Origin of the sequence: Arthrobacter sulfonylureivorans, assembly GCF_022637435.1 — a bacterium.
Lineage (GTDB): Bacteria > Actinomycetota > Actinomycetes > Actinomycetales > Micrococcaceae > Crystallibacter > Crystallibacter sulfonylureivorans.
In genome coordinates this window covers 901,113-1,012,768 of sequence record NZ_CP093326.1, presented here as the reverse complement: position 1 = coordinate 1,012,768, position 111,656 = coordinate 901,113, and the positions used below count along the sequence as shown (strand labels likewise).

At 66.9% G+C, this 111,656-nt stretch carries 112 protein-coding genes and 3 tRNA genes (2 of these 115 cut by a window edge); 40 read left to right on the top strand and 75 right to left on the bottom strand.

The window, feature by feature from the left end:
- A protein-coding gene (locus MNQ99_RS04935; protein WP_241914652.1) for an HNH endonuclease signature motif containing protein crosses the window boundary here: on the top strand, positions 1–1,605 show its 3' portion. 126 nt of this gene lie to the left of the window's left edge; the window shows 1,605 of its 1,731 coding nt (coding positions 127–1,731); its start codon lies off the left edge, out of view; its stop codon occupies positions 1,603–1,605.
- 37 nt (positions 1,606–1,642) lie between these two features.
- The gene (locus MNQ99_RS04930) at positions 1,643–2,146 is read left to right on the top strand and encodes a hypothetical protein (protein WP_127512783.1); all 504 of its coding nucleotides are present in this window, start codon (positions 1,643–1,645) and stop codon (positions 2,144–2,146) included.
- 59 nt (positions 2,147–2,205) lie between these two features.
- On the opposite strand, the gene MNQ99_RS04925 is transcribed toward MNQ99_RS04930, so the two are convergent.
- The 7 genes from MNQ99_RS04925 to MNQ99_RS04895 all read right to left on the bottom strand — a co-directional run bounded on the left by MNQ99_RS04925 (position 2,206) and on the right by MNQ99_RS04895 (position 5,819).
- A complete protein-coding gene (locus tag MNQ99_RS04925) occupies positions 2,206–3,285 on the bottom strand; it encodes a UDP-N-acetylmuramate dehydrogenase (RefSeq protein WP_241914651.1) in 1,080 nt (359 codons plus the stop codon).
- Positions 3,286–3,320: 35 nt separating this feature from the next.
- Positions 3,321–3,749, bottom strand: a complete 429-nt coding sequence (locus MNQ99_RS04920; RefSeq protein ID WP_127512785.1) for a MaoC family dehydratase — start codon at positions 3,747–3,749, stop codon at positions 3,321–3,323.
- Positions 3,746–4,207 carry an FAS1-like dehydratase domain-containing protein gene (locus MNQ99_RS04915; protein WP_127512786.1) on the bottom strand — a complete coding sequence of 154 codons (462 nt, stop codon included), beginning with the start codon at positions 4,205–4,207 and terminating at the stop codon, positions 3,746–3,748. The genes MNQ99_RS04920 and MNQ99_RS04915 overlap by 4 nt, the downstream gene beginning before the upstream one ends.
- Positions 4,208–4,239: 32 nt before the next feature.
- Complete coding sequence (locus MNQ99_RS04910) at positions 4,240–4,494, bottom strand: hypothetical protein (RefSeq protein ID WP_127512787.1); 255 nt, start codon at positions 4,492–4,494, stop codon at positions 4,240–4,242.
- Between the two features lie 81 nt (positions 4,495–4,575).
- Positions 4,576–5,484 carry a DUF2797 domain-containing protein gene (locus MNQ99_RS04905; RefSeq protein WP_241914650.1) on the bottom strand — a complete coding sequence of 303 codons (909 nt, stop codon included), beginning with the start codon at positions 5,482–5,484 and terminating at the stop codon, positions 4,576–4,578.
- Positions 5,485–5,616: 132 nt separating this feature from the next.
- Positions 5,617–5,690, bottom strand: a tRNA-Met gene (locus MNQ99_RS04900).
- Positions 5,691–5,747: 57 nt separating this feature from the next.
- Positions 5,748–5,819: transfer RNA gene (locus MNQ99_RS04895), tRNA-Thr, on the bottom strand.
- A gap of 285 nt (positions 5,820–6,104) precedes the next feature.
- Between MNQ99_RS04895 and MNQ99_RS04890 the strand changes: the two genes are divergently transcribed.
- Positions 6,105–6,899, top strand: coding sequence for a putative protein N(5)-glutamine methyltransferase (locus MNQ99_RS04890; RefSeq protein ID WP_241914649.1), 795 nt, complete (start codon positions 6,105–6,107; stop codon positions 6,897–6,899).
- 152 nt (positions 6,900–7,051) lie between these two features.
- Here MNQ99_RS04890 and MNQ99_RS04885 read toward each other — a convergent pair whose 3' ends face one another.
- The 7 genes from MNQ99_RS04885 to MNQ99_RS04855 form a co-directional block, all read right to left on the bottom strand.
- Complete coding sequence (locus MNQ99_RS04885) at positions 7,052–9,052, bottom strand: DEAD/DEAH box helicase (protein WP_422387516.1); 2,001 nt, start codon at positions 9,050–9,052, stop codon at positions 7,052–7,054.
- Between the two features lie 342 nt (positions 9,053–9,394).
- The gene (locus tag MNQ99_RS04880; protein WP_241914647.1) at positions 9,395–9,943 is read right to left on the bottom strand and encodes a PadR family transcriptional regulator; all 549 of its coding nucleotides are present in this window, start codon (positions 9,941–9,943) and stop codon (positions 9,395–9,397) included.
- 16 nt (positions 9,944–9,959) lie between these two features.
- Positions 9,960–11,984: an oxidoreductase gene (locus MNQ99_RS04875; protein ID WP_277883597.1), complete on the bottom strand. Its 2,025-nt coding sequence runs from the start codon at positions 11,982–11,984 to the stop codon at positions 9,960–9,962.
- Positions 11,985–12,154: 170 nt separating this feature from the next.
- Positions 12,155–12,814, bottom strand: coding sequence for an MOSC domain-containing protein (locus MNQ99_RS04870; RefSeq protein WP_241914646.1), 660 nt, complete (start codon positions 12,812–12,814; stop codon positions 12,155–12,157).
- Positions 12,815–12,844: 30 nt separating this feature from the next.
- Complete coding sequence (locus MNQ99_RS04865; protein WP_127512793.1) at positions 12,845–13,300, bottom strand: VOC family protein; 456 nt, start codon at positions 13,298–13,300, stop codon at positions 12,845–12,847.
- Positions 13,301–13,419: 119 nt separating this feature from the next.
- Entirely contained in the window at positions 13,420–14,580 is a 1,161-nt protein-coding gene (locus MNQ99_RS04860; RefSeq protein WP_241914645.1) for a cystathionine gamma-synthase, read from the bottom strand.
- Positions 14,581–14,591: 11 nt separating this feature from the next.
- Positions 14,592–15,968: a cystathionine beta-synthase gene (locus tag MNQ99_RS04855; protein ID WP_241914644.1), complete on the bottom strand. Its 1,377-nt coding sequence runs from the start codon at positions 15,966–15,968 to the stop codon at positions 14,592–14,594.
- 140 nt (positions 15,969–16,108) lie between these two features.
- Here MNQ99_RS04855 and MNQ99_RS04850 point away from each other — a divergent pair, with 140 nt between their 5' ends.
- On the top strand, positions 16,109–17,161 hold the full coding sequence (locus tag MNQ99_RS04850) for a DNA-3-methyladenine glycosylase family protein (RefSeq protein ID WP_241914643.1): 1,053 nt from the start codon (positions 16,109–16,111) through the stop codon (positions 17,159–17,161).
- Positions 17,162–17,254: 93 nt separating this feature from the next.
- On the opposite strand, the gene trxA is transcribed toward MNQ99_RS04850, so the two are convergent.
- Complete coding sequence (gene trxA / locus MNQ99_RS04845; protein WP_127512797.1) at positions 17,255–17,644, bottom strand: thioredoxin; 390 nt, start codon at positions 17,642–17,644, stop codon at positions 17,255–17,257.
- Positions 17,645–17,831: 187 nt separating this feature from the next.
- Between trxA and MNQ99_RS04840 the strand changes: the two genes are divergently transcribed.
- Positions 17,832–18,239 carry a hypothetical protein gene (locus MNQ99_RS04840; protein WP_127512798.1) on the top strand — a complete coding sequence of 136 codons (408 nt, stop codon included), beginning with the start codon at positions 17,832–17,834 and terminating at the stop codon, positions 18,237–18,239.
- Between the two features lie 59 nt (positions 18,240–18,298).
- Here the strand turns inward: MNQ99_RS04840 and MNQ99_RS04835 are convergent, their stop codons facing one another.
- The 3 genes from MNQ99_RS04835 to MNQ99_RS04825 form a co-directional block, all read right to left on the bottom strand.
- A complete protein-coding gene (locus MNQ99_RS04835) occupies positions 18,299–19,372 on the bottom strand; it encodes a lipid II:glycine glycyltransferase FemX (RefSeq protein WP_241914642.1) in 1,074 nt (357 codons plus the stop codon).
- A gap of 175 nt (positions 19,373–19,547) precedes the next feature.
- Positions 19,548–19,629: transfer RNA gene (locus MNQ99_RS04830), tRNA-Tyr, on the bottom strand.
- Positions 19,630–19,724: 95 nt separating this feature from the next.
- The gene (locus MNQ99_RS04825; RefSeq protein ID WP_241914641.1) at positions 19,725–20,174 is read right to left on the bottom strand and encodes a hypothetical protein; all 450 of its coding nucleotides are present in this window, start codon (positions 20,172–20,174) and stop codon (positions 19,725–19,727) included.
- A gap of 166 nt (positions 20,175–20,340) precedes the next feature.
- Here MNQ99_RS04825 and MNQ99_RS04820 point away from each other — a divergent pair, with 166 nt between their 5' ends.
- Positions 20,341–20,832 carry a YajQ family cyclic di-GMP-binding protein gene (locus MNQ99_RS04820; RefSeq protein WP_241914640.1) on the top strand — a complete coding sequence of 164 codons (492 nt, stop codon included), beginning with the start codon at positions 20,341–20,343 and terminating at the stop codon, positions 20,830–20,832.
- Positions 20,833–20,907: 75 nt separating this feature from the next.
- Here MNQ99_RS04820 and MNQ99_RS04815 read toward each other — a convergent pair whose 3' ends face one another.
- From MNQ99_RS04815 to MNQ99_RS04800, 4 genes are all read right to left on the bottom strand, one after another.
- The gene (locus MNQ99_RS04815) at positions 20,908–22,077 is read right to left on the bottom strand and encodes an NAD(P)/FAD-dependent oxidoreductase (RefSeq protein ID WP_241914639.1); all 1,170 of its coding nucleotides are present in this window, start codon (positions 22,075–22,077) and stop codon (positions 20,908–20,910) included.
- Between the two features lie 155 nt (positions 22,078–22,232).
- Positions 22,233–22,919, bottom strand: coding sequence for a histidine phosphatase family protein (locus MNQ99_RS04810; protein ID WP_241914638.1), 687 nt, complete (start codon positions 22,917–22,919; stop codon positions 22,233–22,235).
- A 7-nt stretch (positions 22,920–22,926) separates the two neighbouring features.
- Positions 22,927–23,796: a zinc metalloprotease HtpX gene (htpX, locus tag MNQ99_RS04805; protein WP_241914637.1), complete on the bottom strand. Its 870-nt coding sequence runs from the start codon at positions 23,794–23,796 to the stop codon at positions 22,927–22,929.
- A 134-nt stretch (positions 23,797–23,930) separates the two neighbouring features.
- Positions 23,931–25,211 carry an MFS transporter gene (locus MNQ99_RS04800; protein ID WP_241914636.1) on the bottom strand — a complete coding sequence of 427 codons (1,281 nt, stop codon included), beginning with the start codon at positions 25,209–25,211 and terminating at the stop codon, positions 23,931–23,933.
- Between the two features lie 278 nt (positions 25,212–25,489).
- Here MNQ99_RS04800 and MNQ99_RS04795 point away from each other — a divergent pair, with 278 nt between their 5' ends.
- Positions 25,490–25,951: a Fur family transcriptional regulator gene (locus tag MNQ99_RS04795; RefSeq protein ID WP_127512805.1), complete on the top strand. Its 462-nt coding sequence runs from the start codon at positions 25,490–25,492 to the stop codon at positions 25,949–25,951.
- Positions 25,952–27,451 carry a catalase gene (locus MNQ99_RS04790; protein ID WP_127512806.1) on the top strand — a complete coding sequence of 500 codons (1,500 nt, stop codon included), beginning with the start codon at positions 25,952–25,954 and terminating at the stop codon, positions 27,449–27,451.
- Positions 27,452–27,536: 85 nt separating this feature from the next.
- Here the strand turns inward: MNQ99_RS04790 and MNQ99_RS04785 are convergent, their stop codons facing one another.
- From MNQ99_RS04785 to MNQ99_RS04720, 14 genes are all read right to left on the bottom strand, one after another.
- A complete protein-coding gene (locus MNQ99_RS04785) occupies positions 27,537–27,926 on the bottom strand; it encodes an ankyrin repeat domain-containing protein (RefSeq protein WP_338423113.1) in 390 nt (129 codons plus the stop codon).
- Positions 27,927–28,012: 86 nt separating this feature from the next.
- Positions 28,013–28,603: a TetR/AcrR family transcriptional regulator gene (locus tag MNQ99_RS04780; protein WP_241914635.1), complete on the bottom strand. Its 591-nt coding sequence runs from the start codon at positions 28,601–28,603 to the stop codon at positions 28,013–28,015.
- A gap of 570 nt (positions 28,604–29,173) precedes the next feature.
- Entirely contained in the window at positions 29,174–30,604 is a 1,431-nt protein-coding gene (locus MNQ99_RS04775; RefSeq protein ID WP_241914634.1) for an FAD-dependent oxidoreductase, read from the bottom strand.
- A 119-nt stretch (positions 30,605–30,723) separates the two neighbouring features.
- Positions 30,724–31,626, bottom strand: a complete 903-nt coding sequence (locus MNQ99_RS04770; RefSeq protein ID WP_241914633.1) for a hypothetical protein — start codon at positions 31,624–31,626, stop codon at positions 30,724–30,726.
- A complete protein-coding gene (locus MNQ99_RS04765; RefSeq protein WP_241914632.1) occupies positions 31,623–32,102 on the bottom strand; it encodes a hypothetical protein in 480 nt (159 codons plus the stop codon). Before MNQ99_RS04765 ends, MNQ99_RS04770 begins: the two co-directional genes overlap by 4 nt.
- Positions 32,103–32,190: 88 nt before the next feature.
- Positions 32,191–32,649 (bottom strand): hypothetical protein, encoded by a 459-nt coding sequence (locus MNQ99_RS04760; protein ID WP_241914631.1) that lies wholly within the window; start codon positions 32,647–32,649, stop codon positions 32,191–32,193.
- A 165-nt stretch (positions 32,650–32,814) separates the two neighbouring features.
- Positions 32,815–33,162: a hypothetical protein gene (locus MNQ99_RS04755; RefSeq protein ID WP_241914630.1), complete on the bottom strand. Its 348-nt coding sequence runs from the start codon at positions 33,160–33,162 to the stop codon at positions 32,815–32,817.
- 270 nt (positions 33,163–33,432) lie between these two features.
- Complete coding sequence (locus tag MNQ99_RS04750) at positions 33,433–33,888, bottom strand: hypothetical protein (RefSeq protein ID WP_241914629.1); 456 nt, start codon at positions 33,886–33,888, stop codon at positions 33,433–33,435.
- A gap of 58 nt (positions 33,889–33,946) precedes the next feature.
- Positions 33,947–34,429, bottom strand: a complete 483-nt coding sequence (locus MNQ99_RS04745; protein ID WP_241914628.1) for a hypothetical protein — start codon at positions 34,427–34,429, stop codon at positions 33,947–33,949.
- Positions 34,430–34,478: 49 nt separating this feature from the next.
- Positions 34,479–34,928 (bottom strand): hypothetical protein, encoded by a 450-nt coding sequence (locus MNQ99_RS04740; protein WP_241914627.1) that lies wholly within the window; start codon positions 34,926–34,928, stop codon positions 34,479–34,481.
- Positions 34,929–34,937: 9 nt separating this feature from the next.
- Positions 34,938–37,769, bottom strand: a complete 2,832-nt coding sequence (locus MNQ99_RS04735; RefSeq protein ID WP_241914626.1) for a hypothetical protein — start codon at positions 37,767–37,769, stop codon at positions 34,938–34,940.
- A 122-nt stretch (positions 37,770–37,891) separates the two neighbouring features.
- On the bottom strand, positions 37,892–38,269 hold the full coding sequence (locus MNQ99_RS04730) for a DUF6507 family protein (RefSeq protein ID WP_241914625.1): 378 nt from the start codon (positions 38,267–38,269) through the stop codon (positions 37,892–37,894).
- Between the two features lie 53 nt (positions 38,270–38,322).
- Complete coding sequence (locus tag MNQ99_RS04725; protein WP_127512819.1) at positions 38,323–38,628, bottom strand: hypothetical protein; 306 nt, start codon at positions 38,626–38,628, stop codon at positions 38,323–38,325.
- Between the two features lie 113 nt (positions 38,629–38,741).
- Complete coding sequence (locus tag MNQ99_RS04720; RefSeq protein WP_127512820.1) at positions 38,742–39,089, bottom strand: hypothetical protein; 348 nt, start codon at positions 39,087–39,089, stop codon at positions 38,742–38,744.
- A 269-nt stretch (positions 39,090–39,358) separates the two neighbouring features.
- Here MNQ99_RS04720 and MNQ99_RS04715 point away from each other — a divergent pair, with 269 nt between their 5' ends.
- From MNQ99_RS04715 to rarD, 7 genes are all read left to right on the top strand, one after another.
- On the top strand, positions 39,359–39,688 hold the full coding sequence (locus tag MNQ99_RS04715; protein ID WP_127512821.1) for a hypothetical protein: 330 nt from the start codon (positions 39,359–39,361) through the stop codon (positions 39,686–39,688).
- 2 nt (positions 39,689–39,690) lie between these two features.
- A complete protein-coding gene (gene eccD, locus MNQ99_RS04710; RefSeq protein ID WP_241914624.1) occupies positions 39,691–41,016 on the top strand; it encodes a type VII secretion integral membrane protein EccD in 1,326 nt (441 codons plus the stop codon).
- A gap of 17 nt (positions 41,017–41,033) precedes the next feature.
- Positions 41,034–42,137: a nucleotide-binding protein gene (locus MNQ99_RS04705; protein ID WP_241914623.1), complete on the top strand. Its 1,104-nt coding sequence runs from the start codon at positions 41,034–41,036 to the stop codon at positions 42,135–42,137.
- Positions 42,134–46,318, top strand: a complete 4,185-nt coding sequence (gene eccCa, locus MNQ99_RS04700; protein ID WP_241914622.1) for a type VII secretion protein EccCa — start codon at positions 42,134–42,136, stop codon at positions 46,316–46,318. The genes MNQ99_RS04705 and eccCa overlap by 4 nt, the downstream gene beginning before the upstream one ends.
- A complete protein-coding gene (locus MNQ99_RS04695) occupies positions 46,311–46,748 on the top strand; it encodes a hypothetical protein (protein ID WP_241914621.1) in 438 nt (145 codons plus the stop codon). The genes eccCa and MNQ99_RS04695 overlap by 8 nt, the downstream gene beginning before the upstream one ends.
- On the top strand, positions 46,745–47,743 hold the full coding sequence (locus MNQ99_RS04690; protein WP_241914620.1) for a DUF6177 family protein: 999 nt from the start codon (positions 46,745–46,747) through the stop codon (positions 47,741–47,743). Before MNQ99_RS04695 ends, MNQ99_RS04690 begins: the two co-directional genes overlap by 4 nt.
- Positions 47,744–47,819: 76 nt before the next feature.
- Positions 47,820–48,854, top strand: coding sequence for an EamA family transporter RarD (gene rarD, locus MNQ99_RS04685; protein WP_422387496.1), 1,035 nt, complete (start codon positions 47,820–47,822; stop codon positions 48,852–48,854).
- Here rarD and MNQ99_RS04680 read toward each other — a convergent pair.
- From MNQ99_RS04680 to MNQ99_RS04670, 3 genes are read right to left on the bottom strand one after another with little or no spacing between them, the layout of a single operon-like run.
- On the bottom strand, positions 48,851–50,044 hold the full coding sequence (locus MNQ99_RS04680; RefSeq protein ID WP_241914619.1) for an ABC transporter permease: 1,194 nt from the start codon (positions 50,042–50,044) through the stop codon (positions 48,851–48,853). The genes rarD and MNQ99_RS04680 overlap by 4 nt on opposite strands.
- On the bottom strand, positions 50,041–50,754 hold the full coding sequence (locus tag MNQ99_RS04675; RefSeq protein ID WP_241914618.1) for an ABC transporter ATP-binding protein: 714 nt from the start codon (positions 50,752–50,754) through the stop codon (positions 50,041–50,043). Before MNQ99_RS04675 ends, MNQ99_RS04680 begins: the two co-directional genes overlap by 4 nt.
- Complete coding sequence (locus tag MNQ99_RS04670) at positions 50,751–51,803, bottom strand: efflux RND transporter periplasmic adaptor subunit (RefSeq protein ID WP_241914617.1); 1,053 nt, start codon at positions 51,801–51,803, stop codon at positions 50,751–50,753. The genes MNQ99_RS04675 and MNQ99_RS04670 overlap by 4 nt, the downstream gene beginning before the upstream one ends.
- Before the next feature lie 295 nt (positions 51,804–52,098).
- On the opposite strand from MNQ99_RS04670, the gene MNQ99_RS04665 reads away from it, so the two are divergent.
- The 4 genes from MNQ99_RS04665 to MNQ99_RS04650 are packed head-to-tail and all read left to right on the top strand — an operon-like array spanning position 52,099 to position 54,065.
- On the top strand, positions 52,099–52,578 hold the full coding sequence (locus MNQ99_RS04665) for a DUF2975 domain-containing protein (RefSeq protein WP_127512831.1): 480 nt from the start codon (positions 52,099–52,101) through the stop codon (positions 52,576–52,578).
- The gene (locus MNQ99_RS04660) at positions 52,578–52,784 is read left to right on the top strand and encodes a helix-turn-helix domain-containing protein (protein WP_127512832.1); all 207 of its coding nucleotides are present in this window, start codon (positions 52,578–52,580) and stop codon (positions 52,782–52,784) included. The genes MNQ99_RS04665 and MNQ99_RS04660 overlap by 1 nt, the downstream gene beginning before the upstream one ends.
- On the top strand, positions 52,781–53,635 hold the full coding sequence (locus MNQ99_RS04655; protein ID WP_241914616.1) for a DUF817 domain-containing protein: 855 nt from the start codon (positions 52,781–52,783) through the stop codon (positions 53,633–53,635). The genes MNQ99_RS04660 and MNQ99_RS04655 overlap by 4 nt, the downstream gene beginning before the upstream one ends.
- 58 nt (positions 53,636–53,693) lie before the next feature.
- Positions 53,694–54,065 (top strand): hypothetical protein, encoded by a 372-nt coding sequence (locus MNQ99_RS04650; RefSeq protein WP_241914615.1) that lies wholly within the window; start codon positions 53,694–53,696, stop codon positions 54,063–54,065.
- A gap of 55 nt (positions 54,066–54,120) precedes the next feature.
- Here MNQ99_RS04650 and MNQ99_RS04645 read toward each other — a convergent pair whose 3' ends face one another.
- From MNQ99_RS04645 to MNQ99_RS04630, 4 genes are all read right to left on the bottom strand, one after another.
- Complete coding sequence (locus tag MNQ99_RS04645; protein WP_127512834.1) at positions 54,121–54,984, bottom strand: universal stress protein; 864 nt, start codon at positions 54,982–54,984, stop codon at positions 54,121–54,123.
- Between the two features lie 249 nt (positions 54,985–55,233).
- Positions 55,234–56,622 (bottom strand): 4-aminobutyrate--2-oxoglutarate transaminase, encoded by a 1,389-nt coding sequence (gabT, locus tag MNQ99_RS04640; RefSeq protein WP_127512835.1) that lies wholly within the window; start codon positions 56,620–56,622, stop codon positions 55,234–55,236.
- A 285-nt stretch (positions 56,623–56,907) separates the two neighbouring features.
- Positions 56,908–57,045: a methionine/alanine import family NSS transporter small subunit gene (locus MNQ99_RS04635; protein WP_127512836.1), complete on the bottom strand. Its 138-nt coding sequence runs from the start codon at positions 57,043–57,045 to the stop codon at positions 56,908–56,910.
- The gene (locus tag MNQ99_RS04630; RefSeq protein ID WP_241914614.1) at positions 57,042–58,613 is read right to left on the bottom strand and encodes a sodium-dependent transporter; all 1,572 of its coding nucleotides are present in this window, start codon (positions 58,611–58,613) and stop codon (positions 57,042–57,044) included. The genes MNQ99_RS04635 and MNQ99_RS04630 overlap by 4 nt, the downstream gene beginning before the upstream one ends.
- 217 nt (positions 58,614–58,830) lie before the next feature.
- Between MNQ99_RS04630 and MNQ99_RS04625 the strand changes: the two genes are divergently transcribed.
- From MNQ99_RS04625 to MNQ99_RS04615, 3 genes are all read left to right on the top strand, one after another.
- The gene (locus tag MNQ99_RS04625; RefSeq protein WP_241914613.1) at positions 58,831–60,264 is read left to right on the top strand and encodes a PucR family transcriptional regulator; all 1,434 of its coding nucleotides are present in this window, start codon (positions 58,831–58,833) and stop codon (positions 60,262–60,264) included.
- 58 nt (positions 60,265–60,322) lie between these two features.
- Positions 60,323–60,946 (top strand): putative glycolipid-binding domain-containing protein, encoded by a 624-nt coding sequence (locus MNQ99_RS04620; protein WP_241914612.1) that lies wholly within the window; start codon positions 60,323–60,325, stop codon positions 60,944–60,946.
- A 111-nt stretch (positions 60,947–61,057) separates the two neighbouring features.
- Positions 61,058–61,489 (top strand): hypothetical protein, encoded by a 432-nt coding sequence (locus MNQ99_RS04615; RefSeq protein WP_241914611.1) that lies wholly within the window; start codon positions 61,058–61,060, stop codon positions 61,487–61,489.
- Between the two features lie 34 nt (positions 61,490–61,523).
- On the opposite strand, the gene MNQ99_RS04610 is transcribed toward MNQ99_RS04615, so the two are convergent.
- Genes MNQ99_RS04610 through MNQ99_RS04595 form a run of 4 tightly spaced genes read right to left on the bottom strand, consistent with a single transcriptional unit; the run spans position 61,524 to position 65,408 of the window.
- Entirely contained in the window at positions 61,524–62,162 is a 639-nt protein-coding gene (locus tag MNQ99_RS04610; RefSeq protein WP_241914610.1) for a LysE family translocator, read from the bottom strand.
- A gap of 34 nt (positions 62,163–62,196) precedes the next feature.
- Positions 62,197–63,297: a polyprenyl synthetase family protein gene (locus MNQ99_RS04605; RefSeq protein WP_127512841.1), complete on the bottom strand. Its 1,101-nt coding sequence runs from the start codon at positions 63,295–63,297 to the stop codon at positions 62,197–62,199.
- 9 nt (positions 63,298–63,306) lie between these two features.
- Positions 63,307–64,644, bottom strand: coding sequence for a geranylgeranyl reductase family protein (locus MNQ99_RS04600; RefSeq protein WP_127512842.1), 1,338 nt, complete (start codon positions 64,642–64,644; stop codon positions 63,307–63,309).
- A gap of 2 nt (positions 64,645–64,646) precedes the next feature.
- Entirely contained in the window at positions 64,647–65,408 is a 762-nt protein-coding gene (locus tag MNQ99_RS04595) for a demethylmenaquinone methyltransferase (protein WP_127512843.1), read from the bottom strand.
- 107 nt (positions 65,409–65,515) lie between these two features.
- Here MNQ99_RS04595 and MNQ99_RS04590 point away from each other — a divergent pair, with 107 nt between their 5' ends.
- From MNQ99_RS04590 to MNQ99_RS04575, 4 genes are all read left to right on the top strand, one after another.
- On the top strand, positions 65,516–66,916 hold the full coding sequence (locus MNQ99_RS04590) for an isochorismate synthase (protein WP_241915272.1): 1,401 nt from the start codon (positions 65,516–65,518) through the stop codon (positions 66,914–66,916).
- A 136-nt stretch (positions 66,917–67,052) separates the two neighbouring features.
- Entirely contained in the window at positions 67,053–67,871 is an 819-nt protein-coding gene (locus MNQ99_RS04585) for a basic amino acid ABC transporter substrate-binding protein (protein ID WP_241914609.1), read from the top strand.
- 76 nt (positions 67,872–67,947) lie between these two features.
- On the top strand, positions 67,948–68,733 hold the full coding sequence (locus tag MNQ99_RS04580) for an amino acid ABC transporter permease (RefSeq protein ID WP_241914608.1): 786 nt from the start codon (positions 67,948–67,950) through the stop codon (positions 68,731–68,733).
- A gap of 4 nt (positions 68,734–68,737) precedes the next feature.
- Entirely contained in the window at positions 68,738–69,493 is a 756-nt protein-coding gene (locus MNQ99_RS04575; protein WP_127512845.1) for an amino acid ABC transporter ATP-binding protein, read from the top strand.
- A gap of 37 nt (positions 69,494–69,530) precedes the next feature.
- On the opposite strand, the gene menD is transcribed toward MNQ99_RS04575, so the two are convergent.
- From menD to MNQ99_RS04550, 5 genes are all read right to left on the bottom strand, one after another.
- A complete protein-coding gene (gene menD / locus MNQ99_RS04570) occupies positions 69,531–71,408 on the bottom strand; it encodes a 2-succinyl-5-enolpyruvyl-6-hydroxy-3-cyclohexene-1-carboxylate synthase (RefSeq protein ID WP_422387495.1) in 1,878 nt (625 codons plus the stop codon).
- 64 nt (positions 71,409–71,472) lie between these two features.
- Positions 71,473–73,548, bottom strand: a complete 2,076-nt coding sequence (locus MNQ99_RS04565) for a PhoX family protein (RefSeq protein WP_422387494.1) — start codon at positions 73,546–73,548, stop codon at positions 71,473–71,475.
- 171 nt (positions 73,549–73,719) lie between these two features.
- A complete protein-coding gene (locus MNQ99_RS04560) occupies positions 73,720–75,108 on the bottom strand; it encodes an HNH endonuclease signature motif containing protein (protein ID WP_241914605.1) in 1,389 nt (462 codons plus the stop codon).
- Positions 75,095–75,520, bottom strand: a complete 426-nt coding sequence (locus MNQ99_RS04555) for a hypothetical protein (RefSeq protein WP_241914604.1) — start codon at positions 75,518–75,520, stop codon at positions 75,095–75,097. Before MNQ99_RS04555 ends, MNQ99_RS04560 begins: the two co-directional genes overlap by 14 nt.
- Before the next feature lie 196 nt (positions 75,521–75,716).
- Positions 75,717–76,739, bottom strand: a complete 1,023-nt coding sequence (locus MNQ99_RS04550; protein WP_241914603.1) for an o-succinylbenzoate synthase — start codon at positions 76,737–76,739, stop codon at positions 75,717–75,719.
- A gap of 67 nt (positions 76,740–76,806) precedes the next feature.
- Between MNQ99_RS04550 and MNQ99_RS04545 the strand changes: the two genes are divergently transcribed.
- Both MNQ99_RS04545 and MNQ99_RS04540 read left to right on the top strand, forming a co-directional pair.
- Positions 76,807–77,718 (top strand): phosphatase PAP2 family protein, encoded by a 912-nt coding sequence (locus MNQ99_RS04545; RefSeq protein WP_241914602.1) that lies wholly within the window; start codon positions 76,807–76,809, stop codon positions 77,716–77,718.
- 76 nt (positions 77,719–77,794) lie between these two features.
- Complete coding sequence (locus tag MNQ99_RS04540) at positions 77,795–78,691, top strand: hypothetical protein (RefSeq protein WP_241914601.1); 897 nt, start codon at positions 77,795–77,797, stop codon at positions 78,689–78,691.
- A 7-nt stretch (positions 78,692–78,698) separates the two neighbouring features.
- Here MNQ99_RS04540 and MNQ99_RS04535 read toward each other — a convergent pair whose 3' ends face one another.
- The 6 genes from MNQ99_RS04535 to pdhA form a co-directional block, all read right to left on the bottom strand.
- Positions 78,699–79,937, bottom strand: coding sequence for an MFS transporter (locus tag MNQ99_RS04535; protein ID WP_241914600.1), 1,239 nt, complete (start codon positions 79,935–79,937; stop codon positions 78,699–78,701).
- Positions 79,934–80,776: an MBL fold metallo-hydrolase gene (locus tag MNQ99_RS04530; RefSeq protein WP_241914599.1), complete on the bottom strand. Its 843-nt coding sequence runs from the start codon at positions 80,774–80,776 to the stop codon at positions 79,934–79,936. Before MNQ99_RS04530 ends, MNQ99_RS04535 begins: the two co-directional genes overlap by 4 nt.
- 155 nt (positions 80,777–80,931) lie before the next feature.
- Positions 80,932–81,147 (bottom strand): hypothetical protein, encoded by a 216-nt coding sequence (locus MNQ99_RS04525; RefSeq protein ID WP_241914598.1) that lies wholly within the window; start codon positions 81,145–81,147, stop codon positions 80,932–80,934.
- A 97-nt stretch (positions 81,148–81,244) separates the two neighbouring features.
- Entirely contained in the window at positions 81,245–82,873 is a 1,629-nt protein-coding gene (locus MNQ99_RS04520) for a dihydrolipoamide acetyltransferase family protein (RefSeq protein WP_241914597.1), read from the bottom strand.
- Between the two features lie 2 nt (positions 82,874–82,875).
- Entirely contained in the window at positions 82,876–83,925 is a 1,050-nt protein-coding gene (locus tag MNQ99_RS04515; protein ID WP_241914596.1) for an alpha-ketoacid dehydrogenase subunit beta, read from the bottom strand.
- A 24-nt stretch (positions 83,926–83,949) separates the two neighbouring features.
- Positions 83,950–85,110: a pyruvate dehydrogenase (acetyl-transferring) E1 component subunit alpha gene (gene pdhA / locus MNQ99_RS04510; protein ID WP_422387493.1), complete on the bottom strand. Its 1,161-nt coding sequence runs from the start codon at positions 85,108–85,110 to the stop codon at positions 83,950–83,952.
- 228 nt (positions 85,111–85,338) lie between these two features.
- Between pdhA and MNQ99_RS04505 the strand changes: the two genes are divergently transcribed.
- Positions 85,339–85,800, top strand: a complete 462-nt coding sequence (locus MNQ99_RS04505) for an Lrp/AsnC family transcriptional regulator (protein ID WP_127512857.1) — start codon at positions 85,339–85,341, stop codon at positions 85,798–85,800.
- Between the two features lie 52 nt (positions 85,801–85,852).
- On the opposite strand, the gene MNQ99_RS04500 is transcribed toward MNQ99_RS04505, so the two are convergent.
- The 8 genes from MNQ99_RS04500 to paaA form a co-directional block, all read right to left on the bottom strand.
- Positions 85,853–86,488, bottom strand: a complete 636-nt coding sequence (locus tag MNQ99_RS04500; RefSeq protein WP_241914595.1) for a dihydrofolate reductase family protein — start codon at positions 86,486–86,488, stop codon at positions 85,853–85,855.
- Positions 86,489–86,669: 181 nt separating this feature from the next.
- Positions 86,670–87,650 (bottom strand): 2-hydroxyacid dehydrogenase, encoded by a 981-nt coding sequence (locus MNQ99_RS04495; protein ID WP_241914594.1) that lies wholly within the window; start codon positions 87,648–87,650, stop codon positions 86,670–86,672.
- A 46-nt stretch (positions 87,651–87,696) separates the two neighbouring features.
- Positions 87,697–88,464, bottom strand: coding sequence for an enoyl-CoA hydratase/isomerase family protein (locus MNQ99_RS04490; protein ID WP_241915270.1), 768 nt, complete (start codon positions 88,462–88,464; stop codon positions 87,697–87,699).
- A 117-nt stretch (positions 88,465–88,581) separates the two neighbouring features.
- A complete protein-coding gene (gene paaE / locus MNQ99_RS04485; protein WP_127512860.1) occupies positions 88,582–89,736 on the bottom strand; it encodes a 1,2-phenylacetyl-CoA epoxidase subunit PaaE in 1,155 nt (384 codons plus the stop codon).
- The gene (gene paaD / locus MNQ99_RS04480; protein WP_127512861.1) at positions 89,737–90,273 is read right to left on the bottom strand and encodes a 1,2-phenylacetyl-CoA epoxidase subunit PaaD; all 537 of its coding nucleotides are present in this window, start codon (positions 90,271–90,273) and stop codon (positions 89,737–89,739) included.
- A 50-nt stretch (positions 90,274–90,323) separates the two neighbouring features.
- Positions 90,324–91,151: a 1,2-phenylacetyl-CoA epoxidase subunit PaaC gene (gene paaC / locus MNQ99_RS04475; RefSeq protein ID WP_127512862.1), complete on the bottom strand. Its 828-nt coding sequence runs from the start codon at positions 91,149–91,151 to the stop codon at positions 90,324–90,326.
- Complete coding sequence (paaB, locus tag MNQ99_RS04470; protein WP_127513018.1) at positions 91,148–91,480, bottom strand: 1,2-phenylacetyl-CoA epoxidase subunit PaaB; 333 nt, start codon at positions 91,478–91,480, stop codon at positions 91,148–91,150. The genes paaC and paaB overlap by 4 nt, the downstream gene beginning before the upstream one ends.
- A gap of 24 nt (positions 91,481–91,504) precedes the next feature.
- Positions 91,505–92,497, bottom strand: coding sequence for a 1,2-phenylacetyl-CoA epoxidase subunit PaaA (gene paaA / locus MNQ99_RS04465; RefSeq protein ID WP_127512863.1), 993 nt, complete (start codon positions 92,495–92,497; stop codon positions 91,505–91,507).
- Between the two features lie 219 nt (positions 92,498–92,716).
- On the opposite strand from paaA, the gene MNQ99_RS04460 reads away from it, so the two are divergent.
- The 8 genes from MNQ99_RS04460 (at position 92,717) to MNQ99_RS04425 (ending at position 100,399) form a co-directional block, all read left to right on the top strand.
- Entirely contained in the window at positions 92,717–93,061 is a 345-nt protein-coding gene (locus MNQ99_RS04460) for a PadR family transcriptional regulator (RefSeq protein ID WP_241914593.1), read from the top strand.
- Positions 93,058–93,780 carry a hypothetical protein gene (locus MNQ99_RS04455; RefSeq protein WP_241914592.1) on the top strand — a complete coding sequence of 241 codons (723 nt, stop codon included), beginning with the start codon at positions 93,058–93,060 and terminating at the stop codon, positions 93,778–93,780. The genes MNQ99_RS04460 and MNQ99_RS04455 overlap by 4 nt, the downstream gene beginning before the upstream one ends.
- Before the next feature lie 74 nt (positions 93,781–93,854).
- On the top strand, positions 93,855–96,059 hold the full coding sequence (locus tag MNQ99_RS04450) for a S9 family peptidase (protein ID WP_241914591.1): 2,205 nt from the start codon (positions 93,855–93,857) through the stop codon (positions 96,057–96,059).
- 145 nt (positions 96,060–96,204) lie between these two features.
- Positions 96,205–96,708 (top strand): hotdog fold thioesterase, encoded by a 504-nt coding sequence (locus MNQ99_RS04445; RefSeq protein ID WP_422387492.1) that lies wholly within the window; start codon positions 96,205–96,207, stop codon positions 96,706–96,708.
- 62 nt (positions 96,709–96,770) lie between these two features.
- Positions 96,771–98,108 carry a phenylacetate--CoA ligase PaaK gene (paaK, locus tag MNQ99_RS04440; RefSeq protein ID WP_241914590.1) on the top strand — a complete coding sequence of 446 codons (1,338 nt, stop codon included), beginning with the start codon at positions 96,771–96,773 and terminating at the stop codon, positions 98,106–98,108.
- Positions 98,109–98,206: 98 nt separating this feature from the next.
- Positions 98,207–98,836: a TetR/AcrR family transcriptional regulator gene (locus MNQ99_RS04435; protein WP_127512866.1), complete on the top strand. Its 630-nt coding sequence runs from the start codon at positions 98,207–98,209 to the stop codon at positions 98,834–98,836.
- Between the two features lie 135 nt (positions 98,837–98,971).
- Complete coding sequence (locus tag MNQ99_RS04430) at positions 98,972–99,637, top strand: nicotinamide mononucleotide transporter (RefSeq protein ID WP_241914589.1); 666 nt, start codon at positions 98,972–98,974, stop codon at positions 99,635–99,637.
- 24 nt (positions 99,638–99,661) lie between these two features.
- The gene (locus MNQ99_RS04425; RefSeq protein ID WP_241914588.1) at positions 99,662–100,399 is read left to right on the top strand and encodes a nicotinamide mononucleotide transporter; all 738 of its coding nucleotides are present in this window, start codon (positions 99,662–99,664) and stop codon (positions 100,397–100,399) included.
- Here the strand turns inward: MNQ99_RS04425 and paaZ are convergent.
- The 8 genes from paaZ to MNQ99_RS04385 form a co-directional block, all read right to left on the bottom strand.
- Complete coding sequence (gene paaZ, locus MNQ99_RS04420) at positions 100,380–102,449, bottom strand: phenylacetic acid degradation bifunctional protein PaaZ (RefSeq protein WP_241914587.1); 2,070 nt, start codon at positions 102,447–102,449, stop codon at positions 100,380–100,382. The two genes, MNQ99_RS04425 and paaZ, sit on opposite strands and share 20 nt — an antisense overlap.
- A gap of 189 nt (positions 102,450–102,638) precedes the next feature.
- Positions 102,639–103,433: a tyrosine-protein phosphatase gene (locus tag MNQ99_RS04415; protein WP_241914586.1), complete on the bottom strand. Its 795-nt coding sequence runs from the start codon at positions 103,431–103,433 to the stop codon at positions 102,639–102,641.
- A complete protein-coding gene (locus MNQ99_RS04410) occupies positions 103,430–104,029 on the bottom strand; it encodes a GNAT family N-acetyltransferase (protein WP_241914585.1) in 600 nt (199 codons plus the stop codon). The genes MNQ99_RS04415 and MNQ99_RS04410 overlap by 4 nt, the downstream gene beginning before the upstream one ends.
- A gap of 43 nt (positions 104,030–104,072) precedes the next feature.
- Entirely contained in the window at positions 104,073–104,936 is an 864-nt protein-coding gene (locus MNQ99_RS04405) for a 3-hydroxyacyl-CoA dehydrogenase family protein (protein ID WP_241915268.1), read from the bottom strand.
- Positions 104,937–104,941: 5 nt separating this feature from the next.
- Positions 104,942–105,751 (bottom strand): enoyl-CoA hydratase/isomerase family protein, encoded by an 810-nt coding sequence (locus MNQ99_RS04400; protein WP_241914584.1) that lies wholly within the window; start codon positions 105,749–105,751, stop codon positions 104,942–104,944.
- A complete protein-coding gene (locus tag MNQ99_RS04395) occupies positions 105,751–106,962 on the bottom strand; it encodes a thiolase family protein (protein ID WP_241914583.1) in 1,212 nt (403 codons plus the stop codon). Before MNQ99_RS04395 ends, MNQ99_RS04400 begins: the two co-directional genes overlap by 1 nt.
- 175 nt (positions 106,963–107,137) lie before the next feature.
- Positions 107,138–107,626, bottom strand: coding sequence for an SRPBCC domain-containing protein (locus tag MNQ99_RS04390; RefSeq protein ID WP_241914582.1), 489 nt, complete (start codon positions 107,624–107,626; stop codon positions 107,138–107,140).
- A 20-nt stretch (positions 107,627–107,646) separates the two neighbouring features.
- Entirely contained in the window at positions 107,647–108,120 is a 474-nt protein-coding gene (locus MNQ99_RS04385; protein ID WP_241914581.1) for an SRPBCC family protein, read from the bottom strand.
- Positions 108,121–108,315: 195 nt separating this feature from the next.
- Here MNQ99_RS04385 and MNQ99_RS04380 point away from each other — a divergent pair, with 195 nt between their 5' ends.
- Positions 108,316–108,753 (top strand): VOC family protein, encoded by a 438-nt coding sequence (locus MNQ99_RS04380; protein ID WP_241914580.1) that lies wholly within the window; start codon positions 108,316–108,318, stop codon positions 108,751–108,753.
- 71 nt (positions 108,754–108,824) lie between these two features.
- Here the strand turns inward: MNQ99_RS04380 and MNQ99_RS04375 are convergent, their stop codons facing one another.
- Entirely contained in the window at positions 108,825–109,760 is a 936-nt protein-coding gene (locus MNQ99_RS04375) for a DUF2382 domain-containing protein (RefSeq protein WP_241914579.1), read from the bottom strand.
- Positions 109,761–110,375: 615 nt separating this feature from the next.
- Between MNQ99_RS04375 and MNQ99_RS04370 the strand changes: the two genes are divergently transcribed.
- Positions 110,376–111,278, top strand: coding sequence for a 1,4-dihydroxy-2-naphthoyl-CoA synthase (locus MNQ99_RS04370; protein WP_241915267.1), 903 nt, complete (start codon positions 110,376–110,378; stop codon positions 111,276–111,278).
- A gap of 10 nt (positions 111,279–111,288) precedes the next feature.
- Positions 111,289–111,656 carry the 5' end (the start) of an AMP-binding protein gene (locus MNQ99_RS04365; protein ID WP_241914578.1) on the top strand. It continues 790 nt past the right edge of the window, so only the first 368 of its 1,158 coding nucleotides appear in the window; it begins with the start codon at positions 111,289–111,291; the stop codon falls past the right edge of the window.

Genomic DNA, 111,656 nt, shown 5'->3' with positions numbered 1-111,656 from the left:
ACCGACACAGGTCCAGGCACAGACGTCAGCCCGGCGGAAGAAGCCGCCGCTGAGGGTGCCGCGAATGCTGCCACACCCGGGGGCAGCGCACCATCGAACAACTCGCCAGTGGTAAACGATTCTTCCTGCCGGGAGTTGTGGGAGGAGGACTGGCGGGAGTTGGAACCGGCGGAACTGGCCGGACTGCTCGCCGGCACCGACCCCGATACCCTGGACGACTGGTCCGCACTCGAATACCTCAAAGCCGTCCGCAAACACGAGGCCTGGACCCAGTCCCGCCGCACCCGCGCCATGCACCGGATGGCCGTGCTCCGGCCGGCCACCGGCCCCGATGCCGGGGCACCGGACGGCATCAGCCGGCACGCGGCCCAGGAACTCGCCCCCATCCTCGCCCTGCCCCGCAAACAGGCGGCCGCGGAACTGGCCGACGCGCACCAGATCGCCACCCACCTGCCCGCCACCCTCACCGCCCTCGACCACGGCGACATCGACCTGCCCCGCGCCGCGGCGATCGCCCGCAAAGGCGCCGACCTCCCACCGGAGACCCTGGCCGAGTTCGAGAACACGGTCCTGCCCGGCGCCGGGACCATCACCCTCGAATCCGTCCACGCCCGCGCCCGCACCGCCCGCGACCGGCTGCACCCCGTACCCCTCGAGACCCGGCACCGGGCCGCGATGGAACGGCGCACCGTCCAATACCTCCCGCAGGACGACGGCATGGCCGAACTGTTCATCCGCACCTCGGCGGACAAAGCCCTGCTCGCCTACAACCTGATGCAGGCCCACGCCCGGAAACTGCAGACCGCCGACGAGACCCGCACCCTCGGCCAGCTCCGCGCCGACGTCTTCACCGACATGCTCCTGCGCTACCCCGACCACGCCTACCAACCCGCCACCACAACCCCTGGCAGCGGCACCGCCGCCGCAGCGACGACCACCGGGGAAGCCGCGGACGCGGCGACCGGCAACGGGGCCACCGACCAGGGCCACTGCACCTGCGGCGGCGCGAATGCCACCGCCTCCGTCGCAGTCACCACGACCTTGGAAACCCTGCTCGGGCTGGCCGAAGACCCCGGCGAACTCACCGGCTACGGCCTCATCCCGCCCGAAATGACCCGCAACCTCACCGCGCTGGCCACCTCCTGGCTCCTCGTGCTCACCGACGACTACGGCCAAGCCATCGCCGCCGCCAAAGACCTGCGGATCCCGCCCGAATGGCTCAAACGCCTCATCCGGCTACGCGACCGGCACTGCCGCGAATTCGGCTGCACCGTCCCCGCCGACCAATGCGACATCGACCACACCATCGCCTGGGAAGACGGCGGCAAAACAGTGCCCGAGAACCTCAGCGCCCACTGCAAACCCGGCCACAAAACCAAACACCACGGCGGCGGCACCGTCACCCAGGACAACGACGGCACCCTGCACTTCACCACCCGCTCCGGACACACCCACACCACCACCCCCGACGAAGGCTGGGCAATCACCTACCCCACAGCAGAGGACCGGGCCAGCAACACAACGAACCAGGACAAAAGCGCAGCAGAACGGTCCGCTGACGGAGAGGATGGCGAACCATGCGAAGAAACGCCACCACCCTTCTGAAAGACAGATTCGAAACCGAGCAGGAAGGGGACCGATAGTGAGCAGGCGCAACCAGCCTCAGCCGACCGTCGATGATATTCTCCGGGAGTTCTTCGCACAGCAACGTCAGTCCCGCCCGATTCGGGAAGATCGTTCGCTCCGGCTGGAGGCGCATTTACGGAGCTGTATCGAAGCCTGCGGCCCTGACTACATCTCAGAGGAGTGGTGGTTGATGCTGGAGATTGAACGGTGCTTCGAGCCGAAGGACACGTTCGCCAGGCTTTTGCCAGCAGACTTTCTCCTGCCGCCAATGCACGATTTCTTATCGCCGGAGTGGCTGTTTGACCACGGTACTGACCGACTGGTTCAGGTGAATCACAGCTACCGCTTGGTCTGCTGGCTATGCAGCAGCGGCTCGGTCAATCTCCGTGCGCTGCGGCCCAGCATCATCCAATTCATGATCCGACATGATGAACTGGCCGTCCGTCCAAGGGCCCACAAGGGACCGGATCGTCTGCTCCAACCGGCCGATGCCCCGATCACCCGCGAAGATCTGCCGTAGGGCACAGTGCCAAGGGAGGAAGGGCTATCCCCCGCCCCTGTTATCGCCTGTTTCCGCTGTCAGAGGCTGCAGCCGATCAACAGGGGCTCGGGCTGAAGCCGAATACCAAAGGCACTGTCAACTCCATCCCGTACGGCACGGGCGATCGCCAGTACGTCTTCTGCGCTGGCTTCACCACGGTTGGTGATTGCCAGTGTGTGCTTGGTCGACAGCGACGCGCGGCCGCCGGCCAAGTCGTGCCCGTTGAGGTCGCCGTTTGATGTGCCCTCGAGACCGAAGCCCTTGGAGAAGCCTGCATTGTCGATGAGCCAGGCAGCGCTCAGCTTGATCTTGTCGCCGGCCGGCCACCGCGGTGCGTTCGCGGGAAGTCTTTCCGCCGTTGCGGGATCGACGATGGGGTTGGTGAAGAATGATCCCGTGCTGAATGTGTCCCTGTCGTCAGGATCGTGGACCATCCCCTTGGACGCGCGGAGCCGGAGTACTTCACGTCGAACGTCGGAGGCCTTGGCTGTTCCACCGACCTCGGCTTCCAACACCCGGGCCAATTCGGCGTAACGGATCGGAAGGCTCTGCCGCCCCGCCGTCAGCCGGAACTCAACTTCCAGCACCACGAAGCGTGGCGAACCGTTGACGGTGCTCCGTTTCAAGACCGAGTCCCGGTAGCCAAACGCGAGGTCGCTGTTGTCGAATTCCCGAATCGAACCAGTGTTCCTGTCCCATGTTCGGACCCGGGTGATGGTCTGCGAGACGTCGGATCCGTAGGCGCCGACGTTCTGCACCGGTGTGGCACCCGTGAGCCCCGGAATACCGGAGAGCGCCTCCAGCCCGGCCCAGCCGCTGGTGACGGTCAAGGCAACGAGGTCGTCCCACGGCTGACCTGCTTGAACCGTGAGCGCCACGGCGCCGTCTTGTTCGTCGACGGTGTAGCCGGTGTTGGCGACACGGATGACGGTGCCGGGGTAGCCGCCGTCGGAAATCACGAGGTTGGACCCGCCGCCGACGATCAGGAGGTCGTCGCCGTAACCGTCGGCGGCCCTGACCGCATCGACAATCTCGGACTCGGAGCCGGCCTCGACGTAACGCCGGGCCACGCCGCCCACGCCGAGCGTTGTCAGCGGAGCAAGAAGCGTTTCTGTCACGATGCTGGACTCTCCCCCGCCGGGTTCAGGGCGAGTCACCAAACCTTGACGACCGCCTGGGCTTTGACCAGTACCTTCACACCCGCAGCAGTCACCGTCAGGTCGACTCGCGCCGTCCCGTTGTCTGCATCGATGGCGCCGATGGCACCGCTGACTTCGATGCTCGCACCCGGGCCGTCAACGTCCTCCACGAGGACTGGCTTGGTGAACCGAGTCTGGTAGTCGACGACGGCGGCCGGGTTACCGATCCAGTCCGTCACCAATTGCACGGCAGCCCCCATCGTGAACATGCCATGTGCGATGACGCCGGGAAGTCCCACCTGCTCGGCGAAGCGCCCGTTCCAGTGGATCGGATTGAAGTCGCCCGAGGCGCCGGCGTACCTGACCAAATCCGCGCGGGAGACCTCAATGGCTCGGGAGCCGATGTCCTGTCCAACGGTCAGCTCGTTCAGTTCGACGCTCACTGGCCTTCCCCTCTCACCAAGATCGACGACGTGGTGGTGGCCGTTCTCTCGCCGGCCACGGTGCTGATCTCGGCGCGGGTGGTGATCATGGCCCCGCCGCCCATGGCGCGGACCTGATCGACGTGGAGTTCGGCCACGAGTTCGTCGCCGGCGACGATCGGACGGTGGTGCACAAACCGCTGGTCGGCGTGGACGACGCGGGAGAAATCGATACCGGAGTCTGAATCCTCGATCAGCTGAGCATCTGCGCGTTGGGCCACGATGATGGCGAACGTCGGCGGTGCCACCAAATCTGCATAGCCGAGTGCGCGCGCGGCTTCAACGTCGAAGTGCGCGGGATGTGTGGCTTTCACCGCCGAGGCGAACTCCCTGATTTTCTCGCGGCCCACAGTGTAGGCAGCGCCGGCCGGGTACACGCGGCCGGCGAGGTCGGGGTTGACCCCGGCTTGCTCGGACATGGATCTCCTTCGGTGGAGTGGGCGGGGATGAACTAACGTCGCTTGGCCTGAGGGGTGCTGCGCGGATTTGCGGCCGCTTGCCGGGCCCGGGCGTCGCGGAATCGGACCAGCAGCCCTGCCAGATGGGTCAGCAGTCCCGTGGCAATGACCGCAATCGCTGCCCAGATCAGCCATTGGATGCTGGCCGAGGCGCCTATGACAGACAGCAGGATCCCGACGCCGATGAGTGCCATGGCAGAGATCACCAGCTTGCGGTACAGCGGCGAGCCGAGGTCCCAAGGATTCATACTTCAAGGTTACCGGCCGCGCCGCTGCCGGCCGAACCGCGGAGCGGGTTGCTTTGCTTCGGTTCCGGTCCCGCTGGTTCGCTAGAACAGTTGCTCCTGCATGGCGGGCAGCTCTGAGACGAAGTCCCCCAGTGCGATCCGGCGGCCCTTCAGTCTCCCGAGGTCCGCTAGGAAGTGCGGGCCACCCTCCGTCAGCTGCGCCGCCGCGACGCTGCCCAGAATGCCTTGCACGGTGAGCCCGTGGTCTCCTGAATCAAAGGTGCTCGGGTAGCTCCTCCTGATGCCATCCGCGAGCACCGGCGCCGCCAGCTCCGGTAACTGCCACAGGTCATCGACGACGTCGAAGCCCTCTAGTTGAGCGGCAGGCAGCAAGTTGCGGACAGTAGCAGCGTGGCCCGCATTGATCCGCTCCAGATCGGCCGCAGGCAGCGGGGTCAGGAGCCCGGCATACTTGGCGGCGCTACGCACTGCTTGGGTCAGTTCTGTAGCTCCCGAAACCATGTCCTCCAGCACCCGGACGACCCGCCCGTCACGCGTCTTGGCAACGTAGCGGGCGACCACGGCGCCTTGCTCGGCCAACCGCAGCGACTTCCGTATGTTGGCTGCCGTCCCCACCTTGCTGGCACCGTTGGCGAACGTCGCCACGTAGAGCCAGTGCGGCTGCGCGAGATACAGCAATAACCCCTCAGGCGCCCGGCCACTGCGATGGCTGTCATGTAGGAAGCGCAAGTCGTCATTGAGGAAGCAGTTCACACACTGGTATCCGCGCTCGGCAGGCGCCTGCAACCGGCACGGCACATGTGTCCGATCATCTGCGGAATGCACCCGGTGGCTGCCCAGGCAGAAGACTTGTGGATCCAGCACTCGGAAGCCCAGACGGGTCCCGGCTTTCACCGGAATGCCCTCCGGTGTGCCATCCGGGGATGCCAGGCGCAGCTGGGGCCCCGCTGTGGTCCAGACAATGCCGTGGGCAAGATAGAGGGCGGGCATGGCGTCCACTCTAGTCAGGGGAGCTCAACACGGACCGGCGGACGGACGGCCGCACAGCAGACCGGCAGACCCCGTAACAAGCTGAAGGGCCCGTCCGGAACCGTAGTTCCGATCGGGCCCTTCAAGGCTTTGTAGCGGTGCCCGGACTCGATCCGGGGACCTCACGATTATGAGTCGTGCGCTCTAACCAGCTGAGCTACACCGCCACGAATGGCAGTGCCCGCGCTGCGTCTCGCGACGCAGACGCGGGCTTTGCCATTCAGAGCCCCCCACCGGAATCGATCCGGTGACCTCGTTCTTACCAAGAACGCGCTCTACCACTGAGCTAGGGGGGCAACGGAGAAATACATTACCAGCAATTTGCCCCGGGATGAAATCGAACTGAGGGCCCGTGGTGAACGCCACACCGCAGGCTACGGATTGTGCCGCAATCCGACCGCTGGCGTACGGGTTTGGCCTCTGGAATGCTTCCTGAAGCCGTCGAAAGCGCTGCCAGAACCGTGCTGCCGAATGGAACCTGCCGATGCGCAAATCATCCCCAAAATGCAGCGAAGATCACATGTAAGTGGGGGTGAAACGAGTGCTATGGGTAGTCTGGGGGCACTATTCGAAAGGAACCCATGCAGGTTTCCCAGTCATCCACGTCCCGGGATGGAATTGTCTCCCGGCTGCGTGCCGCAGGCTGCGTATTTGCTGAGGAAGAAGCGGACCTGCTGCTGGCCGAATGCGGCCGCCCGAAAGTCTTGGCGGCAAGGGTGGAACAGCGGGCTGCCGGCATGCCTCTGGAACAGGTACTGGGTTGGGCTGAGTTCTGCGGCTTGCGTGTTGCCGTGGCTCCGGGAGTCTTCGTCCCGCGCCGGAGAACGGAGTTCCTGGTCCAGCGTGCAGCCGACCTTGCCCCGGCGCGCAGCGGCGCCGTCGTCGACCTGTGCTGCGGCTCCGGAGCCGTGGCGGCGGCGCTGGGCAAGCTGCTGGCACCCACTGAGCTGCACGCCGCTGATGTGGATCCGGCGGCGGTTGCCTGTGCGCGCAAGAACCTGCCGGCAGCGCAGGTGCACGAAGGCGATCTATTCGAAGCGCTGCCCTCGGGGCTGCGGGGCCGGGTGGATGTCCTGGCCGCCAATGTGCCCTATGTGCCCACACAGGAGATCGCCCTGCTGCCGGCGGAGGCCCGCCTGCACGAAGCGGCGTGGGCGCTCGACGGCGGTGCGGACGGTTTGGCGGTCATGCGCCGCGTTGCGGCGGGCGCACCGGAGTGGTTGGCACCCGGTGGGTCGGTCCTGGTGGAAACGAGCGAGCGTCAGGCAGAGACTGCTTCCGGCGTCTTTGAAAGCTGCGGGCTTGCGGCCGCTGTGACCTATTCGCCCGAACACGGGTCCGCGGTGGTCTCCGGCACCCGGGAAACGCCGGCCTGAAGGCGGGCCAGCCAGCCGGAAGGCGCACCAGCGCCCGGAAGGCCGGTCAGCCAGCCGGAAGGCGCACCAGCGCCCGAAAGGCGCGTTAAACGCCTCCGGGGCACCTGTCCATGACAGATGCCCCGGAGGGTGGCTAAGAGATCCGGAGGGGATTAGCCGCGGGTGTGGCGAGGCTTGCGCGGACCGCCGAAGCTGCGGTCGCGGTCGCCGCCGAAGCCACCGCGGTCGGTGCGGTCGCTGCTGAAGGTGCGTTCGCCGCTGAAGCTGCGTTCGCCGTCGTTCTTCTTGTACGGACGATCCCCGTCAAACTTCTTCTTGTAGGGGCGGTCGCCGTCGGACTTCTTGGTGAACGGCCGGTCTCCCCGGTCGCTGCGGAATCCACCGCGGTGGCCGCCGCCGAAGTCGTCGCGGTCCCGGCGCGGCTTGCGGCCGGCGTCGAGTTCCAGGTGAATCAGCTCGCCGCCGATGCGGGTCTTGGACAGCGCACGCAGCTGGTCCTTGCTCAGGTCCGCGGGCAGCTCGACCAGCGAGTGGTCGGAGCGGATGTCGATGCCGCCGATCTGGGCGGCGGACAGGCCGCCCTCGTTGGCGATGGCGCCGACAATGGAGCCGGGCATCACGCGGTTGCGGCGCCCGACGGCGATCCGGTAGGTCGCGTTGCCCTCGGTCAGGGTGCGGGACGGGCCGCGTGAATTCATGGAGTCACGTCCGCCGCCGGCACGCTCGCGCTGGCCCTTCGGTGCTTCCGGCAGGTCCTGGACCAGCAGCGGGCGTCCGCCCTGGGCCATGACGGCCAGGGCAGCGGCAATTTCGGCTGCCGGAACGTCGTGCTCGGTCTCGTAGTTGGCGACCAGGTCGCGGAAGATCGAGACGTCTTCGGAAGCCAGGGTCTCGGTGATCTTTTCCGCGAACTTGCGCATCCGCAGGTTGTTGATGGTCTCGGCGGAGGGCAGGTGCATCTGCTCGACCGGCTGACGGGTGGCCTTCTCAATGGCCCGCAGCAGGTACTTCTCGCGCGGGGTCATGAACAGGATGGCGTCACCCGAGCGTCCGGCACGGCCGGTGCGGCCGATGCGGTGCACGTAGGACTCGGTGTCGTGCGGGATGTCGTAGTTGACCACCAAGGTGATGCGCTCGACGTCCAGCCCACGGGCGGCCACGTCGGTGGCGACCAGGATGTCGATCTTGCCGTCGCGCAGCGCCTCGACGGTGCGCTCACGCTGCTGCTGCGGGATGTCGCCGTTGATGGCGGCGGACCGGTAGCCGCGGGCCTTGAGCTTGTCGGCCAGGTCTTCGGTGGCCATCTTGGTGCGCACGAAGGCGATCACGCCGTCGAAATCTTCGGCTTCCAGGATCCGGGTCATGGCGTCGAGCTTGTGCGGGCCCATGACCTGCAGGTAGCGCTGGCGGGTGTTGGTGCCGGTGGTGGTCTTGGCCTTGACCGTGATTTCGGCCGGGTCCTTCAGGTACTTCTTGGCGATCCGGCGGATGGCGGTCGGCATGGTCGCCGAGAACAGCGCAACCTGCTTATCTTCCGGGGTCTTCGAGAGGATCTGGTCCACCTCTTCGGCGAAGCCCATGCGCAGCATCTCGTCGGCCTCGTCCAGCACCATGTACTGGAGCTCGGACAGGTCCAGCGAACCCTTTTCGATGTGGTCGATCACGCGGCCGGGGGTGCCGACAACAACCTGGGCGCCGCGGCGCAGTCCGGCCAGCTGCGGGCCGTAGGCGGAGCCGCCGTAGACCGGCAGCACGGTGAAATCGTCCATGTGCGCGGCGTAGGAGGAAAACGCCTCCGCCACTTGCAGGGCCAGCTCGCGGGTAGGCGCCAGCACCAGGATCTGGGTGTTCTTGGTCGGCGGCAGCTCGGCCATCCGGGACAGCGCCGGAACGGCGAAGGCTGCGGTCTTGCCGGTGCCGGTCTGGGCCAGGCCCACGACGTCGCGGCCTTCGAGCAGCACAGGGATGGTGGCGGCCTGGATCGGCGAGGGCTTTTCGTAGCCGACGTCGGTCAGTGCCGCGAGGACGCGGCCATCGAGGCCGAAGTCGGTGAAGAGTACGGTGTTTTCGTCTTCGACGGCCTCAGCGGCGTCGGTGTTTTCGGGCAGGGTATTAACAGTGTTTTCGGACACGGGGCAGTTCCTCGTATTCAGCTGGGGACCGGTGGCCGCGGCGCATGAATGTCCGCGGTCCTCTGACTCAAAGCCCGGCGCTATTACAATCCCGTGGCAGGGCTTTCCGCCGCTTCGCTGGCTGCCCGCATTGTGCGGGGAACCTAGCGGCGTTTTCTTTAGCCGGCGCTCCCAAACATGAAACTGCCCGCCGTTTAGAGGCGGACCCACACACCAATCAGACGCTTCGACAAGACCGTATGTGGCATTATCGCGCAGAACTAAGGGAATACCGACAGTGGGGGATGCATCCAGTGTACGGCATGCGGGCGGCCCATTTCTGCGGGAAGGTACGACGACGGCCGGTGACGTTCGGCACAGCGGTCACCTTGGGGTACTGGTCGCGCGATCCGTCTCCGCTGCAGGCTGCAGCGCCAGGGTGTGTTCCGCCCACTCGATCCAGGTCTGCTCGAACATGATCCCGGCCTGCAGCACGGCACGCTGCAACCGGTTGGCGTCGTCCCAGCTGCCCCGTTGGTCCAGTTGTTGATAGGCGGCAAGCTGGGTGCGGTGCAGGCCGAGATGCCGCTCAAGTTCGTCGTTGATGGGGACATCGCCAAGCACCGAGGAGGCGCGCAGCCGGATCATCAATTCCTCGCGGACGGGACGAGGCTCTTGCTGTTCCAGCGTCCACCGGCTCAGTTCCTTCCGGCCGGCGGCGAGCACGTTGTAGTCCTTGGCCCGGCCCCGGCTGGAGTCGCGGCCGGTGGAGTGAACCAGCCCGTTCCGTTCCAGCTTGGCCAGTTCCCGGTAGATCTGCTGGTGCGTGGCCGGCCAGAAGAAGCCGAAGGACTTATCGAACCGGCGGGCCAGTTCCGCTCCGGATCCGGGTTGTTCCAGCAGCGCGGTGAGGATGGCGTGCGGCAGGGACATGGTCGTTTTCCTTCCGCTACAGCGCGGCGGCGAGCCGGGTCGCCTGGTTGATGGCACGTTTGGCATCGAGTTCGGCAGCGACGTCCGCGCCGCCCACCAGATGGACCGGCAAGCCCAGGTCTTTCAGTGCTTCCAGCAGCTCCCGCTGCGGTTCCTGCCCGGTGCAGAGCACCACGTTGTCGACGGCGAGTACCGAGTCGGTGCCGTCGATGGTCAGGTGCAGTCCGTCGTCGTCGATTTTGCGGTAGGTGACGGCGGGGATCATGTGTACGCCGCGGCTCTTCAACTCTGCCCGGTGGATCCATCCCGTGGTCTTGCCCAGTCCGGCGCCGATTTTGGCTTCCTTGCGCTGCAGCAGATGGACGGTCCGGGCCGGGCGTCCGGGCCGGGGTTCGGTGAGGCCGCCGCGGACGGCGGGGTCGTCGTCGATTCCCCAGTGCTCCCGGAACCGCTCCGGCTCCAGCGTGGCGCTGGGTCCGGCCTGGGTGATGTACTCGCTGACGTCGAAACCGATGCCGCCCGCGCCCAGCACTGCCACCGTTGCGCCGAGCTCCCGGTGGTCGCGCAGCACGTCCTGGTAGCCGAGCACACTCGGGTGGTCCACGCCGTCCAGATCCGGAATCCGCGGCACCACACCGGTGGCCAGGATGATCTCGTCGAATCCGCCGTCGGCCAGTTCAGCTGCCGTCACCCGTGTCTTGAGCCGCACCTCGACGCCGAGCAGCTGCAGCTGGCGGCCGAAATAGCGGATGGTTTCGTGAAACTCCTCCTTGCCGGGGATCTGCTTGGCCAGGTTGAACTGGCCGCCGATTTCTTCCGCAGCTTCAAAAAGCGTGACGCGGTGGCCGCGCCCGGCAGCGGTCACGGCGCAGGCCAGGCCTGCCGGTCCGGCGCCGACGACGGCCAACGACTTCGGCTCGGCTGCCGGCTCGATCACCAGTTCGGTTTCGTGGCAGGCGCGCGGATTGACCAGGCAGGAGGAGACTTTGCCGGCGAACGTGTGATCCAGGCAGGCCTGGTTACAGGCGATGCAGGTATTGATTTCGTCCGCCTGTCCGCGCGACGCCTTGAGCATAAACGCCGGATCGGCGAGCAACGGCCGTGCCATGGAGACCATGTCCGCGCACCCGTCGGCCAGGAGCTGCTCGGCGGTGTCCGGGTTGTTGATCCTGTTGGTTGCCACCAAGGGAATTCCGACGGCGCCCATCAGCCGGCGGGTGGCCCAGGCGAAGCCCGCCCGGGGCACCGAGGTGGCAATTGTGGGCACCCGGGATTCGTGCCAGCCGATGCCGGTATTGATGATGGTGGCCCCCGCTGCTTCGACGCCGCGAGCCAGTTGGGCGACTTCATCGAAGGTGGACCCGCCTTCCACCAGGTCCAGCATGGACAACCGGTAGATGATGATGAAGTCCTCCCCCACGCGTTGGCGGGTGCGGCGGACGATCTCGAGCGGGAAGCGGATCCGGTTGCCGTAGCTGCCGCCCCAGCCGTCGGTGCGCCGGTTGGTCCGGGCCACGATGAACTCGTTGATCAGGTATCCTTCCGAGCCCATAATCTCCACGCCGTCGTACCCTGCGTCGCGGGCCAGCGCCGCAGCCGCGGCAAAGTCCTCGATGGTCTGCTCGATGTCCGCTTCGCTCAGCTCGCGGGGACTGAAAGGGCTGATCGGAGCCTGCACCGGGCTGGGCGCCACCGGCTCCGGGTGCACGGCGTAGCGGCCCGCATGCAGCAGCTGCAGTGCGATGCGCCCGCCGTCGGCGTGGACCGCATCGGTGATGGTGCGGTGGCGGGCGGCCTCCTCCGCCGTAATCATCATCGCGCCGCCGGGCTGCAGCCTGCCGTCGGCATTCGGGGAGAAGCCGCCGGTAACGATCAGCCCAACGCCGCCGCGGGCGCGTTCGGCATAGAAGGCGGCCATGCGTTCGAATCCGCCGGGCAGCTCCTCCAGCCCCACATGCATGGAGCCCATCAGCACCCGGTTGGGCAGGACGGTAAAGCCAAGGTCCAGCGGTTCGAACAGCTTCGGGTAGGCCACGGCCATTCTGCACTCCTTTGCACAACAAGTTGCATAAAGACTACGGCGCCGAGGTCCAGCAGACAAGCGTCGGCCTACGGAGGATTTCAATCGGGTGGACAATTTCCTCCGGCCGCTGAACCGCGACATGGCGGGCAGCTGGTGCGTGGTTCCGACCTGGCGGCAAGCTGGTGCCGTCAGGCGCGGATCCGACCTGGGTCCAAAGCCCTGCGGACCGCTGTGCTGACGTTGCCGTGCAGCGCAATCTCGCCGTTGGCCTCGGACTCCCGCAGCGCCTGCGCTTGCTCCGGGGTGAGCCCCAGCGATGATTCCGCCACACTGACGCCGTGCCGCGGCCGGGAGAGGACGTGGATTCCGTCGCCGGCGGCAAGGGAGCCGGTAGTGATGACTTTGAGGTACGCGCCGGGCAGTCCCTTCTGCAGGAAGCGCTTGACCCACCGGGGCTCGTCCATGTGCCGGGCGAAGGTAGCGCAGGGAATCCGCGGCATGGTCACTTCGACGACGACCTCCGGGCCGACCTGCCACCGCTCCCCCACCAGCGCGCCGCTGACCTGAATACCGGTGGTCCGCAGGTTTTCGCCGAACAGACCCGGCGGGATGTCACGCCCGAGCTCGGCGGACCAGATCTCGGCATCTTCCTGGGCATAGGCGTACAGGGCCTTGAGCTCGCCGCCGTGGTTCTTGCGGTCCGCCTGGACATCGGCGCGCAGCCCCATCGAGTGGACCGGGATCCGCCCGTCGACCGGCCGTTTGTCGATACCGGTGATCCCTACCTTGCTGGCATCGGGCTTCAGAGCGTGCAGCCGGCAAAGGGCCAGCAGGGATCCGGGATTCATGCAGTGATCATATATTTGCCGGGAACCTGCTCAGGCGTGGCCTTCGTAGCTGACGTCCTGGTCCTTGGCGCCATTCGCACCGGGCAGCGGCTGCCCGCGGTACTTGCCGAACGCCCAGAGGTTTCCGTCCGGATCGTTGATGGCGAAGCCGCGGTCCCCGTAATCGGTGTCCTGCAGGTCGCGGATGATGGAGGCGTCCGCCGCCTGCAACCGGGCGTAGAGGTCATCAGGATCATGGGTGTACACATTCAGCTGTGCCGAGCCCGGCTCGCGGGCCCACAGTGTGCCTTCTGCGTGGCTGGAGACCATCACCATGCCGCCTTCAGGCCACAGCAGCTCGGCGTGGATGACCACACCGTGCTCTTCGAACCGAGCGTGTTCGACGAACCCGACGGTGCCGGTGAGGTAATCGATCAGTGCAGCCGCCTTGCGCGACTGCAGACCGGGGACAACGCTGGCCGGTAGGTACTGCTTGTTCGCATCCATGGGCACAGTATTCTCCTCCGCCCCGGGACACGCCAGAGGCCCACGGCCCGGTCGCCCGGAACCGTAGGCCTCTGCCGCTGGTCGAGTGCTTCTTCTCGCCTAAATCGCCTGAGATCCGCTTAGAGCTGGGCGAAGGCCTGTTCCAGGTCGGCGATCAGGTCCTCGATGTCCTCAATGCCCACGGACAGCCGGATCAGGTTCTCCGGCACGGCCAGTTCGGTGCCCTTCACCGAGGCGTGCGTCATCTCCGAGGGATAGTTGACCAGCGACTCGATGCCGCCCAGCGATTCGGCCAGCGTGAACACCGTGGTGGACTCGGCTACCTTGCGCGCCGCCGCCTCGCCGCCGGTGAAGGAGACCGAGACCATGCCGCCGAAGCCACGCATCTGCTTCTTGGCCAGCTCGTGGCCGGGGTGGTCCGGCAGCCCCGGGTAGAACACGGCCTCGACTTCGGACCGGCCCTGCAGCCATTCGGCCACGGCCTGGGCGTTGGCCGAATGGCGGTCCATCCGCACTCCCAGCGTCTTCAGGCCGCGGGTGGTCAGGAAGGCATCCATCGGCGCGGACACCGCGCCGACGGCGAACTGCACGAAGCCGATCTTCTCGGCGAGTGCGTCGTCGTTGAGCACCACGGCACCGCCGATCACGTCAGAGTGGCCGCCGATGTACTTGGTGGTCGAGTGCACCACAACGTCGGCGCCGAAGGCCAGCGGGTTCTGCAGGTACGGCGAGGCGAAGGTGTTGTCCACCACCAGCAACGCACCGGCGGCGTGGGCCAGTTCTGCCAGAGCGGCGATATCGGTGACCTTCATCATCGGGTTGGACGGAGTCTCCACCCAGAGGAACCGGGACTTGTGCTCGTTGACCGCGGCGGCGACTGTCGACACATCGGACATGTCCACCACGGTATGGCCGATGCCCCAGGCACCCAGGACCCGGTTGATCAGCCGATAGGTTCCGCCGTACGCATCGTTGCCCAGCACAATGTGGTCGCCCGGGGCGAGTAGGGCGCGGATCAGCGCGTCTTCGGCTGCCAGACCGGAGGCGAAGGAGAACGCGTGCTTGCCGCCCTCCACCGCCGCCAACTGCACCTGCAGCGAGTCGCGCGTGGGGTTGGTGCCGCGGCCGTATTCGTAGCCATTGCGCAGCCCGCCGATGCCGTCCTGGGCGTAGGTCGAAGACTGGTAGATCGCCGGCACCACCGCACCGGTGGCTTCGTCCGGCACCTGGCCGGCGTGCACGGCCCGGGTGTTGAAGCCCTGGTTGTTCTCTGCGCTCATTCTTCTCTCCTTCAGCTCGTGAGGTAGGACAGCAGGTCGTGCCGGGTCAGCACGCCCACCGGCGCCCCGGCCAACGTGACCAGCACGCTGTCGGCCGCCTGCAGCTTCTCCCGGGCGGCGGACACCGTCTCCAGCGATCCGACCAGCGGCATCGCCGCGCCCAGGTGGTCGCCGACCTTGTCGGTCAGCTTCGCTTCGTTCTTGAACAGCTTGGCAGTCAGGTCCCGTTCGTTCACGGCGCCGACCACCTCCCCCATGACCACCGGCGGCTCCTGCGACAGGACCGGCAGCACCGAGACGCCGTATTCGTTCATGATCTCGATGACGTCGCGGACCGTCTCGTAGGGATGGGTGTGCACCAGATCCGGCAGCCGGCCGCTCTTGCCCTGCAGTACCTCGCCCACGGTGGTCTCTTCTCCGCCTGCGATGAAGCCGTAGGACTTCATCCATTCGTCGTTGAAGATCTTGCCCAGGTAGCCGCGCCCGGAATCCGGCAGGATCACCACCACGATGTCGTCCGGTCCCAGGTCCTTGGCCACGTTCAGCGCCGCCACCACGGCCATGCCGGACGAGCCGCCAACCAGCAGTCCCTCTTCCTGCGCCAGCCGGCGGGTCATCGCGAATGCTTCCGCGTCGTTGACGGCCAGGACCTCATCCGGAACGGACTTGTCGTAGTTGTCCGGCCACATGTCCTCGCCCACGCCTTCGACGAAGTACGGCCGTCCGGTGCCGCCGGAGTAGACCGAGCCCGCAGGGTCGGCGCCGATGATCTTCACCGGGCCGCCGGGGCGGTCGGCGGAAATTTCTTTCAGATAGCGGCCGGTTCCCGTGATGGTTCCGCCGGTGCCGGCGCCGATCACCACGTGGGTGACCTTGCCGTCGGTATCGCGCCAGATCTCCGGGCCGGTTGTCTCGTAGTGGCTGGCCGGAGCCGCCGGGTTGTTGAACTGGTCAGGCTTGTAGCCGCCGTCCACCTCCGTCACCAGCCTGTCGGAGACACCGTAGTAGGACTCCGGGCTGTCCGGGGCCACCGAGGTGGGGGTGACGACGACGTCGGCGCCGTAGGCCTTGAGCACGTCCCGCTTTTCCAGGCCCACCTTGTCCGGGGTCACGAAGATGGACTTGTAGCCCTTCTGCTGCGCCACCAAGGCCAGACCCACACCGGTGTTGCCGCTGGTGGGCTCGATCACCGTGCCCCCGGGCTTCAGCCGCCCGTCCTTCTCGGCTTCCTCGATCATCTTCACCGCAATGCGGTCCTTGATCGATCCGCCGGGGTTGAAATACTCCACCTTCGCCAGGACGGTGGCAGCAATACCTTCGGTCACTTTGTTCAGCTTGACCAACGGAGTGTTGCCGATCAGGTCCAGAACAGAATTGGCATATTTCATGGCCCAAATCTACCCGCCAGCCCAGACCGGGGCACATCCGGCGTAAGACGGGTTCACGCCGGCACCTGCGGGTGGCCTGTGGGAGCGCCCGGCGAGCCGGCCGGGCCGCAGCTGTCCGCGCCGCGTGCGACGATTAATCCATGCTGTCCACTGCCTCTGCGTCCGGCGCCACCGGGCTCACCAGCGAGGTGGAGTTCCCGGAGCCTTACGACCTGCCCGGGACGTTATCCATCCTGTCCCGGGGCAAGCAGGATCCCACCGCCCGGATTGACGACGCCGGTGCCTGGCTGGCGCTGAACACCTCCTCCGGCGGGGCGACCCTGCGCATCACCCGTCGGCCGCGACGGGAAGACGAAACCAGTCGGGGGAACGACGCCAGTCGGGCAGGCGAAACCAAAGACGAAACCCAAGGCGCGCCCGAGGCAGGCAGCCGGGGCACCGCCGTCGTTCTGGGACAGGCCTGGGGGCCGGGCGCGGAGGAAGCGCTGGCCGGGCTGCCGGCCCTGTTGGGTGCCCACGATGACTGGTCCGGGTTTGACGCACCGGAGTTCCACGCGGGCCTGCCGCGGCTGGTGAGCGTGCCGCGGCGGCGGCATCCCGGGCTGCGCCTGCCGGCCACCGGGCGCATCATCGATGAACTGGTGCCGGTGATCTTGGAGCAGAAGATCACCACCATCGAGGCGCGTTACTCCTACAAATACCTGGTCCGGCGGCACGGGACGCCGGCGCCCGGACCGGCTCCGGACGGACTCATGGTCCCGCCAACCGCCCAGGGGTGGCGGCGCATTCCGTCGTGGGACTGGCACCGAGCCGGGGTGGACTCGAAGCGCTCGGGTACCATCATGCGCGCCTGTTCCTCGGCCGGCGCCCTGGAGCGCTTGGCGTCGCTGCCGGCCGGCGCGGAACTGGCCAGCAAGCTGTGCACCATCCCGGGGATCGGACCGTGGACGGCGGCCGAAACCGCGCAGCGCACGCACGGAGACCCGGACTCGGTGTCCGTGGGCGACTTCCACCTGGCCGCGTTTGTCGGCTATGCCCTCGCCGGGCGCAAGACCGACGACGCCGGCATGCTCGATCTCCTTGAACCGTGGCGGGGCCACCGGCAACGGGTGGTGCGGATGCTGGTGCTTAGCGGTTTCCGCAAGCCCACCTTCGGGCCGCGACTGGCGCCGCAGGACCACCGCCGGCATTAACCACCCGGTAACGCACCGAGGGAGCAGGCGTTAATGCACCGAGGGAGCAGGGCAGTTGCCCTGCTCCCTCGGAAGAATCGTGACCGTTATGGGCTACTCGGCTGCCTGACCGTCCTGCGCGGACTGCTGCTGGGCGGCGACCTGGGCGTGGACTTCCTGCATGTCCAGGCCCTTGACCGCGTCCACCAGCTGGGTGAACTGGCTGGAGTTCAGTGCGCCGGGCTGGGAGAACACCAGCACCTTTTCGCGGAATGCCATCAGGGTCGGGATCGAAGTGATTCCGGCGGCTGCGGCAAGGCTTTGCTCGGCTTCGGTGTCTACCTTCGCGAAAACGATGTCGCCGTGTTGCTCGGAAGCGGCGTCGTAGACGGGGGCGAACTGCTTGCAGGGCCCGCACCAGTCGGCCCAGAAGTCGACGAAGACAATGTCGTTCTCTTCAATGGTCTGCGGGAACTGGGCCTCGGTGATATCGATGGTTGCCATATCTCCACGCTAACGCGCCTGGCAGCGGCCTGTCGCCCCGTGTTCGCTCAGCGCATGCGCCTTCGGCGTGGCGCGGAGGCCCTGTGGGCTGCCGGTCGTTATCCACAAACTGTGGTGGTGGCTTCCGGCGGCAGGGTCCGGCTACCTATGGTCGATTCCACCAGACACTGCTACCGGAGGGAACGACATGAACCGCTGCACCGTCCTGATTGTCACCGACGGACTCGAACTCGACGCCGCCATCTCCCGGAGCATCGGTTTGATGGACGAGCTGAATGAGAGGCTTCCGTTCGCCCATGATCCGTCGAAGAACGAGCTATACGCCGTGGGCGATGGCGCCTCGCTCAAGGACAGGATCGGCCTGCCCCACGGCAGGCCCGGTGCCGGGCCCGCAGCCACTTACGTGGGCGACCTGCACTACATCTGGAGCGATGGAAAGTGGTACACGCCCGCCGACTGTCCGCCTGCTCCGGCCGACCATAACGACGCAACTGCCTGGCAATGGTTGTACTACAACGTCATGCACAACTCCGGGCCCACCACGTACTGCTTCCTCTGGGACATCCATCCGCTTCCGCTGTCAGAGGCCGCGTGAGGACGAGGTTGATGGAGTGGCCTCCCGCTGCCCGCTGCCTGCTGCCTGCTGCCTGCTGCTCAGTAGAACGGCTGGTGGCGGCGGCGCACGTAGAGTCCGCGGGCGATCTTCTCCCCCGCTGCTGACCAGAGCTTGTACTTGAGCGGGGAGATCACCTGGTCATAGCAGCCAACGAAGTCGGTGATGGTCTTGGTGAAGCTGGTTTTGAACAGGCCCAAGCCGTAGTACTCGTGCTCGGGGTTCTTGAGTTCGGCGGCCGGCGGAGTTCCGCACAGGTCGTAACTGGTGATGCCCAGCTCCTTGAGCTGGTTCATCGCCGTCCACTGGATCAGGTGTGAATCGCCGTACTGCTTGCGCCGCGGCAGCGATCCACCGTCCTTGTAGGTGCCCTTGCGTCCGTAATTGACCACAAACGCTCCCACGGACGGCTTGCCGTCTTCGTAGGTGAACAGCAGTCTGCCCTGTCCGGCGGCAATGAAGTTGCCCCAGAACGCCTTGAAGTACTCGAAGGAGCGGACCTGCACATTTTTCTGGCCCTGCTGCACCTGCCCCATCAGGTTGAACATGGCCCGGAAGTTCTCTTCCGTCGGCTCGGCCGTGACCACTTCGGCGCCCTCGCGGATCGCGCGGCGCACGGCATTGCGGCCGCGGGAGGAGAAGCTCTTGAGCACCACCTCCGGCTCCGGGGCAATGTCCACGATGGCCGTGTGATCGTTCGGCTGCAGGTCCGGCATCTTGACCAGCCCTTCGCGGGCCAGCAGGGCGCGCGTCTCATCCGTGGCCTCGACGTCCGGCTCGATCCGGATCGCGAAGACACCGCGCGCCTGCGCCTGGCAGAAGCGCCGGTTGGCTTCGAAAATGCCGGGCAGGTCATCGGGGGACGCAACGTCCGGGCCCTTGATCATGTACCAGTATTTGCCCAGCAGCGGAACATGCTTTTCCAGCACCAGGTTGAAGCTGGTGTAGTCGGAGGTCTCATACGCGAGGTACAGCGGCTTCCATCCGTGCTCAGCTTTCACCGCCGCGTAGGCCTTGGCCTGCAGCATGTTGCCCCCATTGGGGTTCGCCGTGACATGGCTGTCCCATGCCTGGATTTCCTCCGGCGTTGCGAAGCGGGCGGTGAATTGTCGCAAGAGAACTCCTCGTTCTGGCGGCCAGTCGCCGCCGGTCACATCCGCGGTCAAGTTTATCGACGCCGGTCCTGGCCCGCTGGCGCAGGTGAACCAGCGGCGGCCGGTGAAACCGGCTAGTACGGAAAAACCCCGTCCGACCAGTAAGTCACTTGGTCAGACGGGGTTTCCCGTTCGGTGGCAGATGAGGGATTCGAACCCCCGTAGGCAATGCCAGCTGATTTACAGTCAGCCCCCTTTGGCCGCTCGGGTAATCTGCCGAACGCCTTCTTCAGTAGAAGACCGCTTCCCCGTGAGGAAGCAAGACAACTTTACACAAAGATCGGCCCAAGAATCGAATCGGCGTTCTTCGCGGCTACAAACCGCGCAGAATCCGCTCCTGCATCTGGTTCACAAAGCGGTCGGCCTGGTCCGCGGTGACCAGGTTCAGCTGCACCGCCTGTTCCATTTCCTGCCGGATGCCTTCCAAACGGGCCACCGACTCAACGCCGAGGAGTTTGCTTGCTTCAGCGGCCGCACCGCCCGCGCTGATGCGTTCGCCGCCCGGGCCGTTGGCGCCGCTTGGGTTGTCCGTAACCCCTTGCCCTGGTTGCCGCTCCAAAACCTCCGTATCCCGCGGGAGCAAGGGAGCAGCACCGACGGCACCGACGGCCCTCGCCGGGGGCTGCACCGATGACAGGGAGGCAGAGGCGGCGGAGGCCGGGGCGGAACCCATCACAACCACCGTGGCGACGGCGGTGGCCGTCAGGAACGAACCCGCGGCAACTCGTATCGTCGTGACTATGTACCGCGGGCGGGCTCCCATGTGCGCTTCTCCTGAAGATCGGTGATTGATACAACACAGTGATTCTGTCGGATCTGGATGAAGGAACGATGGACGAAAGCTGCGTGGAAGCTGGGAAACCTGCGCCGCCGCCACGCGATTCAGTAGGCTGGTGCCAAGCACAAACGCCCCGACCCAGGAGGAAACCATGGCCAGCGAGTCTTCGTTCGACATTGTCAGCAAGGTTGACAAGCAGGAAGTTGCCAACGCTTTGAACCAGGCGCAGAAGGAAATTGCGCAGCGCTATGACTTCAAGGGAGTCGGTGCCGAAGTTGACTTCAGCGGCGAAAAGATCCTCATGAAGGCAAACTCCGAGGAGCGTGTGAAAGCCGTTCTGGACGTGCTGCAGTCCAAGTTGGTCAAGCGTGGCATTTCGTTGAAGTCGCTGGATGCCGGCGAGCCGTTCGCCTCGGGCAAGCAATACCGGATCGAGGCCGGCATCAAGGAGGGCATTGCCCAGGACCAGGCCAAGAAGATCTCGAAGATCATCCGCGAAGAGGGACCCAAGGCCGTGAAGGCCCAGATCCAGGGTGACGAGTTGCGGGTCACGTCCAAGTCCCGCGACGATCTGCAGGAAGTCATTACCCTGCTCAAGGGTTCCGATGTGGAAGTCGATCTTCAGTTCATCAACTACCGCTGACTTCGGTACGACGACGGCCGCGCGCCTGAGGTGCGCGGCCGTCGTCGTGCTTCGGCCCGGCTTGCTTTGCCGCTGCTACTGGGCCCTGACAGTACGTGGGCCGCGCGGCCAACTGTATGACCCGCTGCGCCGCCGCTCTCCCCTGATCCACTTCAGCGTCATGCGGCAGACCTGCTCCTTGACCAATGCACCTACACGCCTGCTCACGGCAAGACGACGCGGGGCATCGTCCGCCCGCACTGGTTGGACCAGCCCGGACCTGCGCCCCAGGCTGATGCAGCGCAGCATGAACCCAGCGGACAACTCCTGAGGGCTCGCCTGCCGGATCCGGGCGATGACATTGTCGGCGGCGTGAGCGCCCATGGGCATGGCCATCGCACAGCTCATCCGCAGGTGCGAGGCAACCGTTTCAGGCGCGTGGACGGCGTCACCGGCGCCGAAGATCTCCGGGAACCCGGGACAGGCCAGGGTTGAATCAACCAGCAGCCTGCCCTCAGCATCGGTGGCCAGGCCGCTGGCTCGGGCGAGGCCCGGAGCGGTGAAGCCGGCGGTCCATACAGTGCAGTCGGAGGCCAGGGAAGTGCCGTCCGACAGCGTGATGTACTGCCCGTCCGACCGGTCCACGCGCTCCCCCGCCATGACGTGGACCCCGATGCCCTCCAGTTGTGCGAGCAAGGCACGGCGGCCGCGGTCGGACAGGTCCGCCCCCGTCTGCCCGCGCGAGACCAGTCGCACCGTCAACCGCGGATGTGCCTCGGCAATTTCGGCGGCTGCCTCGATGCCGGTCAGACCACCGCCGATCACGCTGACGACGGCGCCCGGCGCCAACTGCTCCAATGCCGGCCGCAGGCGCTTGGCAGACTGGGCGTCGTGCAGCGCGTAGCCAACGGATCCCGAGGGTGCGGGCTGGCTGGCGCTGCCGGGAGCATAGACCAGGAAGTCATAGTGCAATGGGGTGCGACCGTCGCCGAAATGGACGGTGTGTGCGCGCGGATCGATCCTTGAGGCCTGGCCGACCACCAGCGTGGCATCCGGGTGAAGCACCGATTCCATCGGAACGGAGGCTGACTCCCGGCTACCCGCCGCCATCTGGTGCAACCGGATCCGCTCCACGAAGTCCGCCAGGGGGTTGATGACGGTTACGCCGACCTTGCCCCTGAGCTCCTTGCTGCCAGCCAGCCGGTTCGCGGCCATCACTCCGGCGTAGCCAGCCCCGATAACGACGATCCGTTGATGTGTAGTCACTGCGGGCTCCCTTGAATTGTGGTTACAAACATAGGACACCGCGGGGAGCGGAATTGTGACACGTGAGAGGAACAGGCGGCAGCCGACGGCGAGGCTCCTGATCCGAGGACGGCCCGGGCAACTGAGGGCCCGTCGTCGGTCCCGGGAACCTGACGTCAGTCCCGGGAATCGGTGGGGATGCGGTCCGGGTTGATCGCATCGGCGGTGGGACCGTCGGCGAGCGGGGCAGCCAGTTCGGGCCCGCCCACGGCTTGGCCCATCCAGGTCAGCGCCTCCCAGCCGTCCGGGCCGCCGTCGAGGACCACCACTCCGGTGTTGCTCAACTGGTTCCGTGCAACGAACGGGACGGAGAGATTCGATGCCCGGGCGCCGGCCCAGCTGCGGATCATGGCGCCGTGGCTGACCACGGCCAGCGTGCCGACGCCGGAGGCCCGGGCTTCGTCGATGACGGCATCGAAGCGGCCGAACGTTTCGTGCCCGTCCGGGCCGCCGGGCATCCGCCGCTCCAGGTCACCCGATGCCCAGGCAAAGACTGTGGTCATGTAGGCCATGATGGCGTCGCGGTCGCCGCGCATTTCCAGCTCACCGGCCGAGATTTCGCGCAGCCCGTCGTGAACGTCTGTCTCGAGCCTGCGGGCGGCCGCCAGGGGAGATGCGGTGAGCTGCGTGCGCACGAGGGTGGAGACCAGGAGCGCGTCGATCGGCTCGCCGTCGAGCACCGTCGGCAGCGCACGGGCCTGTTCCTCGCCCAGCTGAGTCAGTTCCGCACCGGGCGCCCCCGTATCCAGCAGCCCGCGGACGTTGGAGGGGGTCTGGCCGTGCCGTATCAGCAGCAGTCGCATGCCGGCCTCAGTAGCCCAGTGGCCGTCCGGCCATCCGTTCCAGCCGCGCCACGCGGTCGTCCATCGGCGGGTGGGTGCTGAACATCTTCTTGACGCCGCCGCCCTTGAACGGGTTGGCAATCATCAGGTGGCTGGTGTTGACCAGCTTCTGATCCTGCGGCAGTGGCGCCTGCTGCGTGCCGTACTGCAGCTTGCGCAGCGCCGAGGCCAGCGCCAGCGGGTCGTCGGTCAGGGTGGCGCCGTCCTCGTCCGCGTCATACTCGCGAGTGCGGCTGACTGCCATCTGGATCAGCATGGCCGCGATCGGCGCCAGCAGGGACATGGCGATCAGCGCCAGTGGGTTGGCGTTGCGGTCGCGGCCGCCGAAGAACAGCAGGAACTGGGCGACCGAGGTGATGACACCCGCCACCGCGGCGGCAACGGAGGACGTCAGGATGTCCCGGTTGTAGACGTGCATCAGTTCATGGCCCAGCACGCCGCGCAGTTCGCGCTCGTCCAGCAGGCGCAGAATGCCCTCGGTGCAGCAGACCGCCGAGTTTTTCGGGTTGCGCCCGGTGGCGAAGGCGTTCGGCGCCATGGTCGGGGACACGTAGAGCCGGGGCATTGGCTGGTTGGCCCGCGTGGATAGTTCGCGGACGATTCGGTACATTCCGGGCTGGTCGGCTTCGGTGACGGGATAGGCCTGCATGCTGCGAATGGCCAGCTTGTCGCTGTTCCAGTAGCTGTAGGCCGTGGTGCCCACGCCGATCAGGGCCATGATCCAGATCCAGCTGGCACTGCCGGTCCCGCTGGCCAACAGCGCGCCGATCGCCAGCAGCAGGGCGAAGAGACCGCCCAGCAATCCTGCCGTTTTCAGTCCGTTGAAGTGGTTGTGCACAGCGTGTAAGTCCTCTCCCGCGCCGATGCGGCCCTCTGCCGCTGCGGGCGCAGCATGTCGGTTTCAGTGTATCTACCGCACACTTATTCCAACGCCGGAATTCGGCGCCAAGTTCCGTAGTACTCGGGCATCAGCTACGGCTCGGGGTGCCTGTCGTCATAGCGGGCGAATCTCGGCTGCAGCCGGTGCAGCAGTCCGACCACGCACACGCAGGCGATACCGCCGGCGAGGGCTGCGAACCCCTCACCCAGCCATTCGCCGCCTCCGCCGGCAACGGCGTCGCCCAGCCTCGGGCCGCCGGCCACCACCACGATGAAGATTCCCTGCAGCCGCCCGCGCATCGCGTCGGGCGTCGCCGATTGCAGGATGGTGTTGCGGAAGACGCCGCTGACCGTATCCGCGCCGCCGGCAACCGCAAGGCAAAGGGCGGCCGGCAGCAGCCACTCGCTCACGTCGCCGGCGGAGGCGGCGTCGGAACGGCCTGCCATCACGACGACGGCGCCGAACCCGGCGACGGCAATCCCCCACACCACCACACACCACAGCACCGCCAGCCCGTGCCGCCGGATGCCTCCCAACGGGCCGGAGAACACAGCCGCGACGAAGGAGCCGCCCGCCACCGAAGCCAACAGGATGCCTGCCGTCGCCTCGCCGCCGCCGATGATCACCGCGCCGATGGCCGGCATCAGCGCACGCGGCTGGGCCAGCACCATCGCGGCCAGGTCCACCAGGAACGTCATCCGGATGTTGGGACGGGTCCGCAGGAACTGGAGCCCTTCGACGACCGACTTCAGGCCGGCCTTGCGCACTTCCCCCTCGGGTGGGAGCGGCGGCAGCTTGACCACCGCCCAAATGGCCGCCGTGAACGTGAGGACGTCCAAGGTATAGGTCCAGCCGAAGCCCACGTTGGCCACCAGCACACCAGCCGCCAGCGGCCCGATGGTCATGCCCAAACCGAAGGTCATCATGGTCAGGGCATTGGCCGCCGGCAGCATCTCGCGCCGCACCAGCCGCGGCACAATGGCACTGCGTGCCGGTTGGTTGATCCCGACTGCGGCCGAATGCACCGCGATCACCAGATACAGCAACCACACCTGCTCCAGCTGGAACCAGGCCTGCAGGGCAAACACCGCGGTGCCGGCCCACAGCACCAGACCCGAATAGAGCGCCACTTTGCGGCGGTCGTGGGCGTCCACCACCGAGCCGCCATAGAGCCCGGCCAGCACCAGCGGAATCAAGCCGACGACGCCGACGGCGCCCACCGCCCACGTCGAGCCGGTGAGCTGATAGACCTCCAGGCTCACTGCCACCGCCGTCAACTGTGCGCCGATGGCAGAGAGCGACGTGCCGATCCACAACCTGCGGAATTCCGGGCTCTCCTTCAGCGGCGCCGTATCGGCGAACAGTTTGGGCATGGCGGAGATTCTAGTTGCCCGCAGCACCTTTCTTGGGCTGGCGGGGCGCCACGGCGGAGCGTGGCGTCCCGGGCGTGGCGTTCCGGCGGGGCGTGGCGTGGCCTCCCGGCCGCGGCGGCGCTTCAGAGGCGGCAGTGGTGCCCTCGCCATGGCGCGCCGACAAACCGAGGCGGGCACCGCCGTCGTACTGATCCGTCACCCGGAGTTCACCGGCTGTTCTGGACTCGTTCCAAAACATATTCTGGACTGAGTCCAGAAAAGCTGACAGAATGGCTGTCATGGTCGATATGAGGGAACCCGAGGACATGTTGCGCGAGGCTTCGCTGCGCGTCACCCGTCCGCGGACCGCGGTGCTGGAAGCAGTCCGCGCACACCCGCATGCCGACGCCGATGCCATCACCGGCCTGGTGCGGGACGAGCTGGGCGGGGTTTCGAAACAGGCCGTGTATGACGTGCTTGCCGCGTTGACCGACGCCCGGTTGCTGCGCCGGATCGAGCCGTCAGGCTCCCCGGCGCGCTACGAGGCCCGGGTTGGCGACAACCACCACCACGTGGTGTGCCGGCGGTGCGGCGATATTGCCGACATCGACTGCACTGTGGGCGAGGCACCGTGCCTCACGGTGGGCGATAACCACGGCTTCGCGATTGACGAAGCCGAGGTCACGTTCTGGGGCATCTGTCCCGCCTGCAGTGCCACGAAAGACCTTCAATTGGAAGATCCGACAAGGAGCGATAACTAAATGGCCGATAACACCAAGCCGTTGACAACCGTTGCGGGCGCGCCCGTAGCGGACAACCAGGACAGCCTGACCGCTGGTCCCCGCGGCCCGATGCTGCTGCAGGACGTCTGGTTCCTGGAGAAGATGGCGCACTTCGACCGCGAGGTCATCCCTGAGCGCCGCATGCACGCCAAGGGCTCCGGCGCGTTCGGTACCTTCACGGTGACCAACGACATCACCAAGTACACCAAGGCGAAGATCTTCTCCGAGGTCGGCAAGAAGACCGAACTGTTCGCCCGCTTCTCCACCGTTGCCGGCGAGCGCGGCGCAGCCGACGCCGAGCGTGACATCCGCGGCTTCTCGGTGAAGTTCTACACCGAAGAGGGCAACTGGGACCTGGTGGGCAACAACACCCCGGTGTTCTTCTTCCGCGACCCGCTTAAGTTCCCCGACCTCAACCACGCAGTGAAGCGTGATCCGCGCACCAACCTGCGCAGCGCCGAGAACAACTGGGACTTCTGGACCAACCTGCCGGAAGCCCTGCACCAGGTCACCATCGTGATGTCCGACCGCGGCATCCCGGCGTCCTACCGCCACATGCACGGCTTCGGTTCGCACACCTACAGCTTCATCAACGACGCCGGCGAGCGTTACTGGGTGAAGTTCCACCACCGCACGCAGCAGGGCATCAAGAACCTCACCGATGACGAGGCCGCCGCATTGGTGGGCGAGGACCGCGAGTCGCACCAGCGCGACCTGCTCGATTCGATCGACAACGGCGACTTCCCGAAGTGGAAGCTCATGGTCCAGATCATGCCCGAGGCCGACGCGGAGACCTACAAGTACCACCCGTTCGACCTGACCAAGGTCTGGTCCAAGAAGGACTACCCGCTGATCGAGGTTGGCGAGTGGGAGCTGAACCGCAACCCGGAGAACTACTTCGCCGACGTGGAGCAGGCCGCCTTCACCCCGGCCAACGTGGTGCCGGGCATCAGCTACTCGCCGGACCGCATGCTGCAGGGCCGCCTGTTCTCCTACGGCGACGCGCAGCGCTACCGCCTGGGTGTCAACCACCACCAGATTCCGGTGAACTACCCGCGTGGCGCCGGCCTGGTCAACTCCTACCACCGTGACGGCGCCATGCGCATCGACGGCAACCAGGGAGCGACCCCGGGCATCGAGCCGAACGGCTACGGACGCTGGCAGGAACAGCCGGCGTACCGCGACCCGGCCCAGGCCGTGGGCGCCGTGGCCGACCGGTTCAACTTCCGCGAGGACGACGACAACTACTACGAGCAGCCCGGCATCCTCTTCCGCGAGAAGATGACCGCCGAGCAGCGGCAGGTGCTGTTCGAGAACACCGCCCGCGCCATCGACGGGGCTTCCGAGGCCACCATCGAACGCCACATCGCCAACTGCACCAAGGCCGACCCGGCCTACGGCGAAGGCGTGCGCAAGGCCATCGAGGCCCTGCAGGCAGGCAAGCTCTCCGCTACGGATGTGAACACCGACTCGGCGTAATGCCCCTCGCCTGACGGCATAAAACTGCCCGGGACCAGCCATTGCGGCCGGACCCGGGCAGTTTTTTGTTGCTAAGAGCCGGTGTTTACTTCTCCAGCAGGTGCTCGCGGCCGAACATCTTGGCCGCATCCCTCGCGGACGGCGTCCCGGCTTCCACGTCCGCGCCGGCCGCCAGCAGCTTGGCCACCACCGCGTCCTCGCCCTTGAACAGGGCACCGGCAATCGGGGACTGGTCGCGGACGTTGCGGATATCCGGATTGGCACCCCGGGCCAGCAGCATGTCAAGGGTCTCTTCCTGCCCGTGGTAGGCAGCCAGCATCAACAGGGTGTTGCGGTCCGGGTCCAGCGCATCCACGGGCAGTCCGTGGTCGAGGAACTCGGCCAGCTCGCCGGTTTTGCCTTCGCGGGCCAAATCCATGGCGATGCCAACAATCCGTTGGGTCTGTTCTTCACTGAGCGGCATTTCGTTGGTCACTCCCCCAGACTATGCGAGCCTGTGCCAAACCACGACGGCGGAGCCCGGCTTCAGTTGCTGTGGCACCTGACGAGGGGGCGTCCGCGTCAGGGGGCTGCCTGCAGGAGACGTTCCAGCAACAGGTGGAACGCCGCCGTCGATCCCTCCGGCGGCTCGGCGGCGGCAACCTGTCCGAACCATAAACCACACAGCCCGGCGGCGAAGAGCGTTCCCTCGGCTGCCGCCTTCTGTTCGTTTGCCCCGCGCACGCTGAGCCAGCCGGCAACGGCTTCGCGCCAGAGGGAAAACCCGGGCGGCCGGAGTGAGCCTCCGTCCGGCGCGGACTGCGCACCGGCCGCTTGCAGGATGGCCGCTTCGAATGCCAGCCGCTGGAGCACGCGGCTTTGCGGAGTCTGCGAACGCTCCCAGATCTGGACTAGCAACTGCCGCAACGCCGGGGCGTCCAGGCCGGCCAGCTGCTCCGGCGAGGGCGCCGACAGCTGTGCCTGGACCCGGTGCACTATCTCCTCGAGCAGCTGTTCGCGATGCCCGAAATGGTAGACCAGCATGTAGCTGCTGATGCCCAGGGCTTCGGCCAGTGGGCGGAAGGACAGCTCGGCCAGGTTCTTGTCCTGCAGGTAGTGCAGGATGTCTTCGAGCAGCTGAGGCTTGCGCTGCGGGTTCTGTGGCCTGGCCATACGGTGCGCTTCCTCCTTCTGCTCGGAACCTCTGCCGGTACGACGCGATCGGTTGCGCTCCAGGGAGCGGCGTTACCCGGCCGGGTCTCAGCTTATCCGCTGGCGTCGAGGGCGCGCCGGGACGGGCGTGTGGCAGTCACTTCCGCGACTTGCCGGAACGCCTCGCACATTTACGGCCTGCGGCTCCCATACTTGATGAAAGGGCCGACCCAGGGGAATCGGACCGGCCGGCCGCCGGCAGTGAAGCGAGCAAGGAAGCGGGCACAAGGCGATGGTGGCTCCAGTACAGTCTCTGCTGCAGCGGTGCGGAGGGCGGTTCCGGGCCTTACTCAACCGCCCGGCCCTCGGAATTCACCCCGGGCCGGATCTTCCACCGACGGACCCGTATCAAACGCTGCTCAACAGCTTGCGTTCCGCCTATCCCGGAGCGCGCCTCAGCATGTCCGGCAACGGCAACGTTCGGGTGGAGTTGCCCGGCGGAGACGTGCTGCGCTTCTACGTCAAGGGTTAGGCACCCACGGCCGGTGGCGCGGCCGGCCCGCAGGTTTCCCGACGGCCCGGCCGCCGATGTCAGCGGTGTGAAATCTTGATCATGTCTTCGCGCGGGACCACCTTGACTCGCTCGCGCTCGACGGCGGGAGCACCGCCGTCGTCGTTGTTGTCCGCAACGAAGGAAGCGCCGAGCTCCCGCTCATGGGCGTCCAGCTTCAGCCAGCCTTCCCAGGTGGTGTAGGCGACGCCGCGCCCTTCGAGCAGCTTGATGATGGCGTCCTCGTCCGGCTCGTCGGCGGCCGGCAGGTCCAGCCGGTCCTCGAGCAGGAAGCCGATGGTCTCCAGCGCATCGCCCTTGGTGTGGCCGATCAGGCCGACGGGCCCACGTTTGATCCAGCCCGTGGCGTAAATGCCGGGGACGGGGTTTCCGCCCTCGTCAATCACGCGCCCGCCTTCGTTGGGGATCACGCCGCGGCGGGCATCGTAGCCGACCTCGGGCAGCTCGGAGCCGAAGTAGCCGATGGCCCGGTAGACCGCCTGGACCGGGTATTCGACGATTTCGCCGGTGCCGCGGACGTTGCCGGTGCCGTCCAGCTCGTTGCGCTCGAATTTGATCGCCGCAACATGGCCGGCGCCGTCCCCGGTGCCCTCCACGATCTCCAGCGGCGTGTGCAGAAAGTGAAGGTGCAGCCGGCGGGAAGCACCGGTGTCCTGTTCCTCCACCAGCCAGTTGGTGAGCGTGTTGACCATGGTCTTGGTCTGATTGTTGGTGCGGATGGCCTCGTCGGAGCCCTCGTCGAAGTCGAAGTCCTCCGGGTAGAGCACAATGTCCACGTCGCGGGAATGCGAGAGTTCGCGCAGTTCCAGCGGGGTGAACTTCACCTGGGCCGGGCCGCGCCGGCCGAAAATGTGCACGTCGGTGACCGGCGAGCTCTTCAGGCCCCGGTAGACGTTGTCCGGGATCTCGGTGCTGAGCAGGTCGTCGGCGTGCTTGGACAGGATGCGGGCCACGTCCAGGGCAACATTGCCATTGCCGATGACCGCGATCTCCTTGGCCTCCAGCGGCCACTCCCGCGGCACATCCGGGTGGCCATCGTACCAGGACACGAACTCGGCAGCGCCGTAGGATCCGTCAAGCTCAACGCCCGGAATGTCCAGGGCCGCGTCCATGATGGCACCGGTGGCGAAGATGACGGCGTCATAGAAGTGCCGGAAGTCGCTGAGCGTCAGGTCGTGGCCGTAGTCGACGTTGCCCAGGAAACGGATGTCGCCGCGGTCCAGCACCTTGTGCAGCGCATTGACAATGCCCTTAATCCGCGGATGGTCCGGTGCCACGCCGTAGCGGATCAGGCCATACGGGGCGGGATAGCGGTCGAAGAGGTCGATGCTGACCTCGAAGTCCCGCTCCGCCTTGGTGAGGATGTCAGCGGCGTAGACGCCGGCTGGTCCGGCGCCGATGATAGCCACCCTGAGGGGACGCTGGGTGATGGCCTCGGCAGAGTTAGACACGGGCAGTCCTTCTTCTTGTGGAATCCTCCTGCGCAATAGCGCACAGTTTCCTATTCTAAATGCCCTCGGGTTTTGCCGCCTAACAGTGTGCCCGGCGTCTCATCTGGCACAGTGAGTGCTCAGCGGCCGGACCCCGGCAGGCCTGCCAATCGGTTCTGCACGAACTGCAGATCCTGCACGTCGTCCTCGGCAGCAATGGTCCGGTACACCCCTGCATCGGTCTTATCCAACTGCAGACCCTCGGCGAAATCGGCGTTGTGACCGGTGTAGGAGAGCCTGAAGAGGCGCCGGTCGCCATCCATGGCGGTATCGAGGACCCGGAAAGGAAGCCCGTTGAAGGTGCAGGAGACGTTCAGTTCGTAGAGGTCGGTGACGTCCGCCAGCGGAACCTTCGCCCGCCAGACTCCCCGCGGGGTCTTCTCGAAACCCGACACGTCCGCCGGGGGCTCCCCGGCCGACGCGAGCACCGCGGTGTTGCCGTCGTCGACCACGTCCGCAACGAACTCTGCCCCGCGCCAGGTGGCCCGCCAGCCCAACACCGACGACGGCGGTACGGGCTTCGGCTCCACCCTCGCCTCATCGGCGACCACCGCCCAGCCGCGGGCTACATCGACATAGACCGCGAGGAGATCCTCCGAGCCGTTTCGGCCGATGCGCCAGAGTTCCGCGCCGGCCGGCAGCCGCACTTCGTCGAGATAGAACAGCGGGGCTTGGCCACCGTCCCAGGACGTGAATCCCGTTCCGGTGAACGGCTCGCGGTCCACAAACTCCGGCGCCAGCGCGTCGTGCAGGTAGTTGCCGACCGGGGACTGGAACCGGACCACGTCGATGGTTTCCGAATTCCGCTGCCACGGAGACCCGGAAAACCCCAGTCCGTGGGCGTCGAACAGCTGTTCCGGGGTTCGCACCCCCACGACGTCCGCCGCCCGCAGCAGGTAGCCGGCGACCGTGTCCGCGGAGTTGGCCAGATAGCTGCTGCTCTGGGCCGGGCTCACGGCCTTCTGCAGAATCGTACGGGTCATGCTGCTTGCTCCGATCTTGATGACGCTGTGTGCACCCGTTCGGTGCGCTCGATGTTCAGGTCGCGCAGGGCATGGGGCTCGACCCAGCCGAACACGAAGGCATTCTCATAGGGTTCGAACCCAAACTGATCGATAAACCGCCGGATCGTTTCAGAGGCCATCTGCTCGACAGTCTGGACAGCAAGGCGCTCCCCGTCGTCCTCGGCAATCACCAGCACTTGGTGCTGATCAAGCATGGCCGTGGCTTTGATGGAATGAACATCCGAGACTTCACCGGCGTCGACATCTTTCCGAAAGTGGAGCGGAGTCCGCGCAAACCGGTTGGGATAGACCATTTGCTTCCAGTCCGGCCCGGGCTGCTCACCGCCGTCCCGGATAAGGGTGAGTTTGCCGTTGTAAGGAGCAGAACCGTCCAGTTCCCATTCGCGCCCCTGCCAGGTCCCATAGGTACCTGTCAGTTTCGTACCGTCACTCATCCACACGTGCTACCCCCTGCTGGCCGCTGCCCGGGCAGGTAGTTGCGGCCCGAGACTGGGCTCGCTGCCCTCTGCAGGATCGTCCGGGTCATGCTGTCAGCTCCACCCGTTCCGATTTGAAATCCGTCAGCGCATGCTCTGGAATCCAGCCGAAGACCCAACTGCGGTCATATTCTTCGAAGCTATATTCCCGGACGAGCGCATCCCAATGGATGCGGGATTCGCTCGGCATGGTCTCAACGGCCAACCGCCCTTCTTGGTCCTGCGCGATGATGCGCACATGGGCCTGGATGTCGTGACCCGTGCTGTCGGTGAGCGGAACAGATCCCGTAGCGGCGATCTCATGGAGATCGGATACCTCTGATTCGGGAACCTTCAGATAGTGCCGGGTAGGCGTCCGGCCAAACCGATTCGGAAACTCCAGTTTGGACCATTCCGGCGAAGGCTTCTCGCCGCCATCCTGAATGATCGCCAGCCTCCCCTGGTAGGGGGTGCGCCGCTGGATCTCCACCACCTGCCCGTTCCACGTTCCGTAGATCCCGTCCAACGGAGTTCCATCGCGAAGCCACATGTTCACACCCTATTCCAATGATCTCCGTCGAATATCCCGCCCAGAACCTTTCGTCTCCACGGCCCAAGGCCGGGCTCACTCTCCCTCTGCAGGATGGCCCCGGTGATGCTGCCAATTCCACTTGCGTCACCTTTATGCCTGTCACCGTTCCAACCCGGCTCCGGCGCGCCAGACTCTGCCTGACGGGCCGGCGCCAACGCAGGATCGATTGGACGCCCCTGCGACGGGAAAACGTCCATCACGCTCTGCGCGTTCAATGGTGATCTCGACGAGAGCGTGCCGCGGAACCCATCCGAAAACAAAGGCGTTCTCATAGCGCTCGAATCCGAACTCCTCCACGAACCCGTCCATGAAGTTCGGTGCGGCCTGTCCGAAAGTCTGCACGGCGAGGCGACCTTCGTGGTCCTCCGCCAGCAGCTCGACCGACACGCGGTCCAGCTTGGCCGTGGCACGAATGGAATGTAAGTCCGACACTTCGTTCGCGTCCACGATGCGTCGGAAGTGAACCGGGGTGCGGGCAAACCGGTTTGGAAAATGCTGCTCAGCCCACTCCTGCCCCGAGCTGTCGCCCCTTCCTGAATCAGGACGAGCTTCCCCCTGAGCGGGCGGGTGCTGTCCAATTCGAACGCCTCGTCGCGCCACGTGCCGTACGAGCCGGAGAGCTTGGTTCCGTTACTCATCCACATACAGCGCACCATGCCCCTACTGTTTCGCGCCTCGACCTTGATATGAGTGGACGCTCAGGGTGTCGAGCAGGATTCATTCTGATATCTCGGTGCGTTCGATAGAGATGTCGACGAGGGCATGCGATGGGACCCATCCGAAAACGAACGCGTTCTCGTAGCGCTCGAACTCGAATTCCTCCATGAGCCTATCCATGAAGTTCGGCGGTACCGGACCCAACGTTTGAACGGCAAGTCGTCCCTCGCCGTCCTCCGCCAGAAGCTCCACGGCGACGCTATCCAGCCTGGCCGTCGCCCGAACGGAATGGACGTCGGAGACAGAAGCTGCGTCGACATCCTTGTAGAAACGGACTGGTGTCCGGGCGAACCTGTTGGGAAAATCCAGCCGCTCCCAGTCCTGTCCTGGCTGTTCTCCACCATCTTGAACCAGAGTCAGGTACCCGCGATCACTAGCAGAACTCCACAGCTCCCATTCGTGTCCCTGCCACGTCCCGTAGGTACCCCGCAGTTTCGAGCCGTTGGTGCGCCACATATTCCGATTTCCACTCCAGTCGTCCTCTGGGGCATGCCCTGAACCAGGACCGTCGAAGTCATGACGATCGTTCTATTCGTTCGACTTTGATGTCTGTCAGCGCATTCCGGGGAACCCACCCGAAGACCCACGAACGGTCGTACTCTTCGAATCCGTATTCCCGGATCAGCGCATCCCAATGGTGACGCGGTTCATGGGGTTCTGTCTCGACCGCTAGGCGGCCCTGATCGTCCTGCGCGATGACGCGCACGTATACCTGGATATCGTGGCCAGTTGAGTCGTGCAGCGGGACATAGCCCGTGGTCAGGATCTCGTGTACATCGGAGACTTCGGCTTCCGGAACGCGGAAACGATAGCGCACGGGAGTGCGAGCGAACCTGTTCGGAAAGGTGTCCCGCTTCCATTCGGGCCCGGGCTGGTCTCCCCCGTCCTGAATAAGGGTGTACCCGCCTTTGGATGAGACCGGTGAGCGCAGTTCCAGTTCACGGTTCCGCCACGTACCGTAATAGCCAGTCAGTTTCGTTCCATCCTGCATCCACATGGCCTAGACCCTTTCCCGGCCTCCCGCGCCTCGGATGGATGGCGGGACGTCATTTGTCCCGCTCAGTGCGTTCAATGGTGATTTCAACGAGAGCGTGCCGCGGAACCCATCCGAAAACAAAGGCGTTCTCGTAGCGCTCGAATCCGAACTCCTCCACGAACTTGTCCGTGAAGTTCGGTGCGGCCTGTCCGAAAGTCTGCACGGCGAGGCGACCTTCGTGGTCCTCCGCCAGCAGTTCAACCGACACACGGTCCAGCTTTGCCGTGGCACGAATGGAATGAACATCCGAAACCTCGTTCGCGTCCACGATGCGTCTGAAGTGAACCGGGGTGCGCGCAAATCGATTCGGAAAATGCTGTTCAGTCCACTCCGGCCCCGGGCTGTCGCCCCCATCCTGAATCAGGACGAGCTTCCCCCTGAGCGGCCGGGTGCTGTCCAGTTCGAGCTCTTTACCCCGCCACGTGCCGTACGATCCTGAAAGCTTGGTTCCGTCACTCATCCACATTTGTTAGACCCTGGCCCATCGGTTGTTGAGCGCATCGTAGACACCCACCAGCGTTTCCTCGCCCGCGCTGTTGATGCGCCACATCTCTGCGCCGTCACGAAGATTCGTTCCACCATTGACTTTGAGTTCTGGTAGGACCGGGGTGCCGTCCACCCGGCTGCTGGTGAAGCCGTGGCCGGTGTTTGGCCAAACCGCCTCATCCTTGGCGGTCTCAACCGGAAGGCCGTAGGCGTTGGCCTCTTCGGCCTTCCTCCGTTCCAAGTCCTGGGGCAGTTCCGGCTCATTGGTTTGGTGCGCGTGCGCCCGGTCGTAGCGGAGCTCCCCAACCCGCTCACGGTTGGACCAGTCGGGGATCCCAATGTTTTCCCAAGCCGCATCGTTTTTTGCCTGGAATCGGATGGCTACCACCTCGTCGACCTTGTCGGCTTGGTAAGCAAGCCGACGGCCGGCGGCATCGTCGAGCCAGTAGTCGAGCCGCAGACCGTTGACAATTTCTCCGGCGCGGGTCAAGCGTGCGGTATCGGCCGCCTGGCTGATAAAGCCGCCCACGGAGCCGGGGTACTTGTCTGTGCGGGCAAGGACCTGGGCGGCATCGTCTACCGACATGACCTTTTGGTAGAGGGTGTCAGCGTTCCCGGTTCCCATGGCATGACGCAGGTCGTGGATCAGCGTTGCTTGGGAGTCGGTCAGGTCGTAGTAGTAGCGGTTGGTGAACGGGGCAAGTGCAAGCTCGACGGCGCTGGCATTCTCTGGTGGTTTGGGCCAGTTGCCGTCCGGGGCACCGAATTCGCGTTCGATCAGGCCTGCCAGCTGGTTGTCGATGACCTCGTTTGGCAGCTTGCCGTCCGGGCCCCGCAGATCGTCCAGCCGGGTGAGGTCGCTCTCCGGCAGGTGCCGCTGCAGGACAGATTCTGCATCGGCCCAGTTGGCGGGGTTGCTGGAACGCGGAAGCACGGCGATCTGATCGGAGCGGGTGAAGACGGCATGCGTCTCACCGTCGATAACCACCTCGGTGGGGCGACCCGATTCGTGGCGCCGCACACTGACCTCGGGTTCAGGCGCGCGCTCCGCGGCAGGGCTATCGCTATCGGTAGCTTGCTGGGCGCTGTCCGACCGTGCCGGCTGGGGAGCATCGGCATCCGGCGTGTGGGGCTGCGTCTCGGCATCCGGTGCCGTCCGCGGAGCATCCGCATCCGGAGTGCTGCGCGGCGCGTCGGCGTCCGCAGTGTTCCGCGGTGCCTCGGCGTCCGGGGCGGTCCGCGGAGCCTCCGCATCGGGGGCAGTCCGCGTCGCCTCGGTTTCCGGCGCGGACCCCCGTCCGGCGTTGGTTTCCGGGGTTTCGATCCGCTGGCCGTACTGCGGCGGTGCCGAACGGTCCGGAAGGGTGTAGCCGGACTGGCCGGAGGGCGGCTTGGGCCCGTCGGCGTCGAAGTTCATGGTGCTGTTGGAGTGGCTGGAGGGCATCTCCACGTCGAACCGGTGCGGAGCGGTGAAGCCGCCGCCGGCGGTGGCCACGCGCGGGCCGCCCAGCGCATTGGCGAAGTTGTCCGCGCTGCTGCGCACCGACGTCGTGAGGTTGTCCATGCCGGTGCGTAGGCCGGTGGAAGCGTGCCGGAGGCCGTCGGTGATGGTGTGTCCGGCGGTGCTGACGTACGGGCGGACGGTGTTGGTGACCGTCTTGAAGCCGCTGGTGGTGACGTCGATGGCGGTGAACTTGAGGTTGCTGGAGAAGTCGAGGGCGCGCGTAGTGACGCCCGCGGTCTTGGTAAGGCCCGAGAAGTCCAGCACCTTGGAGGCCACGCCGCCGGCCCTGCTGACGGCGGTGACCTTGTTGGCCACGCCACCGACCTTCGCCGCGGCCCCGCCGCCGGCGGTGAGCAGGATGGCGGAGAGATCGAAGGCTGTGGCGCCGGCGGCGTAGGCCGGGTCGCGCTGCCAGTCGTCCCAGTGGATGGCTGCCTTGCCGACGGCGAGCAGCTCTTCGCCGGCCTTCTTGACCGTGCCCGGGCCGCCGATTGATTCGGCCACCGCTGCGGTGATCGGGCTGGAGACGATGGCTACGTTCAGGGCGATCTGGCCGATGCCCTTCCAGGTGGCCGCGAAGGTTTCCCCGTCGGTGAAGTTGACCATGTTCCACAGGCCGGTCACCGTGCCGGTAATGCCGCTCCAGACGCCCTTGCCGAAGGACACGACGCCGTCCCAGGCGTCCCGGTACCAGGGTTTGTCCCACTCGGTGGGCTGGCCCCACGGGATATGGCCTTCCCCGGTGGCGGAATCCAGTTGCTCGGCCGAGTAGCCGTAAGCCTGCTGTCCGGTGGCCGGGCCTTCCTGTGTGGTCTCCACCAGGGTGATGCCGCCGTACAGCGCGGTGATGGCATTGCTGCAGGCGCGCTCGGCTGCCATATGTTCGGCTGCCAGAGCGTTGGCGTCCTTGAGGATCTGGTTGTCGTCGTTGACCAGGTCCTCCTCCTCGCGCCAGTCGTCGCCCTCGCTCGCGATCCGGCGCCGCACACCGTGCCAGCGGACCACCAGCGCGTCATAGCGGGCCTTGAAGGTGTCTGCCCAGTCCGCAAACGCTTCGATGGCCGACTTGATGGCGGCGGTGTCGGCCTTGATCTCCTCGGCGGTGGTCTTGACCGGCTTGACCGCGACGTAGACCTGGGGCGCTTCCGGCGACGTGTACACCGCTTCCAGCCCGCTCCAGTCGCTCTCGATCAGCTCGACGGCGTCGACAATGCCCTCGGCCGTCTCGTCCAGCGTCCTGGCGTGCGTGCGCAACAGTTCAGCGTCGGGCCGCGGCGGGTATGCCTCGGCATACGGATCCCAGGCCGTCATTAATTCCCCTTATGTGGTGCGAGATGTGGTGCGAGAGACGTGTGGTGGTTCGAGCGATGTGCGGTGGGTGCGCGTTTCCTGCAGGCGGTGGGCCAGAGACTGCGGCGTCCAGCGCGCCCGGTTCAGACTGCCCGCGGAACCGGGCCGTGGGGGCTGTGCGGGCGCGCGGCCTGCTCCTCCTCAGGCAGGGTGCCGATCAGGTCCTGCGCATCGCCGGCCATCCTGGCATCTCCGAGGACGTAGGCGTTGACCGCGTCCATGGTCCCCTGGAACGTGGTCTGCAGTCGCCCGCCGACACTCTCCAGTCCCGGCTGGACAGTCTTCTCCGCCCACCCGTTCAGCGCTTCCATGACCGGGCCGGATTTGGAGGCGGTGGCCATCTCGGACAATTCCGTGCCGAGCGCCGGAAAGTCCTTCTCGAAGCTGTCGGTCCGCCCGCTGGCGGTGCTGACGATCGCCTGGACCTTGGTGGGATCGATATCCCAGCCGTCGAGTGCCACTGCTGTCCGCCTTCCGTAGTAGATGTTGCCCGGTGCCTGGTACTGCGGCGGTGCTAGATGTTCGCGATCTTTCCGCCGGCGGTCTTGATGGTGCTGCCCGCGGTGCTCTTGGCGTCCTCCAGCAGCTTATGCACATCGGCCATGATGCCCGCGAAGGCGATGCCGGCGTCGGCCCAGGCCTGCTCCACACGGTCGTACTGCTCGGCGATGTCGGTGGCCTGGAACTTGGCCTGCAGGTCCGCGGCGTCCTTCTTGCGGGTCTCCACCAGCGCGTTGAGCTTCTTCTTCACCCGGTCCAGGTTGTCCTGGGCCTGCGATGCCCCGCCGTCGGAAAAGGCGAATGAATTCTGGTCTGCCATGATGTTTCCTCCCTCATGCCCGGCCTCGGCCGGAAAAGTCTTCTATGGGTGCCTGTGCCTGTTGGCCGCAACTGCCGCCGGCGGCCGTTTTGCCGCTCCACGCGGCGGGAGCGCTAGCCGCGGTTGCGGAAGACGGCGTCGTCCCAGGCTGCCTTGCCCTCGGTAGCATCGGCGTCGTCGGCCTGCTGCTGCTCGCCCAACTGCATGGTGGTGTTGACCTCGGACTGGCCCTGCTGGATGGACACCAGCGACTTCTGCAGTCCCGAAGCCACCATGTTGGCCCGGCCCATGATGCCCTTGAACTTCTCCCAGAAGTCACCGGCCGTGTTGCTGCGCATCGGCTCCGGGACGGCCTCGAGTTCCTTCATCAGCGCCTGCAGTTCGGTATCCGCCGCCGCGCTGGCCTTGCCGGCGTCGACGAACGCGCTCTTCTCCATTTTGATGAACTGGTTGCCGCTCATTGCTCCACCTCCGTGCCCCGTCGGGGCTGTAGCTGCCGCTGTGCCGGCGGGCATGGCTGGTCCGCCGAATGCCGGGTTGCCGCCCGGCCGGTTGTCTTGAGGCGGTTCCCCGCCTTTACCATAGAACGCGCTGGCCGGCACCGGCGTCAATCGACGTTAATGGGTACATCTCCCCATCCTGCGCGGGACAGCAGCAAGTTTGTCCATCAATTGGAACGATAAGCTCGAGAAGCGATACCCCGTATAACGCACCGCTTGGGAGGAGAGGGATGGCACACGATTACGACAATCAGCTCATCGAGTCCGTGGCTGTCCGACGGACCCGCCTGGCCACCGCCCTGCTGTACGGCAACAACCCGTTGCAACGGCGGTGGAAGTCCAGCGTGCGCACTTTCTTCTTCAGCGTGGCCCTGGCCGCGGTGATTGCCGCCGTCTGCGTCGGCTATTCGTTTGTGACCAACCTGCTCGAAGACCTGCGTCAGCAACAGCAGCAGCGCGCCCAATCCGCCGTCGTCCTCCAGATCAGTGGTGATTTTGCTGACGACGACGGCGGTGGCGGTTTCCGTCTCACGCTCACCCCCCATTCAGGAGCCGCCTGACCATGGCCGAAACCTTTACCCGCGTCACCGTGGCCGGGCCGCAGCGCCACGTTGATGTGCTGCTGCCGTCGCAGACGCCTGCCGGCCTGCTGCTGCCCCAGATACTGGAGCTGCTGGACGACCAGCCGACGTCCGCCGTCTCGGTCAAGACACTGATCACTCCGGCCGGCGACCCGGTCCGCGAGGACGCCTCGCTCAGCGACGCCGGGATCGCCGACGGCGCCATGCTGCGGCTGGTGAACGTGTCCGAGGCGCCGCCCGCGCCCGTGGTGTACGACGTCACCGACGCCGTGGTGGAACAGACCGAGGACATCGGCGGCCGCTGGACGGAGAAGGTCCGCCGGGCCACGGGAGCCGTCTTCGCCGCCGCGGGACTGTATCTGGGCGTGCATGTGCTGATCGAGGGCGCCGCCGCCGGTGTGGCGGCCTCGGTCTTTTTCGGCCTGGCCGCGGTGTTGCTGGGCGCCGGCATTTATCTGGGCCGGGCAACAGCCACGGTGCTGGGCCCGCTGCTGGTGGGCACCGGCTGGCTGCTGGCCGTGGGCGGCGTGCTGCGGCTGCCGGCAGGTCCGGGGATGCACGTGCTGCTGGCCGCAGCGGTGAGCGCGGTGGTGCTGGTCTGCGCGGGCCTGATCTCGCCGCGCCCGCGTGCGCTGATGTCCGCCGCCGGCCTGCTGGCCCTGCTCACCCTGTTCTGGGCCGCGTCGCTGGCCTTGTTCAGCACTCCGGTGCACGCCGCCGGCGTGGCCGCACTGCTCAGCTGCGCCACCCTGGGCCTGCTACCGCAGATCGCCCTGTCCGTCTCCGGCCTGGCCACGCTGGACGACCGCCGGGCCAAGGGCGGCCGGATCGGACGCACAGACGTGCATGCGGCGATCGGCTCCGCGCACCGCGGGCTCAGCCTGGGCACCGCGCTGGTGGCGCTCTCGGTGGCCGCCGGGTTGTGGATCCTGGGCACGGACACCAGTTGGCAGGTCTGGACCATGCCGCTGGTCGGCTGCCTGGCCCTGGCCACCGGGCTGCGGGCGCGCGCCTTCCCGCTGGCCCCGGACCGGATTGCGCTCTACCTGGCCGCGGCAGTCGGCACGCTGGCGCTGGCCCGTTCGGTGCTGTCCTTCGCCCCCGGGCAGGGTTGGCTGGTGGCGGCCGGGCTGCTGGTGCTGGCCGTCGCCGTCGTGATTTCGCTGACCGTGACGCTGGCGGACCACTCCGCGGCGAAACTGCGCCTGCTGGCCAACCGGTTCGAGACGCTGGCCATCCTGGCCTCGGTCCCGCTGGTCATCGGCCTGTTCGGCGTCTTCGCTTCGCTGCTGACCACCTTCGACTGACTCAGGCTGGGACCGAGATGATGCAACCGATTTCGCGCAGGGATTTGATCGCCCGGGAGCAGGCCGCCACCGGCCATCTCACCGCGGGCCAGCCCCATCCGGACAGCGTGCCGCCGGGTGCCCCGTCGGGTGCCGGCCATCCGGGTGTGGCAGCTGCGGCTGATCCGTGGAGCTCACCGGCCCCGGCCGCCGGACCGGCGGGAGCCGGACCGTTCGAGTCCGATGCCGAGCAGCGCCGCCGCCGGCTGCGCAGCCGCCCCGGCGAGCCGTGGCTGGTCCGCACCGCGCGCGCCGCGAAGGGCCTGGTGTCATCCGACGACTACCCGCAGCGGCTGGTCGCCGCCACCGCCGGGGCGCAGGCCGCCGTGAGCACCGGACGCCGGATAGCCGTGATCGGCAGCCGGGGCGGAGCCGGCAAGACCACGACGGCGGCGCTGCTGGCGTCGCTCTATGCCGCGGCGCGGCAGGACACCATTGCCGCCGTGGACCTGGCGCCCGCGGGCGGCACCCTGTCGCTGCGGCTGGGCGTGCCTGATGCACCGGCCATCGACGAGGCCGCGGCCGTGCTGCAGCAGGTCCCCGCCGCCAGTGCCGAGGACCTGCGCCGGCAGCTGGCTGCGGCCGGCGCCAACCTGTGGGTTGCCGGTGAGCGTGAGCTCGGCGGCCATGCCGGGGGCGCCGCGCTTTCGGCGGCCGGCCAGAGCATCTCCCGGTACTGCCCGGTGGCGGTCTACGACTGCGCCACCGGGCCGGGCGAGAACCCGGACACCAACTGGGCCATCGGTGCCGCCCAACTGGCCGTGCTGGTGGCCCCCGCATCGGTGGCCGGGGTCCAGGATGTGCGCCGGACGGCCGCGGCGTGGGCCGCCACCCCGGAGCTGGCCGGCACCGGGCTGCTGGCCGTGCTGACCCAGACCGACGCGGATGCCCCGCTGGACCCGATGTCCGAAGCCAAGGCGCTGGCCCGGGACGGACTCACCGTGCTGCCGCTGGGCTACGACCGGCATCTGGCCAGCGGCGTGGAGTTCGAACCCGGACTGATGTCCCGCGCCGTCCGGCTGCAGGCTGCGGAGCTCGCCTCCACCGCCTTGGCCCTGGCGATGGAGCACACCGGCCGATGAGCGTGAAGATCATCCACCGGCCGGCCCGCACCACCGCCCCGGCCCGCGAGGCTGCGCCGTTCAGTCTGGAGGCGCCGCCGCCGATGGCGGAGAAGTCCGGCCGGATGAACGCCATGGCACTGATCCCGCTGCTGGGCGCCGGCCTGTCCATGACCGTGATGATGCTTTTCCGCGGCAACAGCCTGGCCGCCGTCGGCGCCATCGCGATGATCGTGACGGTGGTGGCCTCCATCATCATGATGCTGGGCCAGCGCGGCCGGGCTGCCCGCACCCGGGCCGAGGAACGCGACCGCTACCTGGAGTATCTGGAGGAATCCCGGGCCACGCTGCGCACCGACGAGCAGCGGACCATCACCACCGCCCGCACCAGCAACCCCGAACCCACCGCCCTCTTCGACATTGTCCGCACCCCCAGGCGGCTGTGGGAACGGCGCCGCGGCAACGAAGACTTCCTGCAGGTCCGGATCGGCTCCGGCGAGCGGATCAGCCGGCAGATCACCGTGAACGAGCAGGGCCCGGCCACCGCGCAGCGCGACACGTTCATGGACAACGAAGTGCGGATCCTGCAGCAGCGGTATGAGAGGTCGCCGGACCTGCCGCTGACCCTGCCGCTGGACTCGGCCGGCAACGTCAGCATCATCGGTTCCCGCGGGTTCGTGCTCAACGCCGCCCGGAACCTGCTCATCGAGGCCTGCGCCTTCCACTCGCCGGAAGACCTGCAGGTAGGCATCGCGGCCCGCGAAGACCGGCTGCGCGACTGGGACTGGACCCTGTGGCTGCCGCACCTGGCCGACCAGAAGCAGGCCCATGCCACCGGCCCGGTGCGCCGGATGGCCCGCTCCGTGGACGAACTCGGTGCCGTGCTGGCCGATGAACTGAACCGCCGCGCCGTGGTGGCAGCCGAATCGTCCAAGAACCTCAGCGGCGCCAGCCAGCACCTCCCCCGGCTGCTGGTGCTGGCCGACTCCTATGGCGCCCTGCCGGAAGACCTGGTGCTGCCGGACCGGCACGCCGGACTGGCCCAGCTGGGCATCACCGTGGTGTATCTAGTGGCCGACCGCGGCCAGGAGCCCGGCGAAGTCAGCGTGCGCGTCAGCCAGGACGGCGCGGCCGCGGACCGCGGACCGGCGGGGTCCCGCAGCTACCGGGCGCAAGCCGAACGCAGCCAGGCCGCTGCCAGTGCCCGTGCCCGGACGGACCGCTCCCCCGCTCATGGCGCCCGTGCGGGCCGCACGGCAGGCGCCGCCGCCGCCGAAGCCGGCGCCCCGCCGTCGGACGCGGGATTCCTGATCCAGAACTACCGCCAGGATCCGGTGGAACCGGTCGAAGAACGCGGCACCTTGGACGGCCTGGCCGGGGCCACCGCCGAGGCACTGGCCCGCGAGCTGGCCCCGATGCGGCTCTCGGCGGACTCGCTGGAACACAACACGGCCGCCGGTTCGGACAGCTTCCTGGAAATGCTGGGTCTCAGCCCCGCGCTGGACGAGGCGGACATCAGACGGCTCTGGAAGCCGCGCAGCGAGGTGGATTTCCTGCGCATCCCGCTGGGGCCGGACGACCGCGGCCGGCCCGCCCTGCTGGATTTGAAGGAGTCCGCGCAGTTCGGCATGGGCCCGCACGGGCTCTGCGTCGGTGCCACCGGCTCCGGCAAGTCGGAAATGCTGCGCTCGCTGGTGCTCGGGCTGCTGGCCACGCATCCGCCGGAGTTGCTGTCCATGGTGCTGGTGGACTTCAAGGGCGGCGCCACCTTCGCGCCGTTTGCCGACGCGCCGCAGGTCTCCGGCGTGATCACCAACCTGGCCGACGACGCCAGCCTGATCGAACGCATCTACTCCAGCCTCAACGGCGAAGTGCTCCGCCGGCAGGAAGTCCTCAAGGCCGCCGGCAACATCGCCAACATCACCGACTACCAACTGCACCGGCAGGAACGGCTGGCCCGCGGCGAGGCCATGGACCCGCTGCCGCATCTGGTGGTGATCATCGACGAGTTCGGTGAACTGCTCACCGCCCGGCCGGATTTCATCGACCTGTTCCTGTCCATCGGCCGGATCGGCCGGTCCATCGGCGTGCACCTGCTGCTGAGCAGCCAGCGGATCGAATCCGGCAAACTGCGCGGGCTGGAAACCTACCTGTCCTACCGGATTGGGCTGCGCACCCTCTCGGAATCCGAGTCACGCACCGTGCTGGACACCCCGGATGCCTTCCACCTGCCGCCGGTTCCCGGTTTCGGCTACCTGAAGGTGGACACCACCGTCTACACCCGGTTCAAGGCCGGCTATGTGTCCGGCCCGCTGGAAGACGTCCAGGTTCAGGAAGCGCAGGAAACCACCGACGACGACGGCCCCCTGGTACTGCCGATGCCCACCTACGCGGCCAGTCTGGAGAAGGCGAACGACGACGGCAAGTCCGCCGGCAAGCCGGCCCGTACCGGAGCGTCCAAGCGGACCACCGGCCCCACCGTGATGTCCACACTGATGAACACCCTGGCCCGGTTCCCGCGTGCGGTGGATCCGATCTGGCTGCCGCCGCTGCCCGCCGCTGTAGCGCTGGACACCGCCGCCGGTTCGGTGACCAGCACCAGCCAGGGCATCCGGCTGACCAGCGGCGGATCGCTGAAGATCCCGGTGGGCCTGCTGGACGACCCGGCCAAGCAGTGGCAGGGCGTCTGGGAGCTGGACCTGAAGTCCGCCGGCGGCAACGTGGCCATTATCGGCGGCCCACAGTCGGGCAAGAGCACCGCGCTGCGGACCATCGCGGCCTCGCTGGCCATGACGCACAGCCCGCAGGAAGTGGGCATCTACTGCGTGGACCTGCTGGGGAACTCGCTGATCCCGCTGGAGGGCCTGCCGCATGTGGGCGGGGTGGCCGTGCGCACCAACCGTGAAGTGGTCCGCCGCACGGTGGAAGAACTCCTCGCCATGCTGTCCGTGCGGGAGAACGTCTTCGAGAAATACCAGGTGGACTCGCTGGCCACGCTGCGCAAACTGTGCGCCCAGGGCAGGATTCCGGAACTGCCCAGCGCCGACATCGTGCTGATGCTGGACGGCTACGGCCTGCTCACCGATGAGTTCGAGGACATCGAACCGGCCGTGCACGCGTTGATCGCCCGCGGTGGCGGCTACGGCATCCACGTGGTGACCACCGCCAACCGGCAGAACGAGATCCGGCTGGCCCAACAGTCCTTTTTCGGCACCAAGATCGAGCTGCGGCTGGCGGACCCGGCGGACTCCTCCTATGGCCGCAAACTCGCCGAGACCATGCCCGCGGACCGGCCCGGGCGGGCGCTGACCGACGCCAAACTGTTCGGCCACTTCGCGCTGCCGCGCATCGACGGCGTGGCCGATGCGGACACCGCCACCCAGGGCACCCGGGACATGGTGGCCGCCGTCGCCGCCTCCACCGACGCGCGCGCCATGCAGGTGCGCATCCTGCCGCAGTTGGTGGAGGCCGCGGAGATCGAGGTCCCGCCGCTGCCAGGCCTGCTGCCGCTGGGCCTGCGCGAGACCGATCTGGGCCCGGAAATGCTGGACGTGGTCCGCGGCGAACACCACCTGATCGTGATGGGCGACGAGCAGTCCGGCAAGACCAACGTGGTCCGTTCGCTGGTGCACTCGCTGGTGGCCCAGTATCCGTCCCGGGACCTGGTCTTCGCGGTCTTCGATCCGCGCCGGGCGCTGGCCGATGTGGTGCCGGATGCCTATCTGGGCGGCTACGCCCCCAGCGCCGCGCAAGCCGAACCGCTGGCCAACGCCATCGCCTCCGAGCTCTCCAAGCGGACCGCCGGCGGCGACGCCATGCAGGACAGCATCGGCGAGCCGGACAGCATCCCGCGGATCGTGCTCCTGGCCGACGACTACGACATCCTCACCGCTGGCGGTGCCGGGCCGCTGCGGTCGCTGATCGAGTACCTGCCGATGGGCCCGGAGCTGCAGCTGAACGTGATCCTCACCCGCCGCGTGCGCGGTGCCGGCCGCGGCATGTACGAGCAGTTCTTCGCCGCGCTGCGCGACTCGGGCAGCACCGGCCTGATCCTTTCCGGCGACCGCTCCGAGGGCGGCCTGCTGAACAACGTGCGGGCCCGCCGGCTGCCGCCCGGCCGCGGCCTGCTGGTCCGTTCCGGCGGCCCGGTGCAGACCGTCCAGACCCTGTGGACCCCGATGGAGGCAACCGCCGATGTCTAACACCGTCACCGTCGTCGCGCTCGACGAGCCGGACCAGGACGTGGTCATGGTCTCGCTGCTGGCCGTGGTCCCGCAGGAGTATGTCCGGCAAGCCGGGGACAGCACCCTGCTGGAAGTGGAGGATGGCAACGGCACCACCATGTTCGCCGTCGAGCTTCCCCGCCTGATCCGGGTGCCCGGCGAGGTGTCCCGGCTGCTGGCCGGCGCCAGCGTAAAGGCTGTTGAAGGTGCGCCAATCCCGTCCGTCTTCTCCGACGACCCGGACTTCGCCGACCCGGCGCACCAGGACGTGTGGTGGCAGGAGATCACCATCCGCAACGGCATCCCGGACGGCGACTCGCTGGGCTACCGGCTGGCGCAGAACATCGCGGTGCGCTGCCGCGGCGCCGTCGTCGGCCACCAGCTGCCCGAATCCGGAGAACAGGGATGACCATGCACGCTTCGGCCTTCGATTTCCACACCGACCGCACCGCCGTCGTCTTCCAGGACAAGCCGCTGGCCTTCCTCTCCCCCGCCCTCACCCGCGCTTACGTGGCCGCGCGGGAATCGGAGCGCCAGTTCGTGGTGATGACGCCCAGCGCCAGCAAACTGACCCTGCCGCTGTACCAGCTGCTGCAGCGCGAGGGCTGCATCTGGATGGCCAGCGCGGCCGACGGCACGTTCTACAACGGCTTCACCGGCCAGCAGTACCGCTGGAACGGGGACGTCTTCGCCGCCGAGGAACAGCTCGCACCGGCTTACCTGCAGACCCCAACCGGATCCGACGGCGTGGTCCAGGCCCGCGGCGAGATCCTGCACCCGGCCAGCGAATCCACCCGGATCGGCGAGTTCGCCGCGGCCCTGTTCCGCGAGCTCACCGGGGCCGAGCCGACCGGCTGGGGCATCCACGAGCCGGTCAGCGAGCCGTGGGACACCGCCGATCTGACCCGCTACTGCTACGAGACCGCGCCGATGACCAGCAACATCATCGTGGTCGGCCGGCCCCGCCCCGGCACCGAGGTGCCGTCCATCGGCGTGCTGATGGTGACCCGTTCCTCCACCGGCGTGCATGAATCCGTTGAGCTGTTCTGCGAATCGGTGGACCCGCTCACCGAGGACCAACTGGCCTCCTTCGGCTCCGCCATGCACCGCGCGCACGCCCGCACCGCACTGGCCGGCCACACCATGTTGCTGGACCGGCTGGCTTTCCCGGCCCGCTTCACCGGCGTCAGTGTCCCGGCCTGCTCGTTCTTCGGGCCGGAGGCGCTGCAGCTGTTCGGCCCACAGCAGGCCCTGGGCGCGGCCGGCGAGCGCGCCCGACTGGTGGGTGTTCCGCCGCTGCAGTCCCTCGCCGTCACCTATCACCGCGACCCGTCCGGCGGCCGCCAACATCCGCTGGACGAGTTCACCGAGCTGGTCGGCAAGCTGGCCGGCGGAAAGTTCTGACCGCGGCGGTCACCTCGGGATACCGTGGGCATAGAACCCAGCGGAATAGAACCACGTGACCGGAGGTTGTCCCAGCGTGTCAACGAACGACGGCGGTGCCTCCTCCCAGCCTTCTGCCCCTGCCGCTGCCGTTGCAGAGGCCGGCGGCCGCCGTGGAGTCGGCCGTTTCCGCAAACAGGGCGGCCGCCCCAGCGAGAACGGTGCAGGCATCGCGTTCGGGCTCGCCGCCTACGGACTCTGGGGCATCCTCCCGCTGTACTTCACCGCGCTGATACCGGCCGGTCCGCTGGAGATCGTGGCCAACCGGATTGTCTGGTCGCTGCTGTTCTGTTTCCTGCTGATCACCGCGCTGCGCGGCTGGCGCACTTTCCGGGCGGCGCTCGCCAACTGGCGCACCTTCGGAACCCTGTCCCTGGCCGCCGGGCTCATCGCGGTCAACTGGTTCACCTACACGTTCGCCGTTCTCAATGGCCAGGCCATCGAAGCCTCGCTGGGGTACTTCATCAACCCGCTGGTCTCCGTGCTGCTGGGAGTCATCCTGCTCAAGGAACGGCTGCGCCCGGCACAGTGGGTCGCCATGGGCGTAGCGTTCATCGCGGTGCTGGTGCTGGCCTTCGGCTACGGCAACGTGCCCTGGATTGCCCTGATCCTGGCGCTCAGCTTCGGGTTCTACGGCCTGGTCAAGAATCGCGTCGGCGGCCGCGTCGATGCCGTCACCAGCCTCAGTGTGGAAACACTGGTGCTGGCCCCGGTGTCCGTGGTGATTATGCTCATCCTGTTGGCCGGCAGCCAAGCGACCCTGCTCTCCGAAGGCCCCGGCCACTTCTGGCTGATGGCTGCAAGCGGCCTGATCACGGCCCTGCCGCTGCTGTTCTTCGGCGCCGCCGCCCGCCGGTTGCCGCTGAGCACGGTCGGCATGCTGCAGTATCTGGCGCCGATCCTGCAGTTCATTACCGCCCTCGTCTTCCTGCACGAGCCCATGCCGCTGGAGCGCTGGATCGGTTTCGGCCTGGTCTGGCTCTCGCTCGCCATCCTGACTGCCGACATGGTTGTGGCCCTCAAGAGAGCCCCCAAGGCCGGCGCCGCAACCGCCGGCGTGGCTTCGCACTAGTAGCGGATTGCGTCGATGACCTTCACACGGACGGCCACCAGCGCGGGGATCAGGCCGGCCAGCGCTCCGACGGCGGTGGCGGCGCCGATGCCGACCAAGGCCGCCTCCACCGGGAACGGCGGCAGTTCGCTGATGCCCTGGGCAATCAGGTCTTGGACCCAGGGGCTCTTCACCACCGCGACGGCGAGCATCACCCCCACCACACCGGCCACGAAGGTGGCGACCACCGATTCGAGCATGACGCCGAAGAAAATGCGCCCCGACGTCGCACCGAAGCTGCGCCTGATGCCGATCTCCCGCACCCGGTACTTGACCGTGACCATAGAGATGTTGAGCAGCCCGACTGCCCCCAGCAGCAGCACCAAGCCTGCGATGCCGCCCACGGCCAACTGAATGCCCTCGAACGGGTCACCCCAGGCGGCATAGTCGCTGCGGTAGACCTGCACGTGGGCGTCGGGGAATTGAGCCTGCAGATCGCCGGTGATGGCAGCCGTCAGGCTGGGTTCCACGTCGACCGGGAGCCACATCTCCAAGGCAGGCGGAGACCCTCCTGCCCCGCCCAAACCCCAGCGTTCGTACTGGGCGGTGAGCATCATGGCTGCCGGCATGGCGCCCTCGTGGCCATCCGGCGTGACCCCCACGACCGTGGCAGCGATCGGACGCTGCTGGAAAATCTGGACCACGGGGTTCACCGCCAGATCGGGTTCGCCCAACTGGCGGTGGAACGCTTCGTTGATGATCACCGCCGGCGCCAGCGCCGCGGCGTCGGCCTCGGTGAACCAGCGACCGGAAGCCAAGTTCACGCGTCGCATCTCGCCGTAACTTCTATCCACCACCGTGGTTTCGGTCGCCATCACGCCGTGCGGAAATTGGAACGGGACCTGGCCGAAGGCGCGCCGGCTCGCGTACTCCACGGCGTAGCGTTCCAGCAGAGAGTCGAAGGCAGCTTGGAGAACGGCCGGGTCCTCATTTCCAGTCTGCGTGAAAACCTCAACCGACACGGTGGCCGCACGGCCGCCGGATTGCTCCTGCGCCTGCACCATGCCCTCCCGGGCCATGTTGCCGAGTCCGACGACGGTGGTCAGCGCCGCGACCGACAGCGCCACCCCGATCAGTGCCAACAGGATCCTGGTTTTGTGGATGCGCAGCTCGGCCCATGCCTCGACCAACAGGCCAACGACTCCGGTCATGCTGCCAGCTCCGGAGCGTTCAGGATGCCATCGCCCAGCCGGTAGTGCCGCTGGGCCAATGCCGCAACGTTCGCATCGTGGGTGATGGTCACCAGCGCCGCACCCGACTCCAGCGCCACTTCGTCCAACAGCGCCATCACCCTCTGTCCGGTGTCGATGTCCAAGGCGCCGGTGGGCTCGTCCGCCAGGATCAGCCGGGGCGAACGCACCAACGCCCGTGCGATCGCGATCCGCTGCTGCTCGCCGCCGGAGAGCTTGTGCGGCTTCTCCCGCAGCCGGTCGCCCAAGCCAACCCGCTCCAGCATCCTCGCGGCCAAGCGCTCACGCTGCCAGAACTGTGTGCCGCGCGCATAAAGCAGGGGCGTCATGACATTCTCCAAGGCCGTGCGGCCCGGCAACAGATTGAACTGCTGGAAGATGAACCCCACCTGGGCGCCGCGGGACACGGCCCGCTGCTTCTCGCCCATCGAGGAAACCGGCCGCCCGTCGAAGTACAGCTCACCGGTGGTGGGCACGTCCAACAGACCGAGAATATTCAGCAGCGTCGATTTACCCGATCCGGAACGCCCCTGGATGGAGACGTGGTCTCCCGTACTGATGCTCAGGTCGATGCCCTGCAGGATGTGCAGCGGCTCGCGGTCCGGGATGTGCACGCTCCGGGTCACACCATGCAGCTCCAGCAGCGGTGCGCCCAGCGCTGGAGCGCTCATCCGCCGATCATCCCGAAGCCGCCGCCTTCCATCCCCGGCATCATCTGGTCACCGGGAGCCCCCGGGATGAATTGCAGGACCATCTCGCCCTCGGCGAGTCCGTCAACAATCTCAACCTGCATGCCGTCGTTCAGGCCCAAGGTGACAGAGCGCTCGACCGGCGCGCCGCCGTCGTTCTCCACCAGCCAGACCAGCCCGGTGTCCACGGATCCCTGGACGGCCGTGGTGGGAACAACCACCACGTTTTCCGCGGTTCCTGCGGTGATGTCGACGGTGGCACCCAAGCCCGCGAAAACCTTGACGTCTGCCGGTACCGCGCACTTGACCGTGCCGGTTGCCGCGGCCGGAAGTTCCGGCATGGACGGGTCCAGAGGCTGCTCTTGCCCCGGCGCCGAGCCGCCGTCGTCCGGAGCTTCCCCGACGGTCACTGCCTTGCAGTCGAACGGTGCCGGACCGCCGTTGACCGTCACGGTGGCGGAGCTGGGGCGGTCCAGCAGCCGGAACTGCTGGTCGGCGGTCAGCGTCCCGGTGACCGAAAACGTGCCCGGCGAAATAGTGGCGGCTTCGGCGCCGACCGAAACTTGCTGGTCAACCAGCACGGTCAGGTCGGTGAGCTTGCCGGCCGCCGGGGCCACCACGTTCACATACGTGTACACCGGGGCGGGCGGCGGGGCCGGTTCCTCATCCGGGTCCGGCTCAACCGTTAGCGGGGTGGGATCCGGTTCCACCAGCTTCTGCACCTGGAACAGCGGGTCGCCCTTGGACACGTTCGCGCCGGCGTCGACAAACAAGAAGTTGACGGTTCCCTCGGCGGTGCTGCGCACGGCCACGGCCGGGTCGCTGGCCACCGACCCCTCAATCTGCACCACGTTGGTCACCGTCCCCAGCGTTGCCGGTACGCTGGGCGTGACCAGCTGGGCGGTGGGCTGCTCGGTGACCGCATCGGCGCGCATGCCGTCCACGAAGGCGAGCTTGAAGAGTGCGACGGCGATGACGGCGAAAATCGCCAGCCATGCCACCGGAAAGACGTAGCGCCGCAGAGCGCGCATGCGGGATCCCCCTCTATACGATGCACGCCGCGGCGCACGAGACTGCGGGTCATTCAGGACAATGCCTGCGACAAACCCGGCTTGTGAGGGAGATTACCATTCACCGGCTGCGCCGCCGCGCCAAGGACACGGCACCCACCGGGATCGTTACCGCGGGACTCTGCCATCCGTGTCCGGCAATCCGCCCGGCCTTGTCGGCCGGTGCAGCAGGCAGAGTGCGCGCGCCGCACGGCAACCCGGCCCACCTCCTGCCGCATCGATTGATATTCGATAGTAAAGAAGCGATACTCGATGGATGCGAAAGACTTATCTGGCGGTCACCGCCCTCAGGATCCTGCTGGTGGTGGCGTTTGCCCTGCTCCTCTTGTTCCAGGTGATGTCGCTGCCGGGCCAATTCGCCCACATGGCAGCGGAATCTCCGCAGCTGGCCTACCTGCAGTGGCCGCTGACGGTGTTCTCGATCGTAGAGCTGCTGTGCGTCCAAGCCGTGATCGTCAGCACGTGGAAACTGCTCACCCTGGTCAAACACGACCGGATCTTCAGCAGGGCTTCCCTGGCCTGGGTGGACGTCATCGTGTGGGCAGTGGTCGCCGCATGGATCCTGCTCTTTGGCGTCTTTCTGTTCGTCGGATTCAATGCTGATGACCCCGGCATGCCGCTGCTCCTGTTCCTGTTTGTGGTTGCCGGGGCGGTGCTCGGGCTGCTGCTAGTGGTCTTGCGGGCCGTGCTGCACCAGGCCATCACCCTGAGGGCCGACATGGACGAGGTGATCTGATGCCGATTGTGGTGCGCATCGACGTCGAGCTGGCGAAACGAAAAATGAGCGTCGGGGAGTTCGCCGAGCGTGTGGGGCTCACGCCCGCCAACGTGGCCGTGCTGAAGAACGGCCGGGCCAAAGCCGTGCGCTTCAGCACCTTGGACGCAATGTGCCGTGTGCTGGAATGCCAGCCCGGCGACTTGCTTGAGTGGGTTGAGGAGTGACCGGCATCGGCGCTGCAGCGGTTGCTCCGCCGCTTCCGGTGCTCCGGCGCGCCGGGTCAGCAGCGGCCCAGTTGCTCCGATTCGCTTGGCTACAGGTGCAGTGCTGCTTGTTCGCCGCCGCGGTTTTTGCGGGTCTGGCGGTGAGTACGGCCGTGCCCTTGCCGCTCCCCCGCTACGATGCTTTGCTGGTTTACGGGTTGGTCCTCACCGCGGTGTTCTACCTGCTGCGGCTGGAAACGGGCCGCGAGGTGGCAGTCATCTTCGGCTTCCATCTGGTCGGGTTGGCGCTGGAACTGTTCAAGGTCCAGATGGGCTCGTGGTCCTACCCGGAGGAGGCGTGGACCAAGGTTGCGGGTGTGCCGCTCTACTCCGGCTTCATGTATGCGGCCGTGGGCTCCTATATTTGCCAGGCGTTCCGCAGGTTTGACCTGCGGATCAACAGTTTCCCGTGGGTCCCGGCCGCGGCGCTGGCCGTCGCAGCCTACGCTAACTTTTACACCCACCACTACCTGCCGGATATGCGCTGGGTGGTCGCTGCCGGCTTCGTCGTGGTGCTCTGGCGCAGCCGGGTGTTGTTCACCGTGGGGCGGTGCCGCTATGCCATGCCGCTGAGCCTGTCCTTTGTCCTGATCGGCTTTTTCCTGTGGGTCGCCGAGAACGCCGCCACCCTGCTGGGCGCATGGCAGTATCCGGACCAGTCGCAGATCTGGCAGATGGTCCACGTGGGCAAATGGGGTTCCTGGGCCCTGCTGGTCAGCCTCAGCTTCGTCCTGGTGGCGGCGGTGAAGTCGCAGGAGGGCCGCTTCTACGGCGGGGCCGGTGCGGTGCCCTCTGTTGAACCGCCACGCTGACGGTAGCCTGTTCACACAGGCGGGCCGACGATGGACCGCCCGGCGATCAGGAGGGGCAATGCGCGGGACCGGCGGCATCACTGCCTTGATGTTCGGGATCATCCTGGCCATTGCCGTCCTGCATTTGTCCGGCCATGAAGACTGGGCCGGGTATGGCATCCAGGGCCTGCTGATCCTGGCCGTCGTGGTGACCGTGGTTCGCTCGATCCGGGGCCGCAAGCACACGGTTGCCCGCCCGATGGCGGATTCGGGAAGCGCGGTCAACGATCTGTACTTGGGTACCGTCTACAGCGGGCCGCGGATTGTCGCGCCGCCGCAAGCAAAGCAAGTCGAACTGGTCATTGATGACGGTGAACGGCGGGAGTTCTTGAAGGCTCTCGACGACGCAGACCCTCGGTCTGAGGGCGGAAAAACCGGGGAACTGCCTTAGCCGCCAGCCGCGAGGTCAACAGCGGCGCCCCCACAACAAACAGCCGTCCGGCCTCTTATTCCCGCAGCCCGTCGACTTCCCGCGGGACCACCACCATGGGCACCGGCAAGGAGCGGAGGACCTTGTGTGCGGTGGCGCCGAGGAACAGCCGGTTGTGCTGGGCCAGCCGGCTGGAGCCCATGACCACCAGTTCGCCGTCGTCCCAATCCAGCGAGTCGATGGCCTCCTCGATGTTGCGGCCGTGCGCCACGGTAACGGTCGCCTTGCCCGGCGGCAGTTCGGTGGCGGCTTGCGCGAGCACCGAATTCGCATGCAGGTGGGCACTGTGGATGGCTTCGCCGCTGTCGGAGTCCTCGCGCGTGTCCAGCGACACCAGGGAGACCAGCCGCAACTGCAGGCCGCGGCGGGAAGCAGCGTTCAGGGCAACGTCCCGGGCGGCCTGGGCACCTTGCCGCTCCCCGATGAACGCAGTCAACCGGGTCAGCGGCTCCGTCCGCTGGTAGCCGCGGGGCGCCAGCGCCACCGGAATCGGCGAGGCATGCAGGAGCGCGTTTGCCACGCTGCCCACCGTGAAGCGCTTGAACAAACTACTGCTGCTGGCGCCGATGACGATCAGCCGGGCACCCGCTTCTTCACCGGCTGCGATCAGGCCCTCCGCGAAGGACTCGGCCGAGCGTACTTTGAATTGGGCATCCACATCGGCCGGAATCAACTTCAAAGCCTCGCGGCGGGCAGTGAGGACTTCCTGCTCGCTGGCGCTGGCGCGTTTGCCTTCAGGGTTCAACGCCACATATGGAGCGTTGTCTGCCACGACGTAGACAATATCCAGCCCCGTTCCCTGGGTCCGGGCGATGGCCACGGCCAGCGCCACGGCATCGGCTCCCCGTTCGTCCGGTTGGTAACCCACCACATAGCGCATGCGACAACCCCTGTCCTGTGTCCACGGAGCAGCGGATGCGACGGCGTCGGCACATCCGCATCCCATGAGGCGACTGTGGTTCCGACTCTAGTCCGCGAGCGCCCGCGGCAACAGGGCGGCAGCTGCGTGCCGCTCTACGTCCCGGCCGGACGCCTGAAACCGCCGGGAACGACCGCGGGGCGGCCACCGGACACCCGTCCCACAGGGACGAAGGGATCCGGCGGCCGCCCCGGAGGACGTAACCAAAGGCTAGGCCGCAGCTGCCTTGCGGATGGCTGCTTCCAGCACGTCCAGAGCGTCGGCCAGCAGCTCGTCGCCGATGACCAGCGGCGGCAGCAGGCGCACCACGTTGCCGTACGTGCCGCAGGTGAGGATGATGACGCCTTCCTGCAGGCAGGCCGCGGCGATCTCCTTGGTGGCCTCGGCGTTCGGCTCCTTGGTGGTCGCGCCGGTGCCCGGCTTGACGAACTCCATCGCCAGCATGGCGCCGCGGCCGCGCAGGTCGCCGATGATGTCCACGTCCTCGGCCAGCTTCCGCAGCCGGCCCATGACCTGCTCCTCGATGTGCCGGGCCCGGGCGCTCAGGTCCTGGGCCTCCATGGTCTCGATGGCAGCCAGCGCGGCCGCACAGGCCACCGGGTTGCCGCCGTAGGTGCCGCCCAGTCCACCCGGGTGCACGGCGTCCATCAGTTCGGCGCGGCCGGTGATGGCGGACAGCGGCATGCCGCCGGCAATGCCCTTGGCCATCGTGATGATGTCGGGCACCACGCCGTCGTGCTCGGAGGCGAACCAGGAACCGGTGCGGCAGAATCCGGACTGGACCTCGTCCGCAATGAACACCACGCCCTTCTCCTTGGCCCACTTCGCCAGCGCCGGCAAGAAGCCCTCGGCCGGGACAATGAAGCCGCCCTCGCCCTGGATCGGCTCGATCAGGATGGCTGCCACGTTCTCGGCGCCGACCTGCTTCTCGATCATGGTGATCGCGCGGGCTGCGGCGTCCTCGCCTGTCATTTTCCCGGCGATGCCGGTTTCCTCGCGGTACGGGTAGCTCATCGGCACCCGGTAGATCTCCGGGGCGAACGGGCCGAAGCTGCCGGCCGGGCTGGACTTGTACGGGTTGGCCTTGGCGGTCAGCCCCATCGTCAGGTTGGTGCGGCCATGGTAGGCGTGGTCAAAAGCGACGACGGCGGTGCGCCCGGTGGCGATGCGTGCCACCTTCACTGCGTTCTCCACTGCTTCGGCACCGGAGTTGAACAGCACGGAGCGCTTCTCGTGGTCGCCCGGCGTCAGCTCGGCCAGCTTTTCGGCCACCGCAATGTAGCCCTCGTACGGGCTGACCATGAAGCAGGTGTGGGTGAACTTGGCAACCTGCTCCTGCACGGCGGCGACGACGGCGGGGTCCGAGGCGCCGACGCTGGTGACGGCAATGCCGGAGCCCAGGTCGATGAACGAGTTGCCGTCCACATCGGTGATGATGCCGCCGTCGGCGTCGGCCACGTAGACCGGGACGCTGGAGGCGACGCCACCGGCGACCACGGCGCTGCGGCGGGCAGCCAGTTCAGCGGACTTGGGGCCGGGGAAACCCGCGGACACATCGCGCTTCTGTTCAAGCCGGTACTGGGTCGTCTGAGTGGTCATGGTGTGCCTTTCACGTTGGGGTGGGGATGCCGCCGGCAGTCTGGACGCCCGGCGCACGCATGTCCCAGCCGCGGCCCGGCCATGGTGGAGGTCGTTAAGCCGTCGGACAGCGCGTGCCAGGGGGAAGCCGTGCTCTACAGCGAGATTACGGTTTCCGCCCGAGTGCTGCCTATGGCGCCCCGCACAGCTAATGTGCCATTTCACCGTGCAATTGGCCAGACGTGCCGACGGTGGAGTCCTCCGACACATCGGCCGGAGGGCGCCACCTGGCAAAGGCCAACCGGTTCAGAGTTCCGGAGCGTGCTCCGCCGGCATTGCCCCATCGTCTTCTGGGTGGCGGTTGAGGTTGACCAGTGCCAGCGCCAGCCCTCCCCACACGGTGAGGATGGCGATGATCAACATCACGATCGCTGCGGTGCTCATCGTTGTGCCTCCTGCAGGGTTGGGGAATCCAGTTCCGGATCATTTGCGGCCGAGTTCCTGCCCCACGGAATCAGCGAGAGCAGGAAGGCCACGACGACCAGGCCGCCGGCCATCCCCCAGCCGAAGACGTTGACAAACCAGTCGGGCATGGGCGGATCCCCGTAGCCTTCCTGGATCCTCTTGATCACTTCGCTGATCAGGATGTAGCCCAGCACGATCGGCGAGACGATGCCGACCATGATCCGCCACCACAGTCCCAGCTTGATGGACGACACTTCGCTGACATGTCCGCCCAGCAGCGGCAACTTGCGGAAGCCATAGGTCACCAGCAGCACCGTCACCAGGGCACACGCCATGATGCCGAAGTTGTTGACGAACGCGTCGGTGACATCCAGTAGGTTGAGGCCGGTGGTGGTCGGGAACAGCAGGATGGAAATCAACGCCAGCGGGATGCCTACGCACCAGGTGGTCTTGACCCGGCTCATGCCCAGCTTGTCCTGCACCGCCGCGATGATGACCTCAATGATGCTGATCAGCGAGGTGAAGCCGGCGAACACCAGCGAGCCGAAGAAAAGCACTCCCAGCAATCCGCCCAGCGGTGCCTCGGAAATGATCGTGGGGAAGGCGATGAAGGCCAGGCCGATCCCGCCGGCGGCAACATCGCCGACCTCGGCACCGGAGCTGAAGGCCATGAAGCCCACCGCGGCGAAAACACCAATGCCGGCCAGGATCTCGAAGCCGGAGTTCGCGAAGCCCACCACGAAGCCGGAGCCGGTCAAGTCCGTCTTGTGCTTGAGGTAGGACGCGTAAGTGACCATGATGCCGAAGGCCACGGACAACGAGAAGAAGATCTGGCCATAGGCCGCAGCCCATACCGTGGTGTTCGTGAGCGCGCCCCAGTCCGGGGTGAACAGCGCATTCAGCCCATCGGCGGCGCCCGGCAGGAACAACGACTGCACCACCAGGATCAGGAACATGACCAGCAGCAGCGGCAGGAAAATGATGTTCGCCCGGCCGATGCCCTTCTGCACGCCGGCGGCCAGCACCAGCAGGACCACGGCCCAGACAATGATCAGCGGGATCAGGACCATGGGCACGAAATCGAAGCCGATGTTAACGTCCTCGCTCACCTGCAGGAAGGAGCCTATGAAGAACCCTGCCGGGTCATCGCCCCACGCTTCCGTGACCGAGAAGATCATGTACATCGCGGCCCACGCGATGATCACCGCGTAGTAGACGCAGATGATGAAGCAGATGGCCACCTGCCACCAGCCCAGTCCTTCGGCGCCGCGGGCCAACCGGCGGTAGGCCAGCGGGGCGGATCCACGGTGGCGGTGCCCCACTGCGTAGTCCAGGAACAGCAGCGGGATGCCGGCCGTCAGCAGGGCCACCAGATACGGAATGATGAAGGCGCCGCCGCCGTTTTCGTAGGCGACATAGGGGAAGCGCCAGATGTTGCCCAGGCCGACGGCGGAGCCGATCGCCGCAAGGATGAACACCTTGCGCGTGGACCACATCTCGCGCTTGGGCGTGGCGCCCGGCACGGCCTGCGGTGTAGGGGTACTCATGAATGGACCTCAAAGGGTAGCGATTTCGGTGCTGTGACGGCTATTACGCCGCGGACCATCCTAACGGCGCTGCCCCGGCGCCGGAAACCGCGAAGGCCCGGCCGGCCGCTGCTGCACGACGATTCCCCCGGCGGCCAGCAATTCCCCAGCTCCACGGCGCCCGATCGGCATCCGCATTATAGTGCACCTGCACAACGGATGTCCGTATAGTGTGAGCATGGCTGTGACTCTCGCCAAACTCTTGGCTTCCCCTGCGCTGCACCTGAAACTGGTCGGCACCGCGCAGGGCGACCCGGACGCGCCCATCACCTGGGTGGCATCCACGGAACTGGAGGATCCGCTGCCCTTCCTAAGCGGCGGAGAGGTGGTGCTGACCACCGGCCTGCGGCAGAAGACCGCGGCCGCGCAGCGCAAGTTCGTGGCGCGCGTCCACCAGGCCGGTGCGGTCGGCATGGGCTTCGCGCTGGGGCTCACGCACCGCAGGGTCCCGCCGGGGGTGCTGGCGGCAGCCAATGAGCTTGAGCTGCCGGTCTTTGAAGTGCCCTACGAGACCCCGTTCGTGGCGATCAGCAAGATGGTGGCCGATGCGATTTCCGCCGACCACTACAATCGGCTGGAGCACCTGCTCAAGGACCACCAGGCGCTGGCGGCCTCGTTGCTGGGCGGTGGCGGTCTCCCCGCGCTGCTGCGCAAGCTCGCCGCGATGGTGGGCACCGACGTCGTGCTGTCCCAGTACGGCACCCGGCTGTACGGAACCGGCGGCAAGCGCGCCAGTTGGCACGAGGTTCCGATCGCCACGGGGCTGAAGGACCGCTGCACACTGGCGCTGGCCGAGCCGTATGAGCGCAACGCCATCGTGGACTACGCGCAGAGCCTGATCAGCCTGGAGCTGAGCAACCAGGCCCACCGCCGCGCAGCCGACCGGCGCTCCGTGGGACAGGTGCTGCTGGACGTGGTGGGCGGCGTGCTGCAGGGCGGGGACGCGTCGCTGCGGCTGAGCAACGTGGGGATCGACGCCGGACGGCGGCAATTGGTGGTCATGGTGCAGGTGGCCGGGGCCCAGCGCCGGGCGCTGCCCACGTTGCCCCTGCCCGCCGCGTTCGACGGCGTGGTGACCGGTCTGGTGGACGAGCGGCTGGTGCTGGTGGTGCAGGGCGCCGAATCTGGTGAATCGCTGGGCCGGGAGCTGAGCACCTACCTGCAGAACGCGGGCATCACGGCGACCGTGGGCGTGGGCGGCAGTTATGCCCAGGCGAACGGGCTGCGCTGGAGCTACTTCGAGGCCAAGGAGGCGGTGGGCCGGGGCGGGCGGCTGAACGTGCCGCAGCGGCTGTCGCTGACCTCCCTCCTGCTGGCGTCGGAAGATGTGCCGCTGGGCGATCTGGCGGCCGAAGCGCTGGACCCGCTGGCCGACTTCGACGCCGCACATGATGCCGCCCTGCTGCCCACCTTGCAGACCTATCTGGAGCTGAACGGATCGGTAGCTGCCGTGGCCGAGGAGCTGGGACTGCATCGGAACTCCGTTCGCTACCGGCTGTCCCAGATCGTGGAGCTGACCGGCTACGACCCCGCCCTCACCGCGGACCGGGTGCACCTGTGGCTGGCCCTGACGGTGCGGCGGCTGGGTTCCGACTCGGGGTCGCAAGGCTAGCCCGGGCGGCCCCTCCCGAACGCTTGTCATAAGTGGGCGCAGGCACAAGGCTGGGGTCATGGGACACGAGACGCACGAGAGCCGCACGGTGACCTGGCTGGGAACCGATGATCCGCAGCGCGCCGACACCGCCACCATCAACCTGGAACCCGAACGGCTCAGCGCTCACGGCGCCTCGCGCACCGCCGACTACGCCGCGAGCTGGTCCCTGACCACCACCGGCAATTGGTTCACAGAGAACCTCACGGTCTCCGTGCACGGGCAGGGATGGAGCCGGTATTTGGTGTTGGACCGCGCCACTGACGGCAGCTGGCGCGCGGCAACGAAGGTGTCCGGAGACAGCGACTTGCCGGAGCCGGGCATCGAAGATCCGGCGTCGCTGACCGGTGCGGTGGACTGCGATCTGGGCCTGTGCCCTGCCACCAACACCATGCCGATCCTGCGCCTGGGCCTGGTCCACGACGCCGAAGCCGCCGCGGAGCTGACGGTGGCGTGGGTGGAGATGCCGAGCCTGCGGGTGCTCGGCCGGCAACAGATTTACAGCGGCTCCCGCGCGTACGACGACGGCACCGGCACTGCCGCCGTCACCTACAGTTCCGGCGACTTCAGCGCCGAGATTGTGGTGGACTCCGACGGCATCGTGATCGACTACCCCGGTCTGGCCACCCGTAGGCGGGACTGAGGGACTGACGGACGCGAGGTAAGCACCGCCGTCGTCATCGGTTCGAGCCAGCCGGTGCCGCCACATAGGATGGTAGCCAAGCCCGCCAACCAACCGTTCCAGGGAGAAGCCATGCCCGAAATGTTCGTGGACAAGTTCCGTGCCCTCGTGCCCAAGTACCTGGACCGGACGTGGACCGAAGACGACGGCATCTCCTACGACGAACTCGAGGGGCTGCTGGGCGAGCACAAGTTCCAGGTTCCGCAGGCGCTGGTGGAGTTCTACCACGCGCTTGGCGGCTGCGAAGACCTGATGGAAGCCCACGATTTCTTCTTCGACCCGGACGAGCTCGAGATCGAGGACGGCTACCTGCTGTTCCTGGACGAGATGGACGAAGAAGCGAACTGGGGTTTCAAGTCCGAGCATCTCGATGTGCCCGACCCCATTGTCTGGATCCGCACGAACGGACCGAAGCCGCGGTGGCAGAGTGAAGAGGCGACCTTCAGCGAGTTCGTCTTCGACATGTTCGAGTGGGTCTTCGAGGACGAGGAAGAGGAAGACTAAGTCCCCACCCGCGGGATGTGCTCAGCCGCGGCGGTTAGCGGGCTTCCGCCGCCAGCGCCACGCCGAAGCAGACCAGCACCGTGCCGGTGACCCGGTCGATCGCACGCACAACCGCCGGGGTGCGGAGCCAGGAGCGGGCAACATGCGTGCCCCAAATGATGGCCGAGAAGAACACCAGTCCCTCCAGGTTATGCACCATGGCCAGCGCGGTGCCCATTAACGCCGGCGAGACATCCGGCGGAATGAACTGCGGGATCATTGCCATGTAGAACACGCCGACCTTCGGGTTCAGCAGGTTGGTGCCCACACCGGTGAGCCACGCCGTGGCGTAGGACGCCGAGGCCTCCGGCTCTGCCGGGCCGGGCACGTCTGCGGGCCGCCTGCGGAACGACTTCCACAGCATCCGGCCGCCCAGCCAGACCATGTAGACGGCGCCGGCAATCTTCAGCACAGTGAACGCCGTCTCCGAGGCTGCCAGCAGGGCCGATGCCCCGACCGCTGCCGCAATCCCCCAGACCAAGGCCCCGGTATTGATGCCCAGCGCGGTGGCGTAGGCCTTGCCCCGACCTTGGCTGACGGCCGAACGGAGCACCAGCGCAGTGTCCATTCCCGGCACCAGGGTCAGCAGACCGGCCACCAAGGCAAAGGACAACAGTGCTTGTTCTACGCTCATCGGCTCACCGGCAGGTCAGAGCGCGCCGCACTGGTTAGACCTCGCGGTCCACGACGGCTTCGGCGAAGGCCGTCAGCGCGAACTTCACCGTGCTCTCCGGCAGCGGGTCCAGGGACGCCTTGGCGGCGTCGGCCCATTCGCCGGCGATGGACCAGGCCTTCGCGGTGACCGGGTGTGCGCGCAGTGCGGTGACCGCCTCGGCCAGGGCTTCGTCGGAGGTCAGATCGGCTTCCACCAGCGCCAGCACCGAGGCGGCGGAAGCATCGCCGTCGGCCGCGGCCTGGCGGAGCAGGAGCACCGGCAACGTGGGCACGCCCTCGCGCAGATCGGTCCCCGGGGTCTTGCCCGACTTGACCTTGAGCCCGGTCACGTCGATGACGTCGTCGGCCAGCTGGAACGCAACGCCCACCTTCTCGCCGTATTCCAGCATCACGTTGACAGCCTGCTCGCCGGCGCCGGAGAACATGGCGCCCAGCTGGCCGGAGGTGGCAATCAGCGAGGCCGTCTTGTCCGCGATGACGGACAAGTAGTGCTCCACCGGGTCCTCGTCGTCGCGCGGGCCGACGGTCTCATGCAGCTGGCCCAGGCAGAGCCGTTCGAAGGTCCGGGCTTGGATGCCCACGGCCTCCGGACCCAGCTGGGAAACCAGCAGCGAGGCACGGGCGAAGATCAGGTCGCCGGCCAGGATGGCCACCTGGTTGCCCCACACCTCGTGCGCGGTCGGGGCGCCTCGTCGGTACGGGGCGGAGTCCATCACGTCGTCGTGATAGAGCGTGGCCAGGTGCGTCAGTTCAACCACGACGGCGGCCTGCACCACGTCGGGGACCGCCCCGTTCCCCAGCTGCGCGGCGAGGATGGTCAACAGCGGGCGGATCCGCTTGCCGCCGGCTTCCACCAGGTGGCGGCTGGTGGCATCGGCGAACGGATCGGAATGCGCAATGGCCGCGCGCAGCTGCTTCTCCACCCGAGCCAGCGCGGTGGAGACCTCGGGACCGAGCACGGCGTCTTGCGCCACCGGGTCGAATCCGGCCGGCAGGTTCAAGCTTGTGGCAAGGGCGGCGGTTGCTGTATCCAGCTCCGGCGACTCCGGCGGGTTCTGGCCGGCAGGAGTCCAACTCGGTTTAGCGTCAGTCACGGTTCAACACTAACTAATCGTCGGGGCGGTGTGGCTGGTCGGCTTGCTGCCGCCAGTCTGGTTGGATGCCGGCGGCGTGAGCTGCTCCAGCAGATGAATAACTCTATCCTCAAATCCCTTGCCGCCTGAGTCTGTCAGGTTGGCCAGCATCCGCACCACAAAGCGCATCAGCGGCGGGACCGGCATTCCGGTTCGCAGCGCCAGCTTCATGACGGCCGGTTTGCCGATCAGCTGGGCGAAGATCCGGCCCAGGGTGAAGTGGCTGCCCCAGTGTCCGCGGATGATTGCGGGGTAGGCAGACAGCGCGGCGTCGAATCCGGCCCGGCTGAGCAGCTGCCCGCCGGCCCCGGACAAGCGGGCATGGGCGTCGGCAATCAGCTCCGCGGCGTAGCGGGCAGACTCCATCGCGTAGGAGATGCCCTCGCCATTGAACGGGCTGACCATGCCGCCGGCGTCGCCCAGGAGCAGCAGGCCGGGACTGTAGTGCGGCGTTCGGTTGAAGCCCATCGGCAGCGCCGCGCCGCGGATCTCGCCGACCTGGTTCTCCTCGGTGAAGCCCCAGTCCGCCGGCATTCCGGCCGTCCACTCGCGGAGCACTTGCTTGTAGTCCAGCTTGCCGAAGGACTTGGACGAGTTCAAAATGCCCAGGCCCACATTGGAGGTGCCGTCCCCCACGCCGAAAACCCAGCCGTAGCCGGGCAGCGGGTTGCCGGCCGCGTCGGGCAGTTCCAGCCAGCCTTCCATCCAGTCGTCGTCGTGCCGGGGCGAGTTGAAGTAGGTGCGCACGGCCACGCCCAGCGGCCGGTCGTCGCGCTTTTCGATGCCCAGGCTCAGCGCCGTGCGGGTGGAGTTGCCGTCGGCGGCGAGCACCACGTCGGCGAAGAAGTCCTTGGTCGCGCCGGTCTTGCGGCCGCGCTCGTCCAGCAGGTTGGCGCGCACGCCGATGACCCGTCCGGCGTCGTCCCTCAAAGCGGTGGAGACAGCATGGCGTTCCAGCACCACGGCGCCGGCCGACTCGGCATGCCGGGCCAGTGCCTCGTCAAAGCCCAGCCGCGTGCGGATCAGGCCGTAGTCCGGGAAATCGCTCAGGTCCGGCCAAGCCAGCTCAAGCTGCCGGCCGCCGGCGATCAGCCGCAGCCCCCGGTTCCGGCGCCAGCCGGCCGATTCCTCGTGCGGCAGGCCCAGCAACTGCACCTCGCGCACAGCGCGCGGCGTCAACCCGTCGCCGCAGACCTTTTCCCGCGGGAATGCGGTCTTTTCCAGTACGGTCACTTCCACGCCGGCCGCAGCCAGGTAGTACGCCGCGGTGGCTCCTGCCGGACCGGCCCCAACAATCAGAACTGACATGGCTACAGGGTGCGCCGGCTGCTTTGGTGCTTCAGCGAAGCCTGCGCACCGGTGTTGGCCACATCTTCCCGGCCTGGCTTGGTGGCCCGGTGGACGGCCACAATGCCGCCGGACAGGTTGCGGTAGGCCGCGGCCTGCCAGCCTTCGCCGGTGATCCACTCGGCCAACTGGTCCTGGTTCGGCCAGGCCCGGATTGACTCGGCCAGGTAGACGTAGGAGTCCGGGTTGGATGAGATCTTGGATGCGATGGCCGGCAGCGCCCGCATCAGGTACTCGGTGTACACGGTGCGCCACGGCGCGAAGGTCGGCTGCGAGAACTCGGCGATCACCATCCGGCCGCCGGGCTTGGTGACGCGCAGCATCTCGCGCAGCGCCAGCTTGGGATCGCTGACGTTGCGCAGGCCGAAGGAAATGGTCACCGCGTCGAAGGAGTTGTCCGCGAACGGCAGATTGGTGGCGTCGCCGGCCACAAAATCGATGTCCGGGCGGCGGCGCTTGCCCACGCGCAGCATGCCCAGCGAGAAATCGCACGCCACTACATGGATGCCGGCGTCGGCATACGGTTCGCTGGAGGTGCCGGTTCCTGCCGCCAGGTCCAAGACCTTCTGGCCACGCTCGGCGCCCACCGCATCCACCACGATCCGGCGCCACCGGCGGGTCTGGCCCATCGACAGCACATCGTTGACCAGGTCGTATTTCGGCGCCACGTCATCAAACATGGCGGCTACTTCATCCGGGCGCTTCTCCAGCGATGCACGATTCACCGCTTCATTGTCTCAAAGACCGGCGCCCGCCCGCGAACCCGGGCGGGTGAGCCCGGTGCTTCCCGCGCGGCCGGTGTTCTCCGCGGGGCAGAGTAGGCTTAATGTCCATGACCTCCGCGCTCTCCCCCTCGTCCGGCCTGCCCGGAACCCGGCCGGCCGCCGCTGCCGTCGGCACGGCCCCAGAGGCGGCGGACCCATCGCCTTCCGGCACCCTGCGCGGCATTACGGTTGAGTGGCCCGCGGTCCCGGATACCCAAGGACTGCTGGAGTATCTGGTGCGCGACGACGTGCTCTGCTGGGTGCGCCGTGAGGGCGGCTTGGCCGGCTTTGGCGAAGTTGCGCGCTTCACGGCCAGCGGGCCGGACCGCTTCCAGCAGGCCGCAGCATGGTGGCGCGGCCTCCAGTCCGGCGCCGACATCGAGAACCAGGTGGGTGGACCCGGCACCGGGCCGGTTGCCTTCGGCTCCTTCGCGTTCTCCTACACCTCGGCCCACCAGTCCCGCCTGGTGGTGCCGGAGGTGCTGGTGGGCCTGGATGGAGACCGCGCCTGGCTGACCTATCTCACGTACGACGGCGATGCCCACCTCAGTGCGGCGACCGCCGAAGCTGCGCTGGCGGCGTGGGTGGAGGAAATCTCGGTAGAACGCAGTCCGGATCCGGCCGACTCATTGGTGCCGGGACAGGTATCCGAGCAGGCCTACATGGATGCCGTGGCGGCGGGTGTTGAGCGCATCCAGGCCGGGCACTTGAGCAAACTCGTGGTGGCCCGGGACGTGGTGGCCAACCTATCCACGCCCATCGCCACCGCGCAGGTGCTGCGCGAACTCGCCGCACGGTACACGGACTGCTGGACGTATTCGGTGGACGGGCTGATCGGTTCCACCCCGGAAATGCTGATCAAAGTGGAGAACAACGTGGCCCGCGCCCGTGTGCTGGCCGGCACCCTGGACCGCTCGCGGACGCAGAACCATGCCGGCGAGTCGGACACCGACTACGCCCAGCGGGTGCTGGCCGGTTCGGAGAAGCAACGGCATGAGCACCAGATCGCCATCGACTCGCTGACCCGGAAGCTGGAACCGTTCACCACGGCCATGACCTCGCACAGCGAGCCATTCGTGTTGGAACTGCCCAATGTGTGGCATCTGGCCTCCGATGTCTCCGCCGAACTGGCGCAGGACGGCGGGCAGCCGCCGTCGTCGTTGGAGCTGGCCGAAGCAGTGCACCCCACCGCAGCCGTCTGCGGGACCCCCACCGAGGTGGCCGGAGCCCTGATCCGCGAACTGGAACAGATGGACCGCGGCCCCTACGCCGGTCCGGTCGGCTGGACCGACAGCGTGGGCAACGGCGAATGGGGAATCGCGCTGCGCGGCGCCGTCGTCGAAAGCCCGCAGCAGGTCAGGCTGTATGCCGGATGCGGCGTCGTGGATGGCTCCGATCCGCAGGCCGAACTGGCCGAAACCTGGGCAAAGTTCCGGCCGATGATCGAGGCGCTGGGCCTCCGCCGCTGATAACTATTCACTGACAATCCGCCGGGTTCACTGTTTCCCAATAGGCAATCAATGTAGCCTGTGGTGCATATCACCTGTGACGGATGTGTTCCCGCTACACTTAAGCCGGATTTCCAACGAGACAAAGGTAGTAACTATGCGCAAGAAGGCATCCAAAGCGGTCCAGGGGTTCTCCCTCCTGGCTGTGGCGGCACTCGCTTTGACCGCCTGCGGCGGTTCGGACAATGCCGGCAACGGCAGCACCGGCAGCGCCAGCGGCGCGGGTAGCGATCTGCCCCTGGTCCAGGCCGGCACGCTGACCGTCTGCTCCGACATCCCCTACCCTCCGTTCGAGTTCGAAGAAGGTGGGAAGTACACCGGCTTCGACATCGACCTGATCACGGATATCGCTTCCGAAATGGGTCTCGACGTGGCCATCCAGGACGTGGGCTTCGATGCCCTCCAGTCGGGCGTCACCCTGGCCGCCGGCCAGTGCGACCTCGGTGCCAGCGCAATGACCATCACCGAGGACCGCAAGAAGAACCTCGCGTTCTCCGACCCGTACTACGACTCGCTGCAGTCGCTGCTGGTTCCGGAGGGCTCGGACATCGCCTCCATTGACGACCTCTCCGGCAAAAAGGTAGGGGTCCAGCAGGGCACCACCGGCGAGTCGTATACCCGCGAGAACGCGCCGTCAGACGCGGAGGTTATCGCCTTCCCGTCCGATGCCGAGATGTACCAGGCCATCCAGGCCGGACAGGTCGACGCCCTGCTGCAGGACCTGCCGGTGAACATCGGCCACGCCAAGGACGGCAAGTTCACTCTGGTGCAGGAGTACAAGACCGACGAGACCTATGGTTTCGCGGCGAAGAAGGAAGGCTCCGAGGCTCTAGTCTCGGCTGTCAATGATGCCCTTTCGACGCTGCGCGACAACGGCAAGTACCAGGAAATTTACGACAAGTACTTCACCGAGTAGCACGCCCTCCGGCCCCCGTTCCCGTGCTCAGTGCCGGAAACGGGGGCCGCCGACTCACAGCTGGAAGGCATCACCAGTGAAACCTTCGACCCGCCGCCGACTTTTCCGCGGGGTCCTCTACGCCATCTTCATCGCCGCGGTAGCCGCCGTCGTCCTGCTCGCCGATTGGCAGGCTATCCAGACGAACTTCCTTAATCCGGAAGTCTTCAGCGAGCAATTCCCGGCGATCATCACCACCGCGGCCAAAAACACGGTCGTCTACACGGTTATCGCCTTCATTGGCGGCCTGCTCCTGGGTCTGACACTGGCGCTCATGAAGCTCTCCCCGGTCGCGCCCTACCGGTGGGTGGCGACCATCTACATTGAACTGTTCCGCGGTCTGCCTGCCCTGCTGGTGATTTTCGGCTTCGCCTTTGCAATCCCGATCGCGTTCCAGTGGCGTCCGCCGGGAGGCACGGCAGGTGCAGGCCTGATCGCGCTGATCATCGTCTCGGCTGCCTACATGGCCGAGACCATCCGTGCCGGCATCGAGGCCGTTCCGGCAGGCCAGCGTGAGGCCGCCCGCTCGCTGGGCATGAACCCGAGCTGGACCATGGTCTCTGTGGTGCTGCCGCAGGCGGTCCGCATCGTCACGCCGCCGCTGACCAATGAACTGGTCATCCTGATCAAGGACACCTCCCTGCTCTTCATTGCCGGCATGGCCCTGAGCCAACGTGAGCTCACCACCTTTGCGCGCGACGGTGTCTCCCAATACGCCAACGCCACTCCGCTGGTTGCCGCGGCCCTCATGTACCTGATCATCACCTTGCCGCTCACCCAACTGGTCGCCCGGCTGGAGAAGCGCAACAACAGAAGCCGGTAACGCCATGACTGAACAATCACTGCGCCAGGACGCGCCCGCCATTGAGGTCAAAGACCTGTGCAAGAACTTCGGCAGCAACGAGGTCCTCAAGGGAATCGACTTCCACGTGAACCAAGGCGAAGTCGTGTGCGTGATCGGACCGTCGGGTTCGGGCAAGTCCACCCTGCTGCGCTGCGTGAACCGGCTTGAAGAGCCCACCAGCGGCACCATCCTGGTGGAAGGCGTCGATATCACCGACCCGGAGACGGACCTGGACAAGATCCGTACCCGGATCGGCATGGTGTTCCAGCAGTTCAACCTGTTCCCGCATCTGAACGTGTTGGGCAACCTCACCCTCGCCCAGCAGCGAGCCAAGCGGCGCGGCAAGGCCGAGGCTATGGACGTTGCCCGCAAGAACCTGGAGAAGGTGGGCCTGGCCAACCGCGAGAACGCCTACCCCGCGCAGCTCTCCGGCGGCCAGCAGCAGCGCGTCGCCATTGCCCGGGCACTGTCCATGAACCCGGACATGATGCTCTTCGATGAACCCACCTCCGCACTGGACCCGGAGCTGGTGGGCGATGTCCTGGCTGTGATGCGCCAACTGGCCGACGAAGGCATGACCATGATGGTGGTGACCCACGAAATGGGCTTCGCCCGCGAGGTCGGGGACCGCGTGGTCTTTATGGACGGCGGCGTGGTGGTGGAGCAGGGCAAGCCCGAAGACGTGCTGGGGAACCCGCAGAACGAGCGGACCAAGGCGTTCCTCTCGAAGGTTCTCTAGCCCGGCTCGGCTATTAACTCAGCCCAGCAGCTACACCTCAACGCAAGAGCTCGGAAGTGGCGGTCGCAATAGCGGCCGCCACTTCTGCATGGAGGCTGCGCAACCGGCTTCGGTCCGTCCGGACTTCCACCATGCTGCGCCCGATCACCGGCTCGGACAGGACAGTGTCCAGCTCGTCGGCGTCCTTGACCAGCCGATGCTGGATCCCATAGCCCGCCGCCAGCGAGGCAAGGTCCGCCCGGTGCGGGGTACCGAAAAGGCGCTCGACGGCGGACGCGTACGACGCCTGCTCCCCCACCTTTCCGTGCTCCAAGGTCGAGAAGATACCGCCACCGGAATCGTTGACCACCACGATCTGCAGATCGGGCTCGGGCTCCCCCGGTCCGAGCAACAGCGACCCGGCGTCGTGCAGGAACGTCAGGTCACCCATGAGTGCCCGGGTTCCGATTCTTGCTCCCAGCGCGATGCCCGACGCCGTGGCCACCGTGCCGTCGATGCCCGCCAGCCCACGGTTGGCGTGCACGAACGCGTCCGGTATGTCGATGGGTGTGCCGGCCAGGTCCACGTCGCGGATCGGGTTGGACGAACCCAGCACCAGCCGGCCTCGGGTATTCAGCCAGACCGACCGGCCCACCCGCAGCCCGGTCAGTCCCGGTTCGGCGTCCAGCACATGGATCAACGCAACATCGGCGGCGCCGGCCGCCCGTCGCCACAGTTGCACCCAGCCGTCCGGGCCCGAACCGGCGAATAGGGACAGGTCCTCAGGCTCGGAGATGACACGTTCGCGCCGCCGCCCCGGCTCGAACCAGGCGACCGGTTCTGGCTGGTACAACGCAGTTTGCACGTCCTCGCGCGCCAGCAGCGCGGCGACCGGACGAGACAGTGTGGGCCGGCCGAAGACCACCGCGCGCTCGACCTGCGTCCCGAAACGGCCCAGCAGCATGCGGTAAGGGCCGATCGCGTTCGGGCCGAAGCGCGCGTTGGAGGAGGGCTCCGCCAACAGGGGCAGGCGATGGGCGCGGGCGAAGGCCTCAGCGATGGCTCCAGCACCGTGGCCGGCGACCACCACGGTGCGGCGTTCGTCGGTGGCGTGGACGGCCGGTTCGACCAGACTCACCGGCCAGTCGATGGTCCAGCCCGGTTCCCGCCCTTCCGTCTTCGGCGGCACGTCGCCGGTGGGCCTCCCGCCCGGTTCCGCTGCCACCGTCGCGGTAGCACCGACGTCGTCCTGGCCGGTGAAGTCGCGTTGCTCCGGGAACAAGGGATCGCGGAACGGCAGATTGATGTGCACCGGACCCACCGCGCCCTGATGCGGGCCCAGATCGGTCGGCGCCGTGGGCTGTCCTTGAGACGGTGTGGCTGCCATCTCGCGCAGGTCCTCCAGCAACGGAGCCAGCGGGATGCCTTTGGCGCTGAGCAGGCTGGTGCGGACAGCATCCGTCGGATCATCGCCGGCCGGAATGTCGACGGCGGAGCGCACGTGGATACCGAAGAGGCCGGGTTGGACCGTGGTCTGGTTGGCGCCGGTGCCGCGCATTTCCTCCGGCCGGTCGGCGGAGATCACCAGCAGCTCCACTCCGGCGTGGTTGGCTTCCATCACGGCCGGTAGCAGCTCGCCCACGGCTGTTCCGGATGTGGTGACTACCGGGACCGGACGCAGCGAGCCCAGCGAGAGCCCGAGCGCCGTAAAGGCCGCCCCGCGCTCGTCGATGCGTACGTGCAGCCGCAGTTCCTCCCGGGTTTCCGCCTCGGCGAGCGCATAAGCGAGCGGGGCGCTGCGGGATCCTGGGGCTATCACGACGTCGCGCACGCCGCCCCAGACCAAGGCACTCACGGCCAGTCGGGCGGCTTCCATCGAGCTCAGCTGCGCAGTCACCCCCTCATGGTAAGCAGACGGCCATGTCCGCGAGGACATGGCCGTCTGCTTAGCTCCTGTCGCGACCGCCTGTGTCAGGCTGCCGCTTCACTGCTGTGCCGGGCTAGCGCTTCACGTGCCCATTCATGCCCTTGAACATCTGGATCACGGCCGGGCGGGGCAGCGCGGCGTCGCCCCGCTTGGCACGGCGGCCTTCCTGGACGTAGTCCGGGAACAGCGAGCGTTGGGCACCCCAGCTGCCGTCCTCGCCCGGGTGCTGGACAGCGACGAAAACCAGCCCATCGTCGTCGTGAATCAGCGGGCCACAGGTCTCGGCATCGATCGGAACGGCCATGAACTGCTCCACCTTGCCGCGTTCCTTTCCTTCCAGCGTGACGCGGAACAGGGCGTCGTTGCGCTGGATGGTGCCGGGCTGGCCGTCGGTGGAGACCCACAGGTTGCCGGCCGAATCGAAGGCCAGGTTGTCCGGGCAGGAGATCGGCTGCACCTGCTCTGCCGGGTAGCCGCTGAAGTAGACGGATTCGTCCACGGCCGGGTCTCCGGCCACCAGGATCACGCTCCAGGTGAACTCGGTGGAGGTCTGTTCGCCGGTCTCGGTCATTTCGACGATGTGGCCGTGGCGGTTGTTGGCCCGTGGGTTCGGCTCGTCCACCTGCGTGCGGGTGCGGGAGGTGTTGTTGGTGCACGCCATGTAGATCTTGCCTGTCGCCGGGTTGATCTCAACGTCCTCCGGGCGGTCCATCTTGGTGGCGCCCATCGCGTCGGCTGCCAGGCGGGTGTAGACCAGCACCTGGTCGATGCCCATGCCCGGCACCAGGGACTCGCCGTCGCGGGTCAGCTGGATCCAGTGCCCGGTTCCGTCGAACGCGCCGTCGGTGGGCAGCACGCCGGAACCGTCGATCTGGTTCTGCGGCGAGTTGCCCTTAAAGCTGGCCACAAACAGATCGCCCTCGGCCAGCAGGGTCATGTTGTGCTTCTTGTCGCCCTCGCGGTATTTGCCCTTGGAGACGAACTTGTACAGGTAGTCGAAGCGCTCGTCGTCACCGGAGTAGGACACAACGTGGCCGGAGGCCGCGATGGTCACGTTGGCGCCCTCGTGTTTGAAACGGCCCAGGGCCGTGTGCTTGCGCGGGGTGGAGGTGGGATCGAACGGATCGACCTCCACAATCCAGCCGAACCGGTTGTCCTCGTTCTTACCCTCAGGACGGTCGGTGTCAAAGCGCGGTTCCGGAATGTGCCAGCCGCGCGACGGGTTGGCCGAGGTCAGCCCGTACCGGCGCTGCTCCGCGGTCGGCGCCGCCACCTTGAAGTACTGGTTGAAGTTCTCTTCACCCGAGAGCACTGTTCCCCAAGGTGTTGTGCCGCCCGCACAGTTGTTCAGCGTACCCAGCACGATGCGTCCGGTGGGATCGGCCTGCGTCTTGAGCAGGTCCGAGCCGGCGGCCGGCCCGGTTAGTTCGTATTCGGTGTGCATCAGGAACCGGCGGTTCAGTTGGGCGCCCCTGACGTACCGCCACGGCTGGCCCTTGCCCTTGCGCTCCAGCTCCACCACGGACAGGCCGTGCGCGGCCATCGCAACCTCGCGCTGGCGTTCAACCGGCATGTCGGGCGGGAACATGATGCCCTCGTTGGTGTATTCGTGGTTGGCGAACAGCACGGCGCGCTTGCCCTTGCTGCCCGGAATCTCGATGATGTCCAGGTAGTCGTTGTTGTAGCCGAACTGGCCCGACTGGGACTCCTTGGTCTGGTTCTCCGGATCGAACTCCGGGGTGTCATGGAACAGCGGGTCGCCCCAGCGGATTACCGGGTCCCAGTTGTAGCCCTTGGGGACCACCACGTCGTCCACGTTGTTCGGAACAGCCTTGATGCCGTCGAACTTCAGCTTGCTGCGGTTCCCCGCGATATGTCCGGCCTTGGCGGCCGGGGCGAGCCCGACCTGCGCCTCGGCGGCCGCTGCCCCGCCGCCGAACATCAGCGCCAGCGCACCTGCGCCGCCCAGCCCCATCATCCGGCGGCGGGAGTACTCGGCCGAGACAATGTCCCGGAAGTAGTTGTTCTCCGAAGTGTTGCAAACGCCCTTGGCACAGGCGTTGTCACACTTGAGCGCGCAGGTCACGGCGCTGCGCTTCCCGGCCACATGGCCCAGCATTGGCAGGTAGCGCTTCTTGGTTTCGGTCACGGTTTTCGCCTTCCACATTCAATCTGTCGGTTCCCTCCCTCAGCGTTGCGATTGAAATCGACCGGAAGGCCGAGCGCTGGTGAATTCTTGGCCAACACTGGGCAAAACACCTGACCATCCGCTTCCCGTCGTGCCGCCGGAGAAGCGTTGACCTGCGATACAACGACAGGGTCAGAACGGCGGTGGCGCGTTCGGGTCGGTGTCCTCATCGTCGGGCAGTTCGATGCCGCCGAGGGTCCGCTTAGGCTTCCCGTCCCCGGCTCGAGCGGTGTTGCCTACGCTGCTGGCTGTGCCCTTGCCTTCGCCCTCGACTTGGGCTTCGCCCTTTCCTTCGCGAGGGCCGATGTGGGGCAGGACGCTGTCCCAGCCTTCATCCGGGAACGTGGTCTTGCGGTGGCCTGTCCGCGTGGTCCACGTGATCTGGCCGTTCGGGCCCGCCTCTGCACTGGATGCACCGGCGGTCTTCGCAGCATGATGCGCCTTGCATAGGCATTGCAGGTTCTCCAGCACGGTCCACCCGCCGTCTTCCCACGCGATCACATGATCGATCTCGCAGTACCGTGCAGCCCGGCGGCAACCGGGGAACCGACAGCGCCGGTCCCGAATGCGGACTAGTCGTTTCAGCCATTCGGGCGGGATCCGCAGCTTCTTGGCCGCAGCGATGGCTTGGCCTTGGTCATCGGTGAGCACCAGCAGCCAGGATTTGGCTAACTGGGAGAGTTGCCGGCCCATGTCGGGCGGAATCGGTCCGTGCCCGGCCAGGTCGCCAGGCTCCTCGCTGAGCCCCAGCAGCGCGGTCAGCGGCATGGTGACCAGCAATCCTGGCCCCGCGCTACCGGGCCTCCGCCGTGCGGACCCAGGAGCCCCGCTGGTGACAGCGGCCGGTGCGGCTTGTTCCGCAGCGGGGACCGCGCCAGTCAGCAGCAGATCGGAGAACACATCGGCCCGCAACTGCGGCAGGGTCCGATTTTCCCCCGGACCTTGGAGGGACCGAGCGGTGGACTGGATCCGATCGAAGACCAGATGGGCCTTGTCAGCGCTCATGCGGATCCACAGTTCGGCCATGCCGTCATCCTGATCTGTCAATTGCAAGTCCCGGGACTCGTTCGCACGCCGGTGCCGTTCTGATAGCGACTCCGGGTGCAGCCGGTCGCGCATCCTACGGGCCCGCGACCTCACGGAATCCAGGGTGATGTCTCTGGCCCCCGGCAGCACTGCGGCTTCGAAATCCTCAAGACATTCCGCCGGCAGATCGGCGGAGCCTCGGGCCAGGGCTTTCGCCCGCGCTAGGTCCAAATCACCGCGGCTCATGGCTTGGAGCGTTCCCGGCAAGTTGGTGCAGATCTGGCTGGCGTCTGCCAGCATTGTCCTGGCGGCGGCCTCTCCCGTGGACAGATGCGCCGAAATTTCCTGCGGTGCGAATCGGGAGAAGCCTTCCGGATCCCGGTCCCCGCCCTGTCCAGTCCGCAGCAGCGCGAAGCGGTTCAATGCCTGCACCTGGCACGACTGCACCCACGCTTCCACCCGAGCAGCGGCCTTCAGGTAATCAAGCCTGCGCATCGTCCAGCGCCATAGGATCCACACCGGCAAGCAGACCGGCCAGCTCAGCCGGTACGCCCGTGCCATCCTCCGGTATCAACGGATCGTCGCCAGCGTCTTCCGGAGCCAAGGACTCGGAACCGTCAACAGTGTCCGCACGTCGCAACTGGACTCCGGTGGCAGTGTCATCCTGTTCATCGGTCGGCTGGTTTGCGCCGGCGGCTGGCACGGTAGAGCCGGTGCCCGTGGGGTAGCCTCCCACGGCTCCCGGCGAGACGCCGTAGCGCCGCAGGAGGGCATCCGCCAGAACCTGTTGCATCAGCGCTTCCAGCAGCGAGCTGTCCGGACGCGCCGGAACACCAAGATCCATCACCAGTCCCTGACCCGGAACCGGAAGCTGAAGCTCGCTGCCTTCGCTGCCTTCGCTGCCCATAGACTCACGCTATCGGCTGCCTCGGACGTTTTGGCAGCGTAAGAAATGGCTAGCGGGGAGCTGGCGGATGGCTGCCGAAGAACGGAAAGCTGGGCTCGGGGCGAAGGGTGGATGGGACGCCGATGGACCGGCGTTCAGACAGAGGACGCCGCCGCCTCACCGCTCGCCCCGCAAGGCCGCCGCTCGCGCCGCTAGATTAAACCTCGAGCAGCCGGTAGGTCCGCGCCAAGCGGTCCAGCCACCACTGCCGCCGGTCCTCCGGCGCGGCAAAGCGGTCCAGCAGTACCGGATCCGGCACTACCTCACGCACCGGCAGTTGTCCGTCCACCGGCACCAGGGATTGGGTGGTGACGTCGCCACCCATCAGGGACACCGTCGCCAGGCCGCAGGCATACGGAAGGTCCGGCAGCGCAGCGGCCAGGGCCACGCCGGCACGGATGCCCACGGAGGAATCCAAGGCAGAGCTGACGACGGCGGGGAGTCCGGCTTGGGCGACGATGTCCAGTGCCCGGCGCACTCCCCCGAGCGGCTGCACCTTGACCACGATCAGGTCCGCGGCCTCTTCGCGGGCCACCCGCAGCGGGTCGGAGGCTTTGCGCACGCTTTCGTCCGCGGCGATGGGCGTTTCGATACCGCGCCGGCGTAGCTCGGTCCGGACGGCCCGCAGCCCGGCGATATCCGGCACCGGTTGCTCGGCGTACTCCAGGGCGTACTCGGCCAACCTGGTCAGCGCGTCGACGGCCCCCGAAACGTCCCAGCCGCCGTTGGCATCCACCCGCAGCACGGCGTCGGGAGCAGCGGCCCGCACGGCCGCCACGCGGGCCACATCCTGATCGATGCCCTGGCCGGTCTCGGCGACCTTGATCTTCACCGTCTGCGCCCCGTCGTAGCGGGCCAACACGCCGGGAACCTGCTCCGGCGTCACCGCGGGAACGGTGGCGTTCACGGGAACGCTGTCCCGGACCGGGTCCGGGAAGCCCTGCCAGCCCGCCTCCACCGCAGCGGCCAGCCACGCGGCGGCCTCGGCGTCGTCGTACTCAAGAAAAGGCGAGAATTCCGCCCACCCCGCCGGACCTTCCAAGAGCAGCACTTCGCGCTCCGTCACCCCGCGGAAGCGGACCTTCATCGGCAGCGAAACCACGCGTGCGGTGGCCAGCAGATCGGCAAGCTCGGGCAGATCGCGGTGCCCGGAAAGGTCTGGAAGCTGGTGCGGTATCATCAATCCCACTGTACGGCTGGCGACCCCTCCCCGGGTGCTGCCAGCATTGTGTGCGACCCTTGAATCGATGACTTCGCAGCGTTCCAGCCTCCGCCCCCGGACCGCCTCCCGCCGTCCGGCAGCGCATGCTCCTGCCCTTTTCTGGCTGGGGGCGCTGTTGTGCGCGGGCGCTTTTGCGCTGAACTACTACGCCTTCGTCCGGACCACCACCGGGCAGTTCGCTGATGAATCGGCCTGGGCCGAGGCGGAGTCCGGCTGGCGGTTGGGCCGGGGCGTGTTCCTGGACTTCCTGGACCTGCTGCCGGACGTCTCCGTAGCCGTGGCGGCCGCCGTGCTGCTGGTAGTGGCATTAGTACGACGGCGGTGGGCCCCCGCTGCGATCGGCGTCGGCGTGGTCGCGGCGTCGGCAGCCACCACCTGGATCCTGAAGAACTTCATCCTCGACCGGCCCGACCGCGGTGTGCCGACGCTGGAACACAATTCGTTGCCGTCCGGGCACACGACCATCGCCGCAGCCGCGGCACTGGCCATCTTCCTGGTGGTATCGCCCCGCTGGCGCCCGTTCGCCGCGGCGGCGGGTGGTTTGTATGCCGTGCTGGCCGGCGCGGCCACCTTGATCAATGGCTGGCACCGGCCATCTGACGTGGTCGCTGCCTTCCTGGTGGCCGGTTTCTGGGCCTTGGCTGCCGGCCCCTTCGTGCTGCGGCGCGGCAACGACTGGAACGTCTGGTCGGGCTACGGAAGTTTCTGGGCGGCGTCCGTCTGGTGGCCGCGGCTGTGCTGGCTGCTGGCCGTGCTGGGAATCGGCTTGGCCGCCGGTCTGTACCTGCTCGCGCAACAACTCGGTGCAGCCGCTGTCCCGGGTGAGGGCAGGATCCCCTTCTTCTTCTGGGCCGGCATGGGCATGATCGCCGGCACCGGAATGCTGCTGAGCGCCCTGCTGACGTGGCTGTTCGGCTTCCAGTCCCGTAGGCACTAGAAGCACACGAAGGATTAGACAAACGGCCTGCGCTTCGCTCGCGCCAGAGGGTCCATCCGCTGAATAGGCTGTACGGATGGACGCCCTTCTCGACGATGAACAAGGCCGATGGCTGCTTCCCCGGCTAACCGCTGGATCGTCCACCATGCACGTGGCTGTGCCGCGTGGCTACCCGGCCTACGCTCGGATCTTCCACCCGGCCGAGCGCGACCGGCCGGTGCTGCAGGGAGGTCAGCAAGGGCAGGTTGGAACCAGCGAATTACATGTCACCTCAGAGGAGGTGTCGTGGGCCACGGTGGCCGAGGCGTTCGGGACCATCATGCATCCGCTGGCGCAGTTCCACCGTCTCATCGGTTCCCCGGAGGATGACGGAAATGGGGTTCACGACGCAGCCGGCTGGCGGTATTTCGAGCCGATCACGGGCAATCTGGACGCTGGAGTGCTCGCCGCTGTCGCCCGTCACCTCGATGACCACACCACCACCCCCACCGAGGGAGTCGCGGCCGTCTGGGAAGGCTGGGGCGGACTGACCAGTTCCGCCGGATATGCGGTGCTCGCTGCCTCCGACGGGCCGATACCGGTCGGCTCCGGATACTTCGTACCCGATGGTGGCCCCGGATCAGGGATCCTGCCCAAGGACGTGGTCAACGGCCCGGTTCTGGCACTGCCTGACCGTTCGTACTACCTGTTCAGCGCCGGGGCACGGTTCTTCGCCGGAAGCGGGTGGCCCAATGGCGCCGCGTGGCACGATGGTTCGGCCATTCCGCAGTCACCCAGCATTGTGTGGCCGGACGATCACAGCTGGGTGCTGGTCACGGAGATCGACTGGGACTCCACCATCGTTGCCGGAAGTTGGGAGCTCATCGGGGCCTTGGTATCCGATCCAACAATCGAAGCCCTGCCGATTCGCGAAGGCGCCAACCTGCGGTGGGACTCTGACAACGAAAACCGGCCGCCGAATTCCTCGGCGTAGCTGCCGGTCACGCGGTTGGGCTGCCACGCCTGCGTGCTGAGGCCCGGACGTTACGTCCGGGAACTTCCGCGGGCCGCGTCCGTGGTATCCAGTAGCCCAGGGCGACCGCACCCAGGATGGCGAGCCCCGCCGTCGTCCATATCCCAACGGAGAGCGACACGAGCGCGGTGACGGCGCTGAGCAGCGCGGGGCCGCCCATGACGCCGGTGTCCGTGACCAGTCGCCAGAGGCCCAGGAACTGCGGGCGTCCCGACGCCGGAGCGTGGTCGGCACCGAGCGTCATCACGATCCCGGAGCCCATCCCGTTGCCCACACCCATCAGCAGCGCCGCGAGCAGCAACGCGGTGAAACCGGAGGTGAACGGCACCCAGATGAGGCCCGCAGCCATGATGGCCATGCAGGGCACCGCCGTCCAGATCCGGCCTTTCACGTCCATCAGCTTGCCCGCCGGGTAGAACAACAGCATTTCGACGGCGCCGGACATGCCGTAGATCAACGACGCCGCCGAGGCATCCAGGCCCAGGTTCTCGGCCCAGAGCGGCAGCACCGCCTGCCGCGAGGCGCGGACGGCCCCGACCAGCATCACCCCGATGCCTATGGTGGCGAAGGTCCGCCAGTGGCGCGTGAAGATGCTGCGGATGGTCACCGGCGGTGCGCCCGGCGCCGCCGTCGTTGCCGGTTCGAAGTCGGGTACGGTCAGCGATAGTGCCGCAGCCAGCACCATGGTCACCGCGCCCAGCCAAAACGCCGCGGGTATGCCGCCCAGCGCAATGGCCGCGGCGGCCAGGAACGGGCCGGCGAAGATGCCAATCCGGTGGGTCCCGCCGAGGGTGGACATGGCGCGGGCGCGCAGGTGGTGCGGCACGGCAGCGGTCAGGTAGGACTGCCGGGCCAGGTTGAACACGGATCCTGCCATCCCCACCATGAAGATGGCCGCGGCGAAGACCGGCAAACTGGTGGCGGTCGCCCCGAGCACCATGGCCGCCATCGCCCAGACGGCTGCCGCGACCAGGGCACTCCGTTCGCCGAACCGTGCCGTGAGGGACGATGCCGGCAGGTTGGTCAGCAGCGAGGCGAGCCCGACGACGGTGGTCATCAGGGCGGCCACCGCGAAGCTGGCGCCGAGGTCGTGGGCCCGCAGCGCGATCACCGGGGAGATGGCGCCCATGCCGACGCCGTACAGCACCGACGGGCCGAAGGCCGGGAGCGCTATCTGGCGGAGGCTGAATTCGCCTGCGCCGCTCACCTGTTGGCTTTGAGCCGCTGCAGCAGGGAGCGGGACTGCACCGGGCCGTAGGGCAGGATCGGGATGGCCTTGGTGGCGTCCGCGGGGGTGTCACGGCTGGCCTGTTCCCCCATCCGGACGGCCAGGGCCATGGTCTCGCACATGTTCTTCACGAAGGCGTCGCTGACGGTCTGGCCGTGGCCGGGCACCAGCACGTCATACTCGTGGCGCAGGCCCGAGATCCGCCGCAGCGTCTCGACCCAGTCGCGGGGATAGGAGTCCTCGAAAGCGGGAGGCGCGCCTTGTTCCACCAGGTCGCCGGCGAACAGTGTGCTGGGCGAGCCGACCAGCAGGTCGCCGTCGGTGTGGCCCAAACCCAGATGGAAGAGCTTGACGCTGACCCCGCCCAGATCAACGGTGGTCTCCGTATCCACCAGCTTGGTGGGGATCCTGATCGCGGTGTACGCGCCCTCGGCGGCCGCCATTTCCGGTTCCGTTTCCGCTACGGCTGCCCGTTGCAGCGCACCGTTTTCGGCGATGTCGTGCGCGCAACTGCGGTGGGCATAAAAATCGTGCACACCCTGGGCGGCGAAGTAGTCGTTGCCGAAGACGTGGTCGTAGTGGAAGTGGGTATTGACGACGGCGAGCGGCAGCTTGGTCAGCCGGCGTACCGCGGCGTAGATCCGCCGGGCCTGGCGCGGGCCAGCACCGGTGTCCACCACCAGGGCCTTGTTCTTGCCGATGACCAGCCCGGTGTTGAGCAGGTACTCCGGGGTTCGGATCACATAGTTCCCGGGCGCAACCTGAACGGTCTCCGCCGGTTCGCCGGTCGTGTCCTCTGATCGGGCGGCATCGCTCATCCGGCCGTCACCCTCCATCGCCTCGCACGCCGGCCGCGCAGATGGCGCGGCCTTTCCCTGCTACGGTACCGCGCCGGCCGCTTCGGCCGACGGTGGCACACAAGGAGATGGGGGCGCGGCTACCGGCCGCGGCCCACGCGCAACGAACCCAATTATCAGTACTCGTGGGCGTGGCGGACTTCCTCGCGGATTTCGCCGAACGGCACGGAGTCGTCGACGTACGCCTGCACATGCTTGGATCCCATGCCGCGGATCGAGATGCCGTGTTGCCCGTCGGCAACCGATTCGAGGAACACCGGCCGGAGTGCCTCGGCATGGTGTGCAGCCAACCCGGAGAGATACTTTTGGTACGCCTCTGGCAGAGTGATCATGCCTAAGCGTAGCGCCAGGCGGATTGGGTCAGCTAGGGAAATTTTCGGGGCTTTCCCGCAGGCCGGTCAGGCTCCTGACCGGCCTGCGGGACGGGTGCTACAGGTCTGCCAGTACGCTGCCGGGGTTTTCGATGGCGTCCGCGACGTAGCGCAGGAAGCCTCCGGCCGTGCCGCCGTCGCACACCCGGTGGTCGAAGGCCAGCACCAGTTCGGTGACCTTCCGGACGGCCAGCTCGCCGTTGACCACCCAGGGCTTGTCGATGATCCGGCCGACGCCGAGGATCGCCACCTCGGGGTAGTTGATGATGGCGGCGCTGCCGTCCACACCGAAGACGCCATAGTTGTTCAGCGTGAAGGTACCGCTGGTCAGCTCGGCGGGCGTGGCCTTGCCGTCACGCGCGACGGCGGTGAGCCGCCTGATCTCGGTGTCCAGTTGGCGGGCGCTGAGCTTGTGGGCATTCCGGACGCTCGGCACCATCAACCCGCGGTCGGTCTGGGCGGCGAAGCCCAGATTGACGCCGTCGAAGCCAACGATCTCCTCGCCTTCCAACCGGGTGTTCAGCTCCGGATACTTGGCTAACCCGGCCAGCACGAACCTGGCGATGAAGGCCAGCAGGCCCGGGGTGTTCTCCGGGTCCCGCCGCTTGAGGTCGGCGCGCATCTGCAGCAGCGCGGTGGCATCCACGTCCACCCAGACGGTGGCCTCGGGGATTTCCGTGCGGCTGCGCGACATCGCCTGCGCCACAGTCTTGCGGACGCCTTTCATCGGCGTGCGGGCAGAGATGCCGAGGCCGGTGCGGGCGTCGGTGCCGAAGGCCGCGCCGTCAGTGGTCGACGGAGGCGCGCCAGCGCCGAGTAGAGACCGGTCGACCACCGGGGCGCCGGCGAGCGCGGCCTCGACGTCCTTGCGCAGGATCATCCCGTCGGCGCCGGTGCCGGAGATGTCAGTCAGGCGAAGGCCACCGTCGCGGGCCAGTTTGCGGACCAGCGGCGAGATGACCAGCGGGGCAGTGCCGATGTCGGTGGTCTCCACGCGGGTCTCCACGCGCTCGCTGGCGCTCGCTTGGTCGACCACCGGGGCGCTCGCTTGGTCGACCACCGGAGCGCTGTCGGTGGTCGATGGAGGCGCGCCAGCGCCGAGTAGAGACCGGTCGACCACCGGGGCGCTGTCGGTGGTCGATGGAGGCGCGCCAGCGCCGAGTAGAGACCCGTCGGCCACCGGGGCGGTCGCCACGGCAACGCGGCCGGTCTTGGGCTTGCGGGTGCGCTTGGAGCCGGCCGATCCGCCGGGGGTCCCATAGCCGATCAGCACGTTGCCGGAGCCGGACTCCGCCGATTCCTGGTGGGCCGGTTCCTGAAGGGCGGGCTCCTTGATGCCGGCTCGTTCCTCGTTGCGGTAGGCCTCGCCGTCGGGGTGGGCAGGAGTCTCCCCCGCCTGCGGTGCGGAGCCAGCGGAACCCGGCGCACCGTCGTCGTGCACGTAGCCCGGCGCATCCACGGAGATGAGGGGCTTGCCCACATCCATGGTGTCCCCGGCGGCGCCGTGCAGCACGGCGACGGTCCCGGCGTAGGGGCTGGGCACTTCCACCATGGACTTGGCGGTCTCCACTTCGGCCACCGGCTGGTCCACGCGGATCTCGTCGCCCACCTTGACCAGCCAGTTGACCAGCTCGGCCTCGGTCAGGCCTTCGCCGAGGTCCGGCAGCTTGAATACTTGTCGGGTCATGGCTATGCGTCCTCCCACTGCAGTTCGTCCACGGCATCCAGGATGCGGTCCACGCTGGGCAGGTAGAAGTGCTCCAGCTTCGGCGCCGGGTAGGGAATATCGAAACCGGTCACACGCAGGACCGGGGCGGCGAGCGAGTGGAAACAGCGTTCCTGCACCCGCGCCACGATTTCCGAGGCAACCGAGGCGAAGCCGGGGGCTTCGGCGACAACGACGGCGCGGCCGGTCTTGCGCACCGACGCCATCACGGTTTCGTCGTCGAACGGGACGATGGAGCGGATGTCGATCACCTCCAGCGAGCGGCCTTCCTCGGCGGCGGCTGCCGCTGCCTTCATCACGGTGGGCACGGACGGTCCGTAGGTGATCAGCGTGGCGTCGGTTCCCTCCCGGGCGATGACGGCGCGGCCGATGCTGGAGTCGGCGGGCGCGGCCGTCGGCTCGGGCCCGTCGGTCCGATCCAGCGCCGGGGTCCCCCAGCGCGACTGCAGGGCCTCAAGGTCCAGTTGCTCCTTGGAGAAGTAGAGCTTCTTCGGCTCCAGGAACACCACCGGGTCCGGGAAGCGGATCGCTTCGCGGAGCATGGTGTAGGCGTCCTCCACGGTGGCCGGCGCCACCACGGTCAGCCCGGGGGTGTGCGCGTAGTAGGACTCGGAGGAGTCGCAGTGGTGCTCCACTCCGCCGATTCCGCCGGCGTACGGAATGCGGATGACCATCGGCAGCTTGACCTTGCCGCGGGTCCGGTTCGGCATTTTGGCCACATGCGAGACCACCTGCTCGAACGCGGGGTAGGCGAAGGCGTCGAACTGCATCTCCACCACCGGGCGCAGTCCGTTCATCGCCATGCCGATGGCCATGCCCATGATGCCGGATTCGGCCAGCGGGGTGTCGAAGCAGCGTTCCTCGCCGAATCGTTGAGTCAGCCCGTCGGTAATGCGGAAAACCCCGCCCAGCGGGCCCACATCTTCGCCGAAGACGACGACGGAGCGGTCGGCTTCCATTTCATCGGCCAGTGCCGTGTTCAGCGCCTTGGCGAACGTCATTGTTGTGCTCATGGTGTGTCCTTCGGTGGGCGGCGGTCAGGCCGACTCGCGCGAGAGTTCGTCGCGCAGCATGGCGGCCTGCTCGCGCAGCTGGCTGGTCTTTTCGGTGAAGACGAACCGGAACAGGTCCTCCGGGTCCACTTCGGTCTCGGCATTGAGGCCGTCGCGCATCTGGGCGGCCACGGTTTCGGCCAAGCCGGCGATCTCCTCTTCCAGTTCCTCGGTCAGGACGTTCAGCTCCTTCAGGTAGGCCCGCAGGCGCACCAGCGGGTCCTTGGGCGCCCACTCGGCCACTTCGTCGTCGGTGCGGTAGCGGGTCGCGTCGTCGGCGTTGGTATGCGACTGCATCCGGTACGTGTGCGCCTCCACCAGGGCCGGGCCGCCGCCCTGCCGCGCGCGGTCCACCGCCTTGCCCAGCACGGCCAGCAGCGCGGCGGTATCGTTGCCGTCCACGCGCTCGCCCGGCATGCCGTAACCGATGGCCTTGTGCGCCAGCGACGGCGCCACGGTCTGCTTGTTCAGCGGAACGGAGATGGCGTACTGGTTGTTCTGCACGAAGAACACCACCGGCAGGTGGAACACTGCGGCGAAGTTCAGCGCCTCGTGGAAGTCGCCTTCGCTGGTGGCCCCGTCACCGCAGAGAGCGACGACGACGGTGTCCTCGCCTTTGAGTTTGGCCGCATGGGCCACGCCTACGGCGTGCAGCAGCTGGGTGGCCAGCGGCGTGGCCTGGATGGAGACCTTGTGCTCGTACGGGTCGTAGCCGCTGTGCCAGTCCCCCTGCAGCAGGGTCAGGGTCTGCACCGGGTCAACGCCTTTGGCGATCACGGCCACGGTGTCGCGGTAGGTCGGAAACAGCCAGTCATCCGCGCCGATGCAGAGCGCCGAGGCCACCTGGCAGGCTTCCTGCCCGTGTGAGGACGGGTAGACAGCCAGCCGGCCTTGGCGGACCAGGGCATTGGCCTGGTCGTTGACGCGGCGGCCCACTACCAGCTCGCGGTAGGCCTTCAGCAGGGCCTCGCCGTCGGGCAGCGGGTACTTGTCGTTGTGCACATGCAGGCCGTCCGGATCCACCAGCTGCACGGGTTGTCCGGAGGGCAGCATGTAGGCCTCTGCGGTGACCGGATCGTCCATGCCGGCGCGGCGGGACGGATCGGCCATCGATCCCTCGATCGGGTTACCGGTTGAGATTGTCATGGTGTCTCCCTCGAATCCTTGGTCGGCCGGGGTGGTGTTGCCGCCCTGCCGGGCCGCCCGGCCATGCTGCGGGCTTCTCTGCCTGAAGAAACTGTGTAGCTTTAGTATGGGATTGGGCTACTTTTCGTATCCACTTCTGCGGAAAAGCGTGGATAATCTGCCTAATTGGCCGTAGCCTTGGAGACAAATTGTAAGTGTGAGCTGGATAACCCCACGAGGTGTAGACGTATGGCAGAGAGCGCCGCGGTGAAAGTCCCGCAGTTGGACGAGATTGACCGCCGGATCCTGGCGGAGCTGACCCGGGACGGCAGGCTGTCCGTGACCGCGGTGGCGGAGAATGTGCACATTTCCCGCGCCCACGCCTACTCGCGGATCTCGCGCCTGACCGAGGGCGGCGTGCTGACCAAATTCACCGCCCTGGTGGACCCGATCAAGGCCGGCCTGAAGGCCTCCGCCTACGTGACCCTGAAGCTGCGGCAGCACTCCTGGCGCGAATTGCGCGAGGCCCTGCGGGCCATCCCCGAGGTACACCACATTGCCTTGGTCGGCGGGAACTTCGACGTCATCCTGCTGGTCCGCGCGGTGGACAACGTGGACCTGCGCCGGGTCATCTTCGACCAGATCCAATCGATGCCTGGCATCCTGGACACCCAGACGTTCCTGGTCTTCGAGGACCTGGACACCCGCTGAGCCGGCCGGAGGCCGGTCAGCCGTTCCCTAGCCGTCGGCTGCCGTCCTGCTGTCAGCCGTCGCCCTCGCTTCTGCGCGCCTCGACGTCGTCCATATTGCCGGTCTCGACCTCGCCGGCACGTTCGTAGACCAGGCCCACCGCACCCTTCTCGAAGGTGCGGGCCGGGCCGACGAGGCGGAATGCCGCCGGTATAGTGCCGGAGCCAAAGAGCCGCTTCCCGCTGCCTACCGTGAGCGGATACAACCAGAGGTTGAGGCGGTCAACCACGTCCTCGGTGAACAACGACTGCAGCAGGTCGCCGCTGCCGAATAAGTGCACCTCATCATGCCGTTCGCGCAGGTGCGCGGCCGCCATCGCATTGGGCAATACCGTGGTGCCCGCCCACGACGGCTCGGTGAGCTTGGTGGACACGACGTACTTCGGCGCCGTGTTGAACTTCGCGGCGATCGGAGAGTCGTCGCCCGCATTCGGCCAGTAGGCCGCAAAGATGTCGTACGTCTTCCGCCCGAGCAGCAGCGCATCGATACGGTCAATGACGGTGACCATCGCCGCCCCGGATTCATCGTCGAAGAACGGCGTTTGCCAGCCGCCATAGCCGAAGCCGTTCTCCGGGTCCTCTTCGGTCCCGCCCGGTGCCTGGTACACACCGTCGAGGGTGAGGAACATGTTGGCCACGATGATGCCCATCGGTCATCCCTCCTCCGGCGCTGGGCGGCTGCCCGACGCGCCGTTTCCATCCTGCTCGCGCCGCCGCACGGTTGTCCAGCCCCCGGCACGTCGCGGCGGCCCTGGCAACGGGCCTCCATGGCGGCTCCCATGCGGCGCCGCGAATTTGCCCCCACCGAAGCGCGCTGCCGCCGTGTTGAATCTAGGTTGGCCCGATGCCGAAGCGGCCCGGCTGCACCAGGTTCCGCGGAGCCTTGCCGACGGCGACGGCTGCCAATTGCTCCTTGAGAAGCTGGACGATCCGCGGTTCGAACGCCGTGGAGTCGCCGCCCAGGTGCGGGGTGATCAGCGCGTTGGCGGCCCGCCACAACGGGTGGTCCGGTAGCAGCGGCTCGGGATCGGTGACATCCAGTGCGCAGCTCAGCCGCCCCGAGACAACTTCAGCGGTCAAGGCGTCCGTGTCGACTACCGGCCCGCGCGCAACGTTGACCACCAGCGCACCGTCCGGGAGGGCTGCCAGTACCGCGGCATCGATCAATCCGCGGGTGGCTTCCGTCAGCGGTGTGATGACGACCACCACCTCGTGGGAAGCGGCAAGCTCCTGTAACTCCTCGGTGCCGTGGACGTGGCCCTCGCTGTCGTCGCGGGCGTGGGTCCCGACCCGGGTCAGCTGAACTTCGAACGGTTCCAGGCGGCGCGCGATTTCCCGGCCGATGCCGCCCACGCCCACCAGCAGGACCTTCCGGTCTGCCAAGGACAGCCGGCGCTCATGGCGCCACCGTCCCTCCAGTTGGTCCCGGGCGGCCACGTCGATTCCGCGCAACGAGGCGAGCATCAGGCCGACGGCGAGTTCGGCGGTGGAGGCGGCATGCACGCCGGCGGCGCTGGCGATCGCGACATCCGGACCGACCGCGGCGGCGATGCCGTCGACGCCGGTGGTCTGGGTCTGCACCAGCTTCAGGTTTTTCAGCTTGGCCAAGCTGGGCAGCATGCCCGCCACATCCGGGTACGGCAGCACGACGGCGTCGATTTCGTCCAGCCGGGCACCGTCGGGCTCGCCGTCGAAATCCCACGTGACGGCCCGTATTCCGGCAGGAAGCGGTCCCAACGCCGACAGCAAATCCCGGTTCGGGATGGCAACAGTCCAGTGAGCCGCCGTTGCGGCGGTCGGTTTGGTGCTCATGGAGCCATCCTGCCAGAGCCTGAGAGGCCAGGCAGTCGTCGGCCTCTCAGCCCTTGAAGACCGGCTTGCGCTTCTCTTGGAAAGCTTTGAAACCTTCGGCGTAGTCGTCGCTCTTGCAGAGCCGGCCCTGAGCAGCGTTCTCCTCTTCGGTGGCCAGCCAGAGGCCCAGCCGCTGGTCGCGGATATTGGCCACCAGCTCCTTGGAAGCACGGAACGCGCCGGTGGCGCCCTGCGCGACCTTGCCGACGATGTTACGGGTGGTCTCCAGCAGTTCGTCCGCCGGCATGGCGCGGCTGAACAGCCCCGCCTTCACCGCTTCTTCGCCGCTCATCAGCTCGGCGGTGTAGATCAGGTCCAGGGTGCGGTGCGCGCCGAGCCGCTCGGTGAACAGCCAGTGCCCGCCCGAGTCCAGAGTTGCCCCCAGATTGGCGAACGGGGAACCGATCTTCGCCGAATCGGCAACGTACACCACGTCCGTGGCGATCAGCAGGCCTAGCCCGACGCCGAGCGCGGCCCCCTGCGCGGCGGCGAAGGTGGGAGCGGGGAATTCCGCCATTTTGCGCAGCACCGGGGTGACGACGCCGGAGAGGTAGCCGTAGGCATCGTCAGTGGCAGGATCCACCTGGGAGATGTCGCGGCCGGCGCAGAACCCGCGACCCTCGCCGCGGAGCAACAGCGCACGCACGCCGGCGGCAGCGGCGTCGTCGTATGCCTTGCCCAGATCCATCACGGCCTGCTCATCCAGGGCGTTCATTTTGCCCGGCGCATTAAGCACCACTTCGGCAACGTTGTCCTCGATGGACAGTTCGATCATGCTCATGCGTGGTTCCTTTCGGGTCCGCTGGCGTGGTCTCCACGCGCTCGCTGGCGCTCGCTTGGTCGACCACCGGTATCGTACGCTCGCTCGGTCGACCACCGGGTGAAATCGTTGCTAGGCGTCGTAGTCGACGGTGATTTCTTCGCTGGTCGGGTGGGTCTGGCAGGTGAGTACGTAACCGCGCTCAATCTCGTCCGGCTCCAGCGCGTAGTTCTCCTCCATGGTGAACGTCCCGGAGACCACCTTGGCGCGGCAGGTGCCGCAGACACCGCCGGCGCAGGCAAACGGAACGTCCGGACGGACCCGCAGCGCCGCGTTGAGGACCGACTCGCGGGCGTGCTTGGGCGAGGCGACCTTACCGGTGAGTCCGTCGAGGGTGAAGGTGATGTCGTAGTTGTCCGCGCTGGGGTCTACCTGCACCGGGCGGCCGATGTTGCCCTGCGGCTTGGTCGGCTCGCCGGTGGAGAACAGCTCGTAGCGGATCTTGTCGGCCGGCACGCCGCGCTCGGCCAAGGTGTCGCGGCACAGCTGCACCAGCTCGTACGGGCCACAGAGGAACCATTCGTCCACGTCGTCGGTGCGCAGCACGTTGTCGAACAGGCTAGTGAGCTTGTCGGCATCGATCCGGCCGGAGAGCAGCGGCGAGATGCGCTGTTCGCGGGAAAGCACATGGTGCAGCGCGAACCGGGTGGGGTACTTGTCCTTCAGATCCGCCAGTTCCTCCACGAACATCACGTCCATGGCGGCTTTATTCGCGTACACCAGGTCGAACGCAACGTTGGTGTTGGCGGCCAGCACGGTCCGCGCAATCGAGATCACCGGGGTGATCCCGGAGCCGGCGGCGAACGCCACGAAGGTGGCCTCCACGTCGGTGTTGATCTGTTCCGGGTGGTTGATTTCCGTCATCTGGTGCTTGGAAATGAACGCGCCGGCGGGGCTCATGACGTCCAGCACGTCTCCGGCCCTGAGGTTGTCGTTGGCCCAATTGGAAAACAGACCGCCGATGTCCCGCTTGATGGCCACGCGGATCTCGCCCGGCTTCGGTTCGGCACAGATGGAGTAGCTGCGGCGGATTTCCTGGTCCTGAAGCGTGGTTCGCAGCGCCACGTACTGCCCGGGCACGTAGTCGAACTGACCCTGCAGTTCCTCCGGCACGGCGAACGTGACCTCCACGGCCTCGTCCGTGAGCTTGCGGACCTCGGCGACGGACAGCGGGTGGAATATGCCGCGGCGCTTGGCCGCCGGGGCCTCCGTGGTGGAAGTAGTCATCTAGAGCACCTTGAAGTAGTCGAAGGGTTCGTGGCAGTCATTGCACTGGTACAGCGCCTTGCAGGACGTGGAGCCGTAGCGGGAGAGCTCGCGGGTGTTCAGCGAATTGCAAAGCGGGCACTTCACGCTCATTCCCACCTTGACCGGTCCGGTACGGAGCGGCGCGGAGCCCGACGGCGGCGCGATGCCGTATTCGTTCAGCTTCGCTTTGCCCTCGGCAGTCATCCAGTCCGTGGTCCAGGCCGGGGCCAGCACCAGCTTCACGCGGACGTCGGCGTAGCCCTGGGTTGCCAGTGCGCTGGCGACGTCTTCGCTGATGGCATCCATCGCGGGGCAGCCGGAATAAGTCGGGGTGATGGTCACCTCGACAGCTGGCCGGCCGCCCTCGTCGGTTTCGTCCAGCACTGACACGGACCGCAGGATTCCGAGGTCCTCGATGGTCAGCACCGGGATCTCTGGATCGCAGACGGTGGCCGCGACGTCCCAGGCGCGGGCGGCCTCGGTTTCAGCGGGCCGCTGCGCGGTGTTAGTGGACATGAATTGCTCCGTTGTTCCGAAAAGGACTGTTCCGAAGGGACCGGCCGCTGTTACCAGCTGGCGCCGGGATGTTCGCGGGCCAGCACCTGCATCTCGGCCAGCAGGTAGCCCAGATGCTCGCTGTGCTTGACCCGGGTCTTGTCCGTCATCGCGGGCTGGACGTCCGGGACCTCCAGAGTGGCCTCCGCGAAGACCGCTGCGATGTAGGCATCGAAGCTTTCACGCAGTTCCGAGGGCCGCACGGCGATGCCGCCCAGACGGTCGAACAGGTCGTCGTCCTCGAACAACTGCTGCACGTACGGCCAGACGGACATGAACCCGGCGGCGATCCGGCGGTGCGACTCTTCGGTGCCGTCGCCCAGGCGCACGGTCCACTGCTCGGCGTGGTCGCGGTGGTAGTCCACTTCCTTCACCGCCTTGGCCGCGATGGCTGCCAAGGTTTCGTCCTGTGAATCGACCAGCCGCGAGTACAGTTCGTGCTGGTAGGCAGCGATGACCAGCTGGCGGGCGATGGTCCTGCCGAAGTCTCCGTTGGGCTGTTCCACCAGGTAGCTGGAGCGGAACTCGCTCTCGCCGCGCCAGTAGGCCAGATCGTCTTCAGACTTGCCCCAGGCGGAGCCGGCGTAGGTCAGGAAGGACCGGGCGTGGCCGATCTGGTCCAGGGCGATGTTGCCCAGTGCGACATCCTCTTCCAGCTCCGGCGCGCGGGAGATCCACCAGCCCAGGCGCTGGGCCAGGATCAGGGCGTCATCGCCCAGGCGCAGGGCGTATTCGGCGATGTCCTCGCTGGCCTTGCTGCCGTCGGTCACCTGCTGGGCAATGTCTTCCGGCCGCAGGGCATTGCCCGGGGTGATCCGGGTAGCGCTTTCGCCGCTCACAGGTGCTTCACCCCTTCGCTCTTGGTGTAGTACGTAGCGTGGCGGTAGTCCTTGCCCTTGGGCGACTCGAAGAATTCGCCCTTCGCATCCGGATCACTGGCCACAATGGCCGACGCCGGCACCACCCAGAGCGAAACGCCTTCGTTGCGCCGGGTGTACAGGTCCCGGGCGTTGCGTACGGCCATCTCGGCGTCAGGGGCATGCAGTGAACCTGCGTGCACGTGGGAGAGCCCGCGGGATGAGCGGACGAAAACTTCCCACAGCGGCCAAGGCTGCTTGTCCGACAATGCCGAATTCTCCTCGGGCGCCGGTTTGACGGGCCGGGCCATTGCGGTCTGGTCTCCTGTTGCCACTTAGGCCACCTGTGCTTTCTGTGCCTTCTTGGCCGCGTAGGCCGCTGCTGCTTCGCGCACCCAGGCGCCGTTCTCATGTGCCTCGCGGCGCCGTTCCATCCGCTGCGCGTTGCAGGGGCCGCGGCCGGCGAGGACTTCGTAGAATTCGTCCCAGTTGAGTTCGCCGTGCTCCCACAGGCCGGTTTCCTCGTTGTAGCGGATCTGATCATCCGGCAGCGTCAGGCCCAGGACCTTGACCTGCTCCTGGATCATGCCGACGAACCGCGAGCGCAGCTCGTCGTTGGAGAAGCGCTTGATGTTCCAGGCCATCGACTGCTGCGAGTTCGGCGAATCGGTGTCCGTGGGGCCGAACATCATCAGCGCCGGGGCATAGAAGCGGTTGACCGCGTCCTGGGCCATCTGCTTCTGCGCCGGAGTGCCGTTGGCCAGTTCCAGCAGGATCTCGAAACCTTGCCGCTGGTGGAAGGACTCTTCCTTGCAGATGCGGACCATAGCGCGGCCGTACGGTCCATAGGAGGCGCGGCAGAGCGGCACCTGGTTGGCGATAGCGGCGCCGTCGACCAGCCAGCCGATGGCACCCATGTCCGCCCAGCTGTTCGCCGGGTAGTTGAAGATGGAGGAGTACTTGGCCTTCCCCGACATCAGCTGCTCGTTGAGCACATGGCGCGGGGTGCCCAGCGTCTCGGTCGCGGAGTAGAGGTAGAGCCCGTGGCCGGCCTCGTCCTGGACCTTGGCCATCAGGATGGCCTTGCGCTTCAGGCTGGGGGCGCGCGTGATCCAGTTGGCCTCCGGCTGCATGCCGATGATCTCGGAGTGCGCGTGTTGGGACATCTGCCGGGTCAGTGTCTTGCGGTACTTCTCCGGCATCCAGTCGGCCGGCTCGATCCGGGAATCCTCGGCAATGATCTTGTCAAAGTAGGCCTGTCCGGCCTCGTCCTCAGCGGACGGCACGGCGTGCAACTTCTGGTCGCCGGCGTCGGTCTGCGTTGCCACGATGGTCACCTCACTGTACGTAGTCCGGCCGCGAAATAATTACCGACCGTTCGTTCAGGATATAGGCCACCCCCGAGGGCGTCAAGGCTGGGTGCGATCGAACGCGGCCGGCTGGCAACCCGCCGCGCACTGAGATGCCGGGCTGGCGCAGCACGCGGCGGCGCACGCAGGGGTTGCCGACAACTAGACAGACAGACTAGTTAGTGGGCCTATCTAGTCATGCAGCACAAACAATGGCCGGCCGAGTGGATGCGGGGCGTCCTGGGCCTGTGCGTCCTGAAGTCACTGGAGCCGGGACCGACCTACGGCTACGCCATTGCCTCGGCCCTCGAATCCGCCGGGCTTGGCGCGGTGAAAGGCGGCACCCTGTATCCGCTCCTCACCCGGCTGGAGTCCAACGGCCTGGTGACCACCGAATGGCGGGCGGGCGAAGGCGGGCCGGGCCGCAAGTACTTCCGCCTGACCCCCGAAGGCCTGGCCGAACTGGAACGGCAGCAGTCCCAGTGGCGGCATTTCACCGGCATCGTCCACGCACACCTGAACGCTGAGGAGTACCAGCCATGACCAAAACAAGATCCGAACAGAACTGGCTGGACGAGATGGTCCTGGAACTGCGGCTGCTGAATGTGGACGGCGCCCGGATAGGCGATGCCGCGACCACGGTTCGCGAGCATCTGGCGGACAGCGGCGAAAGCCCGGGGGAAGCCTTCGGGAATCCAACGGAATATGCGCGCAGCTTGGGACTGGAGCAGCCTGAACCGTCCGGCCTGCTGGCCGTTGTTGCGGTTAATCTCGTGGGGGTTTTCGGATTCATGGCCTTGGTCCTTGCCGCAGGGCCCGCCAGCGAAAACCAGCAGGTCGAGGTCAGGGGCTTTCACCTCCTGCTGGCAGGCGCCTTTCTGCTGGCGTTGCCGCTGATCGCGTTCAACCTTCGGGCCGTCGTCCGGCTCAAGGCATGGCAGGGCGGGGCGATCGGCGCGGCTGCTTTTGCCCTGCTCGTAGCAGTGGCGGTGCTGCTCGGCGACACGGTGGTGGCAGATCTCCCCGCGCTGCCGATCGCCGTCGGCGGCGGTGTGCTGACCCTGGCCACCACCCTCCGGGGACAGTTTTCCCGCCACCAGCGTCCCGATCCCGTGGTGGATCCGAGGGCACCAGCGGACGCAGGCGAGGAAGGGGCCGGCCGGAGCGGTGCCTGGATTTCGTTCCTGGGCAATTGGTGCCTGGTGATCGGTGCCGTGATCATGGTTCCGGTCGCCGTCTGGCTCCACCGTCTCTCCGGCTGACGTCCGGCGGCGGCGCTCTTCCACCCTCAGCCGAACCCGGCCGGCAGCCCGGCTGCGCTCTATATATTGGTGCCATGACGCACACCCCTGCCGAAACCGTCCGCGCCTCCTCCATGGCTTCTTCTCCGGCAAGCCGGCCCGAACCGCCGGTGGCCCGCAAGGTTCCCACCGAGCGCTCCCACCACGGTGACACCTTCGTGGACCACTACGAATGGCTGCGGGACAAGGAGAACCCGGACGTCGTAGCCCACCTGCAGGCGGAAAACGCCTACACCGAAGCCGTGACGGCGCACCAGCAGCCGCTGCGCGAGGCGATCTTCCAAGAGATCAAAAACCGCACCCAGGAAACGGACCTGTCCGTGCCGGTGCGCAAGGACGGCTGGTGGTACTACGGCCGCATGGAAGAGGGCAAGCAGTACGGCATCCAGTGCCGGGTCCGGGCCACGGACACCGGCGATCCGGCCGCGGACTGGACTCCCCCGCAAGTTGCGGCCGGCCGGCCGGTACCCGGCGAGCAGATCCTGCTGGACGGCAACGCGGAGGCGGAAGGCAAACCGTTCTTCTCCTTGGGCGGCTCGGCCGTCACCAAGGACGGAAGGCTGTACGCCTACGCCGCGGACTACGCCGGCGACGAGCGCTTCACGCTGCGGATCAAGGACCTGGACACGGGCCGGCTGCTGGACGACGTCGTGGAGAACGTCTTCTACTCACTGGCCTTTGACCCCGACGACAGCCGCGTGTTCTACACAGTGGTGGACGAGTCCTGGCGTCCGTACCAGATCAAGGCGCACACCATCGGCACATCGGTGGACTCCGACGTCGTGATTTATCAGGAAGACGATCCGGCCATGTGGATGGGTTTTGAGCTCTCCGCCGACCGCCGGCACCTGGTGATCGGCATCGGCTGCTCCGAATACTCCGAGACCCGGCTGCTGGACTTCGCCGATCCGGACGCAGGGCTGCAGACCCTGATCCCGCGCAGCGAGCGGGTGCTCTACGACGCGGAACCGTTCCTGCTGGACGGTGCGCAGAAGGTGCTGCTCACGCACAATAAAGACGCCGTGAACTCGATGGTCTCGCTGGCGGACCTGTCTGAATTCCCCCGGCCGCTGGACGCGCAACACTGGGACACCGTTGTGGAGCACGACGACGGGGTGCGGGTCAACGGCGCGGGCGTCACTTCCACTCACGTGGTGCTGTCGATCCGCAAGGACACCATCGAACGAGTGCAGGTGCTGCCATTGGACGGTCTGGGTACCGCAGCCCAGGCAGCTCCGGTAGAACCGGACTTCGACGAGGAACTGTTCACCGCCGGTGTGGGCGGTTCCGACTACGAGGCGCCGATGATTCGACTGGCCTACACCTCGTTCCTGACCCCGCCTCGGATCTACGACTATGAGCTCGCCACAGGCACGCTGCACCTGCGCAAGGAAACGCCGGTGCTCGGCGGCTACGACCCGGCCAACTATGTGGCCGAACGGGAGTGGGCCGCCGCGGCCGACGGCACCAAAATCCCGCTCTCGGTGGTCCGCAAGGCGACGGTGCAGCGCGACGGCAGCAACCCCGCACTGGTCTATGCGTACGGCAGCTATGAGGTCAGCATGGATCCGGCCTTCAGCACCGCGCGGCTGTCGCTGCTGGACCGAGGCGTGGTCTACGTGGTGGCCCATGTGCGCGGCGGCGGCGAGATGGGCCGGCATTGGTACGACGATGGCAAGAAACTGCACAAAAAGAACACCTTCACCGACTTCGTGGACGGCACCGACTGGCTGGCGGCCTCCGGCTGGGCCGACCCGGCGCGGATCGCAGCGATGGGCGGCTCGGCCGGGGGCCTGCTGATGGGCGCCATCGCCAATCTGGCACCGGAGAAGTACGCGGCGATCGTGGCGCAGGTGCCGTTCGTGGACGCCCTGACCTCCATCCTGGATCCGGACCTGCCGCTCTCCGCGCTGGAGTGGGAGGAATGGGGCAACCCGATCACCGACCCGGAGGTCTATGGCTACATGAAGTCCTATTCCCCGTACGAGAACGTGCGGCCGGCGGCCTACCCGAAGATCGCGGCGGTGACCAGCTTCAACGACACGCGGGTGCTCTACGTTGAGCCGGCCAAATGGGTAGCGGCCCTGCGGGAGACCGGAACCGGGTCGGATCCGATCGTGCTCAAGACCGAGATGGACGCCGGCCATGGCGGCGCGTCCGGTCGGTATGCGGCTTGGAAGGACCGTGCCTGGGATTACGCTTTCACCCTCGACGCGATCGACGCCACCGAACTGGCCTAGCGGCGGCGCGGCGGCACCGTCCGCATCCCGCTGGCGCCGGCCGCCGCCAGCGGTTCTCGCTACCGGCGCCCCCGGGCCCACCTTGACTTGGATCACAATTCAGGATTACCTAATGAACATTCGGTATTAAAAGCAAGGGGCCTCCATGACGGACATCGACGTCGACACTTCCCGCGACAATCCGGCGGACAGCAGCGACCTGCAGCCGGGAGAGCGACCCATGCATCCTGCCTTCATCGATGACCAGGCCGCCCAGTGGATGGGTGTGCAAGTCGTGAAGGCGGATTTTGGCGACGTCGTCATCCAGATGCGGCTGCGCGAGGAAATGCTCAATGGCTTCGGCATGGCGCAGGGCGGCATGGTGTTCGCCTTTGCCGACGTGGCCTTCGCGCTGGCGTGCAACGACCCGGACGGTGACGGCAGCACCATCACGGTGGCCTCCGGCGTCGACGTGAATTTCCTCAACCCCGGATTCTCCGGCCGGCTGCTGACAGCCAACGCCCGGCTGGTCAATCAGACCGGCCGCAGCGGCCTGTATGACATCACCGTCACGCAGGAGAACCCGAAAGGCGCTGCTGACGTGCTCCTCGAGTTCCGTGGCCGTTCCCGCACCGTGCCCAATCCTGCCCGCAAGCCCTCCGCACCCTGATCCCGCCGTCCCACAACCACCCGCCGAGCAGCACAGCCCGACCCGCATCGAAGGACCGTCCCATGACCGCCATCATCGGCACCAAAGCCCGCAAGACCACTCCCGCCGCCGAGGACACCCTCGACCCCGAGGAGTTGATGAGCCGGGACGAACTGGAAGCCCTGCAGCTGCAGCGACTGCAGCACACCGTCGCCTACGCCTACGAGCGGGTGGCGATGTACAAGAAGAAGTTCGACGACGCCGGAGTGCGCCCCGAGGACCTCAAGGAATTGGCTGATCTGGCCAAGTTCCCGTACACGGACAAGGAAGACCTGCGCCAGGCCTACCCGTTCGGCATGTTCGCCGTGCCGCAGCAGGAAGTGGCGCGCATCCACGCCTCGTCCGGCACCACCGGCCGCGCCACCGTGGTCGGCTACACCAAGCGCGACCTGGAAAACTGGGAGACCCTCTTCGCCCGCTCACTGCGTGCCTCCGGCGTGAAGAAGGGCTGGAAGGTCCACAACGCCTATGGCTACGGCCTGTTCACCGGCGGACTCGGCGCCCACTACGGCGCGGAGAAGCTCGGCTGCACGGTGATCCCAATGTCGGGCGGCCAGACCGAGAAGCAGATCCAGCTGATCCAGGACTTCGAACCGGACGCCATCCTCTGCACCCCCACGTACCTGCTGACCATCGTGGACGCGATGGAGCGTGCCGGACTCGACCCGGCCAAGACGTCCCTGAAGGTTGCCGTGCTCGGCGCCGAACCGTGGACCGACGAGATGCGCCATGAGCTGGAGAACAAGCTGGACATCGACGCCTGCGACATCTACGGACTCTCCGAGGTCATGGGCCCGGGCGTGGCCGGTGAATGCGTGGACTTCAAGGACGGTTCCACCATCTGGGAGGATCACTTCCGCCCCGAGATCATCGATCCGCTGACCGACGCGGTGCTGGACGACGGCCAGGCAGGCGAACTGGTGTTCACCTCGCTCACCAAGGAAGCGATGCCGGTGATCCGCTACCGCACGCACGACCTCACCCGGCTACTGCCCGGCACCGGCCGCCCGAACATGCGCCGGATCGGCCGGATCACTGGCCGTTCGGACGACATGATCATCCTGCGCGGCGTGAACCTCTTCCCCACCCAGATCGAGGAGATCGCCCTCCGCATCCCCGGCCTGAGCCCGCACTTCCAGCTGGAAATCACCCGGCCGCACCGGATGGACGAGCTGACCGTCAAGATCGAGCGCCGCGAGGACTGCACCGCAGCGATGGCAGTCGAAGCATCCCGCGAGCTGCAACGGCAGATCAAGATCCACGTCGGCTCCAGCTGCAAGATCGTGGTCGTCGACCCCGGCACCTTGGCCCGCTCCAGCGGGAAGCTGCGCCGGGTCTATGACCTGCGCGACAACGGCTGACGGGCCCGAGCACGATCCACGCACGACGGCGGGTGCCCGGCTTGGCCAGGCACCCGCCGGCCGCATTACCGACCTAACGGTCGTGGGAGAATAGAACAATGGTGAAGACAAAGGACCAGGAGACAGTCCGCCGCGGTCGCCCGGGCTACGACCAGCAGTCGGTGCTGAACGTCGCCGTCGGCGTCTTCAACAAGCACGGCTACGAGGCCACGTCGATGGGCATCCTTGCCGAGAACCTGGGTATCTCCAAGAGCGCCATCTACCACCATGTTCCGTCCAAGGGCGACCTGCTGCGGCTGGCCCTTGAAGAAGCGCTGGGCAGCCTGGAAGCCGTCTTGGAAAACCCGTCGGCTTCCGTCGGCCGGGCCGACGCGCGGCTGGAGTTCGTGCTGCGCGGAACGGTTCAGGTCCTGTGCGACAAACTCCCGTACGTCACCCTGCTGCTGCGCCTGCGCGGCAACACCGAGATCGAGCGTGACGCGCTGGAGCGCCGCCGCACGTTCGACCATACCGTCGCCGAGTTGGTGGATGCCGCCCGCACGGAAGGGTCCCTCCGCGGAGACATCGACCCGCGGATCACTGCGCGGCTGCTCTTCGGCACCATCAACTCCATCGTCGAATGGTACAAACCGGGCGGACCGCTGACGCCGCAGAAGCTCGCCGACGACCTGATCGCCATGATGTTCGACGGCCTCCACCTGCCCGCTGCCGCCCGCGTGATCGCCTGACTCAAGCCGCCCTGCCCCATCGCGGCGGCTGGCCCGATGGATCCGCCGCAGGCTCTCCCAACGGGCCCGACGTTCCTGCTGAATTCCCGGTCCGCGCCTGCTAGGCTGGCGTCAACCAGTCGGCGTTATGGGGACGTGATCGATATGGATGGGGTGTCCTGGTGGGTGCCGGCGCTGAATATGGCGCTCACGATTGCGGCCATTGTTTTGTTCTCCTACCGCGTGCCTTGGGCCTGGCTGCTGCCGGTGACCACCACGGCCGTCTTGCTGGCCACCGGTATCCCCAATGGACGCTTGAACACCAGCACCGTCTTCGTGCTGGCCGCCGCCCTCTACGGCCTGTGGAAGTGGACCCAGTACCGGCGCGAAGGCATCCACGTGCCACTCCGCTCGGCGCACGGCCGTGAGTGGGGAATCGGAGCCGGCCTGTTGCTGCTGTTGTACCTCCTAAACGCGTTCGCCGGGGTGACGCCGGTAGCCGAGATCGGCCCGGTGTATCTGTTCAACGCGCTGTTGGCCGCGCTTCCAGCGGTCATGTACCTGGGCTTCGCGCACGGGATCACGCAGTCTTGGTGGCTGGGGGTGGCGCTCTCGCTGGCCACCATGTTCCTCTCCACCATCCAGAACGCACCGGTGTGGTTCTCGCTGTATGGCGCGATCGCGGCCGGACTTCAAGTCTTCGGTTACCTGACCTGGCAGCACGCGATGCGGCGGCCGATGCGGAGCAAACATCGACTGGCGCCAGCCCATCCCGGCCGTCCAGCCACACCCGGCACCGGCGCCCCGGGCCGGACCGCGTAACCAGCCCATGTAAAGGCCGGCATCATGGACTGGATCATGGCGTTGAAGGTCCCGGACGGTTCTGCCGGCGCGCTGGTTTCCGTGGGCCACCTGCAGGCACTGGTCGGGCTGCTCGCGGTCTTCCTGTTCGGGCTCCGCACCCGCTGGGCCTGGCCCGTGCTGCTGGTCCAGCAGGCGATGGTCTTCCTGCTGCTCATCATCCCGAATTTCGACGGCGGCGCCGCCTTCTTCGTTAACGCCTCTATTGCCGTGGCGCTCTTGCTGCCCTGCTACGGTGCATGGCGCTGGCGGGCCGCGGCCTTGCCCGTTGCCCCGGGTGACCCCGGCGCCGCTTTGGCCGCGGTGCAGATCCGCCGGGCAACCGGCCGACAATGGGGTGCCGCCCTGCTGGTGCTGCCAGCTGCCACCTTGTTGTTCATGGCCAGCGACGTCCAAGCGGGCTTTCCCATGGAAGGCGGCTTGATGACCGTCCTGGTGCTGCAGGCGCTGTACGCAGCCGTGGTCGTGGTGGTGTATCTGGGCCTGGCCCACCGCATCTATGAGGCGTGGTGGTTGTGGCTGGCCTTCGCCGTGGTGCAACTGGCCACGTCGCTGGTGTTTCCCAGTCCGCCGACCTCCCAACTACTGAACGGCGCCACCGTGTTGCTGGTGCTGTTCGCGTTCTGGCGCTGGCACACCGTGGTCTACTACCCGCCGGTCCCCGGAGCCGAAGCCGCCGGGGACGCGGCAGGAGGAGCTCCGGCTACTTCTCCACCAGCGTGAGCACGTCGTAGGTCGCCACGATCTCGTCATTCTGGTTGGTCAGCACCGCGTCCCAGGCGACCTCGCCGTACTCGTCCGTCTCCCGCGGCGTGATCCGCTTGGCGGTGAGCGTGACGCGGATCGAGTCCCCGGCGGCCACCGGCGTGATGAAGCGCAGGTTCTCCAGGCCATAATTGGCCAGCACGGGTCCCGGCGCGGGTTCAACGAACAGCCCGGCGCCCCAGGCGAGCAGCAAGTAGCCATGCGCCACAATGCCGGGGAAGAACGGGTTGGCGGCCGCAGCTTCCTGGTTGGTGTGCGCGTAGAACGTGTCGCCGGTTTCGTTGGCGAACGCCGTGATGTCCTCCAACGTGACCTGGCGCAGTTCAGAGCGCAGCGCATCGCCGATCTTCAGCTTGGCCAGGCTCTTGCGGAACGGGTGGACGTCGTCGAAATTCTGGTCGGCGCCGGTGTGCCACACACCGGTCACCGCAGTGAGCATGTTCGGCGACCCTTGGACGGCGGTGCGCTGCATGTGGTGCAGCACGGAGCGGATGCCGCCCAATTCCTCGCCGCCGCCGGCGCGGCCGGGACCGCCATGAACCAGGTGGGGCACCGGCGAACCGTGTCCGGTGGACGTCTTGGCGTCCTCGCGGTTGAGGACCAGTACGCGGCCGTGGTGGGCGGCGATGCCGGTCACCAGCACGCGCGCGGCTTCCGGGTCATTCGTTGCCACGGTCGCTACCAGCGAGCCCGCGCCCATGGCAGCCAGCCGGACTGCGTCGGCCAAATCCTCGTAGCCGATCACGGAGGACACCGGCCCAAAGGCTTCGAGCGAATGCACGGCCTCGGCTTCCGCGTCAGCCCAGGTCACCAGCACCGGGGACATGAAGGCCCCTTCAGAGTCGCCCACGGTCCCGTCGGCGCGGGTGACCTGCGGCGCGTCGAGCGTGCCGTAAGCCAGTTCGCCACCGGCGTCGACCATGGCCTGGACCGCGGCGCGGACGTCGTTGAGCTGCTCCAGCGAGGCCAGCGCGCCCATGGTCACGCCCTCGGCCCGCGGGTCTCCGACCACAACGCGCTGCTCGATCCGGGCACGGACGGCATCGGCAACATCCTGGATGCGGTCCTTGGGAACGATGGCCCGGCGGATGGAGGTGCACTTCTGGCCGGCCTTGGCGGTCATTTCGGTGACCAGCGACTTGATGTACGCGTCGAACTCCGGGGTGCCCGGCACCGCATCGGGGCCGAGGATCGCCGCGTTGAGCGAATCCGCCTCGGCGGTGAAGCGGATGCCGCCCTGCGCGACGTTCGGGTGGGACTTCAGCAGGTTCGCGGTGGAGGCGGACCCGGTGAATGCCACGGCGTCGCGGTAGTCCAGATGATCCAGCAGGTCACGGGCAGAACCGGAGATCAGCTGGAGCGAACCGGCCGGCAGGATGTTGGACTCGATGATCAATTTCACCGCAGCGGCGGCGACGTAGCCGGTGGGAGTGGCCGGCTTGACGATGGTCGGCACACCGGCAATGAAGGCCGGGGCGAGCTTTTCCAGCATGCCCCACACCGGGAAGTTGAAGGCGTTGATCTGCACGGCCACGCCCGGAATGCGGGTGTAGATATGCTGGCCCATAAACGAGCCGTCCTTGGCCAGGACCTCTGCCGGGCCGTCCACCACGATCTGCGAGTTCGGCAGTTCGCGCCGGCCCTTGGAACCGAAAGTGAACAGCACGCCGATCCCGCCATCGATGTCGATCATGTTGTCGATCTTGGTGGCGCCGGTGCGGTGCGAGACTTCATACAGCACTTCGCGCCGTGCGTTCAGGTACTGGGCCAGCTCCTTGAGCTTGAGCGCGCGCTGGTGGAACGTGAGCCTGCCCAGTGAGGCTTGACCGACCGTGCGGCCGTGTTCGACGGCGGCAGCCAGGTCCAGCCCATCGGTGCTAACCCGGGCCAGCAGATCGCCGGTGCTGGCATCGCGGACCTCGGTGCCGGAGACATCACCGGCGGGCGTCCACCAGGCATCCTGGATGTAGCTGGGAACAATCTCGACATCAACGGCGGTAGAGGTCATCGTTGACAGCCCTTTCTCTTCCCGGGCCGGACGCTGAAAAGCGGATGCCCGACGGGAACTTAAAATACTGAACGGTCGGTCGGTAACGTACCTAGCCTACATGACCGTGCTGCCGCGCACAGCCCCCAGCCCATGGCGCTGGCCAGGCTTGCCGTGCATCAGCTTGCAATCCATCAGCGTGCCGGGCCGTCAGCCGGCCATCCGGGCGCGGAGCGCTTCGACGTCACTTCGGGCCAGGCCGTGGCGCAGCAGAAACGGTTCCACCTCAAGCTGGGACAACACCTGCAGCAGCGACCCGCGCATGTCGGCCACCCGCACTTCCAGTTCGTCGCCGCTGATGTAGCTCTCCACCGGATGCCGGTAGGGGCTGATCCGATGCCAGTCATTGATGCCGCGGATACCCAGCTCATGGGCATCCGCGATCTGCCCGGCGGGAACTCCGGCGAGCTGCAATAGCATCATGGAGACCATTCCCGTGCGGTCCCGCCCGGCGGAGCAATGGACGACGACGGCGCCCTCCGCGTGCGCCAGCGTGCGGAAAACCTCGGCGATCAGTTGCGGGAAGATCCGCACGTTGTCCAGATAGAAGCGAGGGTGGTTCATGTACGGCGCATTGGCCGCGAGTTCCGGGTGGCCGGGCTCTTCGGTGGGCCGGTTCAGCACGGTGAACTTTTCCAGCGCCGCCGGCGGAACCACGGGATCCGTCGGACGGCGCGAACGTTCACCTGGGTTCCGCAGATCCACAATGGTGCGCACCCCGTCGTCGTACGCCTGCTGCCAGCCGGCGGCCGTCAGCCATTCCGCCCGACCCATCCGGAAAATATCCCCCGCCACGAGGCGGGCGTTGACCGCACCCTCCCAGTCGACGGCATCGGAAGCCGCGGTGCCCCGCTCCGGTACCAGTGCGGCGTCGCCGACCTCCGGCGCGCCGGAGCCAGTAGCACCGGAGCCGGCGGGGTGGGAATCCTTGGCCCGGCCGCTCACGGTCTGCGCTCCTTGTCCACCCGTTTTCGCAGCCGGGCCTTGACGTCCGGCCACTCGGAGTCCAAGACGGAGTAGACCACGGTGTCGCGGATCCGTCCGTCGGGCATCTTGGTATGCCTGCGCAGCACGCCGTCCTGCCGGGCGCCGAGCCGTTCGATGGCGTCACGGGACTGGCGGTTCAGCCGGTCCGTGCGGAACTCCACCGCACAGCAGCCGAGCGTTTCGAAGGCATGCCCCATCAGCTGCAGCTTGCTGTCCGGGTTGGTGCCGGTGCCCTGCGCGCTGGCACGGTTCCAGGTGTAGCCGATCTCCACCCGCGGCGCGGCTTCGTCGATGTGGCAGAAGCTGGTCATGCCCAGCACCGTGTTGTCGGAGAGCCGGCGGACGGTGAAGGGGAGCATCCGTCCGTGGTCCTGGAGTTCCAGCCGCCGCCGGATCTCCAGTTCCATGGTGAGCGGCGACGGGATCTGCGTGTACCAGAGCCTCCACAGTTCGCCGTCGCGCACCGCGTCCTGGAGCTCAGGCAGGTGCCGCACGCGCAGGGGCTGCAGCTTCACCAGGCTTCCGGTCAGCGTCAGCGGTTCGAACAGAGCCATCCCAGCAGCCTACAACCGCACCCCCGCTGAGACGCTGCCCCGGCTACTTCTCCCAGTCGAAGAAACCCTTGCCGGACTTGCGGCCGAGCTCCCCGCGGGCCACCTTGTCCCGCAGGATCTGCGGCGGAGCAAACCGGTCCCCGAGCGTGGAATGCAGGTACTCGGCGATGCCCAAGCGGACGTCCAGCCCCACGATGTCGGTGGTCTTAAGCGGGCCCACCGGGTGCTTATAGCCCAGCACCATGGCGGCGTCGATATCCTCCGCTGACGCCACGCCTTCTTCCACCATCCGCATGGCTTCCAGCGCAATGGCCACGCCCAGCCGCGAGGAGGCGAAGCCCGGCGCGTCATTCACGACGACGGCGGTCTTCTTCAGTGCCTCGACCCAGCTTCGGGAGGCGGCGGCGAGCTCTTCCGAAGTCTTCGGAGCCAGCACCACTTCCACCAGCTGCGACGCCGGCACCGGATTGAAGAAATGCAGGCCGCAGAAGTTCGCCGGCCGCTGCAGTTGGTCGGCCAGCTTGGTGATGGACAGCGAGGACGTGTTCGTCGCCAGCCACGCGGTCGGCGAAAGCTGGGCTTCCACGGCTTTCAGCGCGGTGGACTTAAGCTCGAAATCCTCCGGCACGGCCTCCACCACCAGGCCGCAGGTGGCGAACGATCCGTAGTCGACGGACACGGACAGCCGGGATGTCAGCGCATCCAGCGACTCGTCGGTGGTGCCGCGCTCCACGCTCTTGGCCAACGCGCCGGCCACCCGCTCGTGCGCGGCCTGGGCCGCGGCGTCGTCACGCTCCACCACGACGACGTCGGCACCTGCGGTCAGGAACGCGTGGGCAATGCCGGCGCCCATGCGGCCGCCGCCGAGGACACCTACGTTGTTGGGAATGCTCTGCACAGGATTCATCTCGCTCACTTGGATTCGTTCTGCTTCGCTGCACTACGGGCGGCACTCTTGGCAGCGTTCTTATCTAAGAAAGTCTGCATCCGGTCGAATTTGGCCTGGGACTCAAACAGAATGCCCTGGGCCACGGTGTCGATCACCGGGTGCGCTTCACGCGGGGTGTGGAACACGGTCTTGGTGAGGCGGACGGCCAGCGGGTCTTGCTTGCCGATCCGGTCCGCCAGCGCATGCGCGGCCTCGATCAGGTTGGCGGACTCGTGGATTTCGGTGACCAGTCGGGCCGCCAGCGCTTCGTCGGCGTCCAGGATGCGGCCGGCCAGCAGGATCTCCTTGGCCAGCGGCTCCCCCACCAGTTCCTTCAGGCGCCAGGTGGCTCCGGCCGCGGCCATGATGCCCAGGCCGGTTTCGGGCTGGCCGATCTTCACCGACGGCGTGGCGATGCGGAAGTCGGCGGCGTAGGCCAGTTCCGCTCCCCCGCCGAGGGCGAAGCCGTCGAGCGCGGCGATGACCGGCAGCGGCAGCCGTGCGATGCGGTGGAAAACGGTGGAGTTGATGCCCGCCAGCGCGTCGTCGCGGCGCCGTTCACGCAGCTGGGAGATATCCGCGCCGGAGGCGAAGATCCCCTTGCCGTTGACCTCGGTGCCGGACAGGATCAGGATCCGCGGTTCGCGCTCCAGCACGGCGCAGACGGAGTGCAGTTCGTCCACCATGGCCTGGTCGATGGCGTTGCGGACTTCCGGCCTGTTCAACGTCACGTGGACGCGATCATCCCGCTCATCCACGCGCAGCGTACTGAAGGAGTAGTCGGCGAAGAGCATCAGACCCGCTCGACGATCATCGACGTGCCCTGGCCGACCCCCACACACATGGTGGCCAGGCCGCGCTGTGCGCCTTCGCGCTCCATCCGGCCCAGCAGGGTCACCACCAGACGGGAGCCGCTGGAACCGAGCGGGTGCCCCAAAGCGATGGCACCGCCGTCGTTGTTCACGATGCCCTGGTCCAGCTTCAGGTCACGCAGCACCGCGAGCGACTGGGTGGCGAACGCTTCGTTGAGCTCCACCGCGCCCAGGTCATCGATGCTCCAGCCTGCGCGGTCCAGCACCTTCCGGGTGGCGGGCACCGGGCCGATGCCCATGATTTCAGGGGCGACGCCGGCCGAGGCGCCGTCGACAATGCGGGCGCGGGGTGTGAGGCCGAACCTGTTGACCGCGGCCTCGGACGCAATCACGATCGCCGAGGCGCCGTCGTTGAGCGAACTGGAGTTGCCCGCGGTGACCACGCCGTCCGGCTTGATGATGGGCCGGAGTCCGGCAAGAACCTCCAGCGTGGTCCCGGGCCGGGGTCCCTCATCGGTGTCGACGACGGTGTCGCCCTTCCGTCCCTTGACCGTCACCGGGACGATTTCCTCCTTGAGCCGGCCCGCCTCGATGGCTGCGATGGCGCGCTCGTGCGACTGGACCGCGAACGCGTCGGCGTCCTCGCGGGAAATGCCGTACACGTCGGCCACTTCCTCGGCGGTCTGCGGCATGGAGTAGGTCATCTTGCCGCCGCGACTGAGGTCGCCCTTGGCGAAACGCTGGTTGACGAAGCGCCAGCCGATGGAGGTATCGAAAATTTCGCCCGGCTTGGCGAAGGCCTTGGCCGGCTTCTCCTGGACCCACGGGGCCCGGCTCATCGATTCCACGCCGCCGGCGATGACGATGTCTGCCGCGCCGGCCTTGATCATGTGCGAGGCCTGGATGATGGCGCTCAGGCCGGAGGCACACAGGCGGTTGACCGTGATGCCGGGAACCTGGTCGGCGTAGCCGGCCAGCAGCCAAGCCATCCGGGCCACGTTGCGGTTTTCCTCACCCGCGCCGTTGGCGTTGCCGAGAATGACTTCCTCGACCGCATCCGGATCGATGCCGGCCCGGTTGACGGCCTCCTTGACGACCAGCGCCGCCAGATCGTCGGGACGGACTGCGGACAGTGCGCCTCCGTAGCGGCCAACCGGGGTCCGCGCCCCGCCAATCAGGAATGCCTCAGCCATAGAAATAATCCCTCGCTTGATCGATCAACGATGACGGTGAGCGGCCGCTCCGGCTGCCTGACAGCAAAAATTACCGACCGACCGTTCTATAAAGAATCCCACGCCGCTCTGGGCCGGTCAACTGGTGTGACGGCCAGGGGCGAAGTTACAGCTGCACGGCGGCAGAGCCCGGCAGCTAAACCAGGCGGCCATACTCTTCCACCAGCTCCTCGATGGGCCGGCCGGGCGCCAGGCCGACGGGGTTGCCATCTAGCAACGCCCCCAACTGCTCAAAGCACTGATGCCAGCCGGCGGCCACCCTCGCCGCCCACGCGGGGTCTTGCAGTGAATTCGCCAGGGACAGCGTGCCGCCTCCCCGTTCCGCCGACTCCACCGTCCATCGCAGGACTTCTTGGTCCCAGCTAAACGCCAGGGTCCGCCCCGGCACCACCTCCAGCACCTGGCCGGCATCCGGGTCTTCGCCGGGAAACAGGAACTGGATGGTGCCGCCGATCCTGAGGTCCAGCCTGACACCGCAGGGGAACCAGGCCGAAAGCTCGTCGTCCTCGGTGAGCGCGCGCCACAGCCGGTTGGCGCCGTGGTCGAATTGTTGGCGGATCAGCAGTACCGGCTGCCCGGGTCCGCTGCGGTCCACGCTAACCTGGGGGTCAATGCCGCCGGACATGGTCTCCTCCTGATCCAGCATCACGCTGCGGCTTGGTCCCGGCCCTCGGCCTTGGCCGCGATCTCTTCCAGATCCCTGGCCATCTGCTTGCGCGTGATACCCATTGCGAGCTTCCCGAACAGCGCCAGCATCACCTTGGCGAAAGCGCCGGGGCTCTCCATCTCGGCGCCGAAGAACATGCTGAGCCGGGTGCCGTCGCCTGCCGGCGCGAGTGTGAACCGGGTGGTGTAGGCGGCGCCGTTCGACTTCGCCTTGACCGTGGTGGAGGTCGGCGCATCCATGTCCGCCACCCACATCTCCTCGGTGGCTTCCTTGCCCATCATCTTCCGGGTCTCACGCCACCGGTAGCCCTCGGCGTAGTCGCCGGGCGTCAGGATCTCCACGCGGGATATGGAGCTCAGTGTCCGGGCGGAACCAGGGATGTCGGTGAGGACGCGCCAGACGGCTTCGGCCGGCGCGTTGACGTGCTGGACTAGTTCAAGGTGATGGCCCACTGTGGCTCTTTCGGCAGGAGACGTTGGTCTGCCAACAGCCTAGTGGAGAGCCTGTGGGTCTTAGAGCAGCCGCGAGTCAAGGGTGGCGGACCGGCGGCGCGGAAGCGGCCCATCATGCGACGGCTGGCCGACTGAGGACCCTTGCTGTCCGCGTCCCCCTACCGCCTGCGAGCCGGAGCCTTTACGCTCTACGCCATGACGTACAACATCCAGATGGCGGTTGATTGCAAGGACGCGCACGCCCAGGCCGATTGGTGGGCGGAAACGCTGGGTTGGGCGGTGGAACCCACAGACCAGGACTTCATCACCAGCATGATCGAGCAAGGGTTCGCCACCGACGCCGACACGATCGTCCACAACAACGTTCGCGTGTGGAAAGACGGAGCGGCAATCTGCCCCCCGGATCAGGTAGAGAGCAAAGCGAGGCAGCGGATCCTCTTCCAGCCGGTTCCGGAGTCCAAGTCGGTCAAGAACCGGATCCACTGGGACGTCCGTTTGGCCGGGGAAGACAAGGACGAGGTCCGGGCACGGCTGGAAGCCCGTGGTGCCACCTTCTTGTACTCGGAGTCGCAGGGCCCGCACGGCTGGCACACGATGGCCGACCCGGAAGGCAACGAGTTCTGCATCTCCTAGAGGCTGCGGGCCAGCGAGAGGCCCCAGAGGTAAATCCCCCGGGGCCCCGCGCGGCGACAAACACGTAGCGATCAGTGGCGCTTGCCGCCCCTCACATCATCTTCGGCCTCGACCTCTTCCTTGCGCACGTCCGTGGAAACGGTCTCCTGGTCGGTGACGGTATCTTTATCGAGCCGGACGCGTTCAACCGGGACAGTTTCCTTGTCCACCACCGGCTTTTCCGCGTGCAGGGTCACTTCGTGCTCAGCCTCGCTGAGCTCTGGACCGGAGAGCGCCTCGCCACGGTTGGCGTCAGTAATCGGTTCCCGCTCAAGGCGCACCTCTTCACGCTGAATGGGGACCGTGCGGGTGACATTCTCGGTGACGACGTACTTGCGCAGCCTGGCCTTTCCGACTTCCTGGGATTCGGTGCCCACCCGCACCCGCTCCTCCGAACGGGTCATAGCGTCGTCGGCCCCTGCCCGGGAGGTGTCATAGTCCGTTCCGTGCCTGCCGGCGGTTTCGTCCGTTCCGTGCCTGCCGGCGGTTTCGCGGGAGGTGTCCCTGTCCGCAATGCCGGTGGTACCAACGGTGCCAGTGGTCCCGGCGGTTCCGGTGGTCCCGGCCGTTCCGGTGCGGGTAGTGCCGCCGTCTCCGCTGTAGCCTGCATTGCCTGCATTGCCTGCATTGCCTGCATTGCCTGCATTGCCTGCGGCCAAGCCGTAGTGACGGTAGAGGCGATCCTCCTCTGACTCGTCCAGATGTCCCTCCGGGTCCACGCGCGGGGCGTCCTTGATTTGGTCCTTGGTGTAGGGCACGCGGAGGTCCCCGCCCTCGGTGGTGGCATTGTCAAGCGGGACGAAGCTTTCGGACATGCCGAACAGGCCGGTCTTGACCGTTGCCCAACTCGGCTCATCGGTCCGGTCGTCGAGGTAGAGTTCCCCGAGCGATCCGATCTTGCTTCCTTCGGAATCGATCACATTGGCGCTGCTGCCGACCAGACGGTCGATTTTATCCTTGGCGATCATTTCATCTCCTTATTGGTTCCACCTGCCACGGCTTGACCGGGGCGCGGACGCTCCGCCGGCACGGGTGTGCTGCCGGGCGCGATGATGGTTTTGGATGCTTCTGCCGTCCCCCGCTCGAACGGGTAGAGGCGGTCAGATCGGTAGGCCGTCGGGCTGGGTTCACATTCCCCCAGCGGGTTCAGCCCCCGAGCTGTCAGGAGGGCCGGAAGGCCGTTTTACGCCGACCCCTGGTTCTGTTCCACTGTTGGCCGGAAGGTTGCTTACACTGTAAGCAAAGCATGCTTAGCATTCACCTGCAACCCCTGTCGGCCAAAAATTATCGTGCTGAAACCACCTCCAGCCGACGGTCTACGCTGTGCTGTCTTGCCAGACCTCGCCCGCTGCCTTGGCGTGGTGTGGTGGGCGTCTGGGGCGGCACCGCCGAACTGAAATCACCGCCGGATTCCCGGGCATGGGACCCGCAAAAGATCCTCGCAACCGCAACGATAAACTCGAAGGGTGACTTCCGAGACCCCTACCCCAGCCAGCACCACCTCCGCCAGCAGCACCGGCCAGGCGCAGCCTGACCTTCCGGAGAAGGTTTCCGACCTCTTCGACCCCCAGCGCTGGCGCGTCGTGGAAGGCTTCGACTTCCAAGACATGACCTACCACCGCCAGGTGGAGCGCGACGCCGACGGCACCGTGGTCCGCGACCTGCCCGCCGTTCGCATCGCGTTCAACCGGCCAGAGGTGCGCAACGCGTTCCGCCCCGGCACTGTCGACGAGCTCTACCGGGCGATGGACCATGCACGGATGACACCGGACGTCGCCACCGTGCTGCTGACCGGCAACGGCCCCTCCGCCAAGGACGGCGGCCACTCGTTCTGCTCCGGCGGCGACCAGCGCATCCGCGGCCGCGACGGGTATCGCTACCCGGTAGAAAACGCCGCCGGGGAATCCGCAGAATTTATCGATCCGGCCCGCGCCGGCCGGCTGCACATTCTGGAAGTCCAGCGGCTGATGCGCACCATGCCCAAGGTGGTCATCGCCGTCGTCAACGGCTGGGCAGCCGGCGGCGGCCACTCGCTGCACGTGGTCTCCGACCTGACCATCGCCTCCCGACAGCACGGCAAATTCAAGCAGACCGATGCCACCGTGGGCAGCTTCGACGCGGGCTACGGCTCCGCCTTGCTGGCCCGGCAGATCGGCCAGAAGGCGGCGCGGGAGATTTTCTTCCTGGCCCGCGAATACTCCGCGGAGGACATGGTCCGCATGGGTGCGGTCAACGAGGCGGTCGACCATGAGCGTCTCGAAGAGGTGGCGCTGGAGTACGCCGCGGACATCGCGCGGCAATCGCCGCAGGCCATCCGGATGCTCAAGTTCGCCTTCAACCTGGCCGACGACGGGCTGGCCGGCCAGCAGGTCTTCGCCGGTGAAGCCACCCGACTGGCGTATATGACGGACGAGGCCGTCGAAGGCAAGGAGGCGTTCCTGGCCAAGCGCGACCCGGACTGGTCTTCGTTCCCCTACTACTTCTAAGGCGGCCGGGATGGACATCGATCCGGCCCTGTCCGCGCTGACGGCAGCGCTGGGCGGCGAGGGCCCCGCCGTCGAAATCGCGGCCGATGGTACCCCGCTGCCGGTGACTTCCCCCGGGCTGGCGCCGGATACCGCCGCGATTGTCCGGACCTCGGGTTCCACCGGCACACCCAAGGCCACCATGCTGGGGATCGACGCGCTGGCCGCGTCGTCAATGGGCACTGCGCTGCGGCTGGGCGGCGAGGGGCAGTGGCTGCTGACGCTGGCACCAAACTACGTCGCCGGCCTGCAGGTGCTGGTCCGATCGCTCTACGCCGGCACCCGGCCTTGGGCCATGGACATGTCCCACGGTTTCACCGCACAGGCCTTCACCGACGC

Excerpts from the sequence above, each read along its gene's own strand:
- MNQ99_RS04545 (WP_241914602.1), top strand. The coding sequence starts at position 76,807 with ATGACTTCGCAGCGTTCCAGCCTCCGCCCCCGGACCGCCTCCCGCCGT.
- paaK (WP_241914590.1), top strand. The coding sequence starts at position 96,771 with ATGACCGCCATCATCGGCACCAAAGCCCGCAAGACCACTCCCGCCGCC.
- MNQ99_RS04660 (WP_127512832.1), top strand. The coding sequence starts at position 52,578 with ATGCCGATTGTGGTGCGCATCGACGTCGAGCTGGCGAAACGAAAAATG.
- MNQ99_RS04600 (WP_127512842.1), bottom strand. The coding sequence starts at position 64,644 with ATGTCAGTTCTGATTGTTGGGGCCGGTCCGGCAGGAGCCACCGCGGCG.
- MNQ99_RS04855 (WP_241914644.1), bottom strand. The coding sequence starts at position 15,968 with ATGAAATATGCCAATTCTGTTCTGGACCTGATCGGCAACACTCCGTTG.
- MNQ99_RS04460 (WP_241914593.1), top strand. The coding sequence starts at position 92,717 with ATGCAGCACAAACAATGGCCGGCCGAGTGGATGCGGGGCGTCCTGGGC.
- MNQ99_RS04910 (WP_127512787.1), bottom strand. The coding sequence starts at position 4,494 with ATGAATCCTTGGGACCTCGGCTCGCCGCTGTACCGCAAGCTGGTGATC.
- MNQ99_RS04495 (WP_241914594.1), bottom strand. The coding sequence starts at position 87,650 with ATGAGCACCAAACCGACCGCCGCAACGGCGGCTCACTGGACTGTTGCC.
- MNQ99_RS04745 (WP_241914628.1), bottom strand. The coding sequence starts at position 34,429 with ATGTGGATGCAGGATGGAACGAAACTGACTGGCTATTACGGTACGTGG.
- MNQ99_RS04550 (WP_241914603.1), bottom strand. The coding sequence starts at position 76,739 with ATGATACCGCACCAGCTTCCAGACCTTTCCGGGCACCGCGATCTGCCC.
- trxA (WP_127512797.1), bottom strand. The coding sequence starts at position 17,644 with ATGGCAACCATCGATATCACCGAGGCCCAGTTCCCGCAGACCATTGAA.
- eccCa (WP_241914622.1), top strand. The coding sequence starts at position 42,134 with ATGAGCGTGAAGATCATCCACCGGCCGGCCCGCACCACCGCCCCGGCC.
- MNQ99_RS04725 (WP_127512819.1), bottom strand. The coding sequence starts at position 38,628 with ATGGCAGACCAGAATTCATTCGCCTTTTCCGACGGCGGGGCATCGCAG.
- MNQ99_RS04530 (WP_241914599.1), bottom strand. The coding sequence starts at position 80,776 with ATGAGCGATGCCGCCCGATCAGAGGACACGACCGGCGAACCGGCGGAG.
- paaZ (WP_241914587.1), bottom strand. The coding sequence starts at position 102,449 with ATGACCTCTACCGCCGTTGATGTCGAGATTGTTCCCAGCTACATCCAG.
- MNQ99_RS04615 (WP_241914611.1), top strand. The coding sequence starts at position 61,058 with ATGCCCGAAATGTTCGTGGACAAGTTCCGTGCCCTCGTGCCCAAGTAC.
- MNQ99_RS04630 (WP_241914614.1), bottom strand. The coding sequence starts at position 58,613 with ATGAGTACCCCTACACCGCAGGCCGTGCCGGGCGCCACGCCCAAGCGC.
- menD (WP_422387495.1), bottom strand. The coding sequence starts at position 71,408 with ATGTCCTCGCGGACATGGCCGTCTGCTTACCATGAGGGGGTGACTGCG.
- MNQ99_RS04915 (WP_127512786.1), bottom strand. The coding sequence starts at position 4,207 with ATGTCCGAGCAAGCCGGGGTCAACCCCGACCTCGCCGGCCGCGTGTAC.
- MNQ99_RS04875 (WP_277883597.1), bottom strand. The coding sequence starts at position 11,984 with ATGGCCGTGGCCTACCCGAAGCTGTTCGAACCGCTGGACCTTGGCTTT.
- MNQ99_RS04690 (WP_241914620.1), top strand. The coding sequence starts at position 46,745 with ATGACCATGCACGCTTCGGCCTTCGATTTCCACACCGACCGCACCGCC.
- MNQ99_RS04715 (WP_127512821.1), top strand. The coding sequence starts at position 39,359 with ATGGCACACGATTACGACAATCAGCTCATCGAGTCCGTGGCTGTCCGA.
- MNQ99_RS04795 (WP_127512805.1), top strand. The coding sequence starts at position 25,490 with ATGGTCGATATGAGGGAACCCGAGGACATGTTGCGCGAGGCTTCGCTG.
- MNQ99_RS04540 (WP_241914601.1), top strand. The coding sequence starts at position 77,795 with ATGGACGCCCTTCTCGACGATGAACAAGGCCGATGGCTGCTTCCCCGG.
- MNQ99_RS04490 (WP_241915270.1), bottom strand. The coding sequence starts at position 88,464 with ATGATCGAACTGTCCATCGAGGACAACGTTGCCGAAGTGGTGCTTAAT.
- MNQ99_RS04705 (WP_241914623.1), top strand. The coding sequence starts at position 41,034 with ATGATGCAACCGATTTCGCGCAGGGATTTGATCGCCCGGGAGCAGGCC.
- MNQ99_RS04405 (WP_241915268.1), bottom strand. The coding sequence starts at position 104,936 with ATGAATCCTGTGCAGAGCATTCCCAACAACGTAGGTGTCCTCGGCGGC.
- eccD (WP_241914624.1), top strand. The coding sequence starts at position 39,691 with ATGGCCGAAACCTTTACCCGCGTCACCGTGGCCGGGCCGCAGCGCCAC.
- MNQ99_RS04840 (WP_127512798.1), top strand. The coding sequence starts at position 17,832 with ATGAACCGCTGCACCGTCCTGATTGTCACCGACGGACTCGAACTCGAC.
- MNQ99_RS04650 (WP_241914615.1), top strand. The coding sequence starts at position 53,694 with ATGCGCGGGACCGGCGGCATCACTGCCTTGATGTTCGGGATCATCCTG.
- MNQ99_RS04810 (WP_241914638.1), bottom strand. The coding sequence starts at position 22,919 with ATGCGACTGCTGCTGATACGGCACGGCCAGACCCCCTCCAACGTCCGC.
- MNQ99_RS04695 (WP_241914621.1), top strand. The coding sequence starts at position 46,311 with ATGTCTAACACCGTCACCGTCGTCGCGCTCGACGAGCCGGACCAGGAC.
- MNQ99_RS04750 (WP_241914629.1), bottom strand. The coding sequence starts at position 33,888 with ATGTGGCGCACCAACGGCTCGAAACTGCGGGGTACCTACGGGACGTGG.
- MNQ99_RS04525 (WP_241914598.1), bottom strand. The coding sequence starts at position 81,147 with ATGATCACTCTGCCAGAGGCGTACCAAAAGTATCTCTCCGGGTTGGCT.
- MNQ99_RS04880 (WP_241914647.1), bottom strand. The coding sequence starts at position 9,943 with ATGTCCCTGCCGCACGCCATCCTCACCGCGCTGCTGGAACAACCCGGA.
- MNQ99_RS04610 (WP_241914610.1), bottom strand. The coding sequence starts at position 62,162 with ATGAGCGTAGAACAAGCACTGTTGTCCTTTGCCTTGGTGGCCGGTCTG.
- MNQ99_RS04555 (WP_241914604.1), bottom strand. The coding sequence starts at position 75,520 with ATGGGCAGCGAAGGCAGCGAAGGCAGCGAGCTTCAGCTTCCGGTTCCG.
- MNQ99_RS04590 (WP_241915272.1), top strand. The coding sequence starts at position 65,516 with ATGACCTCCGCGCTCTCCCCCTCGTCCGGCCTGCCCGGAACCCGGCCG.
- MNQ99_RS04400 (WP_241914584.1), bottom strand. The coding sequence starts at position 105,751 with ATGCTCTTCGCCGACTACTCCTTCAGTACGCTGCGCGTGGATGAGCGG.
- MNQ99_RS04575 (WP_127512845.1), top strand. The coding sequence starts at position 68,738 with ATGACTGAACAATCACTGCGCCAGGACGCGCCCGCCATTGAGGTCAAA.
- MNQ99_RS04410 (WP_241914585.1), bottom strand. The coding sequence starts at position 104,029 with ATGGCTCTGTTCGAACCGCTGACGCTGACCGGAAGCCTGGTGAAGCTG.
- MNQ99_RS04890 (WP_241914649.1), top strand. The coding sequence starts at position 6,105 with ATGCAGGTTTCCCAGTCATCCACGTCCCGGGATGGAATTGTCTCCCGG.
- MNQ99_RS04520 (WP_241914597.1), bottom strand. The coding sequence starts at position 82,873 with ATGACCCGACAAGTATTCAAGCTGCCGGACCTCGGCGAAGGCCTGACC.
- MNQ99_RS04455 (WP_241914592.1), top strand. The coding sequence starts at position 93,058 with ATGACCAAAACAAGATCCGAACAGAACTGGCTGGACGAGATGGTCCTG.
- MNQ99_RS04800 (WP_241914636.1), bottom strand. The coding sequence starts at position 25,211 with ATGCCCAAACTGTTCGCCGATACGGCGCCGCTGAAGGAGAGCCCGGAA.
- MNQ99_RS04905 (WP_241914650.1), bottom strand. The coding sequence starts at position 5,484 with ATGCCCGCCCTCTATCTTGCCCACGGCATTGTCTGGACCACAGCGGGG.
- MNQ99_RS04735 (WP_241914626.1), bottom strand. The coding sequence starts at position 37,769 with ATGACGGCCTGGGATCCGTATGCCGAGGCATACCCGCCGCGGCCCGAC.
- paaD (WP_127512861.1), bottom strand. The coding sequence starts at position 90,273 with ATGTCCACTAACACCGCGCAGCGGCCCGCTGAAACCGAGGCCGCCCGC.
- MNQ99_RS04865 (WP_127512793.1), bottom strand. The coding sequence starts at position 13,300 with ATGGATGCGAACAAGCAGTACCTACCGGCCAGCGTTGTCCCCGGTCTG.
- MNQ99_RS04625 (WP_241914613.1), top strand. The coding sequence starts at position 58,831 with ATGGCTGTGACTCTCGCCAAACTCTTGGCTTCCCCTGCGCTGCACCTG.
- MNQ99_RS04765 (WP_241914632.1), bottom strand. The coding sequence starts at position 32,102 with ATGAGTGACGGTACGAAACTGACAGGTACCTATGGGACCTGGCAGGGG.
- MNQ99_RS04720 (WP_127512820.1), bottom strand. The coding sequence starts at position 39,089 with ATGAGCGGCAACCAGTTCATCAAAATGGAGAAGAGCGCGTTCGTCGAC.
- MNQ99_RS04500 (WP_241914595.1), bottom strand. The coding sequence starts at position 86,488 with ATGGGCATCATCGTGGCCAACATGTTCCTCACCCTCGACGGTGTGTAC.
- gabT (WP_127512835.1), bottom strand. The coding sequence starts at position 56,622 with ATGACCACTCAGACGACCCAGTACCGGCTTGAACAGAAGCGCGATGTG.
- MNQ99_RS04435 (WP_127512866.1), top strand. The coding sequence starts at position 98,207 with ATGGTGAAGACAAAGGACCAGGAGACAGTCCGCCGCGGTCGCCCGGGC.
- paaE (WP_127512860.1), bottom strand. The coding sequence starts at position 89,736 with ATGACTACTTCCACCACGGAGGCCCCGGCGGCCAAGCGCCGCGGCATA.
- MNQ99_RS04395 (WP_241914583.1), bottom strand. The coding sequence starts at position 106,962 with ATGGCTGAGGCATTCCTGATTGGCGGGGCGCGGACCCCGGTTGGCCGC.
- MNQ99_RS04740 (WP_241914627.1), bottom strand. The coding sequence starts at position 34,928 with ATGAGTGACGGAACCAAGCTTTCAGGATCGTACGGCACGTGGCGGGGT.
- MNQ99_RS04870 (WP_241914646.1), bottom strand. The coding sequence starts at position 12,814 with ATGAATCCCGGATCCCTGCTGGCCCTTTGCCGGCTGCACGCTCTGAAG.
- MNQ99_RS04380 (WP_241914580.1), top strand. The coding sequence starts at position 108,316 with ATGACGTACAACATCCAGATGGCGGTTGATTGCAAGGACGCGCACGCC.
- MNQ99_RS04445 (WP_422387492.1), top strand. The coding sequence starts at position 96,205 with ATGACGGACATCGACGTCGACACTTCCCGCGACAATCCGGCGGACAGC.
- MNQ99_RS04770 (WP_241914633.1), bottom strand. The coding sequence starts at position 31,626 with ATGACCCGTACGATTCTGCAGAAGGCCGTGAGCCCGGCCCAGAGCAGC.
- MNQ99_RS04635 (WP_127512836.1), bottom strand. The coding sequence starts at position 57,045 with ATGAGCACCGCAGCGATCGTGATGTTGATCATCGCCATCCTCACCGTG.
- MNQ99_RS04620 (WP_241914612.1), top strand. The coding sequence starts at position 60,323 with ATGGGACACGAGACGCACGAGAGCCGCACGGTGACCTGGCTGGGAACC.
- MNQ99_RS04780 (WP_241914635.1), bottom strand. The coding sequence starts at position 28,603 with ATGGCCAGGCCACAGAACCCGCAGCGCAAGCCTCAGCTGCTCGAAGAC.
- MNQ99_RS04560 (WP_241914605.1), bottom strand. The coding sequence starts at position 75,108 with ATGCGCAGGCTTGATTACCTGAAGGCCGCTGCTCGGGTGGAAGCGTGG.
- MNQ99_RS04515 (WP_241914596.1), bottom strand. The coding sequence starts at position 83,925 with ATGAGCACAACAATGACGTTCGCCAAGGCGCTGAACACGGCACTGGCC.
- pdhA (WP_422387493.1), bottom strand. The coding sequence starts at position 85,110 with ATGACAATCTCAACCGGTAACCCGATCGAGGGATCGATGGCCGATCCG.
- MNQ99_RS04585 (WP_241914609.1), top strand. The coding sequence starts at position 67,053 with ATGCGCAAGAAGGCATCCAAAGCGGTCCAGGGGTTCTCCCTCCTGGCT.
- MNQ99_RS04850 (WP_241914643.1), top strand. The coding sequence starts at position 16,109 with ATGCTGTCCACTGCCTCTGCGTCCGGCGCCACCGGGCTCACCAGCGAG.
- MNQ99_RS04665 (WP_127512831.1), top strand. The coding sequence starts at position 52,099 with ATGCGAAAGACTTATCTGGCGGTCACCGCCCTCAGGATCCTGCTGGTG.
- MNQ99_RS04375 (WP_241914579.1), bottom strand. The coding sequence starts at position 109,760 with ATGATCGCCAAGGATAAAATCGACCGTCTGGTCGGCAGCAGCGCCAAT.
- MNQ99_RS04645 (WP_127512834.1), bottom strand. The coding sequence starts at position 54,984 with ATGCGCTATGTGGTGGGTTACCAACCGGACGAACGGGGAGCCGATGCC.
- MNQ99_RS04450 (WP_241914591.1), top strand. The coding sequence starts at position 93,855 with ATGACGCACACCCCTGCCGAAACCGTCCGCGCCTCCTCCATGGCTTCT.
- paaB (WP_127513018.1), bottom strand. The coding sequence starts at position 91,480 with ATGGCCCGGCCCGTCAAACCGGCGCCCGAGGAGAATTCGGCATTGTCG.
- MNQ99_RS04825 (WP_241914641.1), bottom strand. The coding sequence starts at position 20,174 with ATGGGAGCCCGCCCGCGGTACATAGTCACGACGATACGAGTTGCCGCG.
- MNQ99_RS04860 (WP_241914645.1), bottom strand. The coding sequence starts at position 14,580 with ATGAGCGCAGAGAACAACCAGGGCTTCAACACCCGGGCCGTGCACGCC.
- MNQ99_RS04670 (WP_241914617.1), bottom strand. The coding sequence starts at position 51,803 with ATGCGCGCTCTGCGGCGCTACGTCTTTCCGGTGGCATGGCTGGCGATT.
- MNQ99_RS04390 (WP_241914582.1), bottom strand. The coding sequence starts at position 107,626 with ATGTCCGGCGGCATTGACCCCCAGGTTAGCGTGGACCGCAGCGGACCC.
- MNQ99_RS04675 (WP_241914618.1), bottom strand. The coding sequence starts at position 50,754 with ATGAGCGCTCCAGCGCTGGGCGCACCGCTGCTGGAGCTGCATGGTGTG.
- MNQ99_RS04425 (WP_241914588.1), top strand. The coding sequence starts at position 99,662 with ATGGACTGGATCATGGCGTTGAAGGTCCCGGACGGTTCTGCCGGCGCG.
- MNQ99_RS04790 (WP_127512806.1), top strand. The coding sequence starts at position 25,952 with ATGGCCGATAACACCAAGCCGTTGACAACCGTTGCGGGCGCGCCCGTA.
- MNQ99_RS04505 (WP_127512857.1), top strand. The coding sequence starts at position 85,339 with ATGGCAGAGAGCGCCGCGGTGAAAGTCCCGCAGTTGGACGAGATTGAC.
- MNQ99_RS04680 (WP_241914619.1), bottom strand. The coding sequence starts at position 50,044 with ATGACCGGAGTCGTTGGCCTGTTGGTCGAGGCATGGGCCGAGCTGCGC.
- MNQ99_RS04820 (WP_241914640.1), top strand. The coding sequence starts at position 20,341 with ATGGCCAGCGAGTCTTCGTTCGACATTGTCAGCAAGGTTGACAAGCAG.